The sequence below is a fragment of the Vibrio sp. GLN_1 genome (assembly GCF_043106015.1).
GTDB lineage: Bacteria > Pseudomonadota > Gammaproteobacteria > Enterobacterales > Vibrionaceae > Vibrio > Vibrio parahaemolyticus.
In genome coordinates this window covers 1-115,343 of sequence record NZ_JBICMD010000004.1, presented here as the reverse complement: position 1 = coordinate 115,343, position 115,343 = coordinate 1, and the positions used below count along the sequence as shown (strand labels likewise).

104 protein-coding genes and 1 tRNA gene (1 of these 105 running past the window's edge) are annotated in these 115,343 nt (G+C 44.4%); 55 read left to right on the top strand and 50 right to left on the bottom strand.

Features of this window, described 5'->3' with window-relative positions; translation table 11 throughout:
- Positions 1–1,727, top strand: the 3' portion of a protein-coding gene (gene feoB, locus ACF8OV_RS00910) for a Fe(2+) transporter permease subunit FeoB (protein ID WP_024700957.1). It extends 550 nt beyond the left edge of the window; 1,727 of the gene's 2,277 nt are visible here — the last part of the coding sequence; its start codon lies off the left edge, out of view; it ends in the stop codon at positions 1,725–1,727.
- Positions 1,724–1,954, top strand: coding sequence for a FeoC-like transcriptional regulator (locus tag ACF8OV_RS00905; RefSeq protein WP_005455490.1), 231 nt, complete (start codon positions 1,724–1,726; stop codon positions 1,952–1,954). Before feoB ends, ACF8OV_RS00905 begins: the two co-directional genes overlap by 4 nt.
- A 117-nt stretch (positions 1,955–2,071) precedes the next feature.
- Here the strand turns inward: ACF8OV_RS00905 and ACF8OV_RS00900 are convergent, their stop codons facing one another.
- Positions 2,072–2,500: an HIT domain-containing protein gene (locus ACF8OV_RS00900; RefSeq protein WP_005455485.1), complete on the bottom strand. Its 429-nt coding sequence runs from the start codon at positions 2,498–2,500 to the stop codon at positions 2,072–2,074.
- 125 nt (positions 2,501–2,625) lie between these two features.
- On the bottom strand, positions 2,626–4,359 hold the full coding sequence (argS, locus tag ACF8OV_RS00895) for an arginine--tRNA ligase (RefSeq protein WP_005455463.1): 1,734 nt from the start codon (positions 4,357–4,359) through the stop codon (positions 2,626–2,628).
- Between the two features lie 220 nt (positions 4,360–4,579).
- Here argS and ACF8OV_RS00890 point away from each other — a divergent pair, with 220 nt between their 5' ends.
- Positions 4,580–5,179, top strand: a complete 600-nt coding sequence (locus tag ACF8OV_RS00890; RefSeq protein WP_023624131.1) for a VOC family protein — start codon at positions 4,580–4,582, stop codon at positions 5,177–5,179.
- Between the two features lie 74 nt (positions 5,180–5,253).
- On the opposite strand, the gene purU is transcribed toward ACF8OV_RS00890, so the two are convergent.
- Positions 5,254–6,087 (bottom strand): formyltetrahydrofolate deformylase, encoded by an 834-nt coding sequence (gene purU / locus ACF8OV_RS00885; protein ID WP_005478783.1) that lies wholly within the window; start codon positions 6,085–6,087, stop codon positions 5,254–5,256.
- Positions 6,088–6,304: 217 nt separating this feature from the next.
- Here purU and ACF8OV_RS00880 point away from each other — a divergent pair, with 217 nt between their 5' ends.
- From ACF8OV_RS00880 to rnd, 7 genes are all read left to right on the top strand, one after another.
- Positions 6,305–8,215 (top strand): ATP-dependent DNA helicase, encoded by a 1,911-nt coding sequence (locus ACF8OV_RS00880; RefSeq protein WP_011105733.1) that lies wholly within the window; start codon positions 6,305–6,307, stop codon positions 8,213–8,215.
- A gap of 56 nt (positions 8,216–8,271) precedes the next feature.
- A complete protein-coding gene (gene tsaB / locus ACF8OV_RS00875) occupies positions 8,272–8,973 on the top strand; it encodes a tRNA (adenosine(37)-N6)-threonylcarbamoyltransferase complex dimerization subunit type 1 TsaB (protein ID WP_203503949.1) in 702 nt (233 codons plus the stop codon).
- Between the two features lie 51 nt (positions 8,974–9,024).
- The gene (locus ACF8OV_RS00870; protein WP_005478797.1) at positions 9,025–9,330 is read left to right on the top strand and encodes a hypothetical protein; all 306 of its coding nucleotides are present in this window, start codon (positions 9,025–9,027) and stop codon (positions 9,328–9,330) included.
- Between the two features lie 39 nt (positions 9,331–9,369).
- The gene (locus ACF8OV_RS00865; RefSeq protein WP_203503952.1) at positions 9,370–9,927 is read left to right on the top strand and encodes a Slp family lipoprotein; all 558 of its coding nucleotides are present in this window, start codon (positions 9,370–9,372) and stop codon (positions 9,925–9,927) included.
- A gap of 5 nt (positions 9,928–9,932) precedes the next feature.
- Positions 9,933–10,787 carry an alpha/beta fold hydrolase gene (locus tag ACF8OV_RS00860; protein WP_005478778.1) on the top strand — a complete coding sequence of 285 codons (855 nt, stop codon included), beginning with the start codon at positions 9,933–9,935 and terminating at the stop codon, positions 10,785–10,787.
- Between the two features lie 106 nt (positions 10,788–10,893).
- Positions 10,894–12,585, top strand: coding sequence for a long-chain-fatty-acid--CoA ligase FadD (gene fadD / locus ACF8OV_RS00855; RefSeq protein ID WP_005455511.1), 1,692 nt, complete (start codon positions 10,894–10,896; stop codon positions 12,583–12,585).
- Positions 12,586–12,664: 79 nt separating this feature from the next.
- Positions 12,665–13,783 (top strand): ribonuclease D, encoded by a 1,119-nt coding sequence (gene rnd, locus ACF8OV_RS00850; RefSeq protein WP_140099819.1) that lies wholly within the window; start codon positions 12,665–12,667, stop codon positions 13,781–13,783.
- Between the two features lie 87 nt (positions 13,784–13,870).
- On the opposite strand, the gene minE is transcribed toward rnd, so the two are convergent.
- The 3 genes from minE to minC are packed head-to-tail and all read right to left on the bottom strand — an operon-like array spanning position 13,871 to position 15,629.
- Positions 13,871–14,134, bottom strand: coding sequence for a cell division topological specificity factor MinE (gene minE, locus ACF8OV_RS00845; RefSeq protein WP_005458079.1), 264 nt, complete (start codon positions 14,132–14,134; stop codon positions 13,871–13,873).
- Between the two features lie 2 nt (positions 14,135–14,136).
- Positions 14,137–14,949: a septum site-determining protein MinD gene (gene minD / locus ACF8OV_RS00840; RefSeq protein WP_005458081.1), complete on the bottom strand. Its 813-nt coding sequence runs from the start codon at positions 14,947–14,949 to the stop codon at positions 14,137–14,139.
- Positions 14,950–14,966: 17 nt separating this feature from the next.
- Positions 14,967–15,629: a septum site-determining protein MinC gene (minC, locus tag ACF8OV_RS00835; RefSeq protein WP_086584007.1), complete on the bottom strand. Its 663-nt coding sequence runs from the start codon at positions 15,627–15,629 to the stop codon at positions 14,967–14,969.
- 197 nt (positions 15,630–15,826) lie between these two features.
- Here minC and ACF8OV_RS00830 point away from each other — a divergent pair, with 197 nt between their 5' ends.
- From ACF8OV_RS00830 to ACF8OV_RS00815, 4 genes are all read left to right on the top strand, one after another.
- Positions 15,827–16,111: a YcgL domain-containing protein gene (locus tag ACF8OV_RS00830; protein WP_005460544.1), complete on the top strand. Its 285-nt coding sequence runs from the start codon at positions 15,827–15,829 to the stop codon at positions 16,109–16,111.
- Between the two features lie 44 nt (positions 16,112–16,155).
- Entirely contained in the window at positions 16,156–17,127 is a 972-nt protein-coding gene (locus ACF8OV_RS00825; RefSeq protein ID WP_005479026.1) for a lytic transglycosylase domain-containing protein, read from the top strand.
- A gap of 73 nt (positions 17,128–17,200) precedes the next feature.
- Complete coding sequence (locus ACF8OV_RS00820; RefSeq protein WP_025558127.1) at positions 17,201–18,145, top strand: LysR family transcriptional regulator; 945 nt, start codon at positions 17,201–17,203, stop codon at positions 18,143–18,145.
- A 305-nt stretch (positions 18,146–18,450) separates the two neighbouring features.
- Positions 18,451–19,650 carry a NupC/NupG family nucleoside CNT transporter gene (locus ACF8OV_RS00815; RefSeq protein ID WP_025612903.1) on the top strand — a complete coding sequence of 400 codons (1,200 nt, stop codon included), beginning with the start codon at positions 18,451–18,453 and terminating at the stop codon, positions 19,648–19,650.
- A gap of 67 nt (positions 19,651–19,717) precedes the next feature.
- On the opposite strand, the gene folD is transcribed toward ACF8OV_RS00815, so the two are convergent.
- Positions 19,718–20,578 (bottom strand): bifunctional methylenetetrahydrofolate dehydrogenase/methenyltetrahydrofolate cyclohydrolase FolD, encoded by an 861-nt coding sequence (folD, locus tag ACF8OV_RS00810; RefSeq protein ID WP_203503957.1) that lies wholly within the window; start codon positions 20,576–20,578, stop codon positions 19,718–19,720.
- 203 nt (positions 20,579–20,781) lie between these two features.
- On the opposite strand from folD, the gene ACF8OV_RS00805 reads away from it, so the two are divergent.
- The 3 genes from ACF8OV_RS00805 to ACF8OV_RS00795 all read left to right on the top strand — a co-directional run bounded on the left by ACF8OV_RS00805 (position 20,782) and on the right by ACF8OV_RS00795 (position 22,448).
- Positions 20,782–20,858: transfer RNA gene (locus tag ACF8OV_RS00805), tRNA-Arg, on the top strand.
- A gap of 402 nt (positions 20,859–21,260) precedes the next feature.
- Positions 21,261–21,452: a hypothetical protein gene (locus tag ACF8OV_RS00800; RefSeq protein ID WP_114322587.1), complete on the top strand. Its 192-nt coding sequence runs from the start codon at positions 21,261–21,263 to the stop codon at positions 21,450–21,452.
- A gap of 48 nt (positions 21,453–21,500) precedes the next feature.
- On the top strand, positions 21,501–22,448 hold the full coding sequence (locus ACF8OV_RS00795; protein WP_098416155.1) for a hypothetical protein: 948 nt from the start codon (positions 21,501–21,503) through the stop codon (positions 22,446–22,448).
- 111 nt (positions 22,449–22,559) lie between these two features.
- On the opposite strand, the gene ACF8OV_RS00790 is transcribed toward ACF8OV_RS00795, so the two are convergent.
- The 5 genes from ACF8OV_RS00790 to ACF8OV_RS00770 are packed head-to-tail and all read right to left on the bottom strand — an operon-like array spanning position 22,560 to position 29,308.
- Positions 22,560–23,246 carry a hypothetical protein gene (locus ACF8OV_RS00790; RefSeq protein WP_114322586.1) on the bottom strand — a complete coding sequence of 229 codons (687 nt, stop codon included), beginning with the start codon at positions 23,244–23,246 and terminating at the stop codon, positions 22,560–22,562.
- Positions 23,247–23,257: 11 nt separating this feature from the next.
- Complete coding sequence (locus tag ACF8OV_RS00785) at positions 23,258–24,259, bottom strand: hypothetical protein (RefSeq protein ID WP_114322585.1); 1,002 nt, start codon at positions 24,257–24,259, stop codon at positions 23,258–23,260.
- A gap of 20 nt (positions 24,260–24,279) precedes the next feature.
- Entirely contained in the window at positions 24,280–26,190 is a 1,911-nt protein-coding gene (locus ACF8OV_RS00780; RefSeq protein WP_114322584.1) for an AAA family ATPase, read from the bottom strand.
- Positions 26,191–26,192: 2 nt separating this feature from the next.
- A complete protein-coding gene (locus ACF8OV_RS00775; protein WP_114322583.1) occupies positions 26,193–27,818 on the bottom strand; it encodes a restriction endonuclease subunit S in 1,626 nt (541 codons plus the stop codon).
- The gene (locus ACF8OV_RS00770; RefSeq protein ID WP_114322582.1) at positions 27,818–29,308 is read right to left on the bottom strand and encodes an N-6 DNA methylase; all 1,491 of its coding nucleotides are present in this window, start codon (positions 29,306–29,308) and stop codon (positions 27,818–27,820) included. Before ACF8OV_RS00770 ends, ACF8OV_RS00775 begins: the two co-directional genes overlap by 1 nt.
- Before the next feature lie 163 nt (positions 29,309–29,471).
- Between ACF8OV_RS00770 and ACF8OV_RS00765 the strand changes: the two genes are divergently transcribed.
- On the top strand, positions 29,472–29,870 hold the full coding sequence (locus ACF8OV_RS00765; RefSeq protein WP_025506819.1) for a hypothetical protein: 399 nt from the start codon (positions 29,472–29,474) through the stop codon (positions 29,868–29,870).
- A 167-nt stretch (positions 29,871–30,037) separates the two neighbouring features.
- On the opposite strand, the gene ACF8OV_RS00760 is transcribed toward ACF8OV_RS00765, so the two are convergent.
- On the bottom strand, positions 30,038–30,187 hold the full coding sequence (locus tag ACF8OV_RS00760; RefSeq protein WP_017790133.1) for a hypothetical protein: 150 nt from the start codon (positions 30,185–30,187) through the stop codon (positions 30,038–30,040).
- Positions 30,188–30,261: 74 nt separating this feature from the next.
- On the opposite strand from ACF8OV_RS00760, the gene ACF8OV_RS00755 reads away from it, so the two are divergent.
- Positions 30,262–30,636, top strand: a complete 375-nt coding sequence (locus ACF8OV_RS00755; protein ID WP_114322581.1) for an elongation factor Ts — start codon at positions 30,262–30,264, stop codon at positions 30,634–30,636.
- A 665-nt stretch (positions 30,637–31,301) separates the two neighbouring features.
- Positions 31,302–31,976, top strand: coding sequence for a site-specific DNA-methyltransferase (locus ACF8OV_RS00750; protein ID WP_114322580.1), 675 nt, complete (start codon positions 31,302–31,304; stop codon positions 31,974–31,976).
- A 38-nt stretch (positions 31,977–32,014) separates the two neighbouring features.
- On the opposite strand, the gene ACF8OV_RS00745 is transcribed toward ACF8OV_RS00750, so the two are convergent.
- The 3 genes from ACF8OV_RS00745 to ACF8OV_RS00735 form a co-directional block, all read right to left on the bottom strand.
- Complete coding sequence (locus ACF8OV_RS00745) at positions 32,015–33,292, bottom strand: hypothetical protein (RefSeq protein WP_392404317.1); 1,278 nt, start codon at positions 33,290–33,292, stop codon at positions 32,015–32,017.
- 651 nt (positions 33,293–33,943) lie between these two features.
- Positions 33,944–36,388 (bottom strand): EcoAI/FtnUII family type I restriction enzme subunit R, encoded by a 2,445-nt coding sequence (gene hsdR, locus ACF8OV_RS00740; RefSeq protein WP_317676134.1) that lies wholly within the window; start codon positions 36,386–36,388, stop codon positions 33,944–33,946.
- Positions 36,389–36,579: 191 nt separating this feature from the next.
- Positions 36,580–36,810, bottom strand: a complete 231-nt coding sequence (locus tag ACF8OV_RS00735; protein WP_025522378.1) for a helix-turn-helix domain-containing protein — start codon at positions 36,808–36,810, stop codon at positions 36,580–36,582.
- Positions 36,811–36,951: 141 nt separating this feature from the next.
- On the opposite strand from ACF8OV_RS00735, the gene ACF8OV_RS00730 reads away from it, so the two are divergent.
- Entirely contained in the window at positions 36,952–37,476 is a 525-nt protein-coding gene (locus ACF8OV_RS00730; protein WP_262647236.1) for a DNA repair protein, read from the top strand.
- A gap of 140 nt (positions 37,477–37,616) precedes the next feature.
- Here the strand turns inward: ACF8OV_RS00730 and ACF8OV_RS00725 are convergent, their stop codons facing one another.
- The 3 genes from ACF8OV_RS00725 to ACF8OV_RS00715 form a co-directional block, all read right to left on the bottom strand.
- Positions 37,617–37,775, bottom strand: coding sequence for a hypothetical protein (locus ACF8OV_RS00725; protein ID WP_153645955.1), 159 nt, complete (start codon positions 37,773–37,775; stop codon positions 37,617–37,619).
- A gap of 125 nt (positions 37,776–37,900) precedes the next feature.
- Positions 37,901–38,695 (bottom strand): hypothetical protein, encoded by a 795-nt coding sequence (locus ACF8OV_RS00720; RefSeq protein ID WP_013571352.1) that lies wholly within the window; start codon positions 38,693–38,695, stop codon positions 37,901–37,903.
- Positions 38,696–38,709: 14 nt separating this feature from the next.
- On the bottom strand, positions 38,710–38,901 hold the full coding sequence (locus ACF8OV_RS00715; protein WP_072612274.1) for an AlpA family transcriptional regulator: 192 nt from the start codon (positions 38,899–38,901) through the stop codon (positions 38,710–38,712).
- Positions 38,902–39,006: 105 nt separating this feature from the next.
- On the opposite strand from ACF8OV_RS00715, the gene ACF8OV_RS00710 reads away from it, so the two are divergent.
- Complete coding sequence (locus ACF8OV_RS00710) at positions 39,007–40,191, top strand: hypothetical protein (RefSeq protein WP_153645953.1); 1,185 nt, start codon at positions 39,007–39,009, stop codon at positions 40,189–40,191.
- A 1,050-nt stretch (positions 40,192–41,241) separates the two neighbouring features.
- Here ACF8OV_RS00710 and ACF8OV_RS00705 read toward each other — a convergent pair.
- Both ACF8OV_RS00705 and ACF8OV_RS00700 read right to left on the bottom strand, forming a co-directional pair.
- A complete protein-coding gene (locus ACF8OV_RS00705; RefSeq protein ID WP_317676135.1) occupies positions 41,242–42,162 on the bottom strand; it encodes an IS5 family transposase in 921 nt (306 codons plus the stop codon).
- A gap of 235 nt (positions 42,163–42,397) precedes the next feature.
- Positions 42,398–46,051 (bottom strand): ATP-dependent RecD-like DNA helicase, encoded by a 3,654-nt coding sequence (locus ACF8OV_RS00700; protein WP_153645952.1) that lies wholly within the window; start codon positions 46,049–46,051, stop codon positions 42,398–42,400.
- A 506-nt stretch (positions 46,052–46,557) separates the two neighbouring features.
- Between ACF8OV_RS00700 and ACF8OV_RS00695 the strand changes: the two genes are divergently transcribed.
- Entirely contained in the window at positions 46,558–46,797 is a 240-nt protein-coding gene (locus ACF8OV_RS00695; RefSeq protein ID WP_025787161.1) for a helix-turn-helix domain-containing protein, read from the top strand.
- The gene (locus ACF8OV_RS00690; RefSeq protein ID WP_114322575.1) at positions 46,791–48,119 is read left to right on the top strand and encodes a type II toxin-antitoxin system HipA family toxin; all 1,329 of its coding nucleotides are present in this window, start codon (positions 46,791–46,793) and stop codon (positions 48,117–48,119) included. Before ACF8OV_RS00695 ends, ACF8OV_RS00690 begins: the two co-directional genes overlap by 7 nt.
- Positions 48,120–48,309: 190 nt before the next feature.
- On the opposite strand, the gene ACF8OV_RS00685 is transcribed toward ACF8OV_RS00690, so the two are convergent.
- The gene (locus ACF8OV_RS00685; protein WP_140087470.1) at positions 48,310–49,632 is read right to left on the bottom strand and encodes a site-specific integrase; all 1,323 of its coding nucleotides are present in this window, start codon (positions 49,630–49,632) and stop codon (positions 48,310–48,312) included.
- 400 nt (positions 49,633–50,032) lie between these two features.
- On the opposite strand from ACF8OV_RS00685, the gene ACF8OV_RS00680 reads away from it, so the two are divergent.
- Positions 50,033–51,724 (top strand): class I SAM-dependent methyltransferase, encoded by a 1,692-nt coding sequence (locus ACF8OV_RS00680; protein ID WP_203503959.1) that lies wholly within the window; start codon positions 50,033–50,035, stop codon positions 51,722–51,724.
- Between the two features lie 96 nt (positions 51,725–51,820).
- Here the strand turns inward: ACF8OV_RS00680 and ACF8OV_RS00675 are convergent, their stop codons facing one another.
- From ACF8OV_RS00675 to ACF8OV_RS00595, 17 genes are read right to left on the bottom strand one after another with little or no spacing between them, the layout of a single operon-like run.
- Positions 51,821–53,044: a beta-ketoacyl-ACP synthase gene (locus tag ACF8OV_RS00675; protein WP_017448728.1), complete on the bottom strand. Its 1,224-nt coding sequence runs from the start codon at positions 53,042–53,044 to the stop codon at positions 51,821–51,823.
- Positions 53,041–53,766: a 3-oxoacyl-ACP reductase FabG gene (gene fabG / locus ACF8OV_RS00670; protein ID WP_017448727.1), complete on the bottom strand. Its 726-nt coding sequence runs from the start codon at positions 53,764–53,766 to the stop codon at positions 53,041–53,043. Before fabG ends, ACF8OV_RS00675 begins: the two co-directional genes overlap by 4 nt.
- On the bottom strand, positions 53,763–54,227 hold the full coding sequence (locus tag ACF8OV_RS00665; protein WP_025507259.1) for a hotdog family protein: 465 nt from the start codon (positions 54,225–54,227) through the stop codon (positions 53,763–53,765). The genes fabG and ACF8OV_RS00665 overlap by 4 nt, the downstream gene beginning before the upstream one ends.
- Positions 54,220–55,407 carry a beta-ketoacyl-[acyl-carrier-protein] synthase family protein gene (locus ACF8OV_RS00660; RefSeq protein WP_392404316.1) on the bottom strand — a complete coding sequence of 396 codons (1,188 nt, stop codon included), beginning with the start codon at positions 55,405–55,407 and terminating at the stop codon, positions 54,220–54,222. Before ACF8OV_RS00660 ends, ACF8OV_RS00665 begins: the two co-directional genes overlap by 8 nt.
- 20 nt (positions 55,408–55,427) lie before the next feature.
- Positions 55,428–56,039, bottom strand: coding sequence for a DUF3261 domain-containing protein (locus ACF8OV_RS00655; protein ID WP_020904071.1), 612 nt, complete (start codon positions 56,037–56,039; stop codon positions 55,428–55,430).
- Entirely contained in the window at positions 56,036–58,378 is a 2,343-nt protein-coding gene (locus ACF8OV_RS00650; RefSeq protein ID WP_140118349.1) for an MMPL family transporter, read from the bottom strand. Before ACF8OV_RS00650 ends, ACF8OV_RS00655 begins: the two co-directional genes overlap by 4 nt.
- Complete coding sequence (locus ACF8OV_RS00645) at positions 58,350–58,970, bottom strand: outer membrane lipoprotein carrier protein LolA (protein WP_025534207.1); 621 nt, start codon at positions 58,968–58,970, stop codon at positions 58,350–58,352. The genes ACF8OV_RS00650 and ACF8OV_RS00645 overlap by 29 nt, the downstream gene beginning before the upstream one ends.
- Positions 58,970–59,416, bottom strand: a complete 447-nt coding sequence (locus tag ACF8OV_RS00640; protein WP_005388315.1) for a thioesterase family protein — start codon at positions 59,414–59,416, stop codon at positions 58,970–58,972. Before ACF8OV_RS00640 ends, ACF8OV_RS00645 begins: the two co-directional genes overlap by 1 nt.
- The gene (gene hutH, locus ACF8OV_RS00635) at positions 59,416–60,969 is read right to left on the bottom strand and encodes a histidine ammonia-lyase (protein WP_021449613.1); all 1,554 of its coding nucleotides are present in this window, start codon (positions 60,967–60,969) and stop codon (positions 59,416–59,418) included. The genes ACF8OV_RS00640 and hutH overlap by 1 nt, the downstream gene beginning before the upstream one ends.
- Entirely contained in the window at positions 60,953–62,659 is a 1,707-nt protein-coding gene (locus ACF8OV_RS00630) for a glycosyltransferase (protein WP_021453402.1), read from the bottom strand. Before ACF8OV_RS00630 ends, hutH begins: the two co-directional genes overlap by 17 nt.
- Positions 62,652–63,020 carry a hypothetical protein gene (locus tag ACF8OV_RS00625; protein ID WP_021449611.1) on the bottom strand — a complete coding sequence of 123 codons (369 nt, stop codon included), beginning with the start codon at positions 63,018–63,020 and terminating at the stop codon, positions 62,652–62,654. Before ACF8OV_RS00625 ends, ACF8OV_RS00630 begins: the two co-directional genes overlap by 8 nt.
- Before the next feature lie 10 nt (positions 63,021–63,030).
- Positions 63,031–64,431, bottom strand: a complete 1,401-nt coding sequence (locus tag ACF8OV_RS00620) for an AMP-binding protein (protein ID WP_392404315.1) — start codon at positions 64,429–64,431, stop codon at positions 63,031–63,033.
- 4 nt (positions 64,432–64,435) lie between these two features.
- Entirely contained in the window at positions 64,436–64,996 is a 561-nt protein-coding gene (locus ACF8OV_RS00615) for a hypothetical protein (protein WP_203503970.1), read from the bottom strand.
- Positions 64,996–65,253: an acyl carrier protein gene (locus ACF8OV_RS00610; RefSeq protein WP_005460583.1), complete on the bottom strand. Its 258-nt coding sequence runs from the start codon at positions 65,251–65,253 to the stop codon at positions 64,996–64,998. Before ACF8OV_RS00610 ends, ACF8OV_RS00615 begins: the two co-directional genes overlap by 1 nt.
- A gap of 15 nt (positions 65,254–65,268) precedes the next feature.
- The gene (locus ACF8OV_RS00605) at positions 65,269–65,529 is read right to left on the bottom strand and encodes a phosphopantetheine-binding protein (RefSeq protein WP_005457487.1); all 261 of its coding nucleotides are present in this window, start codon (positions 65,527–65,529) and stop codon (positions 65,269–65,271) included.
- A 13-nt stretch (positions 65,530–65,542) separates the two neighbouring features.
- The gene (locus ACF8OV_RS00600) at positions 65,543–66,310 is read right to left on the bottom strand and encodes a 1-acyl-sn-glycerol-3-phosphate acyltransferase (RefSeq protein ID WP_015296424.1); all 768 of its coding nucleotides are present in this window, start codon (positions 66,308–66,310) and stop codon (positions 65,543–65,545) included.
- The gene (locus tag ACF8OV_RS00595) at positions 66,307–67,035 is read right to left on the bottom strand and encodes a beta-ketoacyl synthase chain length factor (protein WP_024700927.1); all 729 of its coding nucleotides are present in this window, start codon (positions 67,033–67,035) and stop codon (positions 66,307–66,309) included. Before ACF8OV_RS00595 ends, ACF8OV_RS00600 begins: the two co-directional genes overlap by 4 nt.
- Positions 67,036–67,111: 76 nt before the next feature.
- Between ACF8OV_RS00595 and ACF8OV_RS00590 the strand changes: the two genes are divergently transcribed.
- The 4 genes from ACF8OV_RS00590 to ACF8OV_RS00575 all read left to right on the top strand — a co-directional run bounded on the left by ACF8OV_RS00590 (position 67,112) and on the right by ACF8OV_RS00575 (position 70,792).
- Positions 67,112–67,510: a lipoprotein gene (locus ACF8OV_RS00590; RefSeq protein ID WP_005460588.1), complete on the top strand. Its 399-nt coding sequence runs from the start codon at positions 67,112–67,114 to the stop codon at positions 67,508–67,510.
- Positions 67,511–67,520: 10 nt separating this feature from the next.
- Positions 67,521–68,606, top strand: coding sequence for a methyltransferase (locus ACF8OV_RS00585; protein WP_031822528.1), 1,086 nt, complete (start codon positions 67,521–67,523; stop codon positions 68,604–68,606).
- Positions 68,607–68,614: 8 nt separating this feature from the next.
- A complete protein-coding gene (locus tag ACF8OV_RS00580; protein ID WP_203503973.1) occupies positions 68,615–69,859 on the top strand; it encodes an NAD(P)/FAD-dependent oxidoreductase in 1,245 nt (414 codons plus the stop codon).
- A gap of 192 nt (positions 69,860–70,051) precedes the next feature.
- On the top strand, positions 70,052–70,792 hold the full coding sequence (locus ACF8OV_RS00575) for a transglycosylase SLT domain-containing protein (RefSeq protein ID WP_025532516.1): 741 nt from the start codon (positions 70,052–70,054) through the stop codon (positions 70,790–70,792).
- On the opposite strand, the gene ACF8OV_RS00570 is transcribed toward ACF8OV_RS00575, so the two are convergent.
- Positions 70,782–72,134 (bottom strand): hemolysin family protein, encoded by a 1,353-nt coding sequence (locus ACF8OV_RS00570; RefSeq protein WP_258496347.1) that lies wholly within the window; start codon positions 72,132–72,134, stop codon positions 70,782–70,784. The two genes, ACF8OV_RS00575 and ACF8OV_RS00570, sit on opposite strands and share 11 nt — an antisense overlap.
- A 184-nt stretch (positions 72,135–72,318) precedes the next feature.
- Here ACF8OV_RS00570 and ACF8OV_RS00565 point away from each other — a divergent pair, with 184 nt between their 5' ends.
- The 9 genes from ACF8OV_RS00565 (at position 72,319) to ACF8OV_RS00525 (ending at position 85,077) form a co-directional block, all read left to right on the top strand.
- Entirely contained in the window at positions 72,319–73,554 is a 1,236-nt protein-coding gene (locus tag ACF8OV_RS00565) for a DEAD/DEAH box helicase (protein ID WP_193289951.1), read from the top strand.
- A gap of 251 nt (positions 73,555–73,805) precedes the next feature.
- Positions 73,806–74,468 carry a TrkA family potassium uptake protein gene (locus tag ACF8OV_RS00560; protein ID WP_005460581.1) on the top strand — a complete coding sequence of 221 codons (663 nt, stop codon included), beginning with the start codon at positions 73,806–73,808 and terminating at the stop codon, positions 74,466–74,468.
- Complete coding sequence (locus tag ACF8OV_RS00555; RefSeq protein WP_005460587.1) at positions 74,465–75,832, top strand: TrkH family potassium uptake protein; 1,368 nt, start codon at positions 74,465–74,467, stop codon at positions 75,830–75,832. The genes ACF8OV_RS00560 and ACF8OV_RS00555 overlap by 4 nt, the downstream gene beginning before the upstream one ends.
- Before the next feature lie 295 nt (positions 75,833–76,127).
- Positions 76,128–79,112: a M6 family metalloprotease domain-containing protein gene (locus tag ACF8OV_RS00550; protein ID WP_258496346.1), complete on the top strand. Its 2,985-nt coding sequence runs from the start codon at positions 76,128–76,130 to the stop codon at positions 79,110–79,112.
- A gap of 175 nt (positions 79,113–79,287) precedes the next feature.
- Positions 79,288–80,100, top strand: coding sequence for a sugar transporter (locus ACF8OV_RS00545; protein WP_258496345.1), 813 nt, complete (start codon positions 79,288–79,290; stop codon positions 80,098–80,100).
- Between the two features lie 178 nt (positions 80,101–80,278).
- Entirely contained in the window at positions 80,279–81,748 is a 1,470-nt protein-coding gene (locus tag ACF8OV_RS00540) for a protein adenylyltransferase SelO (RefSeq protein WP_065767655.1), read from the top strand.
- A 202-nt stretch (positions 81,749–81,950) separates the two neighbouring features.
- Positions 81,951–82,949 carry a TRAP transporter substrate-binding protein gene (locus tag ACF8OV_RS00535; RefSeq protein WP_005479018.1) on the top strand — a complete coding sequence of 333 codons (999 nt, stop codon included), beginning with the start codon at positions 81,951–81,953 and terminating at the stop codon, positions 82,947–82,949.
- An 88-nt stretch (positions 82,950–83,037) separates the two neighbouring features.
- A complete protein-coding gene (locus ACF8OV_RS00530; RefSeq protein WP_005479032.1) occupies positions 83,038–83,712 on the top strand; it encodes a TRAP transporter small permease in 675 nt (224 codons plus the stop codon).
- Between the two features lie 3 nt (positions 83,713–83,715).
- A complete protein-coding gene (locus tag ACF8OV_RS00525) occupies positions 83,716–85,077 on the top strand; it encodes a TRAP transporter large permease (RefSeq protein WP_005495990.1) in 1,362 nt (453 codons plus the stop codon).
- A gap of 47 nt (positions 85,078–85,124) precedes the next feature.
- On the opposite strand, the gene ACF8OV_RS00520 is transcribed toward ACF8OV_RS00525, so the two are convergent.
- From ACF8OV_RS00520 to ACF8OV_RS00510, 3 genes are all read right to left on the bottom strand, one after another.
- Positions 85,125–85,307 (bottom strand): hypothetical protein, encoded by a 183-nt coding sequence (locus ACF8OV_RS00520; RefSeq protein WP_021451574.1) that lies wholly within the window; start codon positions 85,305–85,307, stop codon positions 85,125–85,127.
- Between the two features lie 76 nt (positions 85,308–85,383).
- A complete protein-coding gene (locus ACF8OV_RS00515) occupies positions 85,384–86,721 on the bottom strand; it encodes a sigma-54 dependent transcriptional regulator (RefSeq protein WP_005487712.1) in 1,338 nt (445 codons plus the stop codon).
- Positions 86,722–86,725: 4 nt separating this feature from the next.
- Positions 86,726–88,528, bottom strand: a complete 1,803-nt coding sequence (locus tag ACF8OV_RS00510; protein ID WP_203503982.1) for an ATP-binding protein — start codon at positions 88,526–88,528, stop codon at positions 86,726–86,728.
- A 46-nt stretch (positions 88,529–88,574) separates the two neighbouring features.
- Between ACF8OV_RS00510 and ACF8OV_RS00505 the strand changes: the two genes are divergently transcribed.
- The 8 genes from ACF8OV_RS00505 to ACF8OV_RS00470 all read left to right on the top strand — a co-directional run bounded on the left by ACF8OV_RS00505 (position 88,575) and on the right by ACF8OV_RS00470 (position 97,884).
- Complete coding sequence (locus ACF8OV_RS00505) at positions 88,575–88,760, top strand: hypothetical protein (RefSeq protein WP_005482581.1); 186 nt, start codon at positions 88,575–88,577, stop codon at positions 88,758–88,760.
- A 293-nt stretch (positions 88,761–89,053) separates the two neighbouring features.
- Entirely contained in the window at positions 89,054–90,358 is a 1,305-nt protein-coding gene (tig, locus tag ACF8OV_RS00500; RefSeq protein ID WP_005460612.1) for a trigger factor, read from the top strand.
- Between the two features lie 105 nt (positions 90,359–90,463).
- Complete coding sequence (clpP, locus tag ACF8OV_RS00495) at positions 90,464–91,090, top strand: ATP-dependent Clp endopeptidase proteolytic subunit ClpP (RefSeq protein ID WP_005460620.1); 627 nt, start codon at positions 90,464–90,466, stop codon at positions 91,088–91,090.
- A 71-nt stretch (positions 91,091–91,161) separates the two neighbouring features.
- On the top strand, positions 91,162–92,442 hold the full coding sequence (gene clpX, locus ACF8OV_RS00490) for an ATP-dependent protease ATP-binding subunit ClpX (protein WP_005460618.1): 1,281 nt from the start codon (positions 91,162–91,164) through the stop codon (positions 92,440–92,442).
- A 131-nt stretch (positions 92,443–92,573) separates the two neighbouring features.
- Positions 92,574–94,925: an endopeptidase La gene (gene lon, locus ACF8OV_RS00485; RefSeq protein ID WP_203503984.1), complete on the top strand. Its 2,352-nt coding sequence runs from the start codon at positions 92,574–92,576 to the stop codon at positions 94,923–94,925.
- Between the two features lie 192 nt (positions 94,926–95,117).
- Positions 95,118–95,390: an HU family DNA-binding protein gene (locus tag ACF8OV_RS00480; protein WP_005382341.1), complete on the top strand. Its 273-nt coding sequence runs from the start codon at positions 95,118–95,120 to the stop codon at positions 95,388–95,390.
- 199 nt (positions 95,391–95,589) lie between these two features.
- On the top strand, positions 95,590–97,449 hold the full coding sequence (gene ppiD, locus ACF8OV_RS00475; protein WP_203503986.1) for a peptidylprolyl isomerase: 1,860 nt from the start codon (positions 95,590–95,592) through the stop codon (positions 97,447–97,449).
- 150 nt (positions 97,450–97,599) lie between these two features.
- On the top strand, positions 97,600–97,884 hold the full coding sequence (locus ACF8OV_RS00470; RefSeq protein ID WP_021449594.1) for a ComEA family DNA-binding protein: 285 nt from the start codon (positions 97,600–97,602) through the stop codon (positions 97,882–97,884).
- A 90-nt stretch (positions 97,885–97,974) separates the two neighbouring features.
- Here the strand turns inward: ACF8OV_RS00470 and rrtA are convergent, their stop codons facing one another.
- Positions 97,975–98,526 (bottom strand): rhombosortase, encoded by a 552-nt coding sequence (gene rrtA, locus ACF8OV_RS00465; RefSeq protein ID WP_005495980.1) that lies wholly within the window; start codon positions 98,524–98,526, stop codon positions 97,975–97,977.
- A 3-nt stretch (positions 98,527–98,529) separates the two neighbouring features.
- Here rrtA and ACF8OV_RS00460 point away from each other — a divergent pair, with 3 nt between their 5' ends.
- A complete protein-coding gene (locus ACF8OV_RS00460) occupies positions 98,530–99,144 on the top strand; it encodes a tRNA-uridine aminocarboxypropyltransferase (protein ID WP_203503988.1) in 615 nt (204 codons plus the stop codon).
- A 9-nt stretch (positions 99,145–99,153) separates the two neighbouring features.
- Here the strand turns inward: ACF8OV_RS00460 and ACF8OV_RS00455 are convergent, their stop codons facing one another.
- The 3 genes from ACF8OV_RS00455 to ACF8OV_RS00445 form a co-directional block, all read right to left on the bottom strand.
- Complete coding sequence (locus ACF8OV_RS00455) at positions 99,154–100,488, bottom strand: anti-phage deoxyguanosine triphosphatase (RefSeq protein ID WP_041954079.1); 1,335 nt, start codon at positions 100,486–100,488, stop codon at positions 99,154–99,156.
- Between the two features lie 12 nt (positions 100,489–100,500).
- Positions 100,501–101,085 (bottom strand): 5'-deoxynucleotidase, encoded by a 585-nt coding sequence (gene yfbR / locus ACF8OV_RS00450; RefSeq protein WP_005482513.1) that lies wholly within the window; start codon positions 101,083–101,085, stop codon positions 100,501–100,503.
- A gap of 90 nt (positions 101,086–101,175) precedes the next feature.
- Positions 101,176–102,390 carry a pyridoxal phosphate-dependent aminotransferase gene (locus ACF8OV_RS00445; protein ID WP_005456922.1) on the bottom strand — a complete coding sequence of 405 codons (1,215 nt, stop codon included), beginning with the start codon at positions 102,388–102,390 and terminating at the stop codon, positions 101,176–101,178.
- Between the two features lie 216 nt (positions 102,391–102,606).
- On the opposite strand from ACF8OV_RS00445, the gene ACF8OV_RS00440 reads away from it, so the two are divergent.
- The 7 genes from ACF8OV_RS00440 to ACF8OV_RS00410 all read left to right on the top strand — a co-directional run bounded on the left by ACF8OV_RS00440 (position 102,607) and on the right by ACF8OV_RS00410 (position 110,176).
- Positions 102,607–103,914 (top strand): isochorismate synthase MenF, encoded by a 1,308-nt coding sequence (locus ACF8OV_RS00440; RefSeq protein ID WP_140321517.1) that lies wholly within the window; start codon positions 102,607–102,609, stop codon positions 103,912–103,914.
- The gene (gene menD, locus ACF8OV_RS00435) at positions 103,911–105,626 is read left to right on the top strand and encodes a 2-succinyl-5-enolpyruvyl-6-hydroxy-3-cyclohexene-1-carboxylic-acid synthase (protein WP_203503991.1); all 1,716 of its coding nucleotides are present in this window, start codon (positions 103,911–103,913) and stop codon (positions 105,624–105,626) included. The genes ACF8OV_RS00440 and menD overlap by 4 nt, the downstream gene beginning before the upstream one ends.
- Positions 105,613–106,407: a 2-succinyl-6-hydroxy-2,4-cyclohexadiene-1-carboxylate synthase gene (gene menH / locus ACF8OV_RS00430; protein WP_025622724.1), complete on the top strand. Its 795-nt coding sequence runs from the start codon at positions 105,613–105,615 to the stop codon at positions 106,405–106,407. The genes menD and menH overlap by 14 nt, the downstream gene beginning before the upstream one ends.
- A gap of 26 nt (positions 106,408–106,433) precedes the next feature.
- Positions 106,434–107,300 (top strand): 1,4-dihydroxy-2-naphthoyl-CoA synthase, encoded by an 867-nt coding sequence (menB, locus tag ACF8OV_RS00425; RefSeq protein WP_005482536.1) that lies wholly within the window; start codon positions 106,434–106,436, stop codon positions 107,298–107,300.
- Between the two features lie 126 nt (positions 107,301–107,426).
- Complete coding sequence (gene menC / locus ACF8OV_RS00420; protein WP_005456942.1) at positions 107,427–108,416, top strand: o-succinylbenzoate synthase; 990 nt, start codon at positions 107,427–107,429, stop codon at positions 108,414–108,416.
- Positions 108,401–109,843, top strand: coding sequence for an o-succinylbenzoate--CoA ligase (menE, locus tag ACF8OV_RS00415; protein WP_045601672.1), 1,443 nt, complete (start codon positions 108,401–108,403; stop codon positions 109,841–109,843). Before menC ends, menE begins: the two co-directional genes overlap by 16 nt.
- Positions 109,844–109,987: 144 nt before the next feature.
- Complete coding sequence (locus ACF8OV_RS00410) at positions 109,988–110,176, top strand: hypothetical protein (protein ID WP_020840293.1); 189 nt, start codon at positions 109,988–109,990, stop codon at positions 110,174–110,176.
- Here ACF8OV_RS00410 and ACF8OV_RS00405 read toward each other — a convergent pair.
- The 3 genes from ACF8OV_RS00405 to ACF8OV_RS00395 form a co-directional block, all read right to left on the bottom strand.
- Positions 110,169–111,101, bottom strand: a complete 933-nt coding sequence (locus ACF8OV_RS00405) for a YeiH family protein (protein WP_017448694.1) — start codon at positions 111,099–111,101, stop codon at positions 110,169–110,171. The two genes, ACF8OV_RS00410 and ACF8OV_RS00405, sit on opposite strands and share 8 nt — an antisense overlap.
- Before the next feature lie 128 nt (positions 111,102–111,229).
- The gene (locus ACF8OV_RS00400; RefSeq protein ID WP_203503994.1) at positions 111,230–113,104 is read right to left on the bottom strand and encodes an MFS transporter; all 1,875 of its coding nucleotides are present in this window, start codon (positions 113,102–113,104) and stop codon (positions 111,230–111,232) included.
- A gap of 17 nt (positions 113,105–113,121) precedes the next feature.
- On the bottom strand, positions 113,122–113,712 hold the full coding sequence (locus ACF8OV_RS00395) for a TetR/AcrR family transcriptional regulator (protein WP_005456899.1): 591 nt from the start codon (positions 113,710–113,712) through the stop codon (positions 113,122–113,124).
- Between the two features lie 289 nt (positions 113,713–114,001).
- On the opposite strand from ACF8OV_RS00395, the gene ACF8OV_RS00390 reads away from it, so the two are divergent.
- On the top strand, positions 114,002–114,874 hold the full coding sequence (locus tag ACF8OV_RS00390; RefSeq protein ID WP_005495957.1) for a Tim44 domain-containing protein: 873 nt from the start codon (positions 114,002–114,004) through the stop codon (positions 114,872–114,874).
- Positions 114,875–115,343 lie beyond the last annotated feature (469 nt).

The following is a 115,343-nucleotide window of genomic DNA, read 5'->3' as shown; positions in this document are numbered from 1 at the left end:
AAGCAGCGATCGAGCATATTTCTTCTCTATTTAACGATCAAACCGTTTCTCATCGTGCATTAGCGATCCGTGCTCTAGAAAAAGACACGATGGTTCTCAATAGCCTTTCCGATCTTGATAGAAGCAAAGTACTGGAAGCGATTGCGACTTTAGATTTGGATATTGATTTACACGTTGCGGATACCAAATACACTCATCTGCACGAACAATGCAAAAAAGTTCGCCGCAGTGAAGGCAAACTCAGCCGCAGTGTTACCGAAAAACTTGATCAGTTTATTTTGAACAAGTGGGTGGGGATTCCATTCTTCTTTGTTGTGATGTACCTAATGTTTATGTTCTCGATTAACATTGGTAGTGCATTTATCGATTTCTTTGATATCGGCGTTGGCGCACTTTTGGTTGATGGCGGTCATCACCTATTGGATGGTCATTTGCCAGTTTGGCTTGTGACGGTTATTGCCGATGGTATTGGTGGCGGTATCCAAACGGTAGCGACCTTTATTCCTGTCATTGCGTGTTTGTATTTGTTCCTCGCTGTGCTTGAGAGTTCGGGTTATATGGCTCGCGCTGCGTTTGTACTCGATAAAGTGATGCAGAAAATCGGCTTGCCGGGTAAAGCGTTTGTGCCGTTGGTTCTTGGTTTTGGTTGTAACGTGCCGTCAATCATGGCAACACGCACTCTAGACCAAGAACGTGAGCGTAAGTTAGCGGCATCGATGGCGCCATTTATGTCATGTGGTGCTCGTTTACCTGTATATGCACTGTTTGCGGCGGCGTTCTTTCCTGGTTCTGGTCAAAACATTGTCTTTGCACTTTATCTATTAGGTATTGTGGCTGCGATCTTCACCGGTCTTTTCTTAAAGCACACTCTTTACCCTGGCAGCAGCGATAGCTTAGTTATGGAAATGCCCGACTACGAATTGCCAACATTGCAAAACGTCGTGATCAAAACTTGGCAAAAGCTTAAGCGCTTTGTGCTGGGTGCAGGTAAAACCATCGTTGTGGTTGTTGCTATCCTAAGTTTCCTAAACTCGTTGGGTACAGATGGCAGTTTTGGTAATGAAGACAGTGAAAATTCTGTACTTTCTAAAGCGGCACAAGTGGTAACGCCAGTGTTTGCGCCAATTGGTATTCAACAAGATAACTGGCCAGCAACAGTTGGTATTATTACCGGTATTTTCGCCAAAGAGGCGGTCGTTGGTACGCTAAACAGTTTGTACACGTCGCCAAGTGATGGTGAAGAAGCAGAGTTCGATCTGATGGGGAGCCTAAAAGATGCGGTAATGAGTATTCCTGAGAACCTTGCAGGCTTGAGTTACTCTGATCCATTAGGCATTGAAGTGGGTGACCTAACAGATTCAAATGCGGTCGCAGAAGAACAAGAAGTGGATGCGTCTATCTTCGGCAACATTAAGTCTCAATTTGTTTCTGGTCATGCCGCGTTTGCTTACTTGATCTTCATCTTGTTGTACACACCATGTGTTGCTGCGATGGGGGCGTACGTACGTGAATTTGGCCATAACTTCGCACGTTTTATTGCGGTATGGACGATGGGTTTAGCTTACCTATGTGCAACGTTCTACAATCAGTTGACGCATTTCTCTGAAAGCCCAATTACCAGCGGTGTCTGGATGGCAATTATTGTTGCAATCTTCATCGGAACTTATCACGTATTCAAACGTATTGGTAAAAAACAACATGGTGCGTTAGAGGCGCAAGTCGCATGATTTTAAATGAGCTTTATCAATATATCGCAGACAAAGGGACGGTCTCACAGTCTGAGCTGGCCAAGCAGTTTGGAATGAGTGAAGATGGTGCGGATGCAATGTTAAGCGTGTGGATCAAGAAGGGTAAAATTAGCCGCTTGGTTGATACCAATAAAGCTCGAGATGTGATGCGTGTGCGTTATGCCGTGACAAAACAAGACGAGTTGTCACTCACTGTTACTATGTAGTGGTTTATCAACCAAAGCTTACAAATAATAAAGCCGCGTCATTTCTGATGCGGCTTTTTCTTTTCTAATCAATAGCCTTGTCGCTGGCAAGCAAATCTCATAGCGGCTGAATATTAATTAAGCTTTATGGAAGATCGAGCTTAGCGACAATACATTTCCAATACGTTTGAGAATCTCATCTTGTTCTTCTTCGCTACGAAACTCGCCGCTTGTGTTTCCCCAAATCGGCCCTGGCCATGCAACGTCGTCCTTAAAGCGTGCGATATGATGAATGTGTAGCTGCGGCACCATGTTACCGAGTGCGCCAAGATTCAACTTGTCAGGACGGAAAGTCGCTTCGAGCGCTTGGCTTACCGCTTGTGATTCAAGTAAAAACTGTTGCTGCTCTTTCATCGGTAAGTGGTGCAATTCTTTTAAGTTGGCACGTTTAGGAACTAAGATGACCCACGGCACTGCATTATCTTTATGTAGAAGTGCAACGCAAAGAGGGAAGTGGCCGATTACTGTGGTGTCTTTTGCCAATTGAGGGTGCAGTTCAAAACTCATTGTGGATATCCGATTCATTTCAATTTGAATTAGTATACGTCAGATAAAACAAAAGGTTGACGCTTTCACGTCAACCTTTGCAATCATTCAGCTTGTGCTACTTAAGTTATCAACTTAAAAGCGGCTTACATGCGTTCTAGCGTTTCGATACCTAGTAGCGATAAACCTTGCTTGATGGTTTTCGCTGTTAGGGCTGCCAGTTTTAGACGGCTTTGCTTAACGGCTTCATCTTCTGCTACTAGAATTGGGCATGCTTCGTAGAAGCTTGAGAATTGACCCGCTAGTTCAAATAGGTAGCTACACATGATGTGCGGTTGGCCTTCACGAGCAACAGATTGAACGGCTTCTTCAAATTGTAGAAGTTTAGCGATAAGCGCTTTTTCTTTTTCGTCAGTGATTTGGATATCACCTTGAAGTTCATCCATCGCTACACCAGCTTTAGCAAAGATAGAGGCAACGCGAGTGTATGCGTATTGCATGTACGGCGCTGTGTTACCTTCAAACGCTAGCATATTGTCCCAATCGAATACGTAGTCAGTAGTGCGGTGTTTAGATAGGTCAGAATATTTAACCGCTGCCATCGCAACTGTTTTAGAGATCTTCTCTTTCTCTTCAGCATCTAGCTCTGGGTTCTTAGATTCAATCAACTGTGCAGCACGAACTTCGGCTTCATCAAGAAGGTCCGCCAAACGAACTGTACCGCCCGCACGAGTCTTGAATGGTTTACCGTCTTTACCAAGCATCATGCCGAAAGCGTGGTGTTCAAGAGATACAGACTCAGGTACGTAGCCTGCTTTACGAACGATAGTCCAAGCTTGCATTAGGTGCTGGTGCTGGCGAGAGTCAATGAAGTAAAGTACGCGGTCTGCGCCTAGTTCTTCGTAACGGTATTTCGCACATGCTATATCCGTTGTGGTGTATAGGAAGCCACCGTCGCGTTTCTGAACGATAACGCCCATCGCTTCGCCGTCTTTGTTCTTGAATTCTTCAAGGAACACAACTTGCGCGCCGTCATCTTCAACCGCAAGACCTTGTGCTTTTAGGTCTGCTACGATCTTAGGTAGCATGTCGTTGTACATGCTTTCGCCCATTACGTCATCACGAGTTAGAGATACGTTTAGACGATCGTAGTTGCGTTGGTTTTGGATCATGGTTACGTCAACCAGTTTCTTCCACATTTCTGCGCAGAATTCATCACCGCTTTGCAGTTTCACTACGTAGTTACGTGCTTTCACCGCGAATTCTTCATCTTCGTCGTACAGCTTTTTAGATTCACGGTAGAAGCCTTCAAGGTCCGCCAGTTCCATAGAAACTTCGCCAGACTCTTGTTGTACACGCTCAAGGTTTGCGATAAGCATACCGAACTGAGTACCCCAGTCGCCGATGTGGTTCGCGCGGATCACTTTGTGACCTAGAAACTCAAGCGTACGTACTACCGCATCACCGATGATGGTTGAACGTAGGTGACCAACGTGCATTTCTTTTGCAACGTTTGGTGCTGAGTAGTCAGCGACGATAGTTTGAGCTTCTTCAGCCGCAACGCCAAGGCGTGAGTCAGCCAGTGCTGCGTCAGCTTGTTTCGCTAGGAACTCTTCGCTTAGGAAAATGTTGATGAAACCAGGGCCAGCGATTTCTGTTTTGCTCGCAATACCATCTAGGTCTAGAACATCCAGTACTTTCTGTGCAAATTCTCGAGGGTTAGTACCCAGTTTTTTAGCAACGCCCATTACGCCGTTTGCTTGGTAGTCACCAAATTGTGGCTTTGCTGATTGACGAACAGCAGCAGGGCTTCCTGCAGGTGCGCCAGCGGCTTCTAGAGCCTGAGATACTTTGTCATTAATAAGTGCTTGGATATTCACACGCGTTTCCTTCAATTCAAGGACGAAGAACTCGGCAAAATAGGCGCCGAGTTCTGTTGGAGTTCACAAAAATGGGGCTAATGATAACAACTTTATTGCTTTTCATACAGAGAGGATTTGGGGAAATTTTTACTTTTTCGATTGAATGGAAATGTCACTTTGTTTGCGTTTACTATTGCGCTCAGAGTAAAGAGATAAATCGCCCCAAAAGAGAGCTACAATGACTATTCAACTTGTTGAAAAACGCCTTACGCCTGAACTAATGCTCCAAGACTTAGATGTCTTCATGGGCAAGATTGAAGAGCTTGCAACCCTGTTAAAACTGGATCTGAGCTTTGCTCAAGCTGACCATATTGCATTGCGTATTAATGACCCTGAAACGGCAAAAGCTGCGCATGAGGCATGGAATCAATACGGCAAGGTGATTTCACAAGCGAAAATCAACGGTCGTCCAATTATCGTCATCGAATTCGACACAGCACTCGAAAGCCGCGGTTGGAAGATTGAGTGTCTGGAATTGCCATACCCAGCCGAAGGGAAAACCTATCCAACCGAAAGTTGGGAGCACGTGGAGTTTGTGATCCCATCTCATGCGGAAACCGCAGACGAGTTTTTGGCGGACTTGAAACACACTTACCCAGCGTTTGGCGCGCGTTTTGATGAGTTAGAAGAATTGGGTGTGAAGATCAAACTATCGAGCCCGAAAGGGGAAGGTGAACGCTTGAACAACCCAACCGTGGCGTTTAAGTACCAAGGCATTTGTATCAAGCTGCATCCGCATTCGCTCAAGCGTATAGTGGAGTCTGAGCAGGCTGAATAAGCAAGTTTTGAACGACTAGAAAGAAGAAAGGGTTGCAAATGAGGAACCCTTTCTTTCATTCAAATGCGATGAACTTAAAGAATCACCGTCTTATTCCCATAAACAAAAACGTGGTCGTTAATTACCTTATTCAGAGCTTTACTCAAAACATTCTTCTCGACATCGCGGCCTGCTTGAGCCATATCTTGTGCGCTGAATGTGTGATCGACTGGAATAACATCCTGCTTGATGATCGGGCCTTCATCTAGGTCGTTTGTCACGAAGTGGGCTGTTGCGCCAATAATTTTTACGCCACGGTCGTAAGCTTGCTGATAAGGCTTAGCACCGATGAAAGCAGGCAAGAAACTGTGGTGAATGTTGATGATCTTATGGCGGTATTTTTCAACAAACGTTGGCGTGAGAACGCGCATGTATTTCGCTAGCACCAAGTAATCTGCATCGTATTGATCGATCACCTCTAACATCTTTTGCTCGTGTTCTTCACGGCTTAGATCTTCGTGCGTCACATAGTGGTAAGGGATATCAAAACGTTCAGTGAGGCCTTGCAACTTATCGTAGTTACCCACCACGGCGGCGATTTCTACATCTAAACTGCCATCGTAATTTTTCATCAGAATATCACCTAAACAGTGTGCTTCTTTCGTTACGAGAATCACGATGCGTTTACGGCGAGAGCCAATGAGAGTGCGTTTTGCACCTTGCGGTAGAGCTTGGTCTAAATCGGCAAGAAACGTTTGGTCGTTGAAGTACCCCTCCAACTCCGTTCGCATGAAAAAGTGCCCACTGGTGTTATCAACAAATTCGTTATTATGAACGATGTTTAGCTGATGTTTGTAACAGATATTAGTAATTTTAGAGATCAAACCCGGTGCGTCAGAACAATGGGTCAACAGTGTTTTCTTTTCCATAAATCAGATACTTCCATGCATTATTTTTCTAGCGTACGAAATATGTGTTTTCCCCAAAAGGGTCAACCGTACTGCAATCTGACTTCATAAATAATCTATTCTTGCCATGGTTTCAACAAATTCTCTGTGTTGGGCCGTAAGCTGACCATCTTACATGCTGATGTCTCTCCCAAACGTCTGATATACTCACGACAATTTTTCTAACCAGATGTCAGGCATGATCGCAAAAACATTTTCCTCTGATGGCGCTTTAGGTAAAGCGATTCCGGGTTTTCAGGCTCGTCAGCCACAAATAGACATGGCTGAAGCCGTCAGTAGTGCGATCAAAGAACAAAGTCAGTTGGTGGTAGAGGCAGGAACTGGTACCGGTAAAACATTTGCCTATCTTGTTCCAGCGCTGTTGAGTGGCAAGAAAGTCATCATCAGTACTGGCTCGAAAAACTTGCAAGAGCAGTTGTACCATCGTGACCTACCGCTGATGGTCAATGCGCTCGGTTTTTATGGTCAAGTGGCGTTATTGAAAGGGCGTTCCAACTATTTATGTTTGGATCGCTTAAGTCGCCAGATGGTAGAAAGCCACACCAACGAATCCGACCCAACATTGTTGACTCAATTGGTGAAGGTGAGGTCTTGGTCCTCAGAGACAAAAACCGGTGACTTAGGTGATTGTGAAGATTTGCCTGAAGACAGCATGATCATCCCAACGATTACCTCGACAAACGATAACTGTTTGGGGAAAGAGTGTCCCAGTTATACCGATTGTTTTGTCTTGAAAGCTCGTAAACGTGCAATGGATTCTGACATCGTCGTGGTGAACCATCACTTGTTTCTCGCGGATTTAGCCATCAAAGAGACAGGTTTTGGTGAGTTGATCCCAGAAGCCGATGTCTTTATTTTCGACGAAGCTCATCAGCTACCAGACATTGCCAGTGAATATTTCGGACAATCGGTATCGAGTCGCCAAATTCATGACCTCGCCAAAGACATTGAAATCGCGTATCGCACCGAAGCAAAGGACATGCGTCAGCTGCAAAAAGTTGGGGATAAACTACTTCAAAGTGCGATGGATATGCGCATCGTTCTGGGTGAGCCGGGTTTTCGTGGCAACTGGCGAGAAGCGATGCAGTCTGAATCCATTAAGCGCGAATTGGTTCGTTTAACTGACAGCCTAGATCTGGCGATTGATGTGCTCAAATTGGCACTTGGTCGCAGCCAATTGTTGGATACGGCTTTTGAGCGTGCGAACTTGATCAAAGGTCGAATCGAGCGTGTGTGTGATGTTGACATCACCGGCTACTCTTACTGGTACGATACGTCACCGCGTCATTTTACTCTGCATATTACTCCGTTATCGGTGGCAGATAAGTTCCATGAACAAATTGAAATAAAGCAAGGTGCGTGGATCTTCACCTCGGCAACGCTTGCTGTTTCTGGTGACTTTAAGCACTTTACTGATCGTCTTGGCTTAAAACCTAAACAACAGTTTTCGCTGCCATCGCCATTTGATTATGAAAAGCAGGCTCGCCTTTGTGTGCCTCGTTATCTTCCTGAGCCAAACAGCCCAGGTTTAGCGGACAAATTGGTGAGAATGTTAGCGCCAGTCATTGAAGAAAATGACGGTCGTTGTTTCTTCTTATGTACTTCTCACAGCATGATGCGTGAGTTGGGAGAGAAGTTCCGTGAGGTGTTGGATCTTCCGGTTCTTATGCAAGGTGAAATGAGCAAGCAAAAGACTCTTGCAGAGTTTATGGAACTGGGTAACGCTTTGCTTGTGGCGACGGGGGCGTTTTGGGAAGGGATCGATGTTAGAGGTGACGCACTGAGCTGTGTTATCATCGACAAATTGCCGTTTACTGCCCCGGATGATCCGCTGCTAAAAGCCCGAATTGAAGATTGTCGATTGCGTGGTGGTGAGCCGTTTGCTGAAGTGCAAATCCCCGATGCGGTGATCACTTTGAAGCAGGGCGTAGGGCGTTTGATTCGAGATCAGAAAGATCATGGTGCATTGATCATTTGTGACAATCGCCTTGTCACACGTGACTATGGCGGCACGTTCCTTGGAAGCTTGCCACCGATCCCAAGAACACGAGATTTAGAACGTATCAAAGCGTTTCTTAAAGCAGAATAATTAATCGCAGCCTGTGCTGTGATGTAACCAAATAAAATAGAGTTTTAGAGAGTTAAATGAGCGCAAAAATTCTTGCTATCGATACCGCAACTGAAAACTGTTCAGTTGCACTACTGGTTAATGACCAAGTGATTTCACGCAGCGAAGTGGCACCTCGTGACCACACGAAAAAAGTGCTGCCAATGGTTGACGAAGTGCTGAAAGAAGCGGGTCTAACTCTACAAGACTTGGATGCACTAGCGTTTGGCCGTGGCCCTGGTAGCTTTACTGGTGTTCGTATCGGCATTGGCATCGCTCAAGGCCTAGCATTTGGTGCAGAACTGCCGATGATTGGTGTTTCAACATTGGCTGCGATGGCACAAGCAAGCTACCGCCTGCATGGTGCAACTGATGTCGCTGTAGCGATTGATGCGCGCATGAGCGAAGTTTACTGGGCACGTTATTCTCGCCAAGAAAACGGCGAATGGATGGGTGTTGATGAAGAATGTGTGATTCCACCAGCTCGTTTGGCGGAAGAAGCACAAGTTGACTCTAAAACGTGGACAACAGCTGGTACAGGTTGGTCTGCGTATCAGGAAGAACTGACAGGCCTGCCGTTTAACACTGCAGACAGTGAGGTATTGTACCCTGACTCACAAGACATTGTGATTTTAGCTAAGCAAGAACTAGAAAAAGGCAATACGGTTCCTGTTGAAGAATCTAGCCCAGTTTACCTGCGTGATAACGTGACTTGGAAGAAGCTTCCAGGCCGCGAATAATTAGGAAAAAAATAAAGACGGGGCGGTAGCCCTGTCTTTTTATGGAGCGTTATGGCGTCGATTAATGGTTTACCTCCTTCACTGATACCCGGTACCAACCGTACCAATAAAGTGGGTAAAAAAGGGCAGGTAAAGAAAGCTCAAAATAAGCAGTCCGTTGGTCAACCTTCAAAGGTGGCAAACGCAGTCGCGCATTCCATAAAACAAGTTGATGAGTCCCAAATTCATCGTGCTCAAGTACAATATGATTTGCCGGAAGGTAATGCTCGCAAAGCCATGGAGCAGTACATGGACGTCATGAATCGAGCAAAAAAAGAGGAACTGGCTCAGCTACTGGGTGTCGATATCTATGTATGAATTTCCTCGAATTGGTATTAATAGATTAAATGGTGGTTTATGAAGGTTTTTGGACGGTTGTTTTTGGTTTTGGTTGCCGCTTTTGGCTTGTCTGCATGCAGCTCTCTTCCTGAAGAGTTGAACGCTAGTACAGAGCAAGTCGTTACCGACTATAAGGCCTTTGCTGAGTCTCGAGGAGAGGTCACGAATGATGTTCGCCTTGGCGGTATCATTGCGAAAGTGGACAACTTCAAAGACAAAACACGCCTAGAGATCGTCAATCTACCTATCAATAAATCGGGCAAACCTGATATTGACCAAGAGCCTACGGGTCGTTTCGCCGTGTATTTTGATGGCTACTTAGAACCCGTTGCATTTAGCCAAGGTCGTTTGGTGACCATCGTGGGCAAAGGGGCTGGTGAAGAAAAAGGCAAAATCGGAGAGCATGAGTACGTGTTCCCATTAGTAAAAGGGCAGGGGTATCGCCTGTGGAAGATTGAAGAACGAGTGAGAATGTATGACTCTCCTACGTATTTCTATCCATGTTATTCCATCAACTGCCGCATGCTGCGTAATGATTTTCCACAAGATGGTAAAGTAATCAAACAGGTGAAATAAACCAGATGCATGAGCGCCGATTTACTCTCCCAACGGGAGAAATGGCTGCCCTTGAAATAGGTAATGAAAAAACGGCTGACTTGTCAGTCGTTTTTCTTCATGGGTGGCTAGATAATGCCGGAAGCTTCAAAGCGTTGATGGAGCAAATTCATCAATTGAACCCGAAGCTGCATTTGTTAGCTGTCGACCATTTTGGCCACGGCTTATCCAGTCACAAATCCCGCGACAATTATTACCCTTTTCATGATTACATTGCCGATATGTATCAGTTATTGGACGAATTATCGCCAAACAGACTCATGTTAGTGGGGCATTCTCTTGGTGCTTTAATCGCAAGTTGCTATAGTGCAGCGTTTCCTGAACAGGTCGAAGCATTAGTGCAGATTGAAGGTACGGGCCCTTTAACGGAATCTCCTTCAAATAGTTTACAGCGTCTTCGCAATGGTGTGTTAAGTCGAATCCGACAGCAAAACAAACCAGAACGTGCGTTGGCATCTTTCGATCTGGCGTTAAAATTGCGCATGCAAGCCAACCAATTGAGTGCTGATCAGCTTTTGCCCATTGTGGAGCGAGGGACTGAGTATCGCGACAACAAATGGTACTGGCGACATGATGCCAAGTTAAAGTGTGATTCACTTTACCGCATGGCTCGCGAGCATGCGAATTCGATCACCAGTCAAATACGTTGTCCTCATCTGATCGTATTAGGCGATCAAGGATTTCAGCATTTACCATCTAACCAAGTTGATTGGGGAGAGAATCCACCGCAAGTGGTTTCTGTCGCAGGTGGTCATCACTGCCATTTAGAGCAAATACTCGAAGTCGCAAAGCGAATTCTTGGTGTAGTTAACAAAATTTAAACAAGTGTTTGAGAGTTGCGTGCTCAAGCACGTTCGCTGTGCTGTAATAGCCCTCAAAATAAAAAGGACGCTATTTTTTAGCCAGTTATAAACGAGGAGTAACATCGTGGATAAACCATGGCTTTCACGTTATCCAAGTGACGTACCTGAAACCATCAATCCAGAGCAATATGAGTCTTTGGTAGAAATGTTCGAACAGTCTGTACAAAAGTATGCAGACCAGCCAGCATTCATGAACATGGGCTCGGTAATGACCTTCCGCAAGTTGGAAGAGCGTAGCCGCGCATTTGCCGCTTACCTGCAAAACGAACTGAAATTGCAAAAGGGTGACCGTGTTGCTCTGATGATGCCAAACCTACTGCAATACCCAGTAGCGTTGTTTGGTATTTTGCGTGCAGGTTGTATCGCTGTAAACGTAAACCCTCTCTACACTCCTCGTGAACTTGAACACCAATTGAACGACTCTGGTGCCACGACGATTGTGATTGTGTCTAACTTTGCCAATACACTAGAGCAAATCGTAGATAACACACCTGTGAAACACGTGGTGCTAACTAGCCTTGGCCAAATGCTGCCACGTGCGAAAGGTACTATTGTCGATTTCGTGGTGAAATACGTAAAAGGTATGGTTCCTAAGTACGATCTACCGGGCGCAATTTCAATGCGTAAAGCGCTGCGCAAAGGTCGTCGTCTGCAATACGTGAAGCCGTTTATGTCTGGTGATGATATTGCATTTCTGCAATACACTGGTGGTACTACGGGTGTCGCAAAAGGTGCAATCCTAACGCATCGCAACATGATTGCGAACGTGCTTCAGGCGAAAGGGGCTTACGGTCCTGTACTTTCTCCAGGTCGTGAATTAGTGGTAACCGCATTGCCGCTTTACCACGTGTTTGCACTGACAGTGAACTGTTTGCTGTTTATCGAAATGGGTGGTCGTAACTTACTGATTACCAACCCGCGTGATATTCCTGGCTTTGTAAAAGAGCTGCAAAAGTACCAATTCACAGCGATCACAGGTGTGAATACCTTATTCAATGCGCTAGTGAACAATGAAGATTTCCATGAGTTGGACTTCAGTAATCTTCGCTTGGCTGTTGGTGGTGGTATGGCAGTTCAACGTGCTGTTGCTGAGAAATGGCTGAAGACCACAGGCTGCTACCTGCTTGAAGGCTATGGACTTACTGAGTGTTCACCGTTAGTTGCGGCTTACCCGCATGACCTGGTTGAGTACAACGGTTCTATCGGTCTGCCAGTTCCTTCGACAGAAGTTCGTATGGTTGATGAAGAAGGCAATGTACTGCCAAATACTGGTACAGGTGAGCTACAAGTTCGCGGCCCTCAAGTAATGCAAGGTTACTGGCAACGTCCGGAAGCAACTAAAGACACCATTAACGAAGACGGTTGGCTATCAACGGGTGACATCGTTAAGTTTGATGACGAAGGCTTCCTGCACATTGTTGACCGTAAGAAAGACATGATCTTAGTATCAGGCTTCAACGTTTACCCGAATGAAATCGAAGACGTTGTCGCTCTGCACGGCAAAGTTCTTGAAGTGGCTGCTATTGGTCAACCGCATGAAGTGTCTGGTGAGTTGGTGAAGATCTACGTTGTAAAACGTGACCCGAGCTTAACCAAAGAAGAAGTGATTGCACACTGTCGTCAGCATCTAACGGGCTACAAGGTTCCAAAACTGGTTGAGTTCCGTGAAGACTTACCGAAGACCAACGTAGGTAAGATCTTACGTCGTGTACTTCGTGAAGAGAACGACGCAGAACTGGCAAAGAAAAGCGCGTAAGCCGATTTCGTTGAGTCGCCAGAATTAAAAAATGATAGAATGCCAGCGTTTTGCTGGCATTTTTTATAGCGAGAAGCATGTGAATTATCAGATTATTACTAAAAACAAAGACCTAGAACAAGTTTGTACTCAAGCAAGAGACGCAGATGTCGTAATGCTGGATACCGAGTTCGTACGTATCAGGACTTTTTATCCGCAACTAGGTTTGATTCAGCTTTTCGACGGCAAGCACTTGTCCCTTATCGATCCGACAGAATTAACGGACATGACATCTTTCATCGAACTATTGAAAGATGCATCGGTACTTAAAGTGCTTCACGCCTGTGGCGAAGATTTAGAAGTATTCCAAAATGCATTTGGTTGTACGCCATTTCCAATGGTCGATACACAGTTAATGGCGGCGTTTCTTGGCCACGGGCTGTCAACAGGTTTCGCAACGCTGGTGGAAGAATACTTAGGTGTTGCGTTGGACAAGAGTGAATCTCGCACCGACTGGATGGCTCGTCCTCTCACGCAAAAGCAACTTGATTATGCAGCGGCAGACGTTCACTACTTGTTGCCACTTTACGAAAAATTGCTCGATAAAGTCACTGAAGCTGGTTGGTGGGAAGCGGTGCAGCAAGAGAGCGACTTGTTGGTTTCCAAACGTATTCGCGAAACCAACGAAGAAAATGCGTACCTTGATATTAAAGGAGCGTGGCAACTTAAACCGTCAGAGTTAGCTGTGTTAAAGCCGCTAGCGACTTGGCGTTATCGTGAAGCAATCAAGCGCGACTTAGCACTAAACTTCATCTTCAAAGAGGGTGATTTGCTAACGGTTGCTCGTTTAGGTTTAACAAGCTTTAAAAAGATGGAAGCGGAAGGGATGGATAGCCGCGCGGTCAATCGTCACGGTACTAAAATTGCGGCCATCGTGAAAAAGGCTAAGCAAACGCCACCAGAAGAATACCCAGCTAAAATTGATCGCCTGATGGATTACCCTGGCTATAAGCAGGTTTTCAAAAACATGAAAGATGTCGTGAAAAGTGCTGCGCAAAAATCAGGGTTAGCGACCGAGTTTTTAGCATCGAAAAAGCAGATTAACCAGCTCATCAGTTGGGTGTGGAAGAAGGATCGTGACCCTGCGCGCTTGCCTGATGTTATGCAAGGTTGGCGTCTAGAGTTATTGGGCGAAAAAATGAATAAGGCGTTGAAATAAGCGCAAACTAAAAAGGTTGACCAAATGGTCAACCTTTTTTTGACACGTACATTGTTGTGCGCTGCATATTGCGTTGAGAATAAAGCCTTACTTTTCGTCGTCAGGCAGTTTCACGTTGAGCTCAAGTACAGAAATGTCGTCATCCTTGTGCTCAAAGGTTAAATCAACCATGTTCGGGTCAATGTCTACGTATTTACTGATCACCTTCAGAATGTCTTCTTTAAGCTGAGGTAAGTACGAAGGCGCAGGGTCATTTTGGCTGCGGCGTTCAGCCACGATGATTTGTAAGCGCTCTTTCGCCAGACTTGCAGACGTTTTTTTCTGCGGGCGGAAAAATTCTAATAATGACATGTCTAGCCTCCGAACAGTCGTTTAAAGAGTCCTTTCTTCTCCTCAGTAAGGAAACGAAATTCAACTTGATTGCCTAGTAAGCGATCAACAGTGTCAGAGTACGCCATGCCCGCATCGGTGTTTTCGTCGAATGTGACCGGCACACCTTTGTTTGATGCGTTAAGTACCGCTTGGCTTTCAGGAATCACGCCCAATAGTGGGATGTGTAGGATTTCTTCTACGTCTTCCACACTCAACATTTCACCTTGGTTTACACGCGTAGGGTTGTAACGTGTAAGTAGAAGGTGTTGCTTCACTGGCTCTAGCCCTTGTTCAGCGCGTAGAGACTTAGAATCTAGGATGCCTAGAATGCGGTCTGAATCGCGTACTGAAGATACTTCAGGGTTAGTCGTTACAATCGCTTCATCTGCGTAGTACAACGCCATGAGCGCGCCTTGCTCGATACCTGCTGGTGAGTCACAGATGATGAAATCAAAGCCCATTTCATCTAGCTCAGTGAAAACTCGTTGCACGCCGTCTTTCGTTAGCGCATCTTTGTCACGAGTTTGGGATGCTGGAAGAATGAAAAGATTGTCTGTGCGCTTATCTTTGATTAGCGCTTGGTTTAATGTCGCTTCGCCGTTAATGACATTCACAAAGTCATAAACTACACGGCGCTCACAACCCATGATTAGGTCGAGGTTACGCAAGCCGATATCGAAATCGATCACCGCGGTCTTATTCCCTTTCAGAGCAAGACCAGAGGCGATGGCTGCGCTTGAAGTGGTTTTACCAACGCCACCTTTACCAGACGTTACTACAATAATGCGTGCCATTTTTTTTCCTTTTTAGACTAAATCGCGAGTACTTCTAAATGTAATGATTCTTCGGCTTTACTGATCATCACTTTCTTTTGCCAGTACTCACTCTCAATTTGATCGCTTAACCAGTAATCGCCCGCAATGGAGACCAGTTCAGCTTGTAAATCGTGGCAAATAATACGCGCTTCCTGCTGACCACTTGCGCCTGCAATAGCACGGCCGCGCAAGGTGCCATGAATATGAATAGAGCCATCAGCAATCACTTCTGCGCCAGCGCTTACGTGCGCCAGTACGACTAAATCACCGTCTTTTGCGTAAATTTGCTGACCAGAACGAACTGGCGTACGCACAACTTTAGTCGGCGCCATTTTCGCTGGAGCTTGGCTAGGTGATTTACTTGCAGACATGATGGCGAAGCCAGCTTCTGAGGCAAGGTTTTGTGCACGTTTGTCTTTACTGCCCGTTATACCGACTGGAATAAACCCAGCATCTGCGATGCCTTGTTTAAGCGCAGGGAAATCAATGTCGCCTTGTACTTTTGCTATATTGATTACCAAAGGCGCGGATGCGAAGAAAGAAGGTGCTTGAGAAACTTTTTCTTGCAAAAATTCGACAGTATTTGCGATCTCATTGTCAGAAAGGTGTAAAACTGACAAAGTAAAACTGCTACCTTTAAGGTCTGGTGAATGGGTCATCGTGGACTTCTTGCCTCTGTTGAAAGAGCGTTGCCTTAAACTAGGCCTGTCATGTTATATTTCATCCTTTGACGCAGCAAGTTCTCTAGCAGGCAAATAGGCGAATTAATCTCAAATTTGCAATTAAGTTTGCGAGAATTTTACGTTTTCAACTCAATCCGCATTCAAAGCGGGTAAATCAGCATAAAAGGCGTGTCATGCTTTGTTCTATTTATAAAAGCTCGAAAAAAGAAGGTACTTATCTCTATATCCCGAAAAAGGATGATTTTTCACAGGTTCCTGACACCTTAATGCAGATGTTCGGTAAGCCTATTCCTGTCATGACGATTAAACTTGATGGTCGTAAATTGGCACAAGTAGATATCGAAAAAGTGAAGGCTTCATTACAAAATGATGGCTTCTTTCTGCAGGTTCCTCCACCGCCGGAAAACCTATTAGAAAAGTACAAAGAACAAAAAGCTCAGCAAAAGAACGAACAGTAACTCGGTTTCTTTCTGAGACTTCTGCCTTGCTCAAGGAGGGCAATATGAAAAAAATACTGGCTACAATGCTTAGCGTTGGCGTATGTACCTCAGCCTTTGCAAGTAGCGAGGGTTTTGAAGAATACTTAGATAAATTGCGTGCAGAAGCGCGTAACCAAGGTATCTCAGAGCAGGTAATCAGTGCCGCTTTCGCAAATGTTGAATACAAACCGAGAGCAGTAACAGCAGACCGCAACCAACCAGAGAAAAAACTGACGTTAGATGAATACATTCCTCGTGCAGTCCCTGAGTGGAAAGTAAAGCAAGCCAAAGCACTATACAAAGAGCACTATGCGGAGCTTAAGCGCATAGGTGATCAATACGGCGTGCAACCTCGCTTTATTGTTGCGCTCTGGGGTGTAGAAAGTAACTTTGGCAAGTTTACGGGTAACTTCCGCGTAATTGATGCGTTGTCGACGATGGCATTTGAAGGTCGTCGTGAAGAATTTTTCCGCAAAGAGACCATGGCGGCGCTGCAAATCCTTGATCAAGGCCATATCGAGCTAGATAATTTTAAAGGTTCTTGGGCTGGTGCGATGGGACAGTGTCAATTTATGCCAAGCTCTTTCCTACGTTTTGCCGCCGATGGTAACGGAGACGGAAAAAAAGACATCTGGCAATCAGAAGCGGATGTGTTTGCGTCTACCGCTAACTACTTGAGTGAGTCTGGCTGGGACGATAAGTTTACTTGGGGACGCCAAGTGAAGGTGCCGAAAGGGATTGATCGTAGCCTAGAAGGACGCGGGGCAGAAAAAGGCAAATATCTTCAGGAGTGGAGTAAACTTGGCATCACGAAGTACGATGGCAGTCCGTTACCTAAACTGAATGAAGATATCCAAGCATGGCTTATCATGCCTGACGATGAAAATGGTCGTACTTATCTGGTTTACAATAACTATAACGTACTGATGAAGTGGAACCGCTCTTACTACTTCGCGCTTGCCGTCAGCCATCTTGCTGATCGCATTTCATTCTAGTTCGTTAGTAAATACTGTTTTATAAGGGCTCTTCGGAGCCCTTTGTTTTTCCCACATTCTTATCGAGGTACTCGTGTTATCTGAACGTGCTGCGCAAATGGTGATCTTTTCTGCATTGATCAAACATAAAAACTTTACTGCGGCGGCGAAAAGCCTTGGAGTGTCAGTATCTCACGTCAGCAAACAGCTTAGTCAGTTAGAGGAATCTCTTGGCATCAAGCTTGTTCAACGCACCACGCGTAGTTTTACGCCTACCGAAGCGGGAAAAACGTTTTATCATCATTGTGAACAAGTGGTGCAGGCGGTGAGTAGTGCGACGTTAGAAATGGAAAGCCAAAGGGATGAAGTGGCTGGGTTGGTTCGCCTCGGGTTATCTCAATCATTTGGAACGCTGCACATCATTCCTGCGATTCAAGAGCTGCGTGAGTTGTATCCACAGCTTCAAGTGGAAGTGCATTTGTTTGACTACAAGGTCGATATGCTGGCGGAAGGGCTCGATCTGTGGGTAACAAACAATGAGCACCTACCAGAGGGCTACATTGCGCAGCGTTTGACGGACTGCCAGTTTGTGGTGGCAGCATCGCCGGATTATTTGCTTAAGTATGATACTCCGACTGAGCCGAACGACTTGTCTTTGCACAACTGCTTGATCTATCGCAGTTGGGAGCGTGATTACACAGGATGGGCATTTACCAAGGGACAACAAGAGCTCAACGTAAAAGTCTCCGGAAACTACTCTGTCGATTTAGCAGAAGCTGTCCGCGACGCCGCGATTGCTGGATGGGGGATTGCGTATCTCGCAACGTACTTGCTTGGCGATGAGTTCAGAACGGGTAAGTTGATTCAACTATTGCCAGACTGGAAAGCGAGCCAGTCGATGCCATTTTATGCGGTGTACCCGAGTCGTCAGCACATGCCGAAAAAAATATCAGCCGTTATCAACTTTATTAAACAGAAAATTGGCACCCCGTGTCACTGGGATCAGCGCCTCGCACCTTACATCTCTATTCCCAAGTAGATTCGTTAATAACGTTCAAGAGGTGTTTCTGGTCGATTTTTTCTAAGCAAAACATTTTTCGACTATTTAGTGGATGTATAAGGTGATTTGTCTCACAAAATTTTTCCAAACCTAGAAACATCTTTTCCATATGGAAATAATAAAAACAAGCAAACGTTTATCTATAATAAATTCAATTAGTTATTTGTGTGGTCAATTATTGTTCGCTTGAACTTTTCACACTGTTAACATCCTCAACTTGCGCCATTTTGAGTCCGCTATACAATCCGGTGCCTTCCATATCCCCCTTCTGTCGGATTCATTTTATGAACTCAATTATTGGTATCGTAGCCATACTATTCGTAGCATGGCTACTTTCTACAAATAGAAAAAATATAAAGCTGAGAACAGTGGCGTTTGCGTTTGCTTTACAGGTGCTGTTTGCATTGTTGGTTTTATATGTACCAGCAGGACGAGATGCGCTGAATTCAGTAAGCAGCGTCGTGTCGAATTTGATCAACTACGGTCAAGAAGGCATCGCGTTTTTATTCGGTAATTTGGCGACAGGGGGCTTCACCTTTGCGATCAATGTACTGGGTATCATCGTTTTCTTCTCCTCTCTTATCTCCGGTCTTTATCACATTGGTGTGATGCCAAAAGTTATCAACTTCATTGGTGGTGGTATTCAAAAGCTTCTTGGCATTGGTCGTGCTGAGTCTTTGTCTGCAACGGCGAACATTTTTGTCGGCACTATCGAAGCGCCACTTATGGTGAAACCCTACCTAAAGCACATGACTGATTCGCAGTTCTTTGCGGTAATGACAGGTGGTTTGGCATCAGTAGCTGGTGGTACGTTGGTAGGTTATGCCTCGTTGGGTGTTGATCTTAACTACCTTATCGCTGCTGCCTTTATGTCTGCGCCCGCAGGCTTGTTGATGGCAAAAATTCTCATGCCAGAAGATGTGAACAAAGCACCAGATATCGACATTAGTCAAGTGGAAATTCCACGCGCAACTAACGTGGTTGAAGCGTTAGCCGATGGCGCAATGGCGGGTGTTCGTATCGCTGTGTCTGTAGGTGGTACGTTGTTAGCGTTCATCAGCGTAATCGCGTTGTTGAACGGGATGCTAGGTTGGGTTGGAGACCTTATTGGTACGCCACTAAGCTTTGAGCTTATCTTAGGCTACGTATTTGCACCTGTCGCATGGTTGTTAGGTGTGCCATGGGAAGAGGCGACTACGGCGGGCTCGCTTATTGGTAACAAGATTGTGGTGAACGAGTTTGTTGCTTTCATCCAACTAGCAGAAGTGAAATCTCAGCTAAGTGCTCATTCTCAAGCTATTGTGACTTTCGCACTGTGTGGTTTTGCAAACATCTCTAGTATGGCAATGCTGATCGGCGGATTGGGTTCTTTGGTTCCAGAGAAGCGTGCATTTGTTTCTAAGCATGGTTTCCGCGCGATTATTGCCGGCGTTATGGCGAACTTGATGAGTGCTTCTATTGCGGGTGTGATTTTAAGTCTGTAATTGAAATAGATATCTAAAATTAGCAAAAGGCTCCTTGCGGAGCCTTTTTCGTATCTCAAGATTGATGTTATTGTTCAGTATGGAACTGCTCGCAAGCCAACATCGTGTTCTCAATCAAGCTTGCTACGGTCATTGGGCCAACACCACCAGGAACCGGAGTAATGAAGCTCGCGCTTTCGCGTGCTTTGTCGTATTCCACATCGCCCACTAGCTTGCCTGAATCAAGACGGTTAATGCCTACATCGACAACCACTGCGCCTTTCTTAATCCACTCGCCAGGGATGAAGTTTGGCTTACCTACCGCGACCACAACAACGTCAGCTTGACGTACGTGTCTTTCTAGATCTTTGGTAAAACGGTGGCATGTCGTTGTTGTACAACCAGCAAGCAGCAGCTCAAGCGTCATTGGACGACCAACAATGTTTGATGCGCCAACCACAACCGCATGTTTACCACGAAGCTCGATGTTGTAACGGTCGAGTAGGGTAATGATGCCTTTAGGCGTACAAGAACGAAGCTTAGGAATACGCTGCGCAAGACGACCAACGTTGTAAGGGTGGAAACCATCAACGTCTTTTTCTGGATGAATACGCTCTAGAACGTGTGTGGTATCAATACCAGCAGGAAGTGGTAACTGAACTAAAATGCCGTCAATTTCGTTGTCGTTGTTCAACTCATCGATAAGAGCAAGCAGCTCCTCTTCAGATGTTGAAGCCGGAAGGTCAAACGACTTGGATACAAAGCCAACTTCTTCACATGCGCGGCGTTTGCTGCCCACGTAAACTTGAGATGCTGGGTCTTCACCAACCAGAACAACTGCTAGGCCAGGAGCGCGTAAACCTGCTGCGACGCGAGCTTTAACACGTGCTGCAACTTCAGATCGAACAGTTTGGGAAATGAGAGTTCCGTCTATATTTTGAGCAGTCATGACTTTCCTTATAAATTAAGAAGGCAAATTATCTGCGGCGCATTGTCGCAGAAATTCTAATTAACATCCATACGCAAACGTTTGCCTTGTGGTGTTTTTGAACATTAAGCGTTTTAATGGACTTTTTTTAGGCATTCAGATCAGAATGTTATGAAAACCCGTTGATTTACCCGTTTGAACTCGTATAATCCTGTCCCTGTAGCGCGCCCTTAGCTCAGCTGGATAGAGCACGTCCCTTCTAAGGATGTGGTCATTGGTTCGAATCCAATAGGGCGTGCCATATTCTATAAGGCCTGACAGCTTATTAAGTTGTCAGGCCTTTGTCGTTTTGGGCGTTTATAGTCGGCTAAGTAGTCGGTTAAGCTTGTAGCTTAATGTAATCATCTGTAATAAATGCATAAGTTCGCTTGCTTCTCGCTGCTAGGTATTTGAAACTCAACATGCAAATCAGCCCCTTTTCAAACATACACTTCATAAAGAAGCCTAATAGGACTTGTGTTTGGGTATAGAGTCTTGGGTTCCCTCGATCTGGTTACTACTGAAGAAGCAATGTCTCGAATTGACACATTGACACAATGAGAAACACTGTTTGCAAGAAAATGTCGACATTGTCGGATAAATGTACAATTATTAACTTACTTGTATCATGCTAGCCTTTTGATTTTGATGCACTGGAGAAATTATGGCCAAGACTAAACAAGATGTTCTTAAAGAACGTTATGAAGAGTTTCAAGCGCGTAAAAGGACAACTAAAGGTATTAAGTATGAGCTGGTTGATGGTGATGTTCTTCGTCTAGATACAGCTTCTGTCAAGCGCAATCAAGTTGTTAAGGCACAGATCGCTGCATCCAAAAATGTACCTTTAGAGGCTTGAGTTAAATGCCATACCATTAGGTGTGGCATTTCTAATTAGAGAGTAGGGATGATTAAGCCAACTGTATTGTTTTTATTGATACTCGGAATATCAGGATATTTCTTTCTTAATGGCCTATCTAAGTACCATTTCAAATTAAAACGAACTATTGGTTATCATACTTTTTTCGAGTCAACAGCCTTTGGTTTGCTCTTATTTGTATTCGCTTCTGTTATCCATATTATCATCCAGTATTGCGGTCGTATTATGGGAGTTGAGCATGATTTAGGCTATTGGGCCTTATCAAAGGCTTTGCTTATTACCCCTAAGAGTGCAGACGTAGCGCTGTTCAATATTAGTTTGATCACCTTAATCCTTGGTTTCTCTTTACCGAAGGTACATATCCTCCTCGCAAGTTTCGGATGTTACAATAGTTTTAAAAATAAACTAATCGCTTTCAAGTGGGCAAGTTCATTAAATCACCGCTTATCAGAACTCAAGAGCAAAATTAAGATTCAAAAAGATGATGAGCTGAGAAAAGAGTTCCTGTCCGATGTAGAAAGCCCAGAGTTTTCAAGGCTAATAGATAAAGCTAGTGAATTATCACTTCCTATACTTTTTACCATGTCCGATAGTAAAGTTTACATCGGCTATCCGTATGAGATAACGGGAGGAGCAACAATTAACGATTTATTGGTCATTCCTTTAGTAAGCGGCTATAGGAGCAAAGATAAAAATAAACTTGAAGTAGTGACTCGATACATAGATGTTGTACAAGAGTTAAGAGTAAAGGAGAACATTGAATTTAAAAATATGCTTCTTCACGAGGGGAAGTATACTGAAGCTGAGATAGACGAACTCTTTCAACAATATCCAAGCCTCAGCTTAGATTCATCAGAAGTAGATGACTTGGATGAATTTGTCCCATACTTGGTCTCGCTACCGTACCGCGAAATAGTACATGCACACATTCACAACTTAGACCAGTATGAGCTATTCAGGTCAAAGGAAGATTGAGTGGCCTGCTATAAAGCCAATTACTTACCGTCTGTTTCCTTCATGTAATGAACGGATAGTTTGCATCAGGTGGGATATTTTTACATCGACGCGGACACTACTAGTGGAAGTTTAAAATCTGCCGACGAAAGAAACTCCCAGTTTATCAATTTTTTCTAGAGGGTGATAAAGTTGCGCATAATAGTTTTTCTCAGGATCTATTGTTAAATAACTATCATTGTCCACGATTTTAACTTTGTTGATACCTGGGGTACTTAGAGCTGATATATAGCCTATAGGGTAGTCTGGCTCAATACTATAAGCATACCCAGCGTTATCAGTGCAAGATAGGCTTACTATATCAAAAGTGGCTATCATTTTATCTTTCTCGATATTCGATGCTCTGACACCTAGGCGGCAATCTCCCCCATCAAAAACGTGTTCACTTGATGTCGAAGATATTGGAGAAACGGTTGTCACGATCGCAAATGTATAGTCGTGCTCAGTTTTAGCAATGTGCGACTGGGGACTGTTCAGCCATGGCAATGAAAGAAACTTAATCACAGCGGCGGAACTACTTGGAATACTGTAGTTAGATGCTTCCAACTTGGCTAATTTTAAGCGCTTTTCCACAGCACCGTCACCTTGTACCGTTACGAGGGTCGGCTGCTCATACCCAATAATCTGTTTTATATCTTGCACAAACCGCATCCCCGTATCTTTTGCTTCATAAACATAAGAGGTGGCAGTTAATAGCGCAGCGATAGAGATTACTATTTTGTTTTTGCTAATGATTTCCTTGAGTCTGGTAAAGCCCATTGGTCTCTCCATCAGATATTACTAACTTTTTCTATAACCATGCCACTTTGCTCTGCAAAGTGAATCAATCGAGTGATATTGCTTAGGCTCCACTGGTTGGTGATGGCTATCACTTCATCGTTAGGTAACGTAATCAACATGTCTTCATCGCTGTGGAAGCGGCGAATTCTACCTTGAGGGATATCATCCGCTAGGATGGCTATACGTCGTCTTACTGGCTCGTTAAATGCGTTGAGTACCTCATTTAAACTTTGTGGCTGATGCTTCTCGATCCAGTCCGTGACTAACGCTAGTGCGAGGTGACGCTTTTTATAGGTATGACCGTTATAGCGGTACTCCGAGTAATCTTTTTCGCCTTTTTGAACGCTTGTGCGCTGTTCAGCACGCTTCTCGCGGAACTTCACCTGGTACTCTTCTACCTCGGGTACAGGGATGATCTGTTCGGCATTGATCAGTACATCTTCTTTGTAGCGATAGGGCGTGAGGCGCACACAACTGATATCGATGCCTTTATCACGCAGCCATAAGACAGAAGTTGTGAGTTCTTTACCGAAGTCTGCTGAGGCTAAAACGATTCGAACATCGTTACCAAAGTCATCTAAGCTGTTTTCATCAAGATCGACAAACTCTAGAATGGCTTCGCGGGCATCAATTTCTTGACCTTCTTTCTTCAAGTATTGGGCATAGTAGTCACACGCTTTGTCGAACGTCATGGTAGAGATCATTGCGGCATAGCGTAGCGCTTGCAGCTCCATATGCGCACCGACTTCATCACGTTTAAGCTCGATAACGACTAAGTTGGCATTCTTGTCGATGGCTAACAGGTCGATACGGCGACGGCTGTCTTCCCAGTCTGAAAACTCTTCTGATATCACCAGACAATCTGGTGCGATGGCATCAATACAGCCTTTCAGCGCTTCTTGTAAATCGTGCCGCTCTTGCAGCCCTTCGGCTGCAAAGGTGGTCGGTGTCAGTGCAGTGAGGTTTTTATCAGCGATGTTATATAAACTCAAAAGAATCCCTTATCCACTCTCTATGCTGCATTCGTAGAAGCCTCTTCGTCATTGATCAAGCGAGAAACCAAATTAAACATTGGTCTGAATATTTCGAACTCCTCTTGGGATAATGATGGCACATAGTCTTTAGCAAAATGAACTTTGTCACCAGAGAACACGATTCGTTCTCCCCCACAAGAGGTAGGTTCTTTTTGAAAGTAAGTCCCCAACAGTTCTTCTTTATAGAACAAGATCTCTATGGCTATATGTGAATCTGACCCTCTTCCCCATGGAGTATTGTCAGCTTTTAAAGCCTGTTTCTTGATAGCAGCAATGTCGGGAACGGGTAAGAGCATCACATATTGGTTAACAGGTGAGTTGCTTCTTTTTAGCTGCCTAGCTAAACCTTTGAAGGCGTTTGTTTCGATGTCTAGTCCCTTATTCCTGCTTGATAGACCATTCCAATCATCGAATGCCTCATCAAAGTCGAATAAGGCAAAAAACTTACGTTCAGGATGATTTTGTCTTAGTTCATCTCTAGACATTAAGTTTCTTAGGAAATTACGGTCAAATGCGTTGTGGATACAGAATGGGCGAGGCTCTTCATTAAATAGCTTTTTCCATGCTATATCCAATATGTATTCGTCAGAGATACCTTCAGTAAAGAGCACGGGTTGATCAGAGTTTCTTAGATAAGTAGAAATGCTCATTACTGTCTCATTTTCGGCAAGGGTTATTTTATTGCCTGATAGAGACTTGATGGCGTCACTCTTATGTATACTGACAATCTGAGAGTCTCCATTTTCAGAGCGTTGGATGCTGTTAAGAGTTTGCGTAGCTGTGGTCATCAAAGTCGCAGCACTATGGGTAGCCATTAGTACTTGATTGGTAGCTTCTGCTGAATTGGAAATACTGTCTATTTGTGTAAGAAAGTTAAATTGCCAATCTGGATGTAAAAAAGAATCTGGCTCATCTAGAAGTGTTAAACAGTTTCTTGATTTGAAGAGTTCGGTTAGAGAGTAAATGTATACTGATTGAAATTGTCCATCACTGAAGAAGTCCAGCCCTACCTTAGTTGAATCCAAAAGTGTTAACTCCGCATGAATATCATAAAGCATTTCTAAGGTTTTAAGATTGTCAAAGAGGCCAAACAAACTTGCAGGATCTAATTCTTTGAATTCTTGTCTAAACAATTCGATATCAATGTTAAGTTCATAGCATTGCTCTGCATTATTGTAGATGTCTCTGTGCTGAAACTCACCGCGAATGCAATTCAAGAGGCGATCAACAAACTCTCTTGGTAGTGCTTTAAGGCCCCAAAAATGCGTTCGTTGATCAAACTCTTCAATTGAGACGTCTCTTGCATATGTCTTTCTTGGCCTTTTTAATTTTATTTTGATAGATGCTTGTTCGTTTTTTAAACCAAGTTTTTCGTAAACAAGCTGCCTTGCTTGGTTATCTTCGGGTAGGAAGGTGATGATAGAAAGTAACAGTTGTTTGTACTCCGAGCCCATACCAATGAAAACGCGGCTGTCATCTATTTCTGCTTGATCAATGTTTCTACGATGATTCTTTTCATATTTGTCTAACAAAGCAGAGATGTTGAAATTTTGACCAGAGTAATAGATGAGGACATTGTCTGGAAAGAAAGTACTATTCACCTCATCTAAGTTGCTGGAAAGGACAGCGCCATCGTAGCTCCAAACTACCTCTGCTGAGTTAATAGAGTATGTGATCTGATACGAAAAACCTGGAGCAAATGGTTCACGTGAGTTCTTAATCTTACTTTCATAAACATGCCTAAATATCTCAAGTAATGCTTCGAAAAAGTTAGATTTTCCAGAGCCATTTTTCCCCACAAATAATTCCAGAAAACTAGGATTTTCAAAGTCCAAGTTTAGGTTCTTAATGTTTTTATATTCACTGATAAAAATAGATTTTAAACGCATCGTTAGTAAGCCTGTTGTGTCATGACGTCACATAGAGTTGCCTTGGTTTCGGAGCAGCCAGTCAAACGAGTTCTCAGCTTATCACAGAGTGCAATAAGCTTATTCGTTTGACTGACGACCTCAACTTGAATGTTTTTGTTTGTTGGAAAGGTAACAGGTAAACCCTCTACAACCTTCTTGCTTATTTTAGGCATGGTTCCAGAAGTCCCCGTCATTTGTTTCCACATGTGCTCTCTGGATGCATTAGCTGATAGAACTAGAGAAAGAAATTCTGGGGAAATTAGCTGATTAACGCGTAGCTTCATCATTAGATCGGGATAAATATAGTTATGATAGTCTTCTTGTATTAAGACATTAGAGCCTACAAAGTTCGCAGAGTTTCCTCGTTGAATTAGTATATCTCCACGAGTGAGGCATAGGTAAGGCTTGTCCTTAATATCGACATCAATATACTTAGATTGTTCTAGATCGAGAGAACCATACGATGTCGCACCAAGTTTAAGAACCTTGAGTTCAGTCCTACTTGGTGCTTCTTTTGGAGATAAACCATTTCTTGGCCCAAAACTAAGAAGCTCCTTAAGCATTGTCTTTCGAGAGTTGCCAAAGGATACGAGTTTACCCATCACCGCCAGTTGTAGGATAGCCTGCTTGAGCTGGTCGATACTCTCTTCGGTGGTGAATAAGGTATCGAAATGCTCACTGATTCGCGCCCAGTTTTGCATTAACTCGTCAGCATCGGCGGAGTTGGTGAGTGTGTTCAACAGAGTCGTTACCAGCACTTGATGCGCTTCGATACTGGCTTCGGTTTGTTGCTCAAGCTGGTCGCAGAGTGTCATTAGCTCATCGACTTTGGCAACGATGCGGTGTTGCTCTTGAAGTGGAGGCAGAGCAATTACGATGTCATTGATCTGTCCTGTACTTAAATTTGGAATTGCACTACCCAGTGATTTTTCTAGATTTTCTGCAATTTTTGTAGTTAATGGAAAAAACAGATAATCCAAATCAATTTGATGCGGGATGAACTTTCCAACCCTCTGATTTAAGTAGAATACTTCATTTGTTGTGTTGAAACCTACTTTACCAGTAGTTGCCCCTGACATTGCAATAACCATGTCGCCTCGATTAACTCGAAGTGATGGGTCAAGATCCTTGATTACACTAGTATCAACTCGAGACATTGTGTTGGGTGTAAGCTCACCAGCAAATGAAATATCACCAATTTTTACTATACCTACTCCAGAGTCTTGGAAGCTCGAACTCTTGAAAGCAAAGCCATTAACAAATGTTGTTATTAAGCCGATTCGAGTCCACGACCAACCTCTTGGTATATCAAATGTCTTTTCCTGCTCTTTAACGCTTGATAGAGGCTTTGTTTTTTTGATCTTCTTGTCTTTTATCAATTGAGCCTTTTCTTGCGCAATACGCTCAAGCAACACTGTAGCAGGCTCATCATTAGGATCTTGAGGCACAAGCTTGCCTCGAACAGCCAACTCCAGAATTAGCTCACGCAGCTTTTTAACACCATAAAGTTCTAGCTTTTTGCTGCTACCTCGACCAGAGGTCGATTTGGTCTTTACTGCCGAAGTCCAAATATCAATATGCTCGGTGATTAGGTTTTCGACTGCCATTATTGCTCTCCACCTTGCTTTTTACCTTGAATGGTAGAGCTAAGCGCATCACCGAGAATGCCTTTCAGTTGGTCACGCAGTGCTTTAATGTCTTGTTGTTGCTGCTGATAGTTCGCCAGTAACTCTTCAGGATCATGGCTGACGACTTCGTCCTGATACGGGTTTTTAATATCAAGGTTAAAGTTGCGCTCGATAATATCTTCAATCGATTCTTTCCAAGCTTGCTTGGTCTCGATACGGCTAGCGAATCCATCGGCCTCGTTACCCCACCAATCGATCTCCTGCTGGAACTCTTCAAACTTCATTGGTTTGGTTTTGCTGTAGTTCTTCACGCCTTCTGGGTAAGGGTGCTCATAGAACCACACTTCTTTGGTCGGTTGGCCTTTGGTAAAGAACAGAATGTTGGTCTTAATACCTGTGTATGGGTTGAACACGCCATTAGGTAAGCGAACAATCGTGTGCAGGTTACACTCTTCCGTCAGCATCTTTTTGATTTTGGTTTTTACGCCTTCACCGAACAAGGTGCCATCAGGCAATACCACACCAGCGCGACCATCTTTATCCAATACTTCGACAATAAGCTGTAAGAACAAATCGGCGGTTTCGCGGGTTTGCATTTCGGCAGGGAAGTTCTTTTCAATCCCGTCTTCTTCTGTGCCACCAAACGGTGGGTTAGTCGCAATCACATTGATATTGCTATCCCAACTTGAAAGCGGTTTGTTAAGCGTGTTTCCATGCTTAATCTGCACAGGGACTTCGATGCCGTGGAGCATCATATTGGTGATACACAGCAAATGTGGCAGTTGTTTCTTCTCTACACCATGGATTTGCTTTTGCAGTGTTTGGTGGTCGGCTGCGCTGGTCACGTAGTTCTCTTTGACGTGATCGAATGAGCAAGCCAAGAAACCGCCCGTGCCGCAAGCGGGATCCATAATTTGTTCACCTAGCTTTGGATCCAGTCTGTTGACGATAAAACGAGTCACTGCACGAGGGGTATAGAACTCACCTGCATTACCTGCGCTTTGTAGGTCGCGTAGGATTTGTTCATAGATATCACCAAACAGGTGACGTTCTTTAGAGTCAGTAAAGTCGATTTCGTTGAGCTTGTTAATCACCTGGCGCAGTAGTGTGCCATTTTTCATGTAGTTGAAAGCATCACTAAAGGCTTCTTTCACCACGAAACCGCGTGGGTTTGTGTCTTTCGGTGCGGTTAGGTTTTTTAGCGTAGGGAATAGGTCATCATTGATGAATTCCAGCAGCTCATCACCCGTAATGCCTTGGTTATCTGCCGCCCAGTTACGCCATAGGTATTTCGCTGGGATGGGTTCGCGGTAATCATCTAACTCGAACTCTAGCTCTTCCTCTTGAGCATCAAACACTTTAAGGAATAAAAGCCACGACATTTGGCCTAGACGCTGCGCGTCACCATCAACACCCGCATCTTTACGCATGATGTCTTGAATAGACTTGATAACTGAACTGATTGACATGGAGTTCTACTACTAACTGACTGAAAATATTGGGGTGGATTATAGCAGAATTGGATCGAAGAAAATGAACTTATCGCTATGAAACTATGTTTGTGATTGTGGTTTAATAATGAATCAGTGATATAAATGAAACAATAAAAAATATAACCAGGTTGTCTAGAAAATGAAGGTTGAGTGTCCCCATTGTCACACTGACAATGTTATTGAATATGCAGAGCATATCTCGTGTGAGAAGTGCGAAAAAAGCTTCAAAGGCTTTAAATTTAGTAAACGGAAACTGGTGTCTGCCAGTACGGCATTGGTCGTGGGCGTGGTTGGTGGTTATAAGGTGAATGGTGCTTTTGATGAAGAGCGTTACCCATTAGAAGTAGAGTATGCCATCGTTGATACCTGCATAAACTCGTCAAAAAATATGGTGTCGGTGAGTTGGTATGAGAGTAAGCGAGAAACGTGTTTATGCGCTCTTTCACAAACGGAAAAGTCTGTGCCGTATTCCGATTACAAATCTGATCAAAACTTGTTTTTGAGTAACTTCAAGCTGAATGCTAGAAGTTGTTCATAATAGAAAAATGAGGCAGCTAGACTGCCTCATTTATATCTAATGTGCTTAGCGTTTAGGTGTGTTGCCACGACCTTTGCCTGAAGGCTTGCCAGTTGTGCTTGGGTAGTTTGGATTACCTTTCGGCGCAGTTTTTGGTGCAGAACTTGGTTTTGCCATGATGGTTACTCCTATTTACCTTGTTTTTGGTTGTTGGCAGCAGCGCGTTGAGCGCGAGCCGCGAATGAATCTTTAGAGACTTGTCCGCCATTTTGTTTTGCTTGATTCGCTTGAATACGAGCAGCGGCTTCAGGGGTCATTGGTGCTTTGTTTTTAGACATAATATTTTCCTTTTCGTTTATGAATGATTGTCTCCGCTGAGACCATTGCATAGTAACTAGTAGGGTAGGGACAAATGGGGACAACCCAAAAACAAAAGCAAATTCGAACTATGTTGGATGCGTTAGGCTGGAGCCATAAGCAACTGGCCGATGTATTATATGAAGAGCTTTATTGCTCTGATTATGAGGAGCTTCATGATGTAGATCCCGAGGCTGTGAGCAAATTTCAACAGACGTTAAAAAAGCAACTTCAACGTCCTTCTACACCAGAAGATAGGCTACAACAGTACGTAAAAATCGTATCAGAACACCCAGAGTTTATTGCTTTGGGATTGGGAGTTGTTGTGCCTAAATACGTAGGACACACATGTTTAAATCAATGCCTTATAGATGGGCTTTCCGAGATCTCCAACACACTAGATAATGAAAATGAATGCATAGATGTTTAATATGTTAAATAATGTTCAAGTTATGAAATTGTTTTAGGTGGGGAATATTAGGGAGACGCTGTGTACAAGGGGCATTGGTACGATGTTGTGGGAAAAGAGAGAACGGATCTTAGAGCTATGAGCCTTGATTTCGACTCATTAAAGTTGGCTATAGATGAAGCAATGAGCGTTTTGCCTGATACAAAATTGATCGTAATTAATGAGAATTTAGGCTGGGGTCTTATCTCTATCGAGGAAACCAAGCGGATGCTAATTTGTAAGGACTAGAAAGTTACCTTGCTATGCAGCTAAAACGAACTTTGTTGCTTTCCTCACTGTTTGATTTATAAGCATCCCGTATCATAAAGCGTCTATGATACTTAAAGAGGTGCTTTGCATGACTTGCAGTTGTTGTAACAAACGTTTGAACGTAGGAATGATACACAAGAGAGATCCCCACACGGGCCAAAAATTTAAGTCCTGCCCCCATTGTTCTGATGCAAATGGAGGAGAGCATGTTTTTCATCCCTATCCATCGTCCTTTGGCAAAACTCCTGCTAGAGTGACGGCTAGGAACCCCGAAGGCTACCAGAGCTACTGTATCGATTGTCGCCGCCTAAATAAAGGTGAGCTATCTCATACATATATGAATGGAAAAACGTGCAGTAGTCTTGTTTAGGAATCGAATGAATTTATCCCAAGATGATGCAGTAAACTGGCTATCAATGCTCGATTCTGCGAGCGTTGATTTGCTAATAACAGATCCTCCTTATGAATCTCTAGAGAAACACCGAAAGATCGGTACGACAACAAGACTTAAAGTCAGTAAGTCCTCAAGCAATCAATGGTTTGAGATATTCCCAAATGCAAGATTTGAAGAGCTACTGCGCGAAGTTTATCGTGTGCTCAAGAAGAATGCGCATTTCTATCTTTTCTGCGATCAAGAAACGATGTTCGTCATTAAACCGATTGCGGAAAAAGTCGGTTTTAGATTCTGGAAACCAATTATTTGGGATAAGGTTAGTATTGGTATGGGTTACCATTACCGTGCTCGACACGAATACATACTGTTTTTTGAAAAGGGCAAGAGAAAGCTTAATGATTTGAGCATACCTGACATACTGACTCATAAACGGGTCTATAGAGGGTATCCAACTGAAAAGCCAGTAAGTCTCTTGGAAGTTCTGGTCGCTCAAAGTAGCAGAGAAGGCGAGCTAGTTGTTGATCCGTTTTTTGGCTCTGGCTCGACCTTGGTTGCAGCTAAGAACTTGAATCGTCAGTGCAAAGGAAACGATATTTCCTCGTCTGCCCATGAACATATTCGTCAGCGTATGAAGTTTCATAAGAGATCGCTAAGCTAAGCCATTGAAAGGTTGTATTTTGGTGTGCTCTATCTGTGTTAATAAGTGTCATAAAAGTTTCTTTTACCAATCTTCTTGAATATATCTTTGTATATTTTTTTGAAAGAAGGCTGATTGCACAGATGGCTACTACTGAAACTCTTATTGATAGCTATAACTTCAGAGTCACTTCTTTTAGATAACCATTTTATAATTTTCAATTTTTTACGGCGTAATACAAGTGTGCGTACGAGGAGTAAAGAAATGATCGCATACAGCAAAGGTAGGAAAATTATGTGGATGAATAAATCGCTAGGGTTTGTAAAATTTGAGGGGCTTAGACCACTTATATACTCTTCAATGGTCACATTTTGTTTAGTAGCTCTGGCGTATAATGTGTAAGTAATTACAGGTACAGACACTAGTGTGACGTTTCGCAAAGTTAACATTGAAGCGAAAGTCTTGAGGACAGTGTTAAGTCGTAAGTTCTCACTTGTCTGCCAAAAACTATGGAACATCTCAGAAAAGTCTTCAACAGCCCATTGTCCTCCATCAGGACTATCAATTTGCTGCTTCCATTCACCAAGATTTCGGCTGTCTTTGCTTAACATTTTCCCGCTAACAGCGCTTAAACATAAAAGTGATTCTTTACAGTAATTAAAAAGAACATTTAAGTGTTCAACTAAATCATGTTTGTATTGAGTTGATGCTATTCTCTTCTGCTCGTCAGATAACATAAAACTTAGCTTGGCATTAAGCTTGATGTCGTTATTCGTATCAAACTTTACATGTTTGCTCTCATCGATGTGAGCTTTTACGATTTCTGCAATTTTAATTAGAGGCTGGATGCAGCTAGTGTAGTCATCAAGGTTTTTTGAGTCTACTGATTGCTCAAGGGAAATCAGTATCTCACGTGAATCACTCATTGAAAGTAAAACAGGCCGAATAAAGTACAATCGATATATCATTTTCTTTCGAAACTCTTGGTATGCAGATTGTAATTTTTGCTCTTTATCTACCATTTCACTCAATGTGTTAATTAACAATTCTATTTCAATTGAGTTCATTTCGAAGATAGGCTTGTCAATGATGTTATCGACACTTTTTCTTAGAGAAGTGCTTGCTGTTGCGCAATCTACATAAAATGGCTCCAACTCCTTTATACTTTCATTAATAGTCATCAATGCGCTAGAGCGTACTTTCTCATCAACATCGCGCTTTATATTATCTTTATCTTCCTGCCGCTTTGCGTAAACCCAAGTTAGGGCAGTAGCGATGATTGTTATACTAGTTGCAACATCAAAACCAAATTGTATGCTGTCAGATATGTTTATCATAGATGTTGTTCCTTCCAGGCACTTTTCGCCAAGCAATGTAGTTAGTGTGCGTACAGCATGTCGATACTCCATCAACGTTATCAAAATGGCCTTTCGTACTCATTTGGATCAGACCGATAGTTGCACAAGTATTTCGTCTTTGATTGGATAAACACTGGATATAGCAAAATGCCTCAAACTGTATCTCATCTCGGGTCTTGGAGATTTTTTCTTCACATGCACGCTTTTTGTCTAATGTGCTGTAATTTAATGGAATTGACGTAACTTGCAAGGTGTAGATAAGCTTTAAAATTTGCACTGATTATAAATTGCTGCTCTATAACAATCGCCTGTTAATATTATGGTTTATGCCACGGAAATGTTATCTGGTATTGATAGGCTAACTGACTAACCCCAAAAGTTGGGATACCAATATCACTGCATTGTCTGTAAAGTCGTTAGGACTGGTGGTCTTATTGTGGCGGGAACGTTGATCTATCCAGTCCAATGTAGAGGTGTTAGGAGGCTTGTAAACTATAGGAATCACGTCTTTAAACATATTGTGTAGCTCTCTACAGTAGTATGTTGAAGACAGACAACTCTAACCATATGGAACCAGGTAACATCTAAAACATCTCTTGTGTATTTTTGTATTTAGCTGTGGTTCACGAGCTATGCCGATTGATAGATTTCCGACTCTAGTTCACTGATAGCTTCTAAGTACTGCTCTTTACCACCAAAGCACTTTTTGACGATTTCAGCAGGGCGTCCCATCTCGTCAAAAGGCTTAACTTTGAGTACATGAATATTCTCAATCTCTTGAACGCCTTCGTCTGCGTACTTGTCTAGTAGGTTGCTCAACACCTGCTGAGCCGTTTCACCATACTTAGTGAAGTAGTTGCGCTTTTTGACATTCTCAGCACGTTCTTTTCTGGTGAGTGCAGGTTGGTCATACACGACATGACAAATCATGTCGAATGGGTCGAGATCTTTGCCGACTTCCAGCTCTAATGCTTCCCAGATGATGCCTTCCTCTGCCAGTTCATCAATGATTGCTTGCTTTTTATCGGCATCTTGCCAGCGCTTAACAAAGTCATCCATTGAGGTGAACTGTTTTGCCATCGTCTTGCGGGTATAGTCTTTGAACGACTCGGTTACGAGTTTACCGTCGGAATCGTAGTATTGAACACGTTCGGCAATGGCTTTCACCGTTACACCGTTGACATGGAACTTTCTAACTCGGTTCTCATCCTGCCCATCATCATCGGAATTGCTACCGTCGGAAGGAGATGAACCTGAGTCGTATGAAGCCTCTGGTTCATGGATGCTTTCAGGGTCGATATCTTCCCCTTCAAATGGATCATCTTGTTCAAATTCATCCTCACCATCGATGATCTCATCGAGTCCATCATCGGTATCGAAGTCTTCTGGTTTTGTCTCTTTAACTCGCTCAGGGACACCATCAAAGCGCTCATCAGCGAACAGTTCAGTCGCCTTTTTGAAGTCGAGAATGGTAAACCATAGCTTTCCGTAACGATCATCGATACGAGTACCGCGACCGATAATCTGCTTAAACTTGGTCATCGACTGAATGCCCTGGTCAAGAACAACCAGTTTGCAAGTTTTTGCATCGACACCTGTTGTCATCAGTTCTGAGGTGGTTGCGATAACAGGGTAAGCCTTTTTGGGGCTGATGAAGTTATCAAGCTGAGCTTTGCCGATTTCATCATCACCAGTGATTTTCATTACGTATTTTTCATTTTTAGCAACTTGCTCAGGGTTGCAGTTGATCAGCGCTCGTCGCATACGTTCTGCATGGTCAATGTCATTGCAGAAAACAATGGTCTTCGCCATCGGGTCGGTGCGCTTGAGGTAGCTGGTGATGGTCTGTGCAACCAGTTCTGTTCGCTCATCAATGACCATAGTTCTGTCGAAGTCTTTCTGGTTATAGATCCTGTCTTCGATGACTTCACCATGTTTATCGACTTGTCCTTTGGTTGGTCGCCAACCTTGTAAATCTACATCGATATCTACACGCACAACTTTGTAAGGGGCTAAGAAACCGTCTTCAATACCTTGCTTTAGAGAGTAGGTATAAATGGCATCGCCAAAGTACTCGGTGTTAGACACGATATCGGTTTCTTTCGGTGTCGCGGTTAGCCCTATTTGAGTCGCTGAACCGAAATACTCAAGAATCTCGCGCCATGCGCTGTCCTCAGCGGCACTGCCACGATGGCACTCGTCAACGACAATAAGATCAAAGAAATCAGGATCGACCTGTTTGTATGCTTTTTGGTGCTCTTCTGGGCCAGTCAGAGCTTGATACAGAGCTAGGTGGATTTCGTAAGCGGGATCGACTGTTCGACCAGTGACTTTAGTCATAGCGGGGCCAAACGGCTGGAAATCGTTCCTCTTAGTTTGATCGACCAGAACGTTTCTGTCTGCTAGAAATAGGATGCGTTTTTTGGCTCGGGACTTCCATAGTCGCCAAATAATCTGGAATGCAGTGTAAGTTTTGCCCGTACCCGTTGCCATAACCAAGAGTACACGGTTTTGTCCTGCTGCTACCGCTTCGACGGTTTTGTTTATCGCCTGTAGCTGATAGTAGCGCGGAGACTTACCGCTACCATCATCATGGTAATCTTGAGTAATGACTGGAAGGTGCTCGGTTTTGTAGCCTTTCCAAACGCAGTATTTGTCCCATAGTTGCTGAGGTGTTGGGAAGTCTTCAAGTCGAATTTCAGTTTCGAGTTGAGCTGGGTTGGTTTTGTCGTGGAAGATAAAACCGTCGCCATTTGAGGCAAAGACAAAAGGGACTTCAAGTAAGTTGGCGTAGTCTAGTCCTTGTTGCATACCTTTGCCGACTTCATGCTTATTCGCTTTTGCTTCGACAACTGCTAGAGGCATGCTCGGTTTATGGTAAAGGACGATGTCCGCAGACTTAACCTTTTTCCTCGCTGCTGCCTGACCACGAACAATGACTTTACCGTCACGTAGTTTTACCTCTTGACGGATTTGAGACATATCATCCCATCCTGCATCTTTGATAGCGGGAAGAATGAATTTCGTGATGATGTCGGTTTCAGATAGCTTTGATTTATTTATTGTCGATTCCATGCGATTAGCCAGCCCAGTACAAATGCATTTCATGACTATACCAAAGGATGCATAAAAGCAGAAAAGATACTGACTTATCAGTGAAGTGGATGGTGTTTTTCTAAAATAGGCAAAGGAACTACACAGGTAGAAATCTACACTGCGAGAGCAGTGTAGTTGTTCGTGAAAAAGCTTAAGGGCTTAAGCTTCTCCTAATCCAGTAAGTCAGGTCGATCTTTGGGTAAAAGATCAGCCACCTCACAATCGAGAACTCGAGCTAGCTGATAAAGCTTTTCAACTGTGATTCGAACGCCATCTCTTTCTACCTTACCTAAGTAACCACGACTAAAGCCCGCCTTGATACTCGCATCGGAGCTTGATAGTCCGATTTTTGTTCGTTTATCAATGATATTTTGAGCTATTTCTTTTGCTAAATTATTCATATCGTTACATGACGAAGTTTCTTTTCAGTTTACATCAGTGATTGAATTGACTCCATGATAATCACTTGACTTAAATACGACTGGGTAATATATTACCCATTATATGTTGGATAATATATTATTCATTTGATAAGGAAGTATATGAGAGTAGGTACTAAAGAGTTGTACAAAATCGGTTTGGAAACTCTTCAGCATTATGAGCAAGAAGAGTACTTCAGCTTGTTTAGTTACCGAAAGCTATTGAGGCCTTTTCTCGAGACGCATTACTGCATTGATGAACATATTGAGCGTTTTAATAATCAGTCTTATCGAATTTTGAAAATACTAGAACAGGAAGGGAAGGTTGTGCGATTAAGTCCCCCTCGAATAAATAACGCTCAATTTGTTGCCGTCGGGGGCAAAAAAGTCACACAAGAAAAGCATAGAGTCGGCCAAGGGTATTTAGAGCCAGAGCCTGTTAGCGAAGAGCGACAATACCAAGATCAGTTAAACACCAAAATCGTTGAAATTAATGTTCAAATAGTCGCACATAAAGAACTGTTGGATCTGTTTCCAGTTCATGGTGAACATTTGAACAACGAAATAGAAAAGCTAGAGATTGAAGCATTACTTACTGAATATAAAAAAGAAATTTTGGGAAAGATTATTAGTCAAGATAAGCGCTAAGCTTATAAAAGGGTGGTTCTTGACTCGCGGTCCGCACTTTAGGAACCAGTTCGGAGTTGGACTCTCTTTGTAGTCATTCCCATGCGTGGGAATGAGCCAGCGGTTCGACAGCGATTTGTGAGATACTACGGGATCTTACTTTAGTTTTTAGGGTGATTTCCCCAAATTTCAATAGCTAAGCTTTGTTCGACTGCAAACTCTTCGATAATTGAGTCTAAGATGTCGATGTAGTGGGAATAGCGACAGATAAACCAGATATGAGTCTTCTCGCTGTTAATGATAGCGCGAACATTGTTCATTACAATGTCCACATAAAATTGACCTTTGCGATCGCACTGAACAGCATTCTGTGCATTAAATTTCGATTTTAGGTAATATTGTATAGCCATTCCCACGATTGGGAATGGCTCATCGTGATTCAGAATTAGCTTGAGGGCGCGTTTTCGCTGGTAGTGTTAGAAAACTCGCCGCGTTCTTCTAATCGACCTTCCAAATGGGCTTTCTTGATAAGCGTTTCTTGTAGAAGGGCAGCAGTTTTCTCAAGTTCTTTTCTCATATTCTGATTTTCAGATTTAAGCTTCGCATTGTTGTCTTCCAATACAGCATTGTCGCGCTGGTAACTGAAAGATGCATCGGCACTATCCTGTAACTCAGAGACTTTGTTTTTCAACTTTTTTACTTCGACAGTTAAGCGATCATTATCACTTGTGAGATCAGTTAATTGTCGCGGAAGTTCTTGTAGCTCTGCTAGCTTGTCTTGTAGTTCTTCTACTAGCTCACCTGATTGGATTGCTTGTTGTTTCCTTTGCTCAGAAAGGTGTTCTGCTATCTTCACTCGGTTTTCGACTACAGTCGCAATGTCTTGTTCGACTGATTGCCATAGAGCAGTAATGTCAAGCTTTAGAGCCGCTTCAAGGGGCGCAGTAAACCATTCAGGAACTTCTCGCAATTTATGATCGAGGTTAGATTGTTGAGACTCCAACACATTAAAAGCGATCTGTGCTTTTAAGTATCTACCGCCGACGGCCGTTTGCAATTGTGCGGGGTTCTGGAAGGGCTTTCCTTCCGCTATTGCTTGACTGTATTTTTCATAGAACAGTTCAAAAGGTTTCCCTTTTTCAGGGTTTTGCCCGATGTTAATTAGATCATGCTCGAACTTTAGCTTTGCTTTTGGAAGTAAGTCAGTTGCGTTAGTTTGTAAGTTAGTATCAATATTCATTTACTTACATACCCCTAGTACGATTGGTTATTTGCTTGTTCATCGAGCCATGACTCAATAGTTTCACGCTTCCATCCGACAACTCTTGGACTGATTGCACAAGCCGCAGGGAGACGACCTTCTTTTCTCCAACGCCAGACTGTTACTTTGCTTATGCTCAAGTACGTAGCCAACTCACTAACTCTTATAAAATTACTATCTATCATTTTTATTCTTCTCATTTTTGTTTTTATGTTTCTGTTTGATGTAATCGTATGAAAACAAACGCAAGTGTTGTAGATTAAAGAAAAGACATAATGGGGTTTACACTGATGGATAAGGTAGCTGCGGTAGTACTTGAAAAGAAACTGGAGGACAACCTTAAGAAACTTGAAGCACGATCTAGAAGTGAAAACAAAAAGCTAACTCAAAAGAAGAGTCCAAATGGTATATCTGTTATTGAAGCATTTGATGTTGATTTAGAGTTAGAAGTGTCTGAAGTGTTAATGTTAAATCTTCGTTTTCTTAAGACTTTTGCGGATCGAAAGCCGAATACCATTAAGGAGTTCGTTCGTTTTGCAGGAGGGTTGTCTGCATCAATTGATAAGCTTATTAGCTTCAGAACCCCAACATCGAATCTCTCACCAAAAGGATTACTTCAAGATCAAAACGATGAAGTTATCGAATACATTGATGTGATTGAGCAAATGCTCGTTAAAGCGAAGGGATTGACACCTCAAAGGCCATCATCTGACAATACTCAAACAAAACACACTACTTTGGCTTTACCTTTCTGTGCGCTTTGCTACAAACGAGTGAATCAGTCTCCATACTATTGTCGAGATCATCACTCTTCTAGGAGTGCTTTAGCATATAAGAAAGCCACAAGAAGATTGATTTCTGCCGTCTATCGCCATAGTGATGATGAAGATGCGCAAAGTAAGCTAGAAGACTATAAACAAGGTAAAGAACGCTTGGATGCAAGAACTCTTTATTCTTGGCTTAACTTATTCTCAGTAGAGCCGCGATTGGTGATGTCTGAGCTACTCAAACTGGATCGAGACAACGCAGGCTGGCAAAGCTATGCGAAAGCTATACTGGCATTTGCACGGGAGCATTACCCACATGCTTACGAGAAAATTAATGATATCGACAACATTACTTCTTGCTACGACGATTGGATTGTAAACGTTGCAAGGGTGCTAGGAGGGGACGTTGAGGCAAACTTGTGGAAAATTAAGGATGCTCTGATCTGGTTAAAGAGTGCGAATAACATTCAAAAATCGTTGACACTCCTAAACTGTATACGCAGATATGAAGCGTTTATGATAGTTAATAATTTCCCCGTTTTAAGCGGAGCGAAACAAGGCACCAATCCTAACATAGCGAAGCGTGAACAGTTGAAACAGCTATTAAAAGAAAGAGATGATGACCCATCTCTTACGATGAATGAGATTGCGAGAATATTAGGTGTGTCACGAACTGCTGTATACAAATTGAAGAATAAAATTATTTAGCACTAGAAGGTCAACTATAATAATTTGATTGTCAAATAGGTAAATAACTAAATGTATTCATGCTGGCGAGCAGCATGATTTTTCGTGGAATAGTGTCTCTATTAAATGCCTTGAGTTTTCTTGTTTGAATAATAATTGTTTTTATATTGTCGCTTTTATTCATTGGTTATTAATCCTTGGACCTAAATAAGGCTACATTCCCTCAAAAAATATGTTATAACTATTATGACTGTTATAACTATTATAACGGTTATAGCTTTAATATAAGGAGCAAGACCGAAAAATTAAAAATAAATGAGCAAAGTTTACTCTTGTTGATTTTTTTTTGTTGTCGCAGAGCGCAATTGCTGTGTCGCAAAAGACAGTTTTAGTGCTTCGTGTGACACTTTTTTATTTGTTCGCACGTAGCGCAAGCTTTCGTGCAGAGACGTTTGTCTGCTTCGTCTGCAATGTAATTTTCGTGCATCGAAAAAATCCGCTTTGCTCTTCATCGGATTTTTAGGGATAACTAAAGTAGTTTATTTTTTCCAGAAAGCCTTTATCCATAAGGGTGACTAGTATTACTTTAGGGATGTAAATAGGTAAGTTCAGGACTGAAAATGTTCAGAACAGTGTTCAAACATAACTTGTTTTTTCATATTAAAAAACAAAAAACAAAAAACAAAAAAGTTAATGTAGTTATAAATTTACGAGAACAGTGTTCTTGATAATACCGATAACGATTTAATTTTGTATTGATCTCACTAGAAGCACTGTAGTGCCTATTTCCCCACCTGTTCAGAGTTACCTATCTATTGGCGCAGAGTTAGCTAGGCTACAGAGCTTAGCTCTGTAGCTTTTCTATTAAGAGTGAACATTGCTCTACTTCGTTAGTCAGTTAATCCTAGCCTAGATTCAAACTCTTTTTTGGACAGAAATGTGTCAGTGATTCTTCTAATTTAGCTACCCATGAATAACTTTTCGTATCCCAAAACGCAATCAGGCACCGCTGTTCGCGGCTTTGTTGCGTAATTCAGACGAGAAACCAAACCTCCTAAAGTTGAGCGACTTTTATACAATATACTGAGTTTCAGGCATACCAAGCCCTGTAAGTTTGTTCAGTGCTTTGATCATGGCGTAAGTCTCGCCAACCTGAGCGTTGTAATTTCTTAGACTTAATTTCCCACCTAGCAACTGTTTTACTCGGTACATTGCGGTCTCTGACAGAGAGCGCTTATGATAGCCATACCGCTTTTTCCACTTCTTGTTGGAGCCGTAGAGCTTCTGGCAATCTACCGCTAAGTTACGAGGATGCCCTTGTTCCCAGAAGGCTGCTCCTTCTCTTGGCGGGATGAGCGGAACAGCTCGCTTGATCCGTATGGCATCATGGCAATTCCTTGTGTCATAAGCGCCATCGCCTGATATCTCAATGATTTTACGACGTGTTTGCTTGAGTAAGTTGGGGAGCACTTCGGCATCAGTTACGTTAGATAAGCTCAGCTCTGCTGCGACTATTTCGTGGGTGCTTGTATCTACCGCGATATGCAGCTTACGCCAGACTCTTCGCTTCCCATCAGTTCCATGCTTCTTGACCTTCCATTCACCTTCGCCATAAACCTTGAGGCCAGTGGCATCAATGGCCAGATGTTGTATTGCTCCTCTGGTTTTGGTTTTAAATGAAACTTCAACTTCCTTAGCTCGGCGGCTTATACAGGTGTAGTGCGGGCAAACAAGCGGGATGTTAGCCAGCTTAAATACGGAGTCTAGAAAACCTTGCAGCGCTCTCAAGGGCATAGAGAAAACGCGTTTCACCATCAGTGCGGTAGTAATGGCTAAGTCGCTGAATCGGCGAGGTCTACCACGCTTGCCTTGTTTGTTTTGCTTCCACTCAGCTATCGCTTCCTCATCAATCCAAAAGGTCAGAGAACCACGGTTGATTAAGGATTTATTGTACTGCTTCCAGTTAGTTGTTTTGTAACGAGGTTTAGGCATGAGGCTACGACGATTGATGGGCGTAGCCGCTCAGATCGTAGTTTCTTGATTTAGTTCCATCGAATTACGCAACAAAGCCGCTGTTCGCAGTACCTGAGATGGAAGCTTTTGGGCAGAGCCATCTTAGAATTTTTAATTAATGTAGCAAAATACAGTAGATATGGAAAAACCCTTACTCCATGAGCAATATTTCTATACCAAAATAAAACATCTCCGTAAGTGGAATAACTATATATTAGCCATTATTCATCCATGCATGGATTTTACTCTCTATTGACTTTGCATCCAAACTTCCATTTAGTCCATCCTCAGTAATTATAAGATTCCCAAGAACCTCTGATATTCCTGCACTTTCATAATTCTCTTTTTTCTTACTCCAATTATATTCATATGCTTTATCGTTTAGCATTCCAAGGTGCTCTAAATAAGCGATTCTTCCTTGGTGTCGAAGAGTAAAGTCAGGAATATAGGTTTTTCCACGAACATTTAATGGCTTTTCATAAAAATACTCTATATTCATCATAGCAAGAATATTAGCCACGATTACTTCAGACTTTGATCTAACCATCTCACCACGAATCGTCTTATGGATCAATTTTTCTTCAAAGTATCGTTTTTGCTTATTAAACTCTATCTCAATAATATTTGGAGTTTCAAATAAGTCTGTATATCGTTGTTTGGTATCCGAATACCAATCATTTGTATACTGGACTAATTCCTGGATTGACAAATCACTTAATACAGTCAATTTTTCTCTTTGCCGAGACAACGCAGTATACAAAAGTTCCTTTGTAACAAATGAACTTTTACCATTAACGACTACCATAGTTTTGCCAAAACTAGAACCTTGAGATTTGTGAACAGTAAGAGCATAAGCAAGTTCTAACTTAGAGTCGTTATTATCACCACCAAAATCACTTTTTGTATAAGAAAACAATTTCCCCTCAAATGAACCAAAACGGAACTTATACCATTTAGTATTTCTATCTGTTTTGCCATAGTGACTTGGGTAACTTGCCATAATACCAATTTCACCATTTGCAATATATTCTTTTCCCGATGATCCATCCCAAAAATCTACCTCACCATTTACATTAGATATAACTTTATCTCCATAAACGATATTTTGAACGGATTGAGGGTTGTTTTTTGACCAAGCGTATGAATTCCATTTATCAACAATATCTTGACGATATTTCTGATGAATTTGATTGTTTAAATAATAGCTTCCCGTACCAATGAATTTTGTTGGAGATAAAATTTGCCAGTTTTCTATACATTTACTGGTTGGATAATTTGTATACTTATCTACAGTAGCTCCCAAGCTTTTGTTAAATCCATCAATATCACATTCATCTGTCATGTCTGCAATTTCAACTAACTCTTTTAATAACAATTTATCCAACTCATCTAAATTGTAATATTGAATATATTTAAGGCGACTATCTGTTTCTTTGTTTTGAATACGGTAAATTACATCTTTATCCACTGAGTCCGAACTAGAGAATATTTGAGCAAATGATAAATCATCGCCACCTGAGCCTTGCCTCATCTCTGTTTTCAATGTTGCAACATTTTCGGGATATGAAGTATCTAAATAATTAATAAAATCAACAAATGGACGTCCTGCTCCTATTGGAGGTAATTGACTTGGATCTCCTATAAAAATAATTCTTTGAGCATGAGGATCAACAAGCTTTAATATGCCAGCAAACATATCTTCAGTAAGCATTGAACTTTCATCGATAATTACTGTTTTGGCAACACTCGAACTAGGTCGGCTCGGCATTTCATAAGCCATTGTGTTCCAGCTGAAACCATTTGAACGAATTAAAAACTGTGCCACTGTCATAAACTCAGCTATAACATTATTCTTCTTAAACGAATTCTCGAGTTGAACTCTTGCTTTCCCAGTAGGAGTCAATGCTAATACTCCACCTGCATTAACTTCTTTAGAGGAAGCAAAAATTCCCAATGCTGACGTTTTACCCGTTCCTGCTCTTCCCAATAAGACAGATACCTTAGATGATTCGAGAGTCCTTAACGCTGTCGCCTTTTCATTACGAGCCTGTTCATCTTTTTCTTTATTATTTTCTTCGAGTTGTCCAAATAATCCATCAATGACTTCTTTCCAGTTTTGATTAGTTGGTAAGCTAGTACCTAAACGGCTACTCACTATATCGACTACCACTTGTTTATAATCTTGATATTCTTTTAGTTTTATGTATTCGTTTTCTACATCAATGTACAACTCACCTTCCTGCAAGAACCTTAGAACACCTTCAATCTTTTCTGTTTGAAAATCTGTTTTATTATCTAATGGCAAATTATTTATTTTTTCGACAAGTTGATCATAACTAAGTAAAGTATGCCCTTGATTTGCAGCTTGGACTAAAACAAATATCACCATAGCTCTAAATCGGCGTTTATCACTATTAGTTCTCATTTTTGTTGGTTTATTGAGTGGATACTTATTATTCACCAAAGAATTAACAAACATTGCATTGTCGATTTGAGAAATTGTAATTTGATGAATGTCTTTCTCTTTTCGCGTAAGTTCGAATAAAAGATATGGGTTTCCAACAATTTCTTCCGCACAGCTCTTCAGATTAGTCCAAACAAAAATCGCTTGTTCAATAGAAAGGTTCAATCGGGATAAAAGCTCAAAGAATTGAGTTTTGTTTTCATCCATTAGTAAACCATGGAACTCATCCTCTTTATCAGCCAAGCTGTTATCCAATTGTTCGTTTCCAGTTTCTTTCTCACCTGAAAAGTATAAATTCAATTCAGAAATCAAATCATTTTCAGAAGTGTCAATAAATTTAGCAACATCAAAACCATATCTAACACCGAAAGCTGATAAAATGGAACCTAACCCTGGGAATATACCACGTTGATTCCAAACACTTTGTAATTGATTGTCAATATATTCAAGTTGAACATTAGCCCATTCATGATTGGCTTTTTTTAGCTTGATTTTAGCTATATTATTTAATGCAGTTTTCGCTTGATTTAGCACATCAATAGCTGCATCGTAACTAACCCATTCAGCTGCATAAGAAAATTCAGATCTAAAACCCGCCGCTTCAAACAGTGTGACTGTTGACACATCAAAGTCAGGGTGTTCTTTAACATAATCAGAAATTTCATGATATGGCATTAAAAAACCATCTTTGCCATTAACTCTTATTGAATGAGGAGTATTATTTTCCCAAATATAATTTTTTTCACTACTACTCTCATCAGACGCATACTCATGAATTTCAACATTCGCTATTATATTTCCTATTCCAGCTATTACACGTCTATTATCATCGATAAATGGAACTTGTTTGTAATATGGAAAAATCAATGAATTATTAGGGCTAACTCCTGAGAAAAAATATTCGAAAATACCTTTTTGTGATTTGCCATGTGATACCCATGAACTTGACCAGTTTAACATTCTTTCTGTTTTTTCTAAGTCAAAATAAAAGTTGTGATACTTTTGTTTTTGATTTGCATTGTCTTTTAAAGTCCATGAAAAAGGACGTAATAAGAATGAATAAGGCTCGACCTCAAAAGTTGTTTCTTCAAAGTGCTTGAACTTATCATTTCCACTTTTATATGGATGATTCATTTTAAGATAAAGTTTGGTATCACTCATAAATGCTGCATTTTCGGTGATCCAGCTTTGCATTTTTACTGACCCTACTTGCTCGTAACGTTCTCCATTATTTTTTTGCTCAAAATCCAAGTCACGTGATGTTGCAATATTTGGAATTACTTGAGCAGCAACATTATACCGAGGGTTATCATCTATCCGACCAGTATAATCATTGTCTTTCCATGGGATTCTTGTTGAAAAGTGTTGCACATGGCTTATTTTTAATTTATTTGTTTCAACCATTAATAGTCCCCTTCAAAAAATCCATTTCTCATCATATTTTAATTATTCAATTTCTATCAACGTTTTGATAATAAAGTATATCGATCTAAGTGCATAATCTAACATTAGCAAATGTAGGTCAATGCGAAGCAGGAAAACAGTGCCTAGAGTCTTAGGCTAAGAAGCTTTGGGGCAAAGGTGATTTAGGCAACCGAGAAGGATTTCTTCCGAGTTGCGAACCATAGTGCGCTCTTGAGCTTTAGCATTACACCAGATATCGCAAACAATTTAGTTGACCTTTTTACGACAGGTCTATTTCACTAAGTCATTTTACTTGAAACTCTTGGAGGATATGTGCTTTGGAAAGATTTCTGACTAACTTCTGCTCATATACTGTTTGGAGTATAAAAATCAAATATACTCTGTGAAGTATATTGTTTTAATATACCCCATAAAGTATATTTGCGCCATATACTTTATGGGGTATATGATGCATACTATCTTCATATCTAACTAAGGGTATCATAATGCTAGTCAACACACCGACAGCTCTCGGCAATGCGTTACGCGAAGCCCGAAAGGAAAGCGGCCTAAAGCAAACAGATCTTGGTCTGCGACAAGCAACAGTATCTAATTTTGAAAGCAACCCTGAAAAATCCACGATAGAAACATTGTTCAAGCTCCTGTCTATCAATGGACTAGAAATGCATATTGTGCCGAAAGGCAAGCACATTATTGAAACTAAAGGGGCTGTTGACGAATGGTGAATCGACTTCATGCTTACATGAATGGTGTAAAGGTTGGGGTACTTGAAAAGCGCACAAACGGCGCACATGTTTTCACTTACGATTCGGGTTGGGTTTTAGCACCAAATGGTCGTCCTATCTCGCTTTCTATGCCTCTCAGGAAGGATGCGTATACTGGCAGTGAGGTTATTAACTTCTTTGATAACTTACTGCCAGATAATCAACAGATACGAGATAGAATAGCTGCTCGCTATAAAGCAGATACTAAACAGCCATTCGACCTATTAGCTAAGGTTGGTCGAGATGCTGTAGGTGCTATCACGCTAGTTCCAGAGGGCTTTGATGTAGATGATCATCGAACCATAACCGCAAAGGCGTTATCCGAAAAGGAATTGGTTAGAATCCTAAAGGGATATATGGAGGGCGCTCCTTTGGGGATGCTGAAAGAGGAAGATGATTTTAGGATCTCGATAGCGGGAGCGCAGGAAAAGACAGCCTTACTGTTTCACGATGGAAGATGGATGCTACCACAGGGAATGACTCCAACTACGCATATTATCAAGCTGCCAATAGGTGAAATTGTTTCTCAGAACAATGTTATTGATTTGTCTGCTAGTGTAGATAATGAGTTGATTTGTATGAGGCTAGCAAAGGCGTTCGGCATTCAAACGGCAAACTGTGACATTATTCGTGCTGGTGATGTTCGTGCCTTGTCTGTTGAGCGATTTGACCGAAAATTATCTTCTGATAACAGCTATTACTTGCGCTTGCCCCATGAGGATTTTTGCCAGGCAAAAGGGATTCCCTCAGCTAGAAAATATGAAATTGACGGTGGTATCGGCATAGAAGAATCTATTGATATTTTGCGATACTCATACGAAATCAACGATACCGTTACTTTTGCACGTTCTCAGATATTGTTTTGGCTACTAGCTGCCATTGACGGGCATGGAAAGAATTTCTCTGTAAGTATAGCCGCATCTGGTCGATATCAGCTTGCACCACTGTATGACATTATCTCGGCACATCCACTGACAGGTGGGCGTGGTTTGAGTGAGCGTAAGATCAAGATGGCAATGAGCTTACGTGGCACTAGTGGGCGAAAATGGAAGTGGCACCAACTTCAACCGCGCCATTTCGAAGATACCTTTCACACTATGAACGTCCCGAACATAAGGCGAGAAAAGGTTCGCTTATTGCTTGATGAGTTTGAATCGACGGCAAGGGCGGTGATTGATTCTGTCGGAAACTCGCTACCACCTGATATCAATGAAAGCGTAAGAGATAAGATATTTAACGGTGTCTTAAAGACAGTTAAGAAGATTCAATTGACAAAAAAATAAATCAGTATTTAAAGAAAAGCCTCACAGTCGTGCAAGTTATTGCACGACTGTTTTGATATTTTTGGGGATGGTCAGCTACCGCTCGCTTTGTTAGTTGTCAGCCACGCCTGTAACTCGAAAGGGCAATGGCTTGGTTGTGATTGAGCTATCGAGTCTTTCTTGGCACTTATCGTAGATAAAATTAGTTGTATTAGGAGGTAAGGCTCTTTTTCTTCCAAGGAAGCTCTCTCTCAAAAAATACTAGCTTATAATCTTCAAGGCGTGAATTGAGCGCCTTTTCCCATAGTTCAAGTCCCAATCGTTTTTCATCAATGTACTCATACATATCATAGTGCCTACCAGATACATCATTGATAGCATGCCCCTGTATACGATCACGGTACTCTTTGGGAATCTTGATTTCCCCTCCCAATGTTTTTACTGTTCTCCGAAAGTCCCTAGCGACAAAAGGCCTAATTTTTGTAACTTTTTTGTAAGTTAGCAGTGCTTGAGCAATAGTGTTGGTAGGCATATGTTCATTTGAATTTGTTTTCTTAAAGAAAACAAATGGGCTACCAATAGTAGCCGTTTGTTCTCTGATTTCTTCTAGTATTTGGATTGCAGAGTTAGTCAGAGGAAGCATGTGATTTTTCTTTGTTTTTTGGAAAGCTTCGCTGACAAGAACAGTTTTTTGATCAAAATTTATGTGCGACCATTTGATCGTTACCACTTCGTGAGGTCGTTGCCCTCCCAAGTAAAAACAAAGCCTTAGCACTTGTCTGGTTTGGTATGCAAGGTTTAAATCATCAAATCTATGTTCCATGTCATAAAGTAATTGGGTTACTTCATTCCAAGATAGGAAGTGTGAACCAATTTTTTCAGGTTGTTTTGGTATTTTCGATATCGGATTGTGGTCAAGAGCGAATTTGGTTTCTCTTTTTCTGAATTTAGGGTTATTTTCGTACCCTAAAGCGAAGTTGAATGCCGCATGCAGAATGGAGCGAATTTTATTACTCTTGTCCACAAATCCTTCTTCAATTGGGATTGCTAATATGTCCAAAAAATCTTCAGTTTCAAAATCTTTCGCTTTTCGATGTATGTCGAGATGAGGGAACACATTTTTCACTATGAGCTGATATTCGTCTTCGTGACTACGATTTCCATTATCTTGTTTGTTCTGCTTATGGAACTCAATAAGTTGCTCAAAGGTGCCTAATTGATCTTTTTCACGTTCTGCTGTTTTCTTCTCTTCAGACTGCCTTTCTAGCTCATTTTTTGGATCTAATCCTTTAGAGAGCATTTCACTGTACTCGTTAGCTAGATCACGTGCTTTAGATAAAGTTAGAGCAGGGAACTTACCCAAAGCGATGAAAACTTCTTTCTTCTCTTTATGGTATTTGAACTTGAAGATCTTAGAACCTGCGGGAGTTACTTGAACAGTTAAGCGCCCAGTTCCTCTTTCGCCTGTACTATCTGGTTTATAGTAAGCAGTTTTTTTTGCAGGAAATGCTTCTATCTCTTTTACAGTTAACATATTAGTTACCTTGAATGAACTGCTATTAGCTAAACTTCGTAGTCGGCTATGTAGTCGGGTTACTGTTTAGTCTAGTGTAGCCAAATGTAACTATAAGTGATACTGTTATCTTATTGATTGTCATTAAATCGTTGATTTTAAATGGCAATGTAACTTTAGGTAATTGTGTGTAATCCAGTGACTACATCACTTCTAAGGATGTGGTCATTGGTTCGAATCCAATAGGGCGTGCCATTTATTCTAAAAAGCCCCGATAACTCTTTGAGTTGTCGGGGCTTTTGCGTTTTAGAACATTCGATATTAATCGCTACGTCACCTACACCTTTTGACTGAGATTATAGCTAATTCAATCTCTAGCAATTAACATGAGCTCATATTAGTTGCTTTCCTGTTTATCTTTATGCCTTCCACGTCTAGATTTTATGAACAACACGCAGATTGTTTAGCGGAGCAATACACTTCGCTCAAGTTTGAGGATGTCCACGCGAGCTGGAGAGCTTTCTGGCCTCAAGCCAGAGATCGCGTCTTAGATGTTGGGGCTGGCTCTGGTCGAGACGCTAAATGGATGGCTGAACATGGATGTGAAGTTATTGCGATTGAGCCTGCTCAAGCGCTTCTGAGATTTGGTAAGTCTTACTGTGGTGATTCAGTTACTTGGCTTGAAGATGGGTTACCTAAGCTTGAAAAAGTCATTAATCTTGGCTTTCGCTTCGATTTAATTCTTGTCAGTGCGGTATGGATGCATCTTGCACCTACGCACCGTGAACGCGCATTTCGCAAACTTGCGAATTTGCTAGCGCCCAATGGTCGATTGGTGATTAGCCTTCGTCACGGTGACTTTTCTGACGGCCGTAAAGCTTATCCGGTATCGGTTGAAGAGCTTGAAAAGTTTGCAAAGAATAGCGCGTTAATGGTGAGAAACGTATCTCTCGATGATGACCAGTTACAGCGAACAGGTGTATCTTGGCAAACTGTAGTTATGTCTTTGCCTGATGATGGTTCTGGTGATCTGAATAAGGTTCGTCACATTATCGTGAATGATTTCAAATCGGCTACCTATAAGCTCGCACTACTGCGTACTTTACTACGAATTGCAGATGCTCATTCTGGTGCAGTGGTTGATCGTAGTGACGGTAAAGTTGCCATCCCATTAGGATTAGTCGGCTTATATTGGATTCGTCAATTTAAGCGTTTACTCGATAAAGAGAACATCCAGCAGAACTCGAACTCGTCTAAAGGACTAGGTTTTATAAAGCCCGATGGTTGGGGCAGACTTTCCCATTTAAGTCCTGATGATCTTGCTATAGGCGCGACATTTTTTGGTGAAGATGCAGTGGCGCTGGATAAAGCAATAAAAGACAGCTTAAAAACCATAAAAGATGGCCCCGTCACCTTTACCTATCAAGGTGATAAATCAAACCCTTACTTTGAAATGATTCGTTCAGCTAAGAAGCCAAAAAGTTCAATTGTTGTGGATAGCGAGTTCCTCAAAAGTTATGGGCTGTTTGTGTTGGATGAAAGCCTTTGGGATTGTTTTCGATTGTATAACTCTTGGATTGAGCCGCTGGTGGTCAACCAGTGGATTATGGAAATGCAACGATTTCGGTCTAATCAAGAGCGGGGTATTCCACTGCAAACGTATCACGATTGTTTGGTCTGGATTGATAAAGACCATGATACGCGAGTGGTGCGAAAGAGAATTGAACAGTTGAAGCTCAGCCATTACGACATTGTCAGTGTATGGAGTGGAAGCAAATTACGAAATGAGTATCACGTTGATCACTGTTTGCCTTTTGCTTATTGGCCTAACAATGATAAGTGGAACTTGCTACCAACTTCTAAGGCTGAAAACCTGAACAAACGTGATCGTATTCCTGCTAGCTATCGATTAAACGCATCTAAGCCGCGAATTTTGGATTGGTGGCAGCTAGCTTGGGGAGAGACGGATAGTTTGAGTCGGACATTTTTTACCGAGGCTTCATTGTCGCTACCTAATGTGCCAGCATCTTGCCAAAATTTTGAGCATGTCTTTGAAGCGATGGGATTACAAATTCGTGGTGTTAAAAGTCGCCTGTGTATCGCGGAATGGTAATATCTCGTTTGCTATTACCTCGTGATAAATGAAGTTTGATTGGTAACTAACAAAAAAGGCGCTGGTTAACCAGCGCTTTTGCATTTACTAAGGGCATTACATCTTTTTAAAGATGATGGAGGTGTTGATGCCGCCAAAGGCGAAGTTGTTACTCATCAAATATTTCACGTCCAGCTCTCGGCCTTGTCCAGCGATGTAGTCTAAATCGCCACATTGCTCATCGAGGTTTTCTAGGTTGAGCGTTGGGTTGAACCAACCCGTGTGCATCATTTCTAAACCTAGCCACGCTTCAATTGCGCCACAGGCGCCTAGTGTGTGGCCAAAGTAGCTCTTGAGTGAACTGATTGGCACTTTGCCTAGAGCATTCGCTGTTGCGTTGCTTTCTGCAATATCACCGCGGTCGGTGGCAGTGCCGTGAGCAGATACATAATCGATCTTCTCAGCAGTAATCCCCGCGTTTTGCAAAGCCATTTCCATACAGATCTGCATGGTTTCCATCTGTGGTTGAGTGACGTGTGCGGCATCACAGTTGCTGGCAAAACCGATGATTTCTGCATAGATTTTCGCGCCACGAGCGACGGCGTGTTCGTACTCTTCCAGAACCAGCGTTCCCGCACCTTCACCAATCACCAAACCATCGCGATCGGAGTCATAAGGTCTTGGTGTGCTTTTCGGGTCTTCATTCTTCAGACTGGTGGCAAAAAGGGTATCGAAGACAGCGGATTCCGTTGGGCACAGTTCTTCAGCGCCACCAGCAACCATGACCGTTTGGTAGCCATGTTTGATTGCTTCGTAGGCGTAGCCGATTGCTTGACTGCCCGAGGTACATGCACTGCTGGTTGGGATCACTCGGCCTTTCAAACCGAAAAATAGACCAACGTTCACTGCTGTGGTATGCGGCATCATCTGCACGTAAGTCGTTGCGGTGATCGCTTTCGTGGTTTTCTCATTCAGCATGACACCAAATGCGCCGATTGCGTCAGTACTGCCTGTTGATGAGCCGTATGCGATACCCGTTTGACCGTTGGTGAGTACGTCGTTACCAATCAAACCTGCTTGGCTCAGTGCGTTTTCTGTTGCGACGGTCGCCAATTTAGAAACACGCCCCATGCCGCGTACTTGCTTGCGCTTGTAGTGCTTTGGCAGTTCAAAATCTAAAATTGGTGCCGCGAGCTTGGTGTTCAAACCATCATACTGTTCGTAAGAAGGCATGTATTGCGTCGCGTTCTGGCAGTCACGCAGTTTTGGCTCGACAGATTGCCAATCGTTACCAAACGCAGTCACGCCCGACATTCCGGTTACAACGACTCGACGGTTCATACTAGGCCTCCGTTTACCGAAATGACTTGGCGAGTTACATAGCCTGCGATGTCGGACATAAGGTAACTGACTAAACCAGCGACTTCTTCTGGTTCTCCCATGCGGCGTAAAGGAATTTGCGGCATCGCGTGTTCTTTTACGTGTTCGTCTACCATGCCTGTGTCGATAAGTCCCGGTGCAACGCAGTTAACGGTGATTTTGCGTTTTGCCAGTTCAAGTGCGAGTGATTTTGTAGCACCAATTACGCCCGCTTTTGCTGCGCTGTAGTTGGTTTGACCACGGTTACCCATCAGGCCAGAGACTGATGCAAGGGTAACAATTCGGCCGCCTTTGCGCTTTTGCACCATTGGCATAACACAAGGGTGAAGAACGTTGTAGAAGCTATCTAGGTTGGTATGAATCACGCCATCCCATTCTTCTTCGGTCATCGCAGGGAAAGCGGTATCTTTTGTGATGCCAGCGTTGTTCACGACGCCATAGTAAGCGCCGTGTTCGGCGATATCGGCTTCTAGCTTCTCACGACAATCTGCACGGTCACTGATGTCGAATTGGATAAGACGACCGCTACCACCATGTTGTTCGATGGTGTCTAGGGTATTTTGTGCGCCTTGTTGATCGCCCATGTAATGGACGATGATTTGGAAACCATCTTTGGCTAATTGAACGGCAATGGCTTTACCGATGCCTTTGCTGGCACCTGTAACGAGGACTTGTCGGGTCATTGTTGACTCCTGATTTTCATTTCTTGTAATTTTTCTTCTGATGGAACGTAAACGTTCAATTGGCAAGTCGCTACAACAGTTCCTTGTAGCTCAATACGGGCAGAAAATACCGCCATACCGTTATCTTCCATGACTTTTTCGGCATACACATCGAGCACTTGTCCGCGAGAAAACGCATCGCATTCAGACGTGTATCGACGGCTACCAAGCAAAAAGCCAATTGGTGGCGCTTGTTCTTTCATTAATGCGTGGTAACCAGACCACGCCGCGACAGATTGCGCCATAAACTCAATGCCAACGTAAGCTGGCACAGTTTGAGAGGCCGAGTCGAAGAACGGATTGTGTTCTGCGATATCAACCTGACAGTGAATCGTATCTTGTTGAACATCCAAAGCACGATCAACCAAGATCATTGGTTTGTCGTGTGGCAAAAGTTGTTCGATGGGGGGAAGTTTAGTCATGAGCGTAACCAAAAATAAGACTAATATTGTTGCCACCAAAAGCAAAAGAGTTACTGAGAATCGCTTTGTTGCCAAGTTTGGTTGGCGTCTCAACTAACGATATATGGATATCGTCTGCCTTGGTTTCGCAGTGTTGCATTGGCAAGTCAAGGTTGTACTTGAGAATATGCCAAGCGATAGCGGCTTCCGTTGCACTTGCTGCACCTAATGTGTGTCCGGTAAGTGGCTTTGTAGAGCTTACGGGAACGGAGTCACCAAAGCAGCGGTGAACGGCTTTGCTTTCCATCGCATCGTTTAACGGCGTTGCTGTGCCATGCGCGTTGATGTAACCAATGTCTTGTGCTGTTAGTCCTGCATTGGTCAATGCTTTTTTCATCGCTTCCTCTGCGCCTAACCCTTCTGGGTGTGGTGCGGAAATGTGGTGTGCGTCTGAGCTATCGCCAACTCCGAGAAGGGCAACAGGCGCGGGTGTTTTGCTTAGCAACATTAATGCTGCGGCTTCGCCGATATTGATGCCGTTGCGATGTTGGTCAAATGGTTTGCAAAGAGTATCGGATAGGGCTTCTAAACCGTTAAAACCGTTTAGCGTTAGGCGACAAATGGTATCCACGCCACCCACAATGACGGCATCAACAATGCCCGAGCGAATCAGGCGTTGCGCGGTTAAAAAGACACGACCACTAGAAGAACAGGCGGTTGAAACTGAGTAATGTGGGCCGCTCAAATCAAAGTAGGCGGCAATAAAATCGCTGCAGTTGCCAAGCTCTTGTTTGGTGTAATGGTAGTCGGCAGGAAACTCGCCGTTTGCCAGCTTCTCTCCAAACGCGATTTCGCCATCTGAAATGCCAGATGTGCTGGTGCCGATCACGACTGCGATACGGTCACGACCATATTCAGCAATGGCGTTATGCACGTCGCTTTCGATTTGCTGCAAAGCCGAAAGTGCGAGGCGGTTGTTTCTTGTATCAAACCGGCTGAAAGCTGGTGGTAATTGCGGTAACGGCTGTGCAATTCGACCGATTACTGTTTGTCGGCCTGAATTCAAAATGTCTTGGTCAACCACCATGTTGGATGGTTTCGCTCCCGATAAACACTGGTGGATGATGGCGTCATCTTGTCCCATTGCGGAGTGGAAACCACAGGCCTGAATATACAAAGGTTGAGGAGAGCGATTAGGCATATTGTTGTTCTAAATTGTTCTTAATTAATCTGATGTTGCAGTGTCTGAATAGAAATTGAAAACTGATGCTTGAGGTGGTGAAAATCAATCTTACCCTCTAATTTGTTAGAAGAACTGTATTGAATCTCAATGATCTTTTCACCGTCGCTATCAAAGATGGCGCGAGAATTATTTTTATCAATCATTTGCCACCTTACCTCATTTAACGATCCTTCCCAAGCGGAACTCGGCCAGAGCGTGATCATCAGGTTAAATAATACCTGTTCTGGCTGCGGTAGCGTACCTTGCAAACCGTTGAGTACTTCGGTTTGGATTTGTTCTCCATCGTAAGACAACGAGAGCACTCGCGTCCCCCAAGATGAGAAGCCTGCCAGTACCACTTCGTTGCTAGTCACTTGCAGTTGCACCGGAAGTTGCTCAGATGTGGGTTTGCCATCAATTACCCAAGAGGCCGTAATCAATTGGCTGGCAGCCAGCTGGTAACCTAAGCTGGCTGGAGTCGGTAAGTTAACTTGGGTGTTCTCAGCAATATCGACTTGAGGCGTCGATTGGTGAGGTACCAAGCTACATGCACTTAAAAACAGACTCAGTGCGATTAACGTCGCGCAGCGAAAAGCATGGTTAAAAATCATGACGTCGTTTCCTCTGTTTTAATCGCAATCGGAGAGAGCAGCCAAGCGACAAAAATACCACTTAACACCGTAATGCCGAAACTGTGAATCGCGTGAGTTTGGCTTAGTGACAGCAACCCAAATGACAGCACAGTGGTGATTGCCGAAAGGGTGATCGCCAATAGTGTGCTCACGCTGCGGGCTTTCTCGGCAAAGAACAGAGTGTAATCGATTCCGATACCAAGAATGAGCACCAAGCCAAGCAAGTTGAACAGGTTTAATGTTGTTCCCATCGCGACAGCAGTTGCCAGACCGCACGCACAAGCAATCAATGATGGCAGTAAAACTCGCCAACTGTGTTGCAGACCGTACCGCTTGATTAACACCAGAAAGATCACAGCACTGGCGGCTACCAATAGCTCCATGATTTTGATTCGGTATTCACCAAATAGGGCGGAGATTTCTTCTGCTTTGTTTAGGTAGACAACGTCAGGCTGCGATTTGGCAAAAGACTTAACAACGGCGGAGTCTTGCAATTGGTTTAACACCACTACCGTTGCCGATTTTCCTTTAATTTTACCCAAATGGAGAAAACGCACAGGCGCTGATACTGGGTTTTGCAAGTACTGATCAACCGTGACAGGGATAAAATCGGCGTCCATTTTCGGCTTTTTATTTAAGCCCAGTCCGGATGCAAGTGGGCTGGATTGTGTCGCGTAAAGATCGCGAATCAATTGATAGTCTTGTTGCTGACGTTCAACTGAGCTCAAGTAGCGGCTCAGACTCTGGTAGCTTTCGATGGTGCTGTCTGCTTTCCACGCTTCTAAAGCTGGCGTCAAAGACTCCAGCTTTTTCATTAGGTTTTCGTCATCGTCGGCGGTAACGACCAACATTTGCTGCGAAGATTGCATGCCACTGAGCGTCGTAATCAAGGTTTCTTGCTGCTTGAGATCTTTCGGCATCGTTTGCAGCAGACGAATGTCGTCATCGTAGTTCAATTGCAGCAAGAAAATGCCACTCGCAACCACACATAACATCGGTAATCCGACTTTAATTCGAGGTTGATTCCAAAGCGTTAACCATTTCGCCAACAATGATTGTCCCGGTAAAGTCGAAATGGTGCGCGATGGGTTACGAGCCAGTATCGGATACCAAGCCACCACGGTGATGTAAGCGGCAATCAGACCAATGGATGAAAACAGCGCAAGCTGCTGCAAACCAGGAAACGGCGCCACTAACATGCCCAAATAGCCGATCAAACTGGTGATTAAGCCAAGTGTGATCGCTATGAAAATATGCTTTAACCCTTGCTCGCTATCCCATTCATTTCCCGCCGCAAGGCGTTCGGTTAGGTAGTGGAATGCGTAGTCGATAGACACGCCGATTAAACTTGCGCCAAACACTAAGCTGAACAGATGGACTTTTCCAAAAATCCACGTCGTAACGGACAACGCAACGAGCAAACCAATGGTGATGGAAAGCAGTGCCAGAGACAGTGGCATCACACTACGAAAGACCAACACGAACAATGCAATGATACCGAGCAGAGAGAACACACCGATGGTACTGATCTCCGATTTGGCACTTTGCGTACCAAAGTCGGCGTAAAATAGAACGCCTGTATGTGAGACTTCAGTGCCATATTTCTGCGCGACGCTTTGTTCTAGCGCTTGAATATCAGGGACGGCAAGCTGCCCAGTTAGGCTATAAGGCGAGTCTTTTAGTTCGGCAGTAATAAGCAAGTATTGAGCACCGTCTTTTTCGACGGACAGATAGCCGTTATCCAATCGGAAAGAGGACGATTGCTGGGTAACTTGGCTTAAATAATCACGAAATAGCAAGAACGGGTCATTTTGTAACTCTTGCCCGGTCACTCCAGAAAACGGGTTATACAGAGACTGAATCACATGCTGCACTTGCTGTTCTGGATTTTGGCTTAAACGCTCTCGTTGTTCAGGTGTCAGCAATTGGAAGCGGTGCTTAAAGTAGTAACTTGCCCAAGCTTGCTGCTCTTGAGGTGAGATTTTTCCCACCACATCGCGAAAATGATTACTTTGGCGTAACCCCTTATCAAATTCAGCGGCCGCTGCAAAAAGGGCATTATTGTCCGGCGCTGTGATCACGAAAATGACTTTGTCGCTCATACTTGCCGAGACCGACTCAAAGGCTTGCTCAGCCACCGGGTTTTGTTGGTTCTTCGGCAGCAGTTTTAAAATGTTGGTCTCAATCGGAGATTCTGCACTCCAAACCCATTGTTTGAGTAGCAACGCGCCCGCTAAAACAACGAGATTGAGCCAAACCAGAGCAAAGGTGTGAGTGCTGAGACTGAGTTTAGAAACGGAATTGAGCGTCTTCGGCATCCGTGAGTTCCTGAGGTAGAGAGGTCTGGTTCGTAAACGTGATTTCGGTCTTATCGCCACGCAGCTCTTGTAGGGTTAGGCGATCAATGTGCGTTTTACCGGAAAGGGTGATGGCTTTAAACACCGCATTTAATGGCGATTGTTTGGGCACTAAAACGAGCTGCCATTGATTGTTCTCAACTGAAAAATCGAGTGTGAATTGTTCTTGCAGTGCAGAAGTATCCCCGTGGAACACGGATAAAAACACATGGCTAAAGTAGAACGCCATTGGGTTTTCTTCTGCAGAGATCGTTTTCGGAGCTTGGTCGGCAAAAGTCTGACGAAGTTTGTTTTCCGTCAATACCAAATTGACTGCGAAAGGTTCAGTTTGTTGCCACAACAAGCCATGTGTTTTGCTCAGTGTGAACTGACCTTTAGAGGTTAAAGGTTGACTAAACATTTCCAGATGACGCTGCTGCGTAAAATCTCCGCGTACGATTTCATGCTGAGACAACTGCTGTTGAAGCGATGCCAAATCCGTTACATTTGCTGTCGGTGTGGCCAGTGCTGGAACAGAAAATATCAGCAAAAAAGAGAGTAACCACTTTTGCATTAGTTCAGGCTCCCATGGTTGTGCCATTGCTCTACTTTATCTAAAAAGACTGCTGGAGAAACAAAGCACATCTCTTGCTTTTCAATGGATACGGCGACTTGCGTTGTATGCGCTTTGCACATACGTTGATTCGTTTCGGCGTCGTAAATCACGTAATCCACACGTAAGCGGTTTTCCCACTCCGTGAGTTGCGCGGTAATACGAATGGTGTGATTAAACGGAATCGCCTTCACGTATTTAACGCGCGTGTCGATGATCGGCCACATGTACCCAGAGTCTTGCATATCGCGATAGCTGTATTGGATCTTCTCCATCAGCACACGACGCGCTTCTTCAAAATATCGAAAGAAGTTGCCGTGATAAATCACGCCCATCGGGTCAGCATCTTGGAATGAGGTGACCATAGTCACCTCCGCTTCTAATGGGTAGAGAACCTGCTCTTGCATTATACCTCCGCGTAGAGTGGCCAATGACGTTGCTGAATGCGTTCAATGAAATGACGCAAATCTTGTTCTAACGGGCGATCTTCAATCACAAACTTAAACTCGCTCAGTACGGCGTCACGAATTACTCGCAAACTCTGACTCATGTGGTGTTCGTCCAATTCGTTATGACGACGACGAATCTCAACCGCTTGAACGCTTGCTAGGAGAGAAGCCGCAGCAACTTGCTCTGTTAACTCAAGTACGCGTAGGCAATCACGAGCCGCAATGGTGCCCATGCTCACTTTGTCTTGGTTGTGACATTCGGTTGAGCGAGAAAAAACGCTCGCTGGCATGGTGTTTTTCAACGCTTCTGCCGTCCAAGCTGAGATACCAATCTGAACCGCTTTAAAGCCGTGGTTGATCGGTTTACGCTCGCCTTCTGCACCGGTTAAGTTAAACGGCAGGCCGTTATTGAACTTGTAATCCATCAGTTGCGCCATCTGACGGTCCAGCAAATCAGCTAAGTTGGCAATGTTCACTTTCAACGTATCCATCGCCATTGCGATATGACCACCGTAGAAGTGACCGCCGTGCAGAACGCGCTCGTTGTCGCCATCGATAATTGGATTGTCGTTGGCACTATTTAGTTCATTCTCAATCAATTGACGTAGCCAAGGCAGGGAGTCTTGCACCATGCCAATCACGTGTGGCGCACAACGCAGTGAGTAACGATCTTGCAGTCGGTCGCTATTGCGGGGCGGACGTTCAGCATTGAGATCATCACGCAGCCAAGCCGCAACTTGCTGTTGACCAGGGTGAGGTTTTACCGCAAACAACGCTTCATCAAAGTGGAAGTCATTACCTTGCATACCCACAGAGACCATCGCGGTAATCTTGGTGCAAAGCTGCGCTAGGTATTCTGCGCGTTTGTAGGCAAGACAGGCGAGGGCAGTCATCACGGATGTACCGTTCATTAACGCCAAACCTTCTTTTGGTTTTAGGCGAATTGGCTCAATGTCCAGCTCTGCAAACACTTCTTGTGTTGGTCGCACATCGCCTTTGTAAAGCACTTCACGCTCGCCAATTAAGGTCGCCGCTAGGTAAGACAGAGGCGTTAAATCGCCACTTGCGCCCACCGAGCCTTCTTGTGGAATACGCGGCGCAATGTCGTGGTTGATAAGCGTAACGATTTGGTTCAACAGATCGTGAGACACGCCAGATACGCCTTGCGACAATGAACATAAACGGGTTGCCAACACCGCGCGAGCTTGCTCATGAGAAAGGATTTGACCTAAGCCACAGCCATGGAAGCGCGTAAGGTGCAACGGAAGTTCATCTACAAGCGCGGGTGGAATCGCCACAGTACATGAATCTCCGTAACCCGTAGTCACGCCGTAAATAACGCCTTCTTCTTTCAGTAATCGTTCCAGAAACGCCACGCCACGATCAATTTTCGCGGTAAATTCTGGCGAGGTGTTCATGTTTGCCTTTGCACCTTGAGCAATGGCAACGACATCTTCGATGGTTAAAGATTGGGCACCAAAAGTGATGTTGTGATTATTGTTGTTTGTCATGTGGCTGATTACTTAAAGTCCAGAAGTTAAAAAAGTTGTACCACTGTAACGGCGCTTGCAGTGTGTGGTGTTCTAATCTGTGTGCGTACTGTTGAACAACGTGTTCTAGTGCCTGCTGACGCTCCTTGCGCGGTAGCGTGATTTGGTCACTAAAGTGTTCAAAGTACACATTAAAATGCGGAGTGTTTGCTTCATCGTCGCGTAGGCCGAAGAGTAGATAAACCGGCGCTTTTAATACCGAGGCCAGCATGAATGGGCCTTGCGGGAATGGCGCGGGTTTACCAAGAAAATCTGCCCAAACGACACGATTTTCTTTGCTGGTAGAAGTGCGATCGCCAACGATCACCACCCATTCGCCTTGCTCGATTTTTTGTTGAAGGAGAATCGCGGTGTCTGGTCCCATTGAGCTGACTTGAATCAGATTCAGTTCCGAATTTGGGTTTACCGCCTTCATTACCGCATTAAATTGTTCAGCGTGTTGGGTAAATACCAAGGCATTGATTTTGACATGAGAGTGTCGACGACCAAGCGCTCGGCAGAGTTCGATATTGCCAAGGTGCGAGCCTAAAATGAGCACGCCTTGTTTTTTCTGCGCCATCTCTTCGAAATGATGCTGGCCGTGAATGGTTAGGTTGTCGACGTTAAAGTCACCTTGCCATGCTGCCAGTTTGTCGAGCATGGTTCGCCCAAAAGAAAGCAGATGATGATAGCTGTCCAACTGTTTTGGCAGTGCGATGTTCTGCTGCGCTGCGTAGTGCTGTAAGTTGTTCAGGTAAATCTCAGACGCTTCGCGGGCAGATTTACCCGTGAAGTGGTAGTAGCGCATGACTAGCTTTAAAATCAGGTCGAACGCTTTTCTGCCGAACAAGCGGTAAACCGCGAGCAAGGTTTTGATGCCTAAAATCGTGCCTTGTTCTTTTCGTTTCGACCAGTGGGCATTGCTGTCGTCTGTGTGACGGCGCTTTCTGGCGAGTAGCGAGGGTATACGCGGCAACATGCCAAAAAATAGGCGAGTGTGCATCCAGCTTATCTTGACGTTATCCCACAATGCGTCGAAGTGGGAAATACCACCTTCAGGGTAGATCACGCGCGTTGGAACAAAATCAATATCGACGCCTTCCCAGTACATTCGCACCAGAATCTCGATATCAAAATCCATGCGTTTGCCGATGTTGTACTTGTTCAACACGGCGACCGTTTTCGCCACTGGGTAGGCGCGGAAACCGCACATGCTGTCTTTGATAGACAGTGACAAGGTTTCTATCCACACCCAAATGTGCGTAGCGTAGCGACCATACAGACGGGCTTTAGGTACGCTCTCGTCGTATATCGGTTGGCCAGAAATCAGGTTATCTGGTTTTGTTTCGCTGGCGCTGAGCAATTTTGGTAGTGCTTCTAGGTCGTGTTGACCGTCTGCGTCGATTTGAATGGTGTGCGTAAAACCAAGCTGGTGAGCTTGATGTAGGCCAGCCATCACCGCGCCACCTTTGCCTTGGTTTTCACTCAAACTAATCAGTTTTATCAGCCCTTGCTCACTCAACGCTGAAAGTGCTTGTTTGGTGTCTTCATTGCTGCCGTCGTCCACGACAAGCACTGGCAAATCGAAAGAGGATAACGACGCAACCACGTCTGCAATTGTGCTGCCGTGGTTGTAGCAAGGAATTAAAAAGCAGGGACGGTAATCACTCACGTGACTCACCCAGTTTCATTTTGCCTGAAGAGTGAGTCACCAAGGTTTCACCGTTTTTCGATGTGTACTTAAAGGTCAATTTCTCGCGCTCATTGTCCCAAGAGAGTGAGAGACAAACGTCGGCGTTTGGCAGAATCGGCTCTTGAAATTTGATGACTTCCATTCCTTTAAATACCTTGGGGGTGTTCAAATATTGAACGGCGTAGAACAACGCCCAGTCAATTTGAGTGACGCCGGGTAAAAGAGGAAAGTGACTGAAATGACCTTGGAAATCTAAGATGTCAGCATCCACACGCAGCGACAGCTCCGCAGTGTGGTCACTCACTTCAATATTCTGAATGGTTGGTTTTCTTTTATCCATGTTACTAGCTTTATTGGAATAGTTTTTCAATTTCAGCAACTTGGCGTTTGCCTTGGCTGTTCAATGGAATTTCGTCGACCACTCGGAATTTTCTCGGGATAGCGATCGGTTCTAGCCAATTGCGCAGTGCCTTGCGAAGCTCAAGCCAAAATTTGCCTTTACCAAGTTCATCAAGCACATCGCTGCCTTTATCGCTAAGTACGATGATCGAGACTAACGTGAGGCGACCAGATTCTTCCATTGGGATCACCACGCTTTCTTGAACCCACGGCAGTTGCTCTAAACGTTTTTCCACTTCGACAAGAGAAATACGCTTTTCTTCGACTTTGACGATTCGGTCAGTGCGTCCACGCAATTCAAAAGAAATACTATCATGGAAATAGCATTCATCCGCAGTTTGGTACCAAGTGTTTTCATCAATGTGTGGCGAGCGGAGCTTTAAACAATTCTCATGGTTAAGCTCGGCTTCAACACCAGGGAATAACGTCCAAGGAGTGCTGGCTACGTGTTGCTGACGGTAGGCGATGCCGCCGGTTTCTGTGCTGCCAAAAACTTCAATAGGAAGTGACCCAAACAACAGCTGGCTGTGTTGCGCGGCTTGGTTTGGCAGGGGGCCACCAGAAGAAAATATGCACCGAATCGCAACCGGATTATGCTCTTCACTGAGTCGTTTTAGTAACGCAGGGCTGCTTACTAGCGTGGTGTCAGCATCGGCGTGATGGACAATTTGCTCAGGGAATTCGAGGTTGTGCGCTGAAAATGGACGTGCAGAACACAAAGGCCACAATACGCGAAACAGCAAGCCGTAAATGTGTTGATGAGAGACGGTGCTTTCAACACGCGTGTTGGCAACCGTGTCGCCCCACAGGTTATCTAGAATAGCAACTTCGATATCGAGCTGTTTCAGCGTTTTTGCAATGGCTTTTGGTGTGCCGCTTGAACCCGAAGTGAATAGCGTTACCGGTATTTCCGCCAGATTCAATTCGCGCCAAACAAAAGGTTGGTCTACCTGTTGCTCGTGAATCAAGGTGATGTCTACCAATGATTGAGCTTTTACTAGGAGTGAACTCACCTGTTCTGGAACAGAGACATCGGCATCATGCAACAATAAATCGTAGTGCTCGCTGAGTTCTTTGAGTGCTTCTGGTTGATAGTTACCAGGCAATACAATGGATTTTCCTGCGTGACAACAAGCAAAAAAGCCAACGGCAAATAGGTAGCTGTTGCCAAAACACAACGCAATGTTTTGCGTTGGCTGGCTTTCTAACTGCTGAGCAAGCGTTGCGACGTGCTTCTGGAAATCACCCCAAGTGATAACTGTGTCGCGATCGTAAGAGACAGGGGATTGCTCATACCTCTTTGTGCTAAGCAATGTCGCCAGTGAGGTAAAGCTCGAATACGTTGTATTCATACGATTAGTGTTCCTTTCGAACAAATTGACGCACGATCCACTCTCCGGCGAACAAGCTACCAGTAAGTAAGTAGCTAATCAGACCGTTATACAGCGTCCATATTTTTACTGGCAGGAAACAGGTATAGAGGGCAAAAGCGGCATTCAGTACAAAAAAAACGCACCAAACCATCGTCACTTTGCGAGTGTAAGCAACGCCGCTTGGCGGTAGTTCTGGTTCTTGTAAACGCGCGAGCCTTTCAATGATCGATTGAGGCTGTTTGAGACTAAATGCGAACACGCACAACATGCATATGTTCACAACCACAGGGTAAAACTTAAGCCACCCGTGTTGTTTAAACACCATGCCAAGCGCAACAAGAAGAATACCGACAGCGCCCGTGGTGAGCGCTAGGAATTTAAACTCTTTAAGTGGGGTCTTATTTGCGACGAATAAACGCAAAAGCAACGCAGCAATTAACAAGCCCCCAACTAAGTTCAAGCCAAATTTATCTATACCGAAGTAAACGGCGAAGGGGTAGGCAAACAGTACAATTGCAGACAGACCAGTCAGCAATTGGCGCATTAACTTTCCTTCAATAGCTCAGTGACTGCGTTAACGACATCGTCAACGGTTCTTACTGTACTAAATTCAGCAGGTTTGATTTTTTTACCAGTGACATTCTGTAGGTGCACGACCAAATCAACCGCGTCAATGCTATCTAGATCGAGATCTTGATATAAGTGCGCGTCAGGTTGGATGTCGTCTGCGTCGATTTCGAACAGCTCAACAAGCGCATCTTTAACTTGTTCAAATACTTGATCTTTATTTACATCAGTCATGAATATACCTACAACTTATTCATTAGTTTGAGAAGAAACGTATTTCGCTAGGTTTGCTACAGAAGCAAAGTGTTCGCGCGTATTTGAGTCGTCAGCATCGATGACGATGTTGTATTGCTTTTTAATTGCTAATCCAAGCTCAAGTGCGTCGATAGAGTCTAAGCCAAGTCCATCACCAAAAAGTGGCGCATCCGTTTCAATGTCGTCTACGGTTAAATCTTCAAGGTTCAAAGCATTAATAATAAGTTGCTTAATATCGTTGTGTAACTGTTCCACTGGGACCTGCTTATCAATAAAAGTTTTCTGGAAAAATGTTGTCAGCTAAGTGCTGTTGTAAGCGTCGAGCCGCTATCGTTGGTGACGTAGTTTGCTTTATAAAGGGCTCAATCTCAACTTTATCCTTAACTTCAATTTTGAAAAAGGGCTTTGTTGTTGGCACCTGATACCATTTTTTCTCTTTTGTGAGAAAGCTCGGTGTCACCGTAATATGTACGACTCTTAAATCTCGTTCTGTTCTTACTGCAATTTGCGCCGCGCCACGTTGCAACTTAGGTTTTATGCCTGGTGTTGTTCTTGTGCCTTCCGGAAATATAAGCAACACGTTGCCTTTATTAAATCGTTCTTCACAAAGTGCTAATAAATCATCTGGCGCTTCGTTTGGAATATAGCCGGCCGCTTTTACAATATGCTTCATAAAAGGATTCGACCAAATTGCCGACTTTACTAAACAATCACAGCGATTTAATTGTGAGGCGATTAAAACGTAATCAATTAAACTCGGATGATTGGCAACAATTAAACAATTTCGATCTTGTTGAAGAAGGTCTGCGCCAATAATTTCATAATCAATCGCCCCGCTGAACTTCATTAATTTACAGAATGTGTTGAAAGAATATTGAATCGCGCCTTGAACTTTATATTCACGTTCAGTTTGGTCAGAGACAAAAATACGAATAGTTGGAATCACGATAAAGCTCAGCGCTAAACCACCCAAACCAAATACCGAAAAACAGAAACCCGTGGCGAGCACGCGCCAATACTGATTTAAGCGATTCATTGTTTGCGCCATTCCCAAGATTGCAGTGGGGCATGGATGGTCCACTGAGTTTTGTCTGACAAGTAGTGCTGCAAAAACGCTAAGCCTTGTGGCAAAAGGTGGTCTTGTGTTTCTACGCTGTGGCTGCTGCGTAACGTAAAATCATCGCCGCTTGATAGCACCAAACCTAAGCCAAAGCCCGGATATTGCTGCCGTTCAAATTCGGAGTAGGATTCAGGTAAAGGCTCATCAAAGTCGACCAGCAGAACTTTCTTATCTGGATTGTCTGCTAAAAATAGCCACGCTTCTAATATCGCGCTTTGGAATGTATTTTCCGATGCCGCAATCGAAGTGAGAGGGATTGGCTGCTTGGTTGCGATGGTCGCTAAACCTGCCGCGGTATTGTGCACTGATTGAGAGAACGCCATTGGAGAGGCTTCTTCGCCACTGATGATGTCTGCAACCAGCGCGACACTGCGATGCAGTTCGCCATGACGGCTAGAAAACACCAGATAATCGACCTGATGTTGCTTTAATAATTCGATGGCCGTTTGCACTGCAAGTTTACTTAATGGACTCATTCTTCTGCGCATCATTGCAGGAATATCCGCCACATTTACTTTGCCATCTTGTGGCCAATTTCCGCTTGCAGCCCATTCTTTCCATTCATCAGGTTGAGATAAACCCAGTGAATTCGCTGTCCACGCATCAATATTGAACGAAATTTTGATCTTCGAGTTTGGCATATTTGGTTAAATTGTTTATTTTACAGCTCGATACAATTTGGGCTTCACCCGAATTCATAATAAAAAGGAAATTCTTATGTCGCGCTTTAAGCTGTACATCTCATTATTATTAACTTTGCTTCTTGTCGGTTGTGGACGTGTACAACCTGTATTGAGTGTGGAGGATACTCCAGTTGCGTATGATCTTCAAAATAAACAAGTAAAAATGGCGATTGTGCAATCCGCAACTAACCGTGGTTGGACGATTGAAGAAGTTAGTCCGGGTGTATTAATTGCGAAAATTCACGTTCGTACACACTCTGCTGAAGTAAAAATTCCATACAACAACAAATATTATTCAATTATTTATCTCAACTCAGTAAATCTCAAAGCAAGTGATGGCAAAATTCACCGCAATTACAATCGTTGGGTAAACAATTTAAATGTTGATATTCAGCGAGCACTTGCGTTGTTGGGCACTCAGTCTCAGCAATAAAAATTATTAAATGCAGTTAGGTTTTTTCGTGTTAAATCAAAATAATGATCCTTTTAATGCTTTTGAAGCAAAAACAGAAGCTCAAAAATTATCTTTTGCCCCTATCGTTTTCCATACCGCGAGAACGCTCAGAGATTTGGGTATATTAGCGGCGCTCGATAGCGCTGGTTCAAAAGGCATGAGCGCCATTGATATCGCCGAAAAAACAGGCGTGTCAGAATATGGTGTCAAAGTGCTGCTAGACATGGCGATAAGTGCGCACATTGTTTTGTGGGAAAAACCTAACTACTCACTGGCCAACCTCGGGTTCTACTTGTTGTACGATGGCATGACCCAAGCAAACATGGATTTCACGGCCGACGTTTGTTATGCCGCGATGATGCACCTGACTGAAGCAATCAAAGACGGCAAACCTGCTGGATTGAAAGAGCTGGGCGATTGGGAAACCATCTATCAAGGGTTGTCGACATTACCTGAGCAAGCTAAGCAGAGCTGGTTTAAGTTTGATCACTTCTATTCGGATCGTTCTTTCCCATTGTTGCTTAAAGAAGTGTTTGCCAATGAGCCAAAACACATCGTCGATATCGGTGGCAATACGGGTAAATGGGCAATGCAGTGCTGCGACTACGATAAAGATGTGCATGTGACCATTGTTGATTTGCCGCAGCAATTGGAAGTCGCGATGTCTAACGTGGCAGAGAATCAGCTCAGCGAGCGCGTGCATCCGTATCCTGCCAATATGCTTGATAAAGCCCAAACATTGCCTGATCATGCCGATATTTGGTGGATGAGCCAGTTCTTAGATTGTTTCTCTCCAATTGAAATTTTAAATATTTTGAAGAAAGTGAAGGCGCAGTTGAGCGCGGGCGATACCGTTTACGTTCTCGAACTGTTTTGGGATGCGCAGAAATATGCGGGTGCGTCATACAGCTTAAATGCCACCTCGCTTTACTTTACCTGCCTAGCCAATGGTAATAGCCGTTTCTACCGTAGTGATGATTTCCTAGAAATTGTTGAAGCAGCAGGTCTCTCTGTTGTGGAAAGAACGGACAACATTGGCCTCGGACATACCTTATTAAAACTCCAAGCAAGCTAGTATAAAGAATGAAAACAGAGCACAAGCAAGTTGTCGTCGTTGGCGCAGGTCCTTCGGGTTCCACCGTTTCTGCGTTGCTAAAATCCCGTGGTATTGATGTTGTCGTGATCGAAAAAGCGACGTTCCCTCGTTTCTCAATTGGCGAAAGCTTACTTCCAGCTTGTATGGAGGTGGTTGAACTTGCCGGAATGACAGAGGCGGTGAAGCAGCATGGCTTCCAATTCAAAGATGGTGCGGCGTTCCGTCGTAATGGGGTCTACACCAACTTTGATTTCACTGACAAATTTACCGCAGGACCAGGCACCACATTTCAGGTTCAACGCGCCAGTTTTGATAAAGTGCTCGCTGACAGCGCCGCAGAGCAGGGCGTCGATATTCGTTATCAACATGAGCTGGTTAGCTTGGCGTTTGAAGGCAAAAAATCGCGCTTAGAAGTGGTTGGCCCTGATAAGCAGGCGTATCAAATCGAAGCCGATTTTGTTTTGGATGCGAGTGGTTTTGGCCGAGTGCTGCCGCGTTTGCTGGATCTGGAAGAACCTTCTTGCCTTCCACCAAGAAAAGCGATCTTTACGCATATCGAAGATCATATTTCACCACAAGAACCAGAGTACGATCGCAACAAAATTCTGATTTCAGTCCATCCTGAAAATCACGACGTATGGTACTGGCTCATTCCATTCTCGAATGGTACGTGTTCGTTTGGTGTGGTGGGTGAGCCTGAGTTTTTCGAGCAATACCCTGAAGATAAGCTTGCAGCTTTGCAGCAGTTGGCTAATGAAGAGCCGGGTTTGGCATCTTTATTGCGAAACGCGAAGTACCCAAATCCTGCAGGAGAGTTGGGTGGCTATTCAGCGAACGTCAAACGCTTAGCCACAGAACACTACGCGCTGCTTGGTAACGCGGGCGAATTTTTAGATCCGGTATTCTCATCGGGTGTCACTATCGCGATGAAGTCGGCTCAATTTGCTGCTGATTGCGTTGTGCGTCAATTGAACGGCGAAGTGGTTGATTGGCAAGAAGAGTACTCAGAACGCTTGATGGTTGGTGTCAACACGTTCCGCACTTATGTGGAAGGATGGTACAACGGCACGCTTCAAGACGTGATTTTCTACCAAGCTCCAAATCCACGCATTAAACAGATGATCAGTGCAATATTGGCTGGTTACGCGTGGGATACCGAGAACCCATACGTCAAGCAAAGTGAACAACGCTTGTCGACACTGGCTGAGTTAGTACGTGGCGAAGGTTTTTAATTACTAAGAAAAAACCATTAAAAAAATCTCATTAGCCCCATCTGTGATTCATAGATGGGGCTTTTTATTGCCTTGATTTTAATAAGGTTATTCATTTTTTTGGTGGGTTATTGAACGTTGAAATTGCTCTAAAGGTGACTTTGGTCACATAAATGTTTGCTATAGCTGATATTTCTATAAAACCTGTAGGAAATGGATTACATTTTGGGAGTGTTCCCTCAACTTGGTTATGTCGTGAAAAAGGTATCTAAGCGACTGTATAAATTAGTAAAGTTTAAAAAACGGCAGCCACTCAAAGCTGTATTGTTTTCCTTTACTTCCATGTTGAAGGGCAGGCAACAGCGCCTCATTAAAATGTTTCCTTTTTATCCCCAACGTTCCCATCGATGTATTTTTTCTCCCGAGCCATTTCAAGAGCCTTCTGAGCATGTTTTGGCATGGGGACAGCGAGTTAGCCCTGTATTCAAAAGCAAAGTGGTCGAAATTTGCTCTGAGCTAGAAATCAACCCGAATCATCTAATGGCTTGTATGGCCTTTGAGACGGCTGAAACGTTCAGCCCTAGCATTAGAAACGGCTCAGGGAGTGGGGCGACAGGTCTGATTCAGTTCATGCCCGCAACCGCGAAAAACTTGGGGACGAGCACTAAGCATCTCGCCATGATGAGCGCCGTTGAACAGCTCGATTATGTGAAAGCTTACTTTTGGCCTTATCGACACCGAATGTCTTCGTTGGAAGATGTTTACATGGCGATTCTCTACCCCGCGGCAATCGGGAAGTCACCCTCACACGTGCTGTTCAAACAAGGTTCGATCGCTTACCGACAAAATGCAGGCATCGATCGTCACAGCAAAGGTAACATTACGTTGAGTGATGTTTCTTATAAAGTTAGGCAGAAGCTGGCGAAAGGTTTGCAGCCTAACTTTATGGGTTAGCGTCGCCATCGTTGGCGTCGGTGGTTGTTTCCGACTCTGTCTCTCGGCTCACTTTAACTTGTACAATCCGGTGATGTTTGACGTTTAACACCTCAAACTGCCAGCCCTCATAGTCGACCAACTCTCCGGCATTTGGAAGGCGTCCTAACCACCAAGTTAAAAAGCCATTGAGGGTTTGAAAACCTTCACTATCTTCGCCTTCAATTGTGGTCAATCCCAGTTTGTATTTGAGTTCGTTGAGAGGAATCAGCGCATCCATCAGCCAACTGCCGTCTTTTTGCTGCTTCGCCCAGATTTGTTCTGGTGCCATTCCTAATTCGCCAGCGATGGACTTGAGCAAATCGTATAAGGTGACTAAGCCTTGCACGTCTCCATATTCATCAACAATAAATACCATCTCTGCGCTGGTTTGCTGCATGTAGTTCAGCAGAGGCAAGCCTTTCATCGATTCCGGTACAAAGCGCGGATGTTTGAGCAATTTACCGAGTCTCGAAACAGACAGGTGGTCGTACTCATCAAGCAATACTTTTGAGGAGATGGTACCGATGATGTTATCTAAACCGCCTTTGCACACTGGCCAAACTGAGTGTTGAGTTTGACGTAGGTGTTTGAGAATCGCATCCAGCGGCAAGTTGGTGTCCAAAAAATGGATGTCGCAGCGCGGCGTCATTAAAGACAGGGCTAAACGATCATTGAGGTGCAGTAGCTTGCGGATCATCAGTTGTTCTTGCGGTTCGATGGCTCCTGATTCCGAACCTTCATTGACGACGGCAAAGATGTCTTCTTCTGTGACGATTTCGCCTTGGTTTTCGTTTTGGCGCAGAAGTTTAAGTAATGCGTCTGTCGACACAGTAAGTAAGAACACAAAAGGTCTGGCAAGTTTGGCTAACCAATGAATCGGATAGGCGACCACAATTGCGATGCTTTCCGCGTTGTTTTGCGCAAAACGTTTTGGCACGAGTTCACCGATGATGATCGCGAAGTAAGTGATCAAAATAACAACGCTGGTGGTCGCAAGAATGGTGGCGACTTCGCGCTCTAGCCCTTGGACAACGAGCCAGTGTTCAAAAGGAATGGACAGCGTCGCTTCACCAAAAATGCCACTGAGTAGACCGATGGCAGTAATGCCGATTTGGATAGTCGAAAGAAACTGGGTAGGGTTGTTTTTTAGTTCTAAAGCGAGAGCAGCAGGTGCGTTGTCTTCGGCCATCATTTTTAGTCGGCCGCTTTTCGCCGCGACTAACGCAATCTCAGACATAGCGAAAATGCCGTTTAGTGCGATCAATCCAACAAGCAATAAAATGTCCATGGAGCCTTCCAGTAATGCACACGTTAGCAGCATAACGAGATTCTTACGCGAGAAACGTGAGGTTGTGAATAATTCAACGCGTCATGCCAACAGAATGTCTTATTAAAAGGATAGAGTTCATTTGTTGAATGTGGTTTTCGCGTCCAGACGAATGATTCTGTTACTTGACTGGGATTCTGATAAACTACGCGCCCATTTCCTCTTTAGAGACGTTTCTATGCCATTTTCTAAGCTTGGTTTAAGCGCACCAATTACGGATGCCGTAACGGCGCTGGGTTACGAAAAACCGACTTCTATCCAACAAAAAGCGATTCCAATTGTGCTGCGTGGCAGCAACTTGATCGCGGCTGCGCAAACAGGCACGGGTAAAACCGCCAGCTTTGTGTTGCCAATCTTAGAAAAGCTCAGCCAAGGTGAGACGCAACGTAAAAAGCGCGCTCGTGCCATCATTCTTACGCCAACGCGCGAACTGGCTCTGCAAGTGCATCAAAGTATTGAAGCGTACGGGAAGAACTTGCCACTGCGCTCAATGCCGATGTTTGGTGGCGTGGAATATGCGCCGCAGAAACAAGCGCTGATTGAAGGCGTAGATATTGTGGTGAGCACACCAGGACGTCTGATTGATTTATACGGCCAGCGTGCGATCCATTTTGATGAAGTGGAAATGCTGGTATTGGACGAAGCCGATAAGATGCTTGATATGGGCTTTATCGACTCGATCGATAAGATCATCGATTGCATGCCAGAAGATGTTCAAAGCTTGCTGTTCTCGGCTACGTTGTCGAACCCAGTTCGTGATTTGGCCAAAAACGCGATTGTTGATCCTGAAGAGATTACGATTGCAAAATACAGCGCATCTAAGTCGAACATCAAGCAGTGGATCACCACCGTCGATAAAGACATGAAGTCATCGCTTTTGAGCCACATGCTGAATGAAAACGACTGGTCGCAAGTGCTGATCTTTATTGAAACAAAACACGGCGCGGCCAAATTGGTTAGCCAGCTTGAGAAGCGCGGCATTGTGGCTGAAGCGTTCCACAGTGGTCGCAATCAGCGTGTTCGTCAGGAACTGATTGAGAAGTTCAAAGCGGGTGAAATTCAGTATCTGGTTGCAACCGGTGTCGCCGCGCGTGGTATTGATATCGACAACTTACCAGTAGTGATTAACTACGATTTACCATTCCCTGCGGATGAGTACGTACACCGCATCGGGCGTACTGGCCGTGCTGGCGCGCAAGGTGAAGCGATCTCTTTGGTATCGAAGGATGATTTCAAAAACCTGTGCATGATTGAAAGCCGTCTGGGCCACTTGCTTGAGCGTGTTGAAATCGAAGGTTTTGCTCCAAGAAAGCCAGTGCCGATTTCGATTTTGAATTACGTACCTAAGAATAAGCGTAAACCACAAGACAATCGTCCGCGTCGTGAGCATTCTGAACAGCGTGACGCAAAATAGTCTGCTGACACATTGAAAGCAAAGCCGCATTCGTGCGGCTTTTTTGCGTTTAGAACCGCCGAAAATACGATGGATTTTGTCTGGTTTGTCGATCGTGATGAGGAAAAAAGTTAAATCGTGTCATACGCTTAACACTCAAAATGCAAATAACTGCGTAAATGTTTTGTCAAATTTCTGTCCTCATATTTGCAGAAGGGCAGGAATAGGCGCAGACTTTCGCGCTTGCTAATTAATGCATAAATGAGGCACGAATGAAAACAGGTGATAAGCAATTCGCTGTTATTGGTCTTGGCCGATTTGGTTTGGCGGTATGTAAAGAATTACAAGATTCTGGGTCACAAGTCTTAGCGGTCGACATCAATGAAGATCGAGTGAAAGAAGCTGCAGGTTTTGTGAGTCAGGCCATTGTGGCAAATTGTACTCATGAAGAAACGGTCGCAGAGCTCAAGCTCGATGATTACGACATGGTGATGATTGCCATTGGTGCAGACGTGAATGCCAGTATTCTTGCTACTCTGATAGCAAAAGAGGCGGGTGTAAAATCGGTATGGGTAAAAGCTAACGACCGATTCCAAGCTCGCGTTCTGCAAAAAATTGGCGCAGACCACATCATCATGCCAGAGCGCGATATGGGCATTCGTGTGGCGCGCAAAATGCTGGATAAACGCGTACTCGAATTTCATCCATTGGGCAGCGGATTAGCGATGACAGAGTTTGTTGTTGGCTCGCGTTTGATGGGTAAAACGTTAAGCGATTTGGCGCTGTGCAAGGTCGAAGGCGTGCAAGTGTTGGGCTTTAAACGTGGCCCTGAAATCATCAAAGCGCCTGATATGAGTACCACGCTTGAAATCGGCGATCTCATTATTGTGGTTGGCCCGCAAGACAAGTTGGCAAACAAGCTGAAATCATTATGACGCAATTTCATCAGAGAGGCGTTTTTTACGTCCCAGACGGCAAACGAGATAAAGCGAAAGGTGGCGAACCGCGCATTATATTGCTGAGCTTTCTCGGAGTGTTGTTGCCTTCTGCTGTTCTGCTTACGCTACCAGTTTTTTCGGTTTCTGGTCTGTCTATTACTGACGCGTTGTTTACAGCGACTTCAGCCATTAGTGTGACTGGATTAGGTGTGGTCGATACAGGCCAACATTTTACGCTCGCGGGTAAAATTCTTCTGATGTGTTTGATGCAGATCGGCGGCTTAGGGCAAATGACCTTATCTGCGGTGCTGCTCTATATGTTTGGGGTGCGCTTGAGTCTACGTCAGCAAGCGTTAGCCAAAGAAGCACTTGGCCAAGAAAGGCAAGTCAACCTGCGTCGTTTGGTGAAAAAGATCGTCACATTTGCGCTGGTGGCAGAGGCGATTGGTTTTGTCTTCCTCTCGTATCGTTGGGTGCCAGAAATGGGGTGGCAGACGGGCATGTTCTATGCGCTGTTTCATTCTATTTCGGCTTTCAACAATGCTGGCTTCGCTCTCTTCTCTGACAGCATGATGAGTTTTGTCAACGATCCGTTAGTGAGTTTCACCTTAGCTGGTCTGTTTATCTTTGGCGGCTTGGGTTTCACCGTGATTGGTGATGTTTGGCGACATTGGCGTAAAGGTTTCCACTTCTTACATATTCACACCAAAATCATGTTGATTGCCACGCCGTTACTGCTGTTGGTGGGAACGGTGCTGTTTTGGCTTTTGGAACGTCACAACCCCAACACCATGGGCTCGCTCACTACTGGCGGGCAATGGCTGGCCGCTTTCTTCCAATCAGCCAGTGCGCGGACAGCGGGTTTTAACAGTGTTGATTTAACGCAGTTCACGCAACCGGCATTACTCATCATGATCGTTTTGATGTTGATTGGTGCGGGTTCGACCTCTACGGGTGGCGGTATCAAGGTGTCTACTTTTGCTGTCGCGTTTATGGCGACGTGGACGTTCTTGCGTCAAAAGAAACACGTGGTGATGTTTAAGAGAACGGTAAACTGGCCAACGGTAACGAAGTCACTGGCAATCATTGTGGTGAGCGGAGCAATTCTCACCACCGCGATGTTTTTGTTGATGCTGACGGAGAAAGCTTCTTTTGACAAAGTGATGTTCGAAACGATTTCTGCTTTTGCAACGGTTGGGCTTACTGCAGGTTTGACGGCGGAGCTTTCGGAACCAGGTAAGTACATCATGATCGTCGTGATGATCATTGGCCGTATTGGGCCTTTGACGCTCGCATATATGTTAGCGAGACCAGAACCAACCTTGATTAAATACCCAGAAGACACGGTTCTTACTGGTTGATTTGTCAGTAATAAGCAAAATGAACGTAAAATAACGCTTTGAATTTAAAGTGATATTTTGATTTTTTTGAGCGTCGATTGGTCATCGGCGCTCAAACATTTATAAATAACGTGGTCTTCTGCTCAAATTTTCTTTTTGATCCCCTTGTCAGCATTCCCTTATCCTTTCATTTCTGTACCATTCATTCACTTAATTTATATCTAATGCGTAAATAACCATCAGGTAACCGCTCATTAAATTGATGGGTATCTGAGTTCGTTTTACGCATGGTGAATTGAAAAGATGGAGCCGTACTTTGAAATTCCACACCCTTGCCTTGACCATGCTGACTGCACTTGTTGCCGGAAACAGTATGGCAACGACCCCACCATCACCAATTTGGCATCCGATCACGCTGAGTGACGGAAGCAATAGCGAGGCGATTTTACGCGGAACTGCTGATTTCCATTGGTTTGAAGACAAACAAGGCAATGCTTTGATTCAGGAAGATGGCGTTTGGTTTTTTGCCCAGATCCAGCGTAATTCAGACACCCCTGAGTTGCTCTCGACTGGTATTGAGAAAACCCAATCCAGTGATGCGCCTGATTCAGCGAAGTTTCGTCCTGACGTGCAAGTTAAGCCGGAGTTGTCTTCGTTAAAAGCGATTGAACCTATGGCTCGCCAAAACTTATTGCGCACAGCACAAGGTTATCAGGCGATGAGCAGCTCGAGCGTGAAACAGCAGCCTTTGTTGGTTGTGCAGGTTTCTTTTAACGATCAAGCGATGGTGCACAATTTCGAGCAACGTGTTTTCGACACGAATGGCCAAAGCGTTGTGGATTACTTTGATAAAAACTCTCAAGGTAAATTCAAAGTCGTCCCAGCTATCGAGAGTTACGGCACCGCGAATGATGGTGTGATCAATGTGTCCGTGGCACAAAGCCACCCAAATTGTCACTCTAGTTCTAGCGATACCACATGTACGGCCAAGCTGAACGCCGTGTTTACAGAGGCCTACCAAAAACTGGATCCGTACTTCAATCTTTCTGCTTACGACAGTAACCAAGATGGAACCGTTGAACCTTCAGAGTTGTCAGTGATGTTTATCTTTGCTGGTGGCGACCGTTCAACCGGATTCCTTGACCGTCCTGCTATCTGGCCACACAAATTCTCTCACAATGATGTCACGCTAGATGGCAAAAAGATCACTGACTACTGCGTGTTTGCTGACTACCAAGTTGATCATCAAGCGACGTTGGGTGTGATCGTACATGAGCTTGGCCACTTAATGCTTGGCTTGCCGGACTTGTACGCAAGGAACAGTGATGCCTCGATCGGTTCTTGGGGCGTGATGGGTGCTGGTTCATGGGCGAAGAAACCGGGTGATTCGTACTCAGGTGATACGCCCGTTAACATGAGCGCATGGAGCAAACACGCGGCTGGTTTCGTTGTACCAACGATCACTCATGAAAGCCCGACGCCTATTTCTGTGAATAACGACGACGTCAAATTGGTGTATCTCGACCCATACTTAAAAGAGTTTGGCCCACGCGTGTATTTGGAAAACCGTACCTTTAGCGGTTACGACCGAGCATTGGCGGCAGAAGGGGTATTGGCGACGTCTGTGAACGTCCAGAACCGCTTTAACGATGTTGGCGCGATGCAGGTTCAAATCATGCAGGCTGATGGTTTGAATGAGTTAGAAAATGATGGAAGCAGTGATTCCGGCGATTTGTACCCTAACGGTGGCACTGAGATTTCCGACACTTCTAATCCAGGACTTCAAGCAATTGCTGGGTTTGAAACTGGTGTTCGTATTTCTAACATTGCTAGCAGTACGAATGGCGGCAGTTTCTCCCTTGAGCAAGCGAGCGAGCCAAACAAATCGGCTTGGCTGAACTCTCTCTATCAAGGTTATGTGTTTGCTAGTAGCACAAATACGCTGGCGGTTTCACTAGATTTAAATAACGCTACAGAACTGGATGGTATTCAGCTGTATGCGCAAAGAAGCAGCCTTCAAAGTGATATGACTTACCGAGTATGGCGATTCCCATTCTCAGGTAATGCGGGTTACCGGTTGGTGTTAGACCAAGACAGCGCTGAACTTCTACAACAAGGTTCTTTCCAAAAATCATCACGAATCTTATTCCCTCAGCCAAGCCAACTAAGTGCGGGTCAGCATCTGTTGGTGGTGGAATTGGAAGGCGGTGAGTTTGAAGCGAACTTTGATTTCGGTCGTGTTCTAAAAACAGAAAAATCCTCTTTACCTGTGATGTGGACAGGCAGCAATAGCGACATGTACACATTTGGTTTGAATCAGACAGGTTTCTCTTTCGTGCCGTTTGCCGCGCTGCTGAATGTGGATGCGAGTCATGTCGTTGAGGCAAAAGCAGACTCATTGCAAACCGATAAGAACAAGTCAATCGAACTGAACTTGATGGACAATGACTTTATGGCCGTTGGTTATCAGTTCAATGTGGACATCGTTCAACAACCAGAACATGGCACTATTTCGGGTAATCAGTACCAACCTGAAATGAATTTTGTTGGTTTGGACCGTTTTCAATATCGTTTGTTGTCGATTGATGGTGCCTACTCATCTTCAATCGTGAATGTTCAGGTGGAAGTGCTTGGCAGCAACGAAGTGCCAGTTGCCGTGATTAATGTTGATAATCAAGACATGACGGTTGGGCAGCGAGTCACGTTGTCTGCATTAAATAGTACGGATGCTGATGGTGATGTGTTGAGTTATCGATGGGAGCAGTTGGCTGGCACTTCAGTTTCTCTTGGCAATGCAACCAGTGTTAGCGCAAGCTTTACGGTGCCTCAAGGTGCAAAAGCGGGTGAGGTTCTGACATTCCGCCTTACGGTTGCGGATCCAAGTAACGAAACTTCCAGTGCGACCATCGATTTAACCGTGCAAAACTCAGCTCCAATTACGCTAGCGGATACGGCGACAGTCGCCGTCGGTGAAAGCATTGTGATTGATGCAGTGGGCAATGATTCGGACGTGAACGGTGATAAACTGGTTGTACAAAGTGTACAAAACTTAACGGGAGAAGGAATCGCGAGTGTAGAGAACGGAAAAATCCGCTTTCAAGCACCGGATAGTCCGGCTGACGGCATCAAGCTGCAATACACGGTTTCGGATGGCAAAGGTGCTACTGCAACGGGTGAAGTGACCGTGACGGTTGTTGCTTCTTTGAAAACAACGACGTTCAAAAATTCGGAGGGTGGCGGCAGTGTTTCTTATTGGGCTCTGATGTTACTCGCGGTATTGGGCTGGCGACGCCGCGTCTAAAACGGTATTAAATTTACGGTATAAGCCACTCGCATCGAGTGGCTTATTTTTTGTGTCTGATTTATTTCGACTTTGCTCTCATTATCTTATGAGATGTGTTTCTCATTATTTTTAAAGCGATTTTTCTACTCTGCGGTTACCCTAGGGGCAGATTTTTACAAATTAAGGATGTTGTATGTCAACCGAGGACTTTTCTGTTTCGGCAATATGCCGAGAAGCGGCAGTGATGGTCAGAAGGAACCTACTCGCAATTGTCATTGCTTGTATTCCATTGATCATCGTGCACTCAATTTTTGTGTTTATGTATCCTGAAATGACGGGGCAAGATCAAGCGAGCGCCCAAGAAGGAAACATCGCGGGATTTTATTTCGTCACAATCGTTTTATACCCACTTGTTGCTGCGATGGCTGCTGTGCGTGTGCACCGGATTTATTTGGTTGGCGATTACATGCACTCGGCGTTGGATGTGTTTCGTTTGTCTGCCCGAGAATTCCGTTTCATTGGCTGGTGGATATTGTTTGGACTGATGATGATGCTCGTCATTGGTATCCCAATCTTTGTGCTGTCGTTTATCTACATTGCAGAAAGCGGTGAACCCGATTTTGTCGCCATGGCGTTTATCACAACAGTTGCAAGCATTCCAGGCTATTGGGTGATGGCGCGTTGGTCGTTTGTTCTGCCAGCGACCGCAATGGATCATCAGCCGCGCAGTTTGCGTCGTTCATGGAACCAAAGCAGACCATACAACAAGCAAGTATTCATTTTGATGGGATTAATTCCATTAGGTGCAGGATTGCTCAGTCAGCTTATCTTTAGCCACTTTACGAATTTCTTCATGCTGGGTTTTGTTGGTGTGGCCTATGGCATTTTCGGCGCGTACCAGCTGGCATTATTATCGTTGAGCTATAAAACGGTAGTGGATATCGAACGCGCTCGTTTTGATACGCCATCAGAGCCACCAAAAACGGGTGAAGAATTTTCCGCTTAATCAATTTGACCTTTTTTACATACCACCTCCGTTTGTGAGGTGGTATGAAGCGGGTGAATACCTTTCCTGCCGTCTTCGCGTTATTCACGCAAAATACCCATGCCCATTTCATGGCTGAATGACAGTGACGTTCACACGTATACTGACAACAGTACTTCTTTTTATTAAGGAACCCCACATGTCCATTTGGCAACGGGTCAGTTTCACCCATCGCTTTAGTCAACTACCGTCAGCTTTCTATACTTTGGTTGAGCCACAACCCTTGGATAATACTCGCTGGGTTGCTTGGAATGGTGAGTTTGCGCAGCAGTTTGGTTTACCAGCAGCGCAAAACGATGAGCTATTGGCGGTTTTTTCTGGGCAAAGCGAATTCGAACCGTTTCGTCCTCTGGCGATGAAATACGCAGGGCATCAGTTTGGCGTCTACAACCCAGACTTGGGCGATGGACGTGGATTGCTGTTGGCGGAAATTGAGCATCAAGATGGCACTTGGTTTGATATTCACCTTAAAGGCGCGGGGCTAACACCCTACTCACGAATGGGGGACGGCAGGGCGGTGTTGCGCTCAACCATTCGTGAATACCTATGTAGCGAAGCCATGGCGGGGCTTGGGATCCCGACGACTCGTGCTCTTGGCATGATGGTCAGTGACACGCCTGTTTATCGCGAGAAAACAGAATTCGGCGCAATGTTGATTCGTATGGCGGAGACCCACGTGCGTTTTGGCCATTTCGAGCACCTTTTCTATACCAATCAATTGGCAGAGCAAAAGTTGCTGGCGGACAAAGTCATCGAGTGGCACTTTGCTGATTGTGCGTCGGCAGAGAAGCCATACGCTGCAATGTTTGGTGAAATTGTTCAGAAAACAGCAGACATGATTGCTTACTGGCAAGCGTATGGGTTTGCTCATGGCGTGATGAACACCGATAACATGTCAATTCTCGGGCAAACCTTTGATTACGGGCCATTTGGTTTTCTCGACGATTATGAACCGGGGTACATTTGTAACCATTCTGATTATCAGGGGCGTTATGCGTTCGAGCAGCAACCGCGAATTGCCCTGTGGAATCTTTCTGCTTTGGCACATGCCTTATCACCGCTCGTCGAGCGAGAAGATTTAGAACAGGCACTGAGCCAATTTGAAGGGCGTTTAAGCCAGCAGTTTAGCTGCTTGATGCGCAGTAAGCTGGGTTTGAAAACAAAAATTGCAGAAGACGGACGTTTGTTTGAGTCGATGTTTGAACTGCTTAATCAGAATCATACCGACTATACGCGATTCTTTAGAGCGTTGTCCAACCTCGATAAACAGCCAGCGCAAGAGGTCATCGATTTGTTTATTGATCGGGAAGCCGCCCAAGCTTGGCTTGATTTGTATTTGGCTCGATGTGAGCTGGAGGTAGATGAAATTGGTGAGCCGATTTCAGCCGAGCAGCGTTGTGAACAGATGCGCCAAGCCAACCCGAAATACATTCTTCGCAACTACCTTGCGCAATTGGCTATCGATAAAGCTGAGGAAGGTGATTTCAGCGAAATTCACCGTCTTGCTGAGATACTTCGCCATCCATACGATTCGCAACCAGAGTTTGAAGCGTATGCCAAACTGCCGCCAGAGTGGGGGAAAAAGATGGAGATCAGCTGCTCCTCATAAATGGGTCATTTCCCACCCATATCCTTTAGGTTTGTGGGTGGATTTCCCTCCTTTTGGCTCTCGCTTGTCAACTTTAATATTTTAATGGATTGATTTTAAATAAAAAAATAGTTGGTCTATTAATTGCTCTTTGATGAACATCCGTACCCATCACCTTAACTTCATGGACGGGATGGGATGTGATTTATCAAGGAGAATAATAATGTTAAAGCCTCTAACCCTACTATCTGTCTCTGCTCTTGCTGTTACCAGTTTTAATGCCGCTGCGAATTGTGACCCAGGTGAAACGGTCATCAAATTCAGCCACGTGACTAATGCGGACAAACACCCAAAAGGCATTGCTGCTTCGTTGCTTGAAAAACGTGTCAACGAAGAAATGAACGGCAAAGTGTGCATGCAGGTGTTTCCAAACTCAACGCTTTACGATGATGACAAAGTGTTGGAAGCTCTTCTAAATGGTGATGTTCAACTCGCTGCTCCTTCTCTTTCTAAGTTTGAGAAATTCACCAAGAAGTATCGCCTTTTCGATCTGCCTTTCTTGTTTGATGATGTCGCTGCGGTTGACCGCTTCCAAAACTCTGAAGCGGGAGAGAAGCTGAAAAACTCAATGAAACGTCGTGGTCTACAAGGCATTGCGTTCTGGCACAACGGTATGAAGCAAATGTCTGCCAATAAACCTCTGATGGTGCCAAGCGATGCGAAAGGACTTAAGTTCCGCGTCCAAGCTTCTGACGTTCTTGTTGCCCAGTTCGAGCAACTTGGCGCAAACCCTCAAAAAATGTCCTTCAAAGAAGTTTACGGCGGTCTACAAACGAAGGTTATCGATGGTCAAGAGAACACTTGGTCAAACATCTACGGTAAGAAGTTCTTCGAAGTTCAAGATGGCATAACGGAAACCAACCACGGTATTTTGGATTACCTCGTTGTGACGTCGAACGATTTTTGGCAGAAGCTACCAGAAGATCAGCGTGAACAGCTCAATACCATCATTCAAGAAGTGACTGTTGAGCGTAACGCGGAATCGACCAAAGTGAACTTGGCGAATAAAAACAACATCATCGAAGCGGGTGGTGTGGTTCGTACGCTAACGCCAGAGCAGCGTCAAGAGTGGGTGACGGCTCTGCAACCAGTGTGGAAAAAGTTTGAGAAAGACATTGGTTCTGACCTGATTGAAGCGGCTTTGGCTTCAAACCAACAATAACAAAAACGATATCCATTCGCCCTCGGACTCTCTCTAAGCCGAGCTGAGGATGAGGGCTTTTTCCCTTTACTGATGACGTGATGTAATTATGGAACCGACTTTTTTTGCCAAGGCTGGACGAATTACCGATGCCATTGAAGAAACCTTGATTGCTTTCTTCTTAGGTGCGATGACATTGCTGACGTTTGCTAATGTCATTTTTCGCTATGTCTTTAACGATAATATTCTCTGGGCGTTAGAGCTCACCGTATTCATGTTCGCGTGGATGGTTTTAGTTGGCGCTTCGTACGGTGTGAAAAAACACTTTCACATTGGCGTGGATGTCATCATCAATATCGTGCCTGAAGGGCGCCGTAAACTCCTTGCGCTAGTCGCAGCGGCCTGCTGCCTAACCTTTTCGATTCTGCTTTTGATTGGTGCTTGGAATTATTGGTATCCCTTTGCGACAGAGCGCGCATGGTATGAAACCGACGATATCCCAATGCCTGAATTTTTACAGTTCTTAGCGGATTGGCTTAATGAAGGCGAGCGCTACGAAAAACTGCCACGCTTTATTCCTTATTTCGCTTTGCCGCTTGGTATGGCGATGCTCACTTTCCGTTTTTTACAGGTCACTTGGCAGATCGCTACAGGCAAGCTGGATCGCTTGATTGCAGGTCATGAAGCTGAGGAAGAACTGGAAGCCTTAAAAGAAGAAATGAGTGAAGCTGGCGATGCCATGACTCCTCGTTCCTCGAACGATTCTGAGCACAAGGAGCGCTAAGCCATGGATATTTTACTACTGTTTTTAATGGTGATTGGCTTCATGCTCATTGGTGTGCCAATCGCAATTTCTCTGGGTCTTTCCAGTGTACTTTTCTTAATGCTGCATTCCGATGCCTCTTTGGCGTCAGTTGCTCAAACGCTGTTTAACGCCTTTGCTGGTCACTATACATTGTTGGCGATACCTTTCTTCATTTTGGCCTCAAGTTTTATGTCGACAGGTGGCGTTGCAAAGCGAATCATCCGATTTGCGATTGCCATTGTTGGTTGGTTCCGTGGTGGTCTCGCCATGGCTTCCGTTGTGGCATGTATGATGTTTGCAGCACTGTCTGGCTCTTCACCAGCAACCGTGGTCGCTATCGGTAGTATCGTCATTGCGGGGATGATCAAAAACGGTTACTCGAAAGAGTTTGCTGCGGGTGTTATCTGTAACGCAGGTACTTTGGGGATCTTGATTCCGCCATCGATCGTGATGGTGGTGTATGCAGCTGCGACCGATGTGTCAGTAGGGCGTATGTTCCTTGGGGGTGTGATCCCGGGTTTGCTGGCTGGCGTGATGTTGATGATCGCTATCTACATTGCGGCGAGGATTAAGAATCTACCTAAGCAACCATTCGTGGGATGGAAAGAAACGTTTGATGCCGCCAAAGATGCAAGTTGGGGGTTGTTGCTGGTGGTGATCATCCTTGGCGGTATCTATGGCGGTATTTTCACACCAACAGAGGCTGCGGCAGTTGCGGCGGTGTACTCATTCTTTATCGCGAACTTTATATATAAAGACATGGGACCATTTGCTGATAAGCAAAACACCAAACCAGCGATCGTCAAAGTGATTCAGACCTTTGTGCATGAAGACACTAAGCATACCTTGTATGAAGCGGGCAAGCTTACCATCATGCTGCTGTTTATCATTGCTAATGCACTGATCTTAAAACACGTACTGACTGAAGAACGTATCCCTCAGATGATCACGGAATCGATGCTGTCTGCGGGTCTTGGACCTATTACGTTCTTGATAGTTGTTAACTTGTTGCTCCTGATTGGTGGTCAGTTTATGGAGCCTTCGGGCTTATTGATCATCGTTGCTCCTTTGGTGTTCCCAATTGCCATTGCGCTGGGCATCGACCCAATTCACCTCGGTATCATGATGGTGGTGAACATGGAAATCGGCATGATAACGCCACCAGTCGGGTTGAACCTGTTTGTAACGGCTGGGGTGGCAAGAATGTCGATGATGAATGTTGTAAAAGCAGCATTGCCATGGGTGGGCGTCATGTTCTTGTTCTTGATAATTGTGACTTATGTACCTTGGGTATCAACTTGGTTACCTACGACCTTGATGGGGCCAGAAATAATCACTAAATAACACATTTTCCGAATTACATTCACGCAACCAAAAAGAGGTGTGAGCCATCACACCTCTTCGTCTATGGATTTAAAATCTTGTTTTCTCGGATCGGGATGGACTCTGCGCTCATAGCCGTGCCACTTCTTTTTGTTTTTACGTCGGTCTTCACCGGAGCGCCTTTCTTCTTGATACTGGCCGTCTACCATCACTGTATCGGTAATGATCGGTATCCTCACTTTTTCATTCATATCCATATGAGCCCAATAATTGCCTTAGCAAAATTATGATTCAAGTTGGATATAATACCAATCGTGCGAACCTGTTTTATTTATAGAGCTCTTTATCTATCTGATAGCGTTGCATTTTGTCATACAGCGTTTTTCGAGGCACATTCAACTGTTCCATCGTTTGTTTGATGCTGCCATTGTTTTCTAGTAGCGCATTTTCTATCGCTGCCTTTTCAAACTCCGCCACTTGCTCTGCAAGGCTACTGGTTGAGGCGGGGATGGAACTCGGTTCGCCTAATTGGATGAGTTTACCTAATAAAACGAAACGCTCTGCTGCATTGCGCAGTTCTCGGACATTTCCCGGCCAATCGTGAGCCATTAGCTGAGCCAAATCTTGTGCTGAAAGGCTTGGCGAACTTTTACCATAGCGCGACGCCGCGACTAAAAGAAAATGGTGGAAAAGGGCAGGGATGTCTTCCTTGCGTTCACGTAAGGGAGGCAAATCTAGCGTAACCACGTTGAGGCGGTAGTAGAGGTCTTGACGAAATGTACCTTGTTCCGCCGCACGTTTAAGATCCACTTTCGTTGCCGCGACAACGCGAATGTCGAGAGGTAAAAGTTCGTTTGAGCCAACGCGTTCAATCACGCGCTCTTGCAGGACGCGCAACAAACGAATTTGTGCCTGAATTGGCATCGATTCGATTTCATCTAAGAAGAGTGTGCCGCCCTGCGCAAATTCAAACTTACCAATACGCCGACTGTCTGCACCAGTAAATGCGCCTTTTTCGTGGCCATAGAGTTCGCTTTCAATTAAGTTTTCTGGCACCGCGCCACAGTTCACCGCCACAAAGTTATTGTTTCTACGAGAACTTTGTTCGTGCAGTGAGCGGGCGATAAGCTCTTTACCTGTACCTGTTTCGCCAAACAGCAGAATATCGGCATCAGTATCAGCAATGTGGGTGATGGTTTCTCGTAGCGTTTGGATGCTAGTGGTTTCACCAATGATTCGGGGGCCAAGCGTTTGGCTTGCTTTGAGTGATTGACGAAGTTTCTCATTTTCGTTCGTCAGTTGGCGTCTTTCAATGGCGCGTTTTACGGTTTCAACCAAGTGTTCTGGCGCAAAAGGTTTCTCTATAAAATCGTAGGCCCCTTGGTGTAACGCATTTACGGCCATTGAGATGTCACCATGGCCTGTAATCATGATGACTGGCAGGTTTGGGTCGCGTTGAACTAACGTGGTTAACAAGTCCATGCCTGAAATACCGGGTAAGCAGATGTCGGTCACAATCACACCAGCTTCGTCGCTTTGTTTCATGGCTAACAAGGCGGATTCCGCATCGGAAAAAAAAGTCGCTTCGATATCGGCTAGCTCAAACGTTTGTTCTATTGCTAATCGAAGGTCGGCTTCATCATCAATAAAAAACACCTGACACATTATCTTATCCTTCTGATTGTTCGGTGCGTTGGCATATTGGTAAGCGCAATGAGAATCGAGCGCCACCTTGGGCTCGGTTGTGAGCACTCAAGCTGCCGTTCATACCAGCCAATATTTGCTGAGATATAGAAAGTCCTAATCCCAATCCATTCTTTTTAGTTGTTAAAAACGGTTCGCAAAGTTCGGACAGTGTGTGCGAACCAAGCCCAGGGCCATTGTCATCGACATGAATCATCACTTTGTTTTCATCCGTATCCGTTTCAACGAGCAACCACACTTGTTTATCTTGTTGTTCTTTTACGGCTTCAATTGCGTTTGTCAGCAAGTTAACCAGAACTTGCTCCAATTGAATGGTATTGATTTGAACCTCGATGTCGTCAGTAGGAAGTTCGGTAGCAAGTAGAACACGAGCAGATTTAAAAGCGGGTTTCATGAGCTCTTTTGATGAGGCTATCACGGGCAATAGGCGTGTTTGGGTAAGCTCATTGCCGCTGGCCTTTTTGGCAAACGAACGCAATTGCTGGCTGATGTTTGCCATTCTGTCTGTGAGGGCTGAAATGCGAGTGAGATTATCTTCCACTCGATCATACTTTTCTTTCTGAAGGAACAATTTTCCATTCTCAGCAAAGCTACGAATGGCTGCCAACGGATTATTCAGCTCATGGCTGATGCTCGCTGACATTTGACCGAGAACTGCCAGCTTAGCCGCTTGAATTAACTCATCTTGGGTCAAACGCAGTGTTTGCTCCGTTTCGGTTCGCTGCGCAATTTCAGCGTGTAACTCTGCTGTTCTCGCCATGACTTGAAATTCTAACTTCTGATTCGCTTCTTGTTGGATTCGTTCTAACTGCAAATGACGTTGTTGGCGGTGATAAATCAACTGGCCAATCAAGAACAAAACCGTAAAGGCCAACGTAAGCACAACGATATAGCCCATCGTAACCCAAACGATGGATTGTTTTGGCGAAAGCACACGAATCGTTAGCTTTAACTCAGGTAAAGGCAGTGAAGAGACAACCAGTGTCCCTTTATTGTAGGGGTAGCCTTGTTTCAGTTCAGAATTTGGTGCATTCAAGTTGCCGACAAAGCCCAATGTCGGAATCGGTGTGTCGAGATATTGTCTACTCGTCCAAACTTGCTTTTTATCTGCATCACTTAACGGTTGTAGGCTTTTGAATAGCCAATCCTGCCGGCTGCTCATAAAGACAATATTGTGAGGGTCGCTGGCCACGAACACGCTGTCAGGTTGTTGCCAGTTATCTTCAATTTTACTCAAATCCATTTTTACGACCACGATGCCCAACACGCCGCCAGCATAAATTATTGGATATGAGTAGTAATAGCCACGTTGGCCGGATGTTGAGCCCAGAGCGTAATATTGGCTGCTTTCACCGCTGATGGCTTGTTTAAAGTAAGGTCTAAAAGCAAAGTTGCGTCCAATAAAAGAGCGCTTTTTACGCCAGTTACTTGCTGCAATGGTCGTGCCCCATTGATCAATCAAATAAGTATCTGCCGCTTCAATAACGTTGTTCACCGATTCTAGATAGCGATTGGTGATTTCGAGTTGAGCGCTATTTGAAGGATTCAGTAGAGCTTCAAAAAGAGGATCATCTTTGGCTAAAAGATTGGGTATATGGGCGTATTTATCGAGCTTATTTTTGATGTGGCTAGAAAATTGTTCGAGCTGTGATTGGTGTTTATCTAGCAAAGATTGATAGCTGTGTTGCCACACCCAGCGCCCGCCCACAATGGCGCACAGGAAATATAAGGCGAAAAAAATCAGTAAAATACGATTTCGTTGAGACATCCTTGCATTCCTATTACACGTCCTTTTTATGCCTTTAGAAATGTTAATGGGTTGTAGGGATGATGGGGGATTTAGTTTTCAACTCTGTGGAGTAAAACAAGAGCAAGATCTCTTTTTACGCTTTTCAATAAAAAAAGCAGTCGATTCTCTTGAAAAAGTCGCTATTGTCCCCATTCTAGATATGCTGACGCGCTCATTGGGTGTTTTAATCCCATTTTTGGCAAAAAAATGAGTCAGCTTTCGAGAATTTAGCGCAGACAATGTCCACATAGTGGCTATTGGCTCGACAGGGTTGCGACAGATCGCTAGAATGTCGCGTCTAAAAATTCTGTCCTGAGGCTAATAGGAGATACCTTTGATATTTCTGTCGAAGATATCACTGATTAGTCTGGTGCTGAGAATCAGCATCAATACTCGATTTTAAATTAGGTGTTCGGACAGAACACTACACAAGGATGAAGCGTTAACTTAAAGAGTTACGCTCATACGCTCGGATAACCGAGCCACTTTAGAGGTTTATAAATAATGCAAGTTACTGTTGAAACGCTAGAGGGCCTAGAGCGCCGTCTAAACATTACTGTTCCAGCTGCAAACATCGAAGATGCTGTAACAGCTGAACTACGCAACATCGCTAAAAACCGTCGTTTCGATGGTTTCCGTAAGGGTAAAGTGCCTCTAAAAATGGTTGCTAAGATGTACGGCAAAGCAGTACGTCAAGACGTTCTTGGTGAAGTTATGCAACGTCACTTCATCGAAGCGATCGTAAAAGAGAAAATCAACCCAGCTGGCGCTCCAACTTTCGCTCCTGTAGAAAACAAAGAAGGTGCAGACCTAGTTTTCACAGCAACTTTTGAAGTTTACCCAGAAGTTGAACTAAAAGGCCTAGAAAACATCACTGTTGAGAAGCCTCTAACTGAAGTTAAAGAAGCAGACGTAGAAGAGATGATCGAAACTCTACGTAAGCAACAAGCAACTTGGGTTGAAGTTGAAGAAGCAGCAGAAGCTGGCAAACGCGTAAGCATCGATTTCGTTGGTTCTATCGACGGCGAAGAGTTTGAAGGCGGTAAAGCTGAGAACTTCCCACTAGAAATGGGCGCTGGTCGCATGATCCCTGGTTTCGAAGACGGTATTGCAGGTAAAACTGCTGGTATGGAATTCGACATCGACGTAACTTTCCCAGAAGATTACCACGCTGAAAACCTAAAAGGTAAAGCGGCTAAGTTCGCAATCAAAGTGAACAAAGTTGAAGCTCGTGAACTTCCAGAACTAAACGACGAATTCGTTGCTAAGTTCGGTGTTGCTGAAGGCGGTGTAGACGCACTTAAAGCTGAAGTGCGTAAGAACATGGAACGCGAACTTAAGCAAGCTGTTAAGACTCGCATCAAAGAGCAAGCAATCGAAGGTCTAGTTAAAGAAAACGAAATCGACGTTCCTGCTGCACTTATCGAGCAAGAAATCCACGTTCTACGTCAACAAGCGGCACAACGCTTCGGTGGTAACCCAGAAGCAGCTGCACAGCTTCCACGTGAACTGTTCGAAGAACAAGCTAAGCGTCGCGTAGTTGTTGGTCTTCTACTAGGTGAAGTAATCAAGTCTGAAGAGCTAAAAGCGGACGACGAGAAAGTTAAAGCTCTAATCGAAGAAATGGCTACTGCATACGAAGATCCATCAGAAGTTATTGCTTACTACGAGCAAAACGAGCAAATGATGAACAACATGCGTAACGTAGCTCTAGAAGAGCAAGCAATCGACGCGATCATCGCTAAAGCACAGGTTACTGAGAAAGAAGTAGGCTTCAACGAGCTACTTAACCAACAACCTGCTGCTTAATAAGCAATATCTTGCGTAGAAGGTTGACTTAACGTTAACTATTCTGCTAACAATGGTCCGTATGATAGTCATCATCCGGGCCATTTATTTTAGGGACATAAGAATATGAGCTACCAAGAAAAAAATGCAATGTCGCCAATTATGGACGCACTAGTACCAATGGTGGTTGAACAAACTTCCCGAGGCGAGCGTTCTTACGACATCTACTCACGTCTACTTAAAGAGCGCGTGATTTTTTTAACTGGTCAAGTGGAAGACCACATGGCAAACCTTGTCGTGGCTCAGCTACTTTTCCTAGAATCTGAAAATCCAGATAAAGACATTTTCCTATACATCAACTCTCCAGGTGGCAGCGTAACTGCAGGTATGTCAATTTACGACACAATGCAGTTTATTAAACCAAATGTAAGCACTGTATGTATGGGGCAAGCTTGTTCTATGGGCGCATTCCTGCTTGCAGGTGGTGCTGCTGGTAAACGTTACGTTCTTCCTAACTCACGTGTGATGATCCACCAACCACTAGGTGGTTTCCAGGGTCAAGCTTCTGATATCCAAATCCATGCTCAGGAAATCCTGACCATTAAACAGAAGCTAAACAACCTGTTAGCAGAACATACTGGCCAGCCTCTTGAAGTGATTGAACGCGATACCGATCGTGACAACTTCATGTCAGCAGAGCAGGCTGTGGAATACGGTATCGTGGATGCAGTGTTGAGCCATCGCGGCGCGTAATTTAGCCAGCGCATTTTGGCAAAAATTGATATACACTCATTCATGAAGAGTAAAGGCTAAGAGGTTAGCGAATGACAGATAAAAGCAAAGAAAGTGGCAGCGGTAAATTGCTGTACTGTTCTTTCTGCGGCAAAAGTCAGCACGAAGTTCGCAAGCTAATCGCAGGTCCGTCAGTTTACATTTGCGACGAGTGTGTCGACCTATGTAACGATATTATTCGCGAAGAAATCAAGGATGTTCTCCCTAAGAAAGAATCTGAAGCGTTACCAACGCCAAAACAGATCCGTGAACACCTTGACGACTATGTGATCGGACAAGATTACGCGAAAAAAGTGCTCGCAGTTGCGGTATATAACCACTACAAGCGTTTACGCAATGGTGATACAACGAGCGAAGGTGTGGAGCTTGGTAAAAGTAACATCCTTCTAATTGGTCCTACAGGTAGTGGTAAAACGCTGCTTGCTGAGACGCTAGCTCGATTCTTGGATGTGCCATTCACAATGGCAGACGCAACCACACTAACCGAAGCTGGTTATGTGGGTGAAGACGTTGAAAACATCATCCAAAAGCTTCTGCAAAAATGTGATTACGATGTAGCGAAGGCTGAACGTGGCATTGTTTACATTGACGAAATTGACAAAATTTCTCGCAAAGCTGAAAACCCATCAATTACGCGTGACGTATCTGGTGAAGGTGTTCAGCAAGCGCTATTGAAACTTATCGAAGGTACGGTTGCTTCAGTTCCACCTCAAGGTGGTCGTAAGCATCCACAGCAAGAATTCCTACAAGTGGACACGTCTAAGATCCTGTTCATCTGTGGTGGTGCATTTGCTGGTTTAGATAAAGTTATCGAACAGCGTGTAGCTACGGGTACTGGTATCGGCTTTGGTGCAGAAGTGCGCTCGAAGAACGAAACCAAAACCGTCGGCGAACTGTTTACTCAGGTTGAGCCAGAAGATCTAGTGAAGTATGGTTTGATTCCAGAATTCATTGGTCGTCTTCCTGTGACAACAACACTGACAGAGCTTGATGAAGAAGCGTTGATTCAGATCCTATGTGAACCGAAAAACGCACTGACCAAGCAGTATGCAGCATTGTTTGAGCTAGAAAACGCAGAGCTTGAATTCCGTGAAGATGCCCTTCGTGCTATCGCGAAGAAAGCAATGGAACGTAAGACAGGTGCTCGTGGTTTGCGTTCAATTCTGGAAAGTGTTCTGCTTGAAACCATGTACGAACTGCCATCTGCGACAGATGTAAGTAAAGTTGTGATTGATGAATCCGTCATCAATGGTGAGTCAGAACCACTGCTTATTTACAGCAATGCCGACAATCAGGCAGCTGGAGCAGAATAAATTCAGCCATGAATGAAAAAGGAGGTAAGTAATTACCTCCTTTTTTTATTTCTCTTATTGAATCCAAACAATTAGCCCCCATATACTGCCTTAAGTAATACGTTAAACGTGAAAGCGGAAGAGAGAATTATATGAACTTGGAACGTTCCGAGCGTATCGAGATCCCGGTATTACCTCTACGTGACGTAGTGGTCTACCCGCACATGGTGATTCCATTGTTTGTTGGTCGTGAGAAATCGATTAGCTGTCTAGAAACGGCGATGGAAACAAACAAACAAGTTCTGCTTGTGGCTCAAAAACAAGCTGACACTGATGAACCAACGGTTGATGACCTATTCGAAGTGGGTACGGTAGCTACCATTCTCCAACTTCTAAAGCTCCCTGATGGCACAGTAAAAGTACTGGTTGAAGGTCAGCAGCGCGCAAAAATCAATCATTTCAAAGAAAGTGATTTCTTCTTAGCTGAGGCGGAATTCATCGTAACACCAGAATTGGATGAACGTGAGCAAGAAGTGATTGTTCGCAGCGCAATCAACCAATTCGAAGGCTTCATTAAGTTAAACAAAAAGATTCCACCAGAAGTGCTAACGTCACTGAATGGTATCGATGAAGCGGCACGCCTAGCTGATACGATTGCGGCACATATGCCTCTTAAACTTATTGACAAGCAACAAGTACTTGAAATTATTGATGTTACTGAGCGTCTAGAGTTCCTAATGGGCCAGATGGAATCAGAGATCGATTTGCTACAAGTTGAGAAACGCATTCGTGGTCGCGTGAAAAAGCAAATGGAGAAGTCTCAGCGTGAGTACTATCTGAATGAGCAAATGAAAGCGATTCAGAAAGAGCTGGGTGAGATGGAAGACGCTCCTGATGAGTTTGAGACTCTGCAAAAGAAGATCGACGAATCAAAAATGCCGCAAGAAGCACGTGAAAAGACAGAGCAAGAGCTGCAAAAGCTTAAGATGATGTCTCCAATGTCCGCAGAAGCGACCGTGGTTCGTAGCTACATCGACTGGATGGTAAGTGTACCTTGGACTAAGCGTTCTAAAGTGAAGAAAAATCTTGCGAAAGCGGAAGAGATTCTGAACGAAGACCATTATGGTCTAGAGCGCGTGAAAGAGCGTATTCTGGAATACTTGGCAGTTCAAAACCGCATTAACAAGCTAAAAGGTCCAATCCTTTGTCTTGTTGGTCCTCCAGGCGTGGGTAAAACATCGCTTGGCCGCTCAATTGCATCTGCTACTGGACGTAAATACGTACGTATGGCCCTAGGTGGCGTGCGTGATGAAGCGGAGATTCGAGGCCACCGTCGTACTTACATTGGTTCATTGCCAGGTAAGCTGATTCAGAAAATGTCGAAAGTTGGTGTGAAAAACCCTCTCTTCCTTCTGGATGAAATCGACAAAATGTCTTCAGACATGCGTGGTGACCCGGCTTCAGCGTTGCTTGAAGTATTAGACCCTGAACAAAACAACTCATTCAACGACCACTACCTAGAAGTGGATTACGACTTGTCTGATGTGATGTTTGTTGCAACGTCTAACTCGATGAATATTCCTGGTCCGTTACTTGATCGTATGGAAGTGATTCGTCTATCCGGTTACACCGAAGATGAAAAACTAAACATTGCGAAGCGTCACCTTGTTGAAAAACAAGTGCAACGTAATGGCTTGAAACCAAACGAGATAGTCATCGAAGATTCAGCAATCATCGGTATTATCCGTTACTACACTCGTGAAGCGGGTGTGCGTGGTCTTGAGCGTGAGATTTCTAAGATCTGCCGCAAAGCAGTGAAGAACATCCTGCTAGATAAAGACATCAAATCAGTGACGGTAACGATGGACAACCTAAAAGAATACTTGGGTGTTCAACGTTTCGATTACGGGAAAGCTGATGAAAGCAACCGAATTGGTCAAGTTACTGGTCTAGCTTGGACTGAAGTGGGTGGCGATCTATTAACGATTGAAACTCAATCTATGCCAGGTAAAGGCAAGCTTACTCAAACAGGTTCACTGGGCGACGTAATGCAAGAGTCTATCCAAGCTGCAATGACCGTGGTGCGCTCTCGTGCAGATAAACTGGGCATTAACTCAGATTTCTACGAGAAAAAAGACATCCACGTTCACGTGCCTGAAGGTGCGACGCCGAAAGATGGCCCAAGTGCGGGTACAGCAATGTGCACTGCTTTGGTATCGGCTCTGACTGGTAACCCGGTAAAAGCTGAAGTTGCGATGACGGGTGAGATCACCCTACGTGGTGAAGTATTACCAATCGGTGGCTTAAAAGAGAAGTTACTTGCGGCACATCGTGGCGGCATAAAGACAGTGCTTATCCCGAAAGATAACGAGCGTGATCTGGAAGAGATTCCTGAGAATGTTATCGCAGATCTGCAAGTTATCCCTGTTCGGTGGATTGATGAAGTACTGAAAGTTGCACTAGAGCGAGACCCGACAGGCGTTGAGTTTGAAGCTAAAAAATAGTGATGTGCAGCAAAAATAAGTAAAAGTTTGCGCTGATAAGCCTAAAAAGGCTTGTCAGCGTTTTTTTTGGGCGCTAAGTTAGTTTCGATAGCTGCCAGCCCTTGAAAAATAAGGGTTGGAGCATATTTTCTTAACTATGGAACGAAAAGTCATCACAAAAATAATCACAGATGGCACAAAGGGGAAATCACAGTGAATAAAACTCAATTAGTAGAACAAATCGCAGAAAATGCAGACATCTCTAAAGCGTCAGCGGGTCGTGCTCTAGATGCATTCATCGAAGCAGTAAGTGGCACACTTCAGTCTGGTGATCAAGTTGCTCTAGTTGGCTTCGGTACATTCAGTGTTCGCACTCGTGCTGCACGTACTGGTCGTAACCCAAAAACTGGTGAAGAAATCCAAATCGCAGAAGCAAAAGTACCAGCTTTCAAAGCAGGTAAAGCACTGAAAGACGCTTGTAACTAATTAAAGCGTGATTCTGTTGCCGGCCATTTGAATAACTTTTGCTCAAACAATAAGTTTCGAACAAAAATTTACAAACTTCGAGCCGAACTTTTTTAAATTATGCGCATCATACTGATGCGCATTTCTTTTTCTGATATTATCGCGTCATTATATTTTCTATTAGAAGCCGTACGCTTCAATTGTGGAGAGCAGTTAAATTATGATGGATCGACTACGCGAAGGCGTGAATAGCATCGCGGTCAAAATTATCCTTGGACTTATCATCCTGTCTTTCGTATTTGCCGGTGTAGGTAGCTACCTAGTGAATGGCAGCAACAATTCAGCAGCGAAAGTGGGTAACACCGAGATTCCTCGTGGTGAGTTCGAGATGGCTTACCAAAATGAGCGCAATCGCATGCAAGCTCAATTGGGTGACTACTTCTCTCAAATGTTGGCTGACCCTGCATACGTTGAATCTTTCCGCAAATCAGTGCTTGATCGTATGATTAATGACGTATTGCTTGACCAACAAGCTGAAGCACTTGGCTTACGAATCAGCGATGCTCAAGTTCGTAGCATGATTCTTGAAATGCCTCAGTTCCAATCTAACGGTCAGTTTGATCAAGAAATTTACCAAGCATCGCTACGTCGTGCAGGTTTCACTCCTGATTCTTTTGCTGAGTACATGCGTCGTGAATTGGTGCGTGAGCAGCTTCTAACAGCGCTTCAAAGCAGTGAGTTTACTCTTCCAGGTGAAGTTCAATCTCAGGGTAAACTGTTTACCCAAACACGCGACATCCGCACTGTAACCATCGATTTGGCAGAGTTTGCGAAGAAAGTTGAGTTAACTGACGAAGAAATTCAAGCTTACTACAAAGCAAACCCAGATAACTTCACTCGTCCAGAGCAAGTGAAAGTGTCTTACGTTGAGTTGTCTGCTGAAGCACTTAAGAAGCAGATTCAAGTAACAGATGAAGACGTTAAGAAATACTACGACGAGCATCTAGACAAATACTCTTCAGAAGAGCAACGCCGAGTGGCGCACATTCTTGTTGAAGGTGATGATGAAGCAAAAGCACAAGCTATCTTAGATGAATTGAACGCAGGTGCAGATTTTGCTGCGGTAGCGCAAGAGAAATCTGATGATTTCGGTAGTGCTGAAAACGGCGGTGACTTAGGTTGGATCGAACGTGATGTTATGGATCCTGCGTTTGAAGAAGCTGCGTTTGCACTTAAGAACCCAGGTGACATGTCTGGTCTAGTAAAATCTGACTTTGGCTACCACATTATCAAGCTAGAAGAGCTGAAAGATGCCGTTGCAAAACCATTTGATGAAGTGGCTGCGGAGATTAAGCAAGAGCTAGTAGACCAAAAAGCGGTGGATCAATTCTACGAGTTACAAAATGAGCTTGAGCGTGTTGCTTTTGAGTACCCTGATTCACTAGACGATGCTTCTAAAGCTATTAACCAAGAAGTGAAGACAACAGACTTCATCTCTCAAGTTGATGCACCTGAGGTTCTACGTAACCAAGCCGTTATGCAAGCACTACTGAGCCCAGAAGTGAAAGAAGACGGTCTGAACTCTGAAGCGATTGAAGTTGCGCCTGAGCACATTATTGTTGTTCGTGTTGAAGATTCTCGTGACGAAACAGTGCTTCCATTAGCTGAAGTGAAAGACCAAGTTGTGGCGGAACTATCTCGCGTTAAAGGTGAGCAAGGTGCCCTAGAGCTAGGTACAAAAGTGGTAGCTGCTCTGAATGAAGGCAATACGGCTGTTCTTGCGGAAAACAACCTAACATTTGGTGAGCAAGAGACCGTTGACCGTCGTTCGCCACTAGCAACTACCGTCTTTGCAATGGCGAAGCCAGTAGATGGCAAACCTGTCTACGGTCAGTCGAAAGACCTTGAAGGCAACATCGTAGTGATTGAACTGGATGCTGTGAAAGCGGAACTAGATAGTTCGCTAGAAGATCAAGTTGCGATGCAAATGCAACGTGCATCATCTCAGCAGGATCTATCTTCTGTTCTCGCTGTATTGCGTGCTAACACAGACATTGAGTACTTTGTTGTGAGCAAATAAGCACTAATTATGTAATTTGCATGTTAACTAAAACGGGTCGCGTAAGCGGCCCGTTTTATTTTTGTTTAAACAAACTTCAATGACGATGAGTGTTTGCCTACATTAGGGCGGATTATTTCAGAGCGTTAATTTGGAGTGTATATGTTCAATATGAAATGGATTTTAACCTTGTGTTTAGTGGTGTTCGCACCACTCAGTTTGGCCGCTGATACCAAGGCTGATAAATATGAAGGAATTGAAATTACGGTCAATATCAATACTGCTTCTGCAGAAGAGATAGCAACGATGCTGAAAGGTATTGGCGAAAAGAAAGCGCAAAGCATAGTTGACTACCGTACCGAGCACGGCCCATTTAAAACAGCAGCTGATTTAACCAATGTAAAAGGAATTGGTGAAGCAACCATCAAGAAAAACGAAGACCGCATTCTTCTATAAACGCGGGCTTCGACCACTGTATTCTTAATGAGTTTTCGTTTCCGGTTACTGCTTTCCCGAACCAAACCCTCTTTCGTGGTTCGGGATTTTTTATCCAAATATACGGCGATGGAATCCTTTCTCTACTAATGCCATACCTAAGCCTCCCATTGCACCAAACAGATGTGCATCAACAGCAACACGAGCGCCTATCATTGCAGCAGTGCTGGTTGAAGGGCCATAAAATTGCTCCCATGCAATTTTCGCAATAAGTCCGGCGACTAAGAGTAGGCTACTTCTTCTGTTTTCAAACACTTCTCTGAGAGCCCAAAAACCAAACAAACCGTGTAAGACGCCAGACAAGCCGACATAGACTGACATGCTAGTCAGTAAGTTCATTGCGCCGACAAAGGCACAAAGCAAAAGAAAAACAATCGAGAAGTTGCGTGCACTAGGACGGAATATAAACGCGATAACCCATAATCCTGCCAAGTTCATTCCAAGGTGGGCAAAGTTGGTATGCGTGAGATTTCCTGTTACGATTCGCCACCATTCACCATGACGTATGTTGTAAGCGTGCCATTCGGTGAGGCTCGCCATTGGTTCGAATTGTAGTACTAAGCAGATAACGCTGATGATGGTCAGCAATGTATAAAGGTTCACTCTATGTCTCGTTATTGTTCTCAGTGTGGAAAATCGCGCAAAGCCTGTATTTGCCAATGGATCGTACCGCTAGCAAGCGGGGTTGAACTTATCATTCTTCAGCATACGAGTGAAGCGCATCGTCCACTTGGTACGGCACGGATTCTCAATTTGAGTTTAAAGAACTGTACTTGTTTGATTGGCGAGGATTTTTCTGACAACGCACAGTTAAACGCGTTACTCACCGATGAAGCGTATCAGCATTTTATCCTTTATCCGTCGGAGCAATCACAGTGCCTTTCAGACATTGCGTGTACCGAGAGCGAGCGCACAAGAAAAACACGCTTGATTTTGCTCGATGGCACGTGGAAAAAAGCCTATAAAATGTGGCAGCTTTCCACCAACTTGCACACTTTAACCACAGTAAAGCTTCCCGAGGATTTACAAGGTCACTATACAATTCGTAAAGCGCCTTCAGACAACAGTCTTTCGACAGTGGAAGCAGGGTTTTATGCGTTGAGTTTATTGGAGCCGGATAACGACTTCTCGCCGCTACTTAATGCTTTTGACAGGATGATTGAATTTCAAATCGCCCAGATGCCTCCGGGCGTATTTGAAAAAAATTATTTGAACAAGTAGACCAACGTTCTACAACACAATAGAAGAGAACAATTGGCGGTGTAGCTTTTGCGCATGACCATCGGTCATTGCGGATATGTAATCGGCAATGACTCGCATTTTGCCACTATCGCTAGTTGCACTCTGCCAAAGCTCTTTTGTGTGTATTGGCAACAATCGTTCAGGATCGGCACTTAGTGCTTCGAATATATCCATGATGATTTGTTGCCCTTTGTATTCGACAATCTGTACCTGCGGCACTTGAATGACATACTGACTGACGAAATGTTTAAGCACATCTAGCGCTTTCGCCATATGCGGTTCTAAACAAGCATTCCATGCCAGTAAAGGGTTTTGGAATGGTTCATCAACCACTTTAATAGAGATGCTTGTAAGTAGGGCATTGACCATACCGCCAATCGCATCTTTGCGTTGGTGATGTTTACCGCTAAACAGCATTTGCCCGATAGAGCCGATATGTTCTTCAAACCAAGGATCACCGCAATCGGCTAACTGACTTGCTGCACCTTCTTGCCATTGCTGACGTGTGACCATACCCAGCACAATGGCATCTTCTAAGTCGTGCACGCCATACGCAATATCATCGGCGAGCTCCATAATGGAGCAGTCGAGGGATTTAAAGCGCGTTTTGCTGTGCTCTAAATCGGAGTCTGGTCGATAGCGCATTTGGCTCAACAGGCTTTTGTCATTCTCGCTGAGTGGAGCGATAACCCAATCAAACAGATCTTTATCGCAATCGTAGATGCCTTTCGCTGGGCTCCATTCTTTGGCTTTTAATCGGCGTTGATGTTCTGCTGGGTTTGGCAGCTTGACTGAACGAGTCTGACTGATGAGTGCTGGGTATTTGATCAAACCCAACAAAGTTCGGCGCGATAGATTCATCCCGAAGTGCTCAGTGTATGGCTCCAATTTGGTTACAATGCGAAAAGTCTGCGCATTGCCTTCAAAGCCACCATGGTCACGCATCATATAGTTCAATGCGACTTCGCCACCGTGTCCGTATGGTGGGTGGCCGATATCGTGCGCGAGACACAGAGAGTCAATCAAACTATCCGAGGGCAATAGTTCTTTAAATTCAGACTGTTTCTTTTTGAGTTGCGCGACAATACCCGTGCCTAATTGGGCCGCTTCTAACGAGTGGGTAAGTCGACTTCTATGAAAGTCTTCCAAGCTGTTGCCATGAACTTGAGTTTTCGCTTGCAGGCGTCGAAATGCCGCAGAGTGCAGGATTCTCGCTCTATCACGTTGATAGGGGCTGCGGTGGTCATCACGGCGGATTTTATGCTCATCATCGTGGCGCTCTTGCCACAAAGAGTGTAATTCAAACGACACGTTTATCTCCATAAACTAAACTGGCTAACTGATTTCATCCAGCGATAGCTCAAAGCTTGGGGCGAATGTATTAAGGAAGTATTCCATTTCTGGCGTTTTACGTTCTTGTAAAGTGACGTCTAGGCGCTTTTTCGCTAAGGCAAACTCATGGTTACCTGCGCTTAGTTCTTCCAAACATTTTAAGTACGCACAGATGGAGTCGGCCTGTTTTACTATCTGAGAGTCTTCTTCGTGAGACGAATGAGAAAGTAGAAATGGGGCAAAATCTTCCTGAAATTCTTCCGGCAACATAGAAAGTAATTTGTGCTCAGCAGCGGCTTCTATCTTCTTATATTCTTTTGCGATTTCGGGATTGTAGTACTTAACGGGAGTAGGCAAATCGCCAGTGAGCACTTCACTTGAATCGTGATACATCGCGAGGAGAGCAATGCGTTCAGGATTAAGCGTGCCGCCGAACTTTTTGTTTTTTATCAACGCGAGTGCGTGAGCGACAAATGCGACTTGTAAGCTGTGTTCCGAAACGTTTTCTGGTGATACAGAGCGCATCAAAGGCCAGCGTTGGATAAGCTTCATTCGTGCCAAGTGGGCGAAAAAATGGCTTTCTTTCATGGCTTTCTCCGTTTCTGGTATAAAAAAGGAACTCACTAGGAGTTCCTCTAAGCATATGAGAGATCAACACTAATTACTACCAGTGATTCTTTACTGGCTGTAGGTTGATAGGAATCGCTCGAAGCGTCCGATTGCGGTTTCCAAATCTTCAACGTGTGGCAAAGTCACAATGCGGAAATGGTCTGGTTTTGGCCAGTTAAAGCCTGAGCCTTGTACTAGCAGTACTTTTTCCTGTTTCAAGAAATCGAGCACCATCTGCTGGTCATTCTTGATGTTGTACATCTTGGTATCGATTTTAGGGAATAAGTACATGGCACCTTTGGGTTTCACACAAGATACCCCTGGGATCTGGTTGATCAGCTCGAACGCGCGATTACGCTGCTCTAGCAATCGGCCACCAGGTAAGATCAACTCATTGATACTTTGGTAGCCACCTAGCGCGGTTTGAATCGCATGTTGCATCGGCACGTTGGCACAAAGACGCATAGAGGAGAGCAACTCTAGACCGTTAACGTAGCCTTGTGCTAAGTGTTTTGGACCAGTTAAGAACATCCACCCACCGCGGAAACCACATACACGGTAAGCTTTCGACAACCCGTTGAAGGTCATCACAAGTACGTCTTCCGTTAGCGTCGCAACAGAAGTGTGTGTTGCGCCATCGTAAAGCACTTTGTCGTAAATCTCGTCAGCGAAAATGATCAGCTTGTGTTGGCGAGCAATCTCAATCACTTCAAGCAAGAAGTCACGACTATATACAGCACCTGTTGGATTGTTCGGGTTGATCAGAACAATACCGCGGGTCTTCGGCGTGATTTTCTTTTTGATGTCATCAAGGTCTGGATACCAATCCGATTGTTCATCACACAAATAATGAACGGGGTTGCCACCAGATAACGCTACTGATGCCGTCCACAATGGGTAGTCAGGCGCAGGGATGAGCATTTCATCGCCGTTGTTTAGCAGCGCTTGCATTGCCATCACGATCAGCTCCGACACGCCATTACCGACGTACACATCTTCTACGTCTAAAGAACGAATGCCTTTGCGTTGGTAATGTTGAACCACCGCTTTACGTGCAGAGTAAATGCCTTTGGAATCACAGTAGCCTTGAGAGGTCGGTAGATTACGAATTACATCTACAAGAATCTCATCAGGGGCGTCAAAACCAAATGGGGCAGGGTTACCAATGTTCAACTTTAGGATTTTATGCCCTTCTTCCTCCATGCGCTTAGCATGTTTGAGTACAGGACCCCTAATGTCGTAGCAGACATTGTCGAGTTTTGACGACATCCCGATATTTTGCATTGTATAATTCCTAAAAATTCGTTAATTTCTTTATTAAAATACAATAATTTGTTTTTTATTAGAATATAAATCTGTAAATTATCCGTTTGCAGGCTAACTTTTGCTCGCTTGCTATCACAGGATTTTGCAAAAGATCGCATACGACCTTGATTTGCTTTGGGTCTAAACTTAGAGTAGCCGTCAGTTACCTTTATCCTCACATACTTCGAGGTTGATTTGTCAGAGTTCCATCAAGCCGTAAAAAGAATTATCGAGCGAGTTCAGCACACGGAAGGCAATCAAGTACGTCTGGTCGAGCCCCTCAGCGAAAAACCGAATTTCGCATTTATTGATTGGCTTGATGCACAACCACTTTTCCCCAAGTTTTATTGGCAATCCCGTGATACTCGTGAAGAGGTCGTCGCGCTAGGACAGTTGCACTCTTTTGTTGAGCCGGGCCCTGCCTATACCATTCTTGGTGAAGGGCAGCGAGTATGGGGCGGGCGATCGTTTGATGGCCAGCACGAAAAAAATCGCCGTTGCATGCCTTCTTTCTTCTTTTTGCCTCAAATTGAACTGATTCGATTTGATCAGCAGTGGTCACTTGCGGTTAACCTAACTGAAGACAAAGCGCGCACGCTTGCCAGCTTGAGAAAGCTTATTTGCGATGTCGCCGCTTTACCTCCGATCTCGTCACACATTCGCTCGATTGTTCATACTCCTATCAAATCTGAGTGGGATGCGCTGGTACATAAAGTTCTGACTGGGATTGAGAATGATGAGTTTAAAAAAGTTGTGTTGGCTCGCCGTTCTACTGTCCAACTGGATAACACGTTGAGCGCTGCACAACTGCTTAAAGCGAGCTATTTGAACAACCATCACAGCTTTCATTTCTTGCTGAGTTTAGACAGCAAACACAGTTTTATGGGTTCTACGCCAGAGCGTTTGTATTCTCGTGTTGGACATGAGCTTCATACCGAAGCTTTAGCGGGCACTATTGGCCGCGGCGACAATGCCACTCATGATATGGAGTTGGCGAACTGGTTATCTCAGGATTCAAAAAACTTAAACGAAAACCAGTACGTCGTGGACGATATCGTGGAACGCCTTTCTCCTCATTCCGAAATGGTAGAAGTAGAAACCGAACCGAGATTGGTGCGTTTACGTAAGGTGCAGCACCTCAAGCGCAATATTCATGCAAGCTTAAAAACAGGCACAAATGGCGTACAACTGCTTTCTGCATTGCAGCCGACGGCTGCAGTGGCAGGTTTGCCTCGTAAAGAGTCGATGCAGTTCATCCTTGATAACGAGCCGTTTGCTCGTGGCTGGTATGCTGGCTCTATGGGTTACATCAGCCATGAACGCGCAGAGTTTTGTGTGGCAATAAGAAGTGCATTGGTGCTTGGCGATCAAGTTCAGCTGTTTGCTGGAGCGGGTATTGTTCCTGGATCTGTTGCTGAACACGAGTGGGCTGAGTTAGATAAAAAGATGTCGACGCTGTTAACGTTGATTTCCGATCATCCGCCGCTTGGAGTGGCATCATGAGTTACGATCAAGCGGTTCTCAATCGAATTTGGTCAGAGACCATTTTGACTGAGCTTCACCGATTTGGTGTGAAGCATGTTTGTATCGCGCCGGGATCGCGTTCGACTCCTTTGACTTTAGAAGCGGCGGAACAGCCAAATTTTTCCATTCATACTCATTTTGATGAGCGTGGATTAGGTTTTATGGCGCTTGGCTTGGCGAAAGCTAGCCAAGAGCCGATAGCCGTTATCGTGACTTCTGGCACTGCGGTCGCAAACTTGTTGCCTGCGGTAGCAGAAGCTAAATTAACGGGCGAAAAACTGGTTTTGCTTACTGCTGACCGCCCTGTTGAACTCGTCGGTTGTGGCGCAAACCAAGCAATTAATCAGCTTGGGATTTTTTCGCATCATGTATCGGCAAATTTGAACTTGCCAAGTCCGAGTTTAAATACGCCGCTCAACTGGTTACTCACTTCGGTTGATGAGGTGATGTTTAACCAGCAGTTACATGGCAGCGCGGTTCACATTAACTGCGCCTTTCCTGAGCCGCTGTATTCTGACGGGGAAAAAAGCGCTTACCAAAGCTACCTGAACAGTGTCGAAGCGTGGCGCAAAGGCGGTCAAACATATACTCAACGATTCGTCAGTCCATCATTTCGTGACATTCCATTTTGTGCTGATAGAAAAGGAGTGGTTGTTATTGGCAGCTTACCTGCTGATCACGCGCAAGAGGCAAAAGCGTTTGCACAGCAAATGGGGTGGCCTGTATTGGCGGATCCGCAAAGTGGAGTTAGCTCCGGTTGGTCACATTATGATTTGTGGTTACAACAGCCTAAGTTGGCCAGCCAACTCGACGAATGTGATTTGGTGCTCCAGTTTGGTAGCCGCATCATATCTAAGCGATTGAACCAATGGATTAATAAACAGGTGTCGCAAAGCCAACAAGGCCGAGATGTTCAGTACTGGTTTATCTCGCCAAGTTTAAGCCGAGATAACCAAACACACCTTCCGCAATTGCATTGGGTGGCATCACCTAAAAGTTGGGTCGAGCGTGTTGATGTTAAGAGCTCAAGTACTCAAGGGTGGGCTGATGGATTGCTGACCGATATAGCCCATGTTCGCGCTCATATTCGCGATGAGTTTCTGTTTTCATCAGCTTCAACGCTTAATGAAATCGCGTTAGCGGCTGACATTGAAGAGCGAACGCAGAACGTCGATGTCTTTCTCGGTAACAGCTTGTTTGTTAGATTAGTCGATATGTTTGGCCGATTAAATACTGAGGTGTTTACCAATCGCGGAGCGTCGGGTATTGATGGTCTATTTGCCACAGCTTCTGGTGTGCAGCGCTCACGAGGCAAGCCGCTATTGATGTACATCGGAGATACATCGGCGCTTTATGACCTCAACTCGCTCGCGCTGTTTTCTCGTAATGATCTGCCGTCAGTACTTGTGGTCACAAACAATGATGGTGGTGCGATTTTCGATATGTTGCCAGTGCCTCAGGAGCATCGCACTGCGTACTACCAAATGCCCCACGGTTATCAGTTTGAACATGCAGCTAAGCAGTTTGGCTTAAAGTATGAAAAGCCAACTACATTACAAATGTATCAAGCAATGGTTGCCGAGCACCTGTCGAGCGGCCAAGGCACAATGCTGGTGGAAGTTCAAACCCCACCAAGCCAAGCCGCAGAGTTGATAAAGGCATTTAATAAGAGCCTGCATGCTTCACTCTGAGCGTCTCTCTCCAACTGAAAAACACCAAAGTGGTGCTCTTCCCACTCTGGTGTTTTTGCATGGTCTTTTAGGAAGTGGTGCTGATTGGCAAGCTTGTTTGGATGAGCTGACTCAGTTTGAACGAGTCGTTATCGACCTTCCTGGTCATGGTCGCAGCCAGTTTACAAAGTGCAACGATCTCGATGATTGCTGCAAACTTCTTAATTCCACACTATCTTTATTATTTCCTCCGCAACAACCACTTATTTTGATTGGCTACTCAATGGGTGGAAGAATCGCAATGCACGGTCTTGCTGGTGAGTGCTTCTCAGATCTCAATATTGTCGGCGCGATTGTGGAAGGGGGAAACTTCGGGCTTCAAACAGAGTCAGAGATACAGTCAAGATTGCACAACGACCAAAAGTGGGCACTGCGCTTCGAGAGTGAACCACTTGAACGTGTTTTGAGCGATTGGTATCAACAAGCGGTGTTTTCTTCACTAAACCATGAGCAAAGACAAACATTAATTGCCAAGCGAAGTGCTAATCTTGGCTCGGCAATTGCGAACATGTTGATGGCAACATCGTTAGCCAAGCAGGCGTATTTACTGCCCGCACTGCAACAACAGCGCATACCCATTTATTATGTGTGTGGCGCGAAAGACAAAAAATTTAGCCAACTGGCACAAACAAGCGGGTTGGCGTATCGACAAATTGAAGGCGCAGGACATAACGTTCATCAAGAGCAGCCAAAGCAGTTTGCGATGCACATTAAGCAAATAATTCATTCTCACTTTCAGTGAGAGCAACGAGAACAATGGGAATCACCATGGCTAAAACAGTAGGCATTTCTGAAGAAGAACTTTACGCTCCGGTTCAATGGAAAGATTGCGGCGAGAAATACGAGGATATTCATTACCACAAGTCTGAAGATGGTATCGCGAAAATTACCATTGCACGCCCTCAAGTGCGTAATGCGTTCCGCCCTCAAACGGTAAAAGAGATGATTGATGCGTTGGCAGATGCACGCTACGACTCAGGTGTTGGCGTTATCATCCTAACTGGCTTGGGTGAAGACGCATTCTGTTCTGGTGGTGACCAGAAGATTCGTGGCGACTACGGCGGTTACAAAGATGACCAAGGTACGCATCACTTAAACGTATTGGACTTCCAACGTGATATTCGTACGTGTCCAAAACCTGTTATTGCTTCCGTAGCGGGTTGGGCTGTTGGCGGCGGTCATGTACTGCACATGATGTGTGACCTAACAATTGCAGCGGACAATGCACAGTTTGGCCAAACGGGCCCTAAAGTGGGTTCATTTGATGGTGGTTGGGGCGCGTCTTACATGGCTCGTATCGTAGGCCAGAAGAAAGCGCGCGAAATCTGGTTCTTATGTCGTTTCTACAACGCGCAAGAAGCGTTAGACATGGGCTTGGTCAACACGGTTGTGCCTCTAGAAGATCTAGAGAAAGAAACCGTTCGTTGGTGTCGTGAAGTTCTTCAGCATAGCCCAATGGCGCTACGCTGCCTTAAAGCGGCATTGAACGCGGATTGTGATGGTCAAGCAGGTCTTCAAGAGCTTGCGGGTAACGCAACAATGATGTTCTACATGACAGATGAAGGACAAGAAGGTCGTAACGCATTCAACGAGAAACGTCGCCCAGACTTCGACAAGTTTCCTCGTAACCCATAATCCGTAAATAAAGAGGAGCCAGAGTGCTCCTCTGCTTCGTTTTTAGTCCCGAGCGCCTCGCCCTCAGGGAGGATGGTTCGTTCTTATAGCCAGCAAGCTTGGGTTGTACGTAATAGGACAGGAATTATGCGTAAAGCAAAGATTTACCGTTACTGCCTTCCAATGGACAGTGGCGTAATACTGCGTGATAACAAGCTGACGGAACGCATCGGCTACATTGTTGAGCTATCTGATGGCGAGAACACGGGATTAGGTGAAGTCGCACCGCTTTTTGGTTTTAGCTTGGAAAGTACCGAAGAGGCTGGCATTCAGTTACAAGAACAGGCTGAACGCTGGGTCGCGGGTATACCGGTTGATTATGCCAATATGTATCCTTCGGTTGCGTTTGGCTTATCTATGGCTCAATTGGAGTTAGAAGGTGGTTTGCCGACGCAAGGCAAATATCAAACTGCTCCACTGTGTACGGGCGATCCCGATGAGTTGATTCCAAAACTCAACGAGATGGAAGGCGAGAAAGTGGCAAAAGTGAAAGTGGGTCTGTATGAGCCCATTCGCGACGGCATGCTTGTGAATCTCTTCCTTGAATCTATCCCTCAATTAACGCTTCGACTGGATGCGAACCGTGCTTGGACTCCCGAAAAAGCGCAGCAGTTTGCTAAGTACATTACACCGTCTCTTCGCCAACGAATTACGTTTTTGGAAGAGCCATGCCGAGCTCCAGGCGACAGCATGTCTTTTGCCATTAATACTGGTATCGCGATTGCTTGGGATGAAACGCTGCAAGATGCCGTTCGTCGAGAAGACTTTAGCCTTGAAGATCTGACAGGCGTGAAAGCGATCATTATCAAACCGACATTAATCGGCTCCGTCGACTTCTGCATTAAATTGATCGAAAAAGCAAAAGCGTTAGGTATGAAAGCGGTGATCAGCTCAAGCATTGAGTCGAGCCTTGGCTTGAACCAATTAGCACGTTTGGCGCAATGGCAGTTGCCTGATGAAGTTCCTGGTTTGGACACTATCGGGTTGTTCAAAGCGCAGCTAGAGCAAGGTTGGCCAAAGTGCGAACTTCCTGTGCTTCCTTTGTCTGAGCAGGAGTTAGTGTGGCATTCAGCATAGAGCCATTCTCTACAGAAAATAGTGCGATTCCACCTTGGAAGTATTGGGCTCAAACGAGCCCTTTTTCTATTGCACTCGCAACACCTCAAGAAACATTGAATTGGCAACAGCTCTCGCTTCGTGTTACTCAATACGCGCAATCGCTCTTGCAGCAAGGTGTTACGCGCGATGAGGTGGTGACTCTAGTAGGGAAGAACCAAGTTGAAACAGTATTGTTTTATTTAGCTGCGCAACAGTTAGGCGCTATCACCGCGTTGACTATGCCTCAGCCAATCGAGGCGCTACAAGGTAAGCTCTGCACTCTGTACGGCGATCATCAAACGCGTTTTGTTTGGTTAACTCCGGAGTGTGAGTTCGCTTACTCTAGCGAAGAGAAAGCAGCATTAAATGCGATTTTTCTCACTTTGCCTACGGTAGATACCGTGGTTGAAAACACTGAGGATGACTATCAGCATGACAGGTTGGCTTCGATTGTGTTTACCTCAGGCTCAACGGGGGCACCGAAAGCGGTGGTTCATACGCATCGACAGCACCTCGCTTCGGCAGAGGGATTACTTTGTGAGTTCACCTTCCATCAACAAGACACTTGGTTGTTGTCGCTTCCACTTTATCATGTTTCCGGCCTTGCGATTGTCTATCGATGGTTGTTTGTTGGCGCAACATTGAAAATCGGCACGGGAAGACTGGCAGACGATATCCTCGCGGTTTCACACGCCTCTTTAGTGGCGACTCAGCTTAAACGCTTGCTAGATGATGATGTTGAACTGTCACTGACGCACGTTTTGCTGGGGGGCAGTCATGTGGCTCATGAGTTGGCGGTAAGAGCCACAGAAAAAGGCATCGAAACGTGGTTAGGTTATGGTATGACCGAGGCTGCATCTACCGTTACGGCAAAACAGATCAATGACGTAAGCAATGCTGGGCATTTACTAAAAAATCGTAAGATTAAGTTGGTTGATGAGCGCATTTACATTGGTGGACAAACGCTAGCTTCAGGCTATTTTCACCAAGGTCAAGTGACGGCATTCGTGGACGAGGATGGTTGGTTCGACAGTAAGGATCTCGGTACTTGGCAAGGAGATGAGTTAAAGATCATCGGTCGGGCCGATAATCAATTTATCTCAGGTGGAGAAAACGTTCACTGTGAGGAAATAGAAGCAGTATTGAACCAAATTCCAAGCGTCATTCAGAGCATTGTCGTGCCAGTCGAAGATGCTGAGTTCGGTCATCGTCCTATAGCCGTTATTCAATCAGAAGCGTTACTGAGCCAACAGGAATTCGAGCAATACTTGCGGAAAAAGCTTGAGAAGTTTAAATGGCCAATCGCTTACTATTTGATGCCACAAGCCTTGTTAGAAGGTGGGATTAAAGTCTCGCGTAAAGCGGTAAAAGAGTGGCTGCTTTATGAGTTAGACAATCAACGTTAAATAGCAGGCACTCATTTGCCCGGCTGAAATGAGGCGAAGATTAGTCAATTTTGCTATGTGTTAGTCGGAAAGGGAATTTCGTAACCTTATAACTCTGAATCATAATTATGTCTCAACGTAGAGCAGAAAGGCATAAGCTTCAGAATGGTGAAATCGGTTTTATTGATAGCGGCGGTATTACAAATTGGCATCGCAATCAGCAGTGAAGGGCTCACTCGCTCGTTAGCTGAATTGACGGCGTTTTTAATCGCCATCGCGTTGGTGTTTGCGCTCAAGAGTGACAAACAAGAGTCAACCTCCGACCAACGCGATAAGTCGACAACGATTATCTAAGTACTAGCCAGCTTAGTGATGTAGTGGAAATTAATACCCATAAAGTCACACCAAACAACAGCGGTTTAGGGCCAGAAGATTTCAGTTTCGAAATCGAAATACTACATCCTATCAAGAATAAGCACACCACCAGAGCTTGCTTCGCAATGGTAAAAATACCGTGATATACCACCTCAAACTGTGGGAAAAAATCACTAAAGGCGATGGCCGCGCAATACCAGAAAATGAAGTAAGGAATCACTAACTTTTTCGAACCGTTTTCTTTGTTCCCACGTGAGAAAATCACGGCGCTAATCAAAGCAACAGGAATGATCCACAAGGCTCGCGCCAGTTTGAGCGTGGTTGCAGTTGTCAGTGCCTCTTCACCGTAGGCAGAGGCAGCGCCAACAACAGACGAAGTATCATGAATCGCAATTGCCGCCCATGTCCCAAAGGTGTGTTGGTCTAGGTTTAACGCATGGCCAATGACGGGGAAGATGAACAACGCTAGAGAGTTGAGTACAAAAACGGTAGCGAGTGCCAAACCTATTTGTTCATCTTTGGCTCTGATTGCTGGTGCGACCGCAGCAATTGCGCTGCCACCACATATCGCAGTTCCGGATGAAATGAGATACGCAGTCGTCGTTTCGAGTTTGATTACTTTGGCGATGAGTGAGCCAATGACGAGTGTGCCGACAATCGTAGCGATAATTAGCCCGATACCATCTGACGTGACAGACAATGCCTGTTCAAAATTGATACCAAACCCTAAACCGATAATAGAATAAGAAAGCAGTTTTTTGGTGAAAGAGGCGATGGGTAACTCAGTAGGAACTAAGCCAAAGCTGGCAAGTAAGAAGCCAATAACAAGTGCAATAGGGGATGACACAAAAGGAGTTAAGCAAAAAAGCAGTGCCAGTCCAAAGGGGATGTACTTTCTGTTCAAGATTTATGATTCATTGTCGTTAGTGAAAGCGAGAGTATATCGCACTGTATCTGGTCAGTTTGTCTTAATGATTTGAACACACGTTCAGATAATCTAAACGTGTGTTCAAATAATTCTCAACGTTTTGTTTATCGCCAATCTCCGCGCAATGCGTGCACTTTTTCGAACATAGTTTTTGCGGTGGCTGAGCTAGGATCTATCGGTTCGCCAGCTTCAATTTCCAATTTGGACCAGAAGCGAGTCGGGAACCCTCTGCATGCTCGTCCTTTAGCGCGGCTAAAATAACTGCCCCACAATCCTTTCAATGCCATCGGAATCACAGGTACCGGGCTTCGACGCAGAATAATGTCGATGCCACGCATGAAGTCGTTCATTTCGCCATCGGAGGTCAATCGCCCTTCAGGGAAGATACAGACAATATGGCCTTCATTGAGAGCTTCTTCGACGTCGTTAAATGCTCGACGAATAGAACTTCGGTTGCTAGCAGAAATTGGTATCACGCCAGCACGGCGTAAAAAGCGTCTTAGCGGCGGCAGGTTGGCGTAATCTTCTTCCATCACAAAGCGAATCAAACGAGGGCATACGGCACTCAGTAACAGGGCATCCATGTAGCTCACATGATTGCACACAATCAATGCACCACCATGCTCAGGTAAGTTGTGCAGATTTTTGTGTTTAACACGATAGATGGTGTGCGTGAGCATCCACATTGCAAAGCGAACCACAAAAATCGGGATTTGCAGAAAGATATATGCCGCGATTAAGAAGTTAAGCGCTGCAAGAAGCGCAAACAGTTGTGGAATACTCATCTCTACTACGCTTAGGCATATAATGCCAAGGACCGCGCTGCCCACCATAAATAGCGAGTTAAAGATATTCAGACCTGCTATCACTTGCGCTCGTTCAGTCTCCTTCGCTCGGTGCTGCATTAAGGCATACAGTGGGACGATAAATAATCCGCCCGATGCTCCTATCATGAGCAGATAGAAAAACAGTGGCCAGAAAGGCTCGAAACGAACAAATTCAATGAAGTTTGCGAACTCAGGTAGCTCAGTTGGTACTGATGTCGCCATTAAGTAACCGAAGATGGTGATGCCTAAGGCACCGATTGGCACGATGCCCACTTCGATTCGATGATTTGAGATCCAGTTGCAAGCCAGTGAGCCTAGAGCAATCCCTACTGAGAAGAGTGCAAGTAAGAAAGATACGGCGCTTTCTGTACCGTTCAGGTAGACCTTGGTGAAGTTTGGGAACTGAGTAAGATATGCAGCACCGAGAAACCAAAACCAACTGATGGCCATGATGCATTGAAATACGATGCGATCGGATTTCGCGATCGCCAGCGTATGCTTAGTTTGCTGATAAGGTCGCCAACGGAATTTAAGTTCAGGGGCACTTGCCGCAGCAAATGGAATCGAGCGACTGGATAAGTAACCGAGCAGGGCAAATAGAACCACGCAGAAAGCGGCCAGATATTTCGCGTTGTCAGCAGAAGCAATAATGCCTGCACCGAGCGTGCCGATAAGAATGGCGATAAATGTCCCGGCTTCAACCAAGGCATTGCCCGGTACCAGTTCCTTAGCGTTTAATTCCTGAGGAAGAAGCGCGTACTTGACGGGGCCGAAGAACGCGGATTGCGTACCCATTAAGAAAAGCAGCAGAAGTAAGACACCGTAGCTTTCTGTTATAAAGCCAACGGCGCCTAGCAGCATGATGGCGATTTCAAACAGTTTTACTTTGCGAATAAACCACGATTTCTCGTATTTATCCGCCAAAACTCCAGCAGAGGCAGAAAAAAGGAAGAATGGAAGAATGAATAAGCCAGCTGCTAAGTTTATGAATAAATTACTAGAAATGGGTAATGCGCTAGAACCAGCGAAAGCGACAAACAGCAACAAAACGTTTTTAAAAATGTTGTCGTTGAAAGCGCCAAAAAACTGAGTAACAAAATAGGGCAGGAACTTTCTTTGCGTAAGCAAGGACGGCTGTCTGTCGGATGACATGGATAATCCTTTGTTTGTTACCAGTTCATGATGTAGTTAGAAAGCAAGTTACTGATTAACTCTTTACCATCTACAGGCTCACTTGAGAAAAACTTGTCATCAACGCTTAGAAGAGTAATGCCGTGTACGCCAGCCCATAGTACGCGACTCGCTTGAATGACTTCGGATTCTGTACGTTGAGGAGCGATTTGTGCGAGTAATGATTCGAGCATGCCTGTCATGCCATCAATACGTTTCGCATGCCATTCTGGAAGTTCGGCGCCGTTCATGTTGTGTTCGAAAACCAATTGCCAACGGTAAGGATGTTTTTGCGCGAAATCGTGGTAGCAGTATGCAAGTTCAAAAAGTGCTTGATGAGCATCTTTACTGCTTTTTGTTGCATTTAGCGCTTCTTGCGATAACTCATCTAAAGTTTGAGCCACGGCATGAAGTAGCAACAAATTATAGTTACCAAAAATATTCACCAATGTGCTTGGCACGTAACCAATCATGTTAGCGATCTTACGAAGGCTAAGTTCGTGGTAAGAGTTCTCATCTAAAAAATTTTTGACCGTCGTTAAGGTCAAGTTAATCAACTCTTCTCTGGTGTGATCGTTTCTGCGCGCCATACTCTCAAACTGCTTTATTGAACAACGTTCAATATGATAGACAGCTACTTAATGAGCGTCAACCGCGCAATCACGTCAGAAGGCGACATGTTTGGCAATATTCTGATACATGTCAGACTCTTTAGATTGTTTTCATAAGGTGACATACGGAGTATGATGAACCAACAATCATCTTTGGCGTGCTACTGCTTGTATGTACAAGGTTTGGAGCACAATCTGAGATGTACCCAAACGGCTTCTTTTACCTGAGGTTGCGTGGGTATAACAATCGTCAACTTTAAGGATAACGATGAAACGTTTATTTTCTATTGTTGCTCTATTAATGTTTACCGTTGCTGTCACTCCTATCGCAGAAGCGAAGAAGTTTGGTGGCGGTAAGTCTTTTGGTAAGAGCTACAAAACAGCACCTGCACCTAAACAGCAGCAACAAAACACCAATACGATCGGTAAAGAGCAAACGACCAAGTCTTCTAGCAAGAAAGGTTTGATGGGCGGTCTATTAGGTGGCCTTCTAGCTGGTGGTCTACTTGCTGCGTTCTTCGGTGGTGCTTTTGAAGGTATCCAGTTTATGGATATCCTAATCATTGGTTTAATTGCCTTTATTATCTTTAAGCTTATGCGCGGAATGTTAGGTGCGAAGCAGGGCAGTATGAACCAGCAACGTCAACAACCGGCATTTGGTGGTAACGCGTCAAAGTTTGAACAACCAAACATGCAGAACTTTGAACAACAACCAAATACAAACGCAGGCGGTTTCACCGGTTTTGGTGCTCAAACAGATGTACCACACAATTACCCACCGGGTTTCGATCAAGCTGCGTTTATTAACGGTTCTCGTGAGCACTACCGCATTTTGCAAGGTGCGTGGAACCACAACCAACTAGACACTATTGAAGAATATGTTTCTCCAAGTCTATTTGAAGATCTGAAAGCTGAGCGCGCGAAGCTAGAAGGTGAGCAGCACACTGATGTGATGTATGTCGATGCAGAGATCGTTCGTGCTGAATACGATGCGAACAAAGCACAATTAAGTTTGCAATTTAGTGGCCGTTACCGTGATGCTGCAGAAGGTGTAGAGGAAGATATTGAAGATATCTGGCACCTAGAGCGTGACCTAACGGTACCGAATGCACCTTGGTTGATTGTTGGTATTCAAGGTTAATCACCAAGCTCGTTCAATTTAGTCTTAATTAAATCCCGCTATTTAGCGGGATTTTTTGTATCTGTTAATTGTTGGATGAGCGGAGATAGCTCTACAGGTAAAAGCGAAAGGAAATGCTCCGTAGCTAAGCACAATACAACTCAGTCGTTTTATGATTTAGCAGTCTAATGACTTAGCCATTTGGTATCTGGGATAGCTCAGTTAGTATTTTGTTGTGTCTATTCTTGAGAGATTTAGAAAGTTAATACTATTCAGTGTCTTGTCGAAGAACTCTTACCTGTTAAAAGATCGGTTCTAACGTTGAGTTTGGCCTAAAGCAATGTGTCGGTATTGGTTGAAGATCTTAGCTACATTAGGAGTTCGTAGAACATGAATGCGACACCGTGGGGTGAGCGAGAGATTGTTAGAATGGGTGTTGATCTTACGATGTATAGAACGAAAAAAGCCAGCTCGATGAGCTGGCTTTTTT

What these genes read in the sequence shown, in the direction of transcription:
- ACF8OV_RS00905 (WP_005455490.1), top strand. Translation starts at nt 1,724, where the DNA reads ATGATTTTAAATGAGCTTTATCAATATATCGCAGACAAAGGGACGGTC.
- ACF8OV_RS00900 (WP_005455485.1), bottom strand. Translation starts at nt 2,500, where the DNA reads ATGAGTTTTGAACTGCACCCTCAATTGGCAAAAGACACCACAGTAATC.
- ACF8OV_RS00890 (WP_023624131.1), top strand. Translation starts at nt 4,580, where the DNA reads ATGACTATTCAACTTGTTGAAAAACGCCTTACGCCTGAACTAATGCTC.
- purU (WP_005478783.1), bottom strand. Translation starts at nt 6,087, where the DNA reads ATGGAAAAGAAAACACTGTTGACCCATTGTTCTGACGCACCGGGTTTG.
- ACF8OV_RS00880 (WP_011105733.1), top strand. Translation starts at nt 6,305, where the DNA reads ATGATCGCAAAAACATTTTCCTCTGATGGCGCTTTAGGTAAAGCGATT.
- tsaB (WP_203503949.1), top strand. Translation starts at nt 8,272, where the DNA reads ATGAGCGCAAAAATTCTTGCTATCGATACCGCAACTGAAAACTGTTCA.
- ACF8OV_RS00870 (WP_005478797.1), top strand. Translation starts at nt 9,025, where the DNA reads ATGGCGTCGATTAATGGTTTACCTCCTTCACTGATACCCGGTACCAAC.
- ACF8OV_RS00865 (WP_203503952.1), top strand. Translation starts at nt 9,370, where the DNA reads ATGAAGGTTTTTGGACGGTTGTTTTTGGTTTTGGTTGCCGCTTTTGGC.
- ACF8OV_RS00860 (WP_005478778.1), top strand. Translation starts at nt 9,933, where the DNA reads ATGCATGAGCGCCGATTTACTCTCCCAACGGGAGAAATGGCTGCCCTT.
- minE (WP_005458079.1), bottom strand. Translation starts at nt 14,134, where the DNA reads ATGTCATTATTAGAATTTTTCCGCCCGCAGAAAAAAACGTCTGCAAGT.
- minD (WP_005458081.1), bottom strand. Translation starts at nt 14,949, where the DNA reads ATGGCACGCATTATTGTAGTAACGTCTGGTAAAGGTGGCGTTGGTAAA.
- minC (WP_086584007.1), bottom strand. Translation starts at nt 15,629, where the DNA reads ATGACCCATTCACCAGACCTTAAAGGTAGCAGTTTTACTTTGTCAGTT.
- ACF8OV_RS00830 (WP_005460544.1), top strand. Translation starts at nt 15,827, where the DNA reads ATGCTTTGTTCTATTTATAAAAGCTCGAAAAAAGAAGGTACTTATCTC.
- ACF8OV_RS00825 (WP_005479026.1), top strand. Translation starts at nt 16,156, where the DNA reads ATGAAAAAAATACTGGCTACAATGCTTAGCGTTGGCGTATGTACCTCA.
- ACF8OV_RS00815 (WP_025612903.1), top strand. Translation starts at nt 18,451, where the DNA reads ATGAACTCAATTATTGGTATCGTAGCCATACTATTCGTAGCATGGCTA.
- folD (WP_203503957.1), bottom strand. Translation starts at nt 20,578, where the DNA reads ATGACTGCTCAAAATATAGACGGAACTCTCATTTCCCAAACTGTTCGA.
- ACF8OV_RS00800 (WP_114322587.1), top strand. Translation starts at nt 21,261, where the DNA reads ATGGCCAAGACTAAACAAGATGTTCTTAAAGAACGTTATGAAGAGTTT.
- ACF8OV_RS00795 (WP_098416155.1), top strand. Translation starts at nt 21,501, where the DNA reads ATGATTAAGCCAACTGTATTGTTTTTATTGATACTCGGAATATCAGGA.
- ACF8OV_RS00790 (WP_114322586.1), bottom strand. Translation starts at nt 23,246, where the DNA reads ATGGGCTTTACCAGACTCAAGGAAATCATTAGCAAAAACAAAATAGTA.
- ACF8OV_RS00780 (WP_114322584.1), bottom strand. Translation starts at nt 26,190, where the DNA reads ATGCGTTTAAAATCTATTTTTATCAGTGAATATAAAAACATTAAGAAC.
- ACF8OV_RS00775 (WP_114322583.1), bottom strand. Translation starts at nt 27,818, where the DNA reads ATGGCAGTCGAAAACCTAATCACCGAGCATATTGATATTTGGACTTCG.
- ACF8OV_RS00770 (WP_114322582.1), bottom strand. Translation starts at nt 29,308, where the DNA reads ATGTCAATCAGTTCAGTTATCAAGTCTATTCAAGACATCATGCGTAAA.
- ACF8OV_RS00765 (WP_025506819.1), top strand. Translation starts at nt 29,472, where the DNA reads ATGAAGGTTGAGTGTCCCCATTGTCACACTGACAATGTTATTGAATAT.
- ACF8OV_RS00760 (WP_017790133.1), bottom strand. Translation starts at nt 30,187, where the DNA reads ATGTCTAAAAACAAAGCACCAATGACCCCTGAAGCCGCTGCTCGTATT.
- ACF8OV_RS00755 (WP_114322581.1), top strand. Translation starts at nt 30,262, where the DNA reads ATGGGGACAACCCAAAAACAAAAGCAAATTCGAACTATGTTGGATGCG.
- ACF8OV_RS00750 (WP_114322580.1), top strand. Translation starts at nt 31,302, where the DNA reads ATGAATTTATCCCAAGATGATGCAGTAAACTGGCTATCAATGCTCGAT.
- ACF8OV_RS00745 (WP_392404317.1), bottom strand. Translation starts at nt 33,292, where the DNA reads ATGATAAACATATCTGACAGCATACAATTTGGTTTTGATGTTGCAACT.
- hsdR (WP_317676134.1), bottom strand. Translation starts at nt 36,388, where the DNA reads ATGGAATCGACAATAAATAAATCAAAGCTATCTGAAACCGACATCATC.
- ACF8OV_RS00735 (WP_025522378.1), bottom strand. Translation starts at nt 36,810, where the DNA reads ATGAATAATTTAGCAAAAGAAATAGCTCAAAATATCATTGATAAACGA.
- ACF8OV_RS00730 (WP_262647236.1), top strand. Translation starts at nt 36,952, where the DNA reads ATGAGAGTAGGTACTAAAGAGTTGTACAAAATCGGTTTGGAAACTCTT.
- ACF8OV_RS00725 (WP_153645955.1), bottom strand. Translation starts at nt 37,775, where the DNA reads ATGAACAATGTTCGCGCTATCATTAACAGCGAGAAGACTCATATCTGG.
- ACF8OV_RS00720 (WP_013571352.1), bottom strand. Translation starts at nt 38,695, where the DNA reads ATGAATATTGATACTAACTTACAAACTAACGCAACTGACTTACTTCCA.
- ACF8OV_RS00715 (WP_072612274.1), bottom strand. Translation starts at nt 38,901, where the DNA reads ATGATAGATAGTAATTTTATAAGAGTTAGTGAGTTGGCTACGTACTTG.
- ACF8OV_RS00710 (WP_153645953.1), top strand. Translation starts at nt 39,007, where the DNA reads ATGGATAAGGTAGCTGCGGTAGTACTTGAAAAGAAACTGGAGGACAAC.
- ACF8OV_RS00705 (WP_317676135.1), bottom strand. Translation starts at nt 42,162, where the DNA reads ATGCCTAAACCTCGTTACAAAACAACTAACTGGAAGCAGTACAATAAA.
- ACF8OV_RS00700 (WP_153645952.1), bottom strand. Translation starts at nt 46,051, where the DNA reads ATGGTTGAAACAAATAAATTAAAAATAAGCCATGTGCAACACTTTTCA.
- ACF8OV_RS00695 (WP_025787161.1), top strand. Translation starts at nt 46,558, where the DNA reads ATGCTAGTCAACACACCGACAGCTCTCGGCAATGCGTTACGCGAAGCC.
- ACF8OV_RS00690 (WP_114322575.1), top strand. Translation starts at nt 46,791, where the DNA reads ATGGTGAATCGACTTCATGCTTACATGAATGGTGTAAAGGTTGGGGTA.
- ACF8OV_RS00685 (WP_140087470.1), bottom strand. Translation starts at nt 49,632, where the DNA reads ATGTTAACTGTAAAAGAGATAGAAGCATTTCCTGCAAAAAAAACTGCT.
- ACF8OV_RS00680 (WP_203503959.1), top strand. Translation starts at nt 50,033, where the DNA reads ATGCCTTCCACGTCTAGATTTTATGAACAACACGCAGATTGTTTAGCG.
- ACF8OV_RS00675 (WP_017448728.1), bottom strand. Translation starts at nt 53,044, where the DNA reads ATGAACCGTCGAGTCGTTGTAACCGGAATGTCGGGCGTGACTGCGTTT.
- fabG (WP_017448727.1), bottom strand. Translation starts at nt 53,766, where the DNA reads ATGACCCGACAAGTCCTCGTTACAGGTGCCAGCAAAGGCATCGGTAAA.
- ACF8OV_RS00665 (WP_025507259.1), bottom strand. Translation starts at nt 54,227, where the DNA reads ATGACTAAACTTCCCCCCATCGAACAACTTTTGCCACACGACAAACCA.
- ACF8OV_RS00660 (WP_392404316.1), bottom strand. Translation starts at nt 55,407, where the DNA reads ATGCCTAATCGCTCTCCTCAACCTTTGTATATTCAGGCCTGTGGTTTC.
- ACF8OV_RS00655 (WP_020904071.1), bottom strand. Translation starts at nt 56,039, where the DNA reads ATGATTTTTAACCATGCTTTTCGCTGCGCGACGTTAATCGCACTGAGT.
- ACF8OV_RS00650 (WP_140118349.1), bottom strand. Translation starts at nt 58,378, where the DNA reads ATGCCGAAGACGCTCAATTCCGTTTCTAAACTCAGTCTCAGCACTCAC.
- ACF8OV_RS00645 (WP_025534207.1), bottom strand. Translation starts at nt 58,970, where the DNA reads ATGCAAAAGTGGTTACTCTCTTTTTTGCTGATATTTTCTGTTCCAGCA.
- ACF8OV_RS00640 (WP_005388315.1), bottom strand. Translation starts at nt 59,416, where the DNA reads ATGCAAGAGCAGGTTCTCTACCCATTAGAAGCGGAGGTGACTATGGTC.
- hutH (WP_021449613.1), bottom strand. Translation starts at nt 60,969, where the DNA reads ATGACAAACAACAATAATCACAACATCACTTTTGGTGCCCAATCTTTA.
- ACF8OV_RS00625 (WP_021449611.1), bottom strand. Translation starts at nt 63,020, where the DNA reads ATGGATAAAAGAAAACCAACCATTCAGAATATTGAAGTGAGTGACCAC.
- ACF8OV_RS00620 (WP_392404315.1), bottom strand. Translation starts at nt 64,431, where the DNA reads ATGAATACAACGTATTCGAGCTTTACCTCACTGGCGACATTGCTTAGC.
- ACF8OV_RS00615 (WP_203503970.1), bottom strand. Translation starts at nt 64,996, where the DNA reads ATGCGCCAATTGCTGACTGGTCTGTCTGCAATTGTACTGTTTGCCTAC.
- ACF8OV_RS00610 (WP_005460583.1), bottom strand. Translation starts at nt 65,253, where the DNA reads ATGACTGATGTAAATAAAGATCAAGTATTTGAACAAGTTAAAGATGCG.
- ACF8OV_RS00600 (WP_015296424.1), bottom strand. Translation starts at nt 66,310, where the DNA reads ATGAATCGCTTAAATCAGTATTGGCGCGTGCTCGCCACGGGTTTCTGT.
- ACF8OV_RS00595 (WP_024700927.1), bottom strand. Translation starts at nt 67,035, where the DNA reads ATGCCAAACTCGAAGATCAAAATTTCGTTCAATATTGATGCGTGGACA.
- ACF8OV_RS00590 (WP_005460588.1), top strand. Translation starts at nt 67,112, where the DNA reads ATGTCGCGCTTTAAGCTGTACATCTCATTATTATTAACTTTGCTTCTT.
- ACF8OV_RS00585 (WP_031822528.1), top strand. Translation starts at nt 67,521, where the DNA reads ATGCAGTTAGGTTTTTTCGTGTTAAATCAAAATAATGATCCTTTTAAT.
- ACF8OV_RS00580 (WP_203503973.1), top strand. Translation starts at nt 68,615, where the DNA reads ATGAAAACAGAGCACAAGCAAGTTGTCGTCGTTGGCGCAGGTCCTTCG.
- ACF8OV_RS00575 (WP_025532516.1), top strand. Translation starts at nt 70,052, where the DNA reads ATGGATTACATTTTGGGAGTGTTCCCTCAACTTGGTTATGTCGTGAAA.
- ACF8OV_RS00570 (WP_258496347.1), bottom strand. Translation starts at nt 72,134, where the DNA reads ATGCTGCTAACGTGTGCATTACTGGAAGGCTCCATGGACATTTTATTG.
- ACF8OV_RS00565 (WP_193289951.1), top strand. Translation starts at nt 72,319, where the DNA reads ATGCCATTTTCTAAGCTTGGTTTAAGCGCACCAATTACGGATGCCGTA.
- ACF8OV_RS00560 (WP_005460581.1), top strand. Translation starts at nt 73,806, where the DNA reads ATGAAAACAGGTGATAAGCAATTCGCTGTTATTGGTCTTGGCCGATTT.
- ACF8OV_RS00555 (WP_005460587.1), top strand. Translation starts at nt 74,465, where the DNA reads ATGACGCAATTTCATCAGAGAGGCGTTTTTTACGTCCCAGACGGCAAA.
- ACF8OV_RS00545 (WP_258496345.1), top strand. Translation starts at nt 79,288, where the DNA reads ATGTCAACCGAGGACTTTTCTGTTTCGGCAATATGCCGAGAAGCGGCA.
- ACF8OV_RS00540 (WP_065767655.1), top strand. Translation starts at nt 80,279, where the DNA reads ATGTCCATTTGGCAACGGGTCAGTTTCACCCATCGCTTTAGTCAACTA.
- ACF8OV_RS00535 (WP_005479018.1), top strand. Translation starts at nt 81,951, where the DNA reads ATGTTAAAGCCTCTAACCCTACTATCTGTCTCTGCTCTTGCTGTTACC.
- ACF8OV_RS00530 (WP_005479032.1), top strand. Translation starts at nt 83,038, where the DNA reads ATGGAACCGACTTTTTTTGCCAAGGCTGGACGAATTACCGATGCCATT.
- ACF8OV_RS00525 (WP_005495990.1), top strand. Translation starts at nt 83,716, where the DNA reads ATGGATATTTTACTACTGTTTTTAATGGTGATTGGCTTCATGCTCATT.
- ACF8OV_RS00520 (WP_021451574.1), bottom strand. Translation starts at nt 85,307, where the DNA reads ATGAATGAAAAAGTGAGGATACCGATCATTACCGATACAGTGATGGTA.
- ACF8OV_RS00515 (WP_005487712.1), bottom strand. Translation starts at nt 86,721, where the DNA reads ATGTGTCAGGTGTTTTTTATTGATGATGAAGCCGACCTTCGATTAGCA.
- ACF8OV_RS00510 (WP_203503982.1), bottom strand. Translation starts at nt 88,528, where the DNA reads ATGTCTCAACGAAATCGTATTTTACTGATTTTTTTCGCCTTATATTTC.
- ACF8OV_RS00505 (WP_005482581.1), top strand. Translation starts at nt 88,575, where the DNA reads ATGGGTTGTAGGGATGATGGGGGATTTAGTTTTCAACTCTGTGGAGTA.
- tig (WP_005460612.1), top strand. Translation starts at nt 89,054, where the DNA reads ATGCAAGTTACTGTTGAAACGCTAGAGGGCCTAGAGCGCCGTCTAAAC.
- clpP (WP_005460620.1), top strand. Translation starts at nt 90,464, where the DNA reads ATGAGCTACCAAGAAAAAAATGCAATGTCGCCAATTATGGACGCACTA.
- clpX (WP_005460618.1), top strand. Translation starts at nt 91,162, where the DNA reads ATGACAGATAAAAGCAAAGAAAGTGGCAGCGGTAAATTGCTGTACTGT.
- lon (WP_203503984.1), top strand. Translation starts at nt 92,574, where the DNA reads ATGAACTTGGAACGTTCCGAGCGTATCGAGATCCCGGTATTACCTCTA.
- ppiD (WP_203503986.1), top strand. Translation starts at nt 95,590, where the DNA reads ATGATGGATCGACTACGCGAAGGCGTGAATAGCATCGCGGTCAAAATT.
- ACF8OV_RS00470 (WP_021449594.1), top strand. Translation starts at nt 97,600, where the DNA reads ATGAAATGGATTTTAACCTTGTGTTTAGTGGTGTTCGCACCACTCAGT.
- ACF8OV_RS00460 (WP_203503988.1), top strand. Translation starts at nt 98,530, where the DNA reads ATGTCTCGTTATTGTTCTCAGTGTGGAAAATCGCGCAAAGCCTGTATT.
- ACF8OV_RS00455 (WP_041954079.1), bottom strand. Translation starts at nt 100,488, where the DNA reads ATGGAGATAAACGTGTCGTTTGAATTACACTCTTTGTGGCAAGAGCGC.
- yfbR (WP_005482513.1), bottom strand. Translation starts at nt 101,085, where the DNA reads ATGAAAGAAAGCCATTTTTTCGCCCACTTGGCACGAATGAAGCTTATC.
- ACF8OV_RS00445 (WP_005456922.1), bottom strand. Translation starts at nt 102,390, where the DNA reads ATGCAAAATATCGGGATGTCGTCAAAACTCGACAATGTCTGCTACGAC.
- menD (WP_203503991.1), top strand. Translation starts at nt 103,911, where the DNA reads ATGAGTTACGATCAAGCGGTTCTCAATCGAATTTGGTCAGAGACCATT.
- menH (WP_025622724.1), top strand. Translation starts at nt 105,613, where the DNA reads ATGCTTCACTCTGAGCGTCTCTCTCCAACTGAAAAACACCAAAGTGGT.
- menB (WP_005482536.1), top strand. Translation starts at nt 106,434, where the DNA reads ATGGCTAAAACAGTAGGCATTTCTGAAGAAGAACTTTACGCTCCGGTT.
- menC (WP_005456942.1), top strand. Translation starts at nt 107,427, where the DNA reads ATGCGTAAAGCAAAGATTTACCGTTACTGCCTTCCAATGGACAGTGGC.
- ACF8OV_RS00410 (WP_020840293.1), top strand. Translation starts at nt 109,988, where the DNA reads ATGGTGAAATCGGTTTTATTGATAGCGGCGGTATTACAAATTGGCATC.
- ACF8OV_RS00400 (WP_203503994.1), bottom strand. Translation starts at nt 113,104, where the DNA reads ATGTCATCCGACAGACAGCCGTCCTTGCTTACGCAAAGAAAGTTCCTG.
- ACF8OV_RS00395 (WP_005456899.1), bottom strand. Translation starts at nt 113,712, where the DNA reads ATGGCGCGCAGAAACGATCACACCAGAGAAGAGTTGATTAACTTGACC.
- ACF8OV_RS00390 (WP_005495957.1), top strand. Translation starts at nt 114,002, where the DNA reads ATGAAACGTTTATTTTCTATTGTTGCTCTATTAATGTTTACCGTTGCT.